Here is a 113226-nt window from a genome sequence, read left to right as displayed (position 1 = left end):
GGCGTCGTCACTGAAGCGATCGCCGCTGACGGTGAGGCTCACCTCACGCTTGCCATCGTGAAAGCTCCAGTGATCGTGGACCCGGCTGCCGAGCATGTAGAGCAGACAATTGTGCTGGGCCAGTTGCTCCAGGTGCCGCGGTGCACCGCAACGGGCCAGGTAGCTGGGGGCGGCACACAGGACCCGGCGATTCTCCGGCGCCACCGGCAAGGCCACCAGGCTGGAATCCTCGGGTTCGCCGTAGCGCAGGGCGATGTCGACCGGTTGGCGAAACAGGTCGGCGATCCGGTCCCCCAGCAACAAGCGCACGGTGAGCCTGGGGTGCTCGCGCTGGAACTCGTCGAGCCAGGGCAGCAGCAGGTTGCGACCAAAGTCCGAGGGCGCGGACAACTGCAAAATCCCGCTGACCTGATCCTGGCCGCTGGCCAATAAACGCCGGCCTTCATCGAGGTTGCTCAGGGCCGCGCGAGCGTATTCGAGAAAGCCCTCGCCCTCCGCCGTCAGCCTCAAGCTGCGGGTGGAACGTGCCAGCAAGCGGGCCCCCAGTTGCTGCTCGATACGCTTGAGGGCAGCACTGGCCACCGCCGCCGACAGGTCCATGACCCGGGCCGCCGCCGAGAGGCTGCCCAGGTCGGCCGCACGTACAAATAACTGCAGGTCATCGAATCGCAACATGGGCGGCCCAGCCATTATCAAAAAAATATTGAAAGAGCCTGCTCTTTTAGCCGGTTTTATCTTGCAGAGAAATAGCCAATGATCCCCCCATCGACCGGCCACCCCGTTCAGGAGCCCCACATGCCCCAGTCCTTCACCGCCATCGCCACCCTGATTGCCAAACCCGGCCAACAGGCCACGTTGCAGCGCGAACTCAGCACCCTGGTACTTCCCAGCCGTAACGAGGCTGGCTGCCAGTACTACGAACTGCATCAGGACGCCGAACAGCCCGGCACCTTCTACGTGCTGGAGCGCTGGGACGATGAGGCCGCCCTGGAGTTTCACAACAACACCGCGCACTTCCAGCATTTCATTGCCCAGACCCGTGACGCAATCGAGCACTTCGAGCTCAAGCGCCTGCAGTTGATTATCTGACCCTCTTCACCCCTTCATCAGGAACCCATCATGAAAGCCATCGCCTATTACCATTCCCTGCCGATCAACGACCCCAAGGCCCTGCAGGACATCGAACTCCCCGAGCCCGTCGCCGGCCCTCGTGACCTGCTGGTGGACGTCAAAGCCATCTCGGTCAACCCAGTGGACACCAAAGTGCGCCAGAACGCCCAGCCCGAAGGTGGCGCAGCCAAGGTGCTGGGCTGGGACGTGGCCGGCGTGGTCAAGGCCGTGGGCAGCGAAGTCAGCCTGTTCAAGGCCGGCGACAAGGTGTTCTACGCCGGCTCCATCGCCCGTGCCGGAGGTAACAGCGAGTTGCACGTGGTGGATGAGCGCATTGTCGGCCATATGCCCAAGAGCCTGGGCTTTGCTGAAGCCGCGGCCTTGCCCCTGACCGCCATCACCGCCTGGGAGCTGCTGTTCGAGCGCCTGCAGATTGCCGAAGGGAAAGCCGACCTGGGCCAGAGCCTGCTGATCGTTGGGGCCGCCGGTGGCGTGGGGTCGATCCTCACCCAACTGGCCAGCCAGCTCACCGGGCTCAAGGTCATCGGCACCGCATCCCGGCCCGAAACCCAGGCCTGGGTGCGCGAGCTGGGCGCCGACCTGGTGGTCGATCACAGCCAGCCCCTGAGCGAAGCCCTGAAGGCCGCCGGCCAGGCCAGCGTGACCCACGTCGCCAGCCTGACCCAGACGGATCTGCACCTGGACCAACTGGTGGAAGCCCTGGCCCCCCAAGGCAAGCTGGCGTTGATCGACGACCCGAAAAGCCTCGACGTGACCAAGCTCAAGCGCAAGAGCCTGTCGCTGCACTGGGAGTTCATGTACACCCGTTCGCTGTTCGAAACCCCGGACATGCAGGAGCAGCACCACCTGCTCAACCGGGTCGCTGAGCTGATCGACGCCGGCACCCTGAAAACCACGGTGGGCGAGCATTTCGGCGTGATCAACGCGGCCAACCTGCGTCGCGCCCACGCGCTGCTGGAGAGCGGCAAGGCCAAGGGCAAGATCGTGCTCGAAGGGTTCTAAGCAGCCGCCAGGACGGGCATGGCCGCCGCCAAAACAGGGGGCTATGCCGTCAGTCAGGCCGGTTGATTCCGGTCATATTTGTGCCCCCATTCGGGTCTACACTGAGCGCCTTTGCAACGCAGTCTTTTACCGTTAGGAGGTCAGCAATGAAGATCCTGATAAAAGAGTTGGCAAAATCCCAGTGGCAGGTTCGCCTGGACCAGCATGTCGTCACCTTCCGCAGCGAAGCCGAAGCCCGTGCCTTCGCCAACACCCTGGAAAACCGTCTGCAAGCCCCCCACCGATTGCCCCAGAGCGAACAACGCGCCGCGGGCTGAGTCAGCCCCCAGCAGCCTTCAACGCCCGCGCGTTCTGCAAGCGCCGGGTGAGCATGGCCAGGGTGACCGCCAAAACACCGCACAAGCTGATGACCATGGCCATCGGCAGCGCAGTGCCGTCGTGCAACACCCCGACCAGGGACGCCGCTGCGGCGGCCACACTGAACTGCAGGCAGCCGAGCATCGCCGAGGCGCTGCCGGCGCGCGCGCCCTGGCCATTCATGGCGCAGGCCGAGGCGTTGGGAATGATGCAACCTAGGCTGGCAATGCACACGAACAACGGCAACAGCAGCGGCCACAACGGCTCCGTATGCAACGCGCTGACCGCCAGCAGGCCCAGGCCCGCCGCCAAGTAAATCCACACCGTGCGCACCAGCAGGAACGCCGGGCCACGCTTGGCCAGCAGCCGCGCATTGATCTGCGCCACCAGGATGAAACCGCCGGCGTTGATGCCGAAGAACCAGCCGAAGTGCTCGGCCGGTACGCCATAAAGCTTGATGAACACAAACGGCGAACCGGCGATGTAGGCAAACATCCCGGCCATGGCAATGCCGCCCGTCAGGGCATGGCCAATAAACACCGAGTCCTTCAACAGGCGGCCGTACTGGTGCAAGGCGCCGGACAACGGCTGGCGCGGCTGATGGGCCGGCATGCTTTCCGGCAACCCCAGCGCCACCGCCAGGCCGGACAAGGCGCTGAACACCGTGAGCATGATAAAGATCGACTGCCAGCCATACAGGTTGACCAGCACGCCGCCGAGCATCGGCGCCAGAATCGGTGCCAGGCCCATGACCAGCATCAGTTGGGAGAACACCTTGGCCGAGCCCACGGCATCACATTTGTCGCTGACCACGGCGCGGGAAATCACCATCCCGGCACAGCCGCCCAAGGCCTGGACAAACCGTGCACCGATCAGCCACTCCAGGTTGGGCGCATAGGCACACGCCAGGGAGGCCAGGGTGAACAGGCTCACGCCCGCCAGCAGCGGCAGGCGCCGACCGAAGCGATCGGCCACCGGGCCATACGCCAACTGCCCGATGGACAGGCCGAGGAAGTAGGCCGCCAGGGTCAACTGGACGTGTTTTTCGTCAGTGCCAAACGCCACGGCCATCGCCGGAAAAGCCGGCAGATAGAAGTCGATGGCCAACGGGCCAAAGGCGCTCAAGGCACCAAGAATGAGGATTATGCGCAGGTTCATCGGGCATCCAGTGGGACAGCGGTCGGCGGCCCGACAGTCTAGCTGCGCTGGATGCCCTTGAACATTCCGATAGGGCGCTAACTATTAAAAAGACTCAGGCCAGCGCGACCCCGTAGCCCTCTTCGCTGATCAGGCTGATCACTTCGTCGGCGGTCAGGCGGCTGTCCACGCCCACTTCCTTGGCCGCCAGATCGACCTGGACACTGGCCGCCGGATCCTTGCGCTGCACGGCCTGGGTAATGGCACGTACACAATGACCGCAGGACATTCCTTGAACGCTGAATACTTGCATGGCACATCTCCTAGAGTGAGGTTGCAGGCACTTTCAGCCTTGCCACGATGGCAAGGTCAAGTTCCGAAGTCATCTGCCGGGCTGGAAATCGGCAGCCGCCTCGGCCAAGCTGCATCATCCATGACATCACAGCAGGAGATTCAGCCATGCGCTGGTCAGCTTTCGGCCTCTTCAGCCTCCTCGGCCTTTGTGCCATCGCGCCCTCGGCCAGCGCCGCCGGCGAGGACTACGGTGTCCTGATCATTTCCCGGGAACGCCTGGAAGTGGCCACCACCTGTGAAATCGGCCTGTACATACAGGATCAGTTGGCCGGCCGGCTGTTCCAGGAACAAAGCACCTCCTTCAACCTGCCGCCGGGCACCGTCTCGCTGCGCCTCAAGCTGCTGCCGGGCCAAACCGCCGGTTGCGCCCCGGGCATGCTCGCGCCGGGCTCCCAGGACATCACCCTGCGGGCCGGCGACGTGGTCAAGTACCGCATCGCCATGAGCCAGGCCGGCATGTACCTCAAGCAAGCCGCCCTGGGCTACTGAGGCCCTCGCCGCGCCAGGCTGGGACAATGTGAAGCACCCTGGCGATGACACTTGACCTTGCCCGCATGGCAAGGTTGATCCTGTAGGCCACGTTTACAGGGAGTGTCAGCAATGCCTGAATCAACCACCTTCGATCTGCCGATTGCCGGCATGACCTGCGCCAGTTGCGCCGGGCGTGTGGAACGCGCCCTGGGCAAGGTCGCGGGCGCCAGTGCGGTGAGCGTCAACCTGGCCACGGAACAGGCCCGGGTCGAGGCCCCCAGCGGCAGCTTGCCCGCGCTGATCGACGCCGTGACCCAGGCCGGTTATCAGGTGCCGGCACAACGCCTGGAACTGAGCATCACCGGCATGACCTGCGCCTCCTGTGCCGGTCGGGTGGAGCGCGCGCTGGGCAAAGTCCCGGGCGTCAGCCGCGTCAGCGTCAACCTGGCCAACGAACGCGCGCACCTGGAGCTGCTGGGCCCGGTCGATCCTGCCGTGCTGATCGCGGCCGTCGACCAGGCCGGCTACTCCGCGGCCCTGTGGCAAGCCGATCAGCCCGCCGGTGACGACCCGGCGCGGCGTCTGAGCCGTGAACGCTGGAGTCTGATCTGCGCCATTGCCCTGGCTCTGCCGCTGGTCCTGCCAATGCTGGTGGAACCCTTCGGCCTGCACTGGATGCTTCCGGCCTGGGCCCAGTTCGCCCTGGCCACCCCGGTGCAATTCATTTTCGGCGCGCGCTTTTATCTGGCGGCGTGGAAGGCGGTACGCGCCGGCGCCGGCAACATGGACCTGCTGGTGGCCCTGGGCACCAGTGCCGGTTATGGCTTGAGCCTGTACGAATGGCTCAGCGCCGCGCCGGGCAGCATGCCCCACCTGTATTTCGAAGCGTCGGCGGTGGTCATCGCCCTAGTGCTGTTGGGCAAATACCTTGAGAGTCGGGCCAAGCGCCAGACCGCCAGCGCCATCCGCGCCCTGGAGGCCTTGCGGCCGGAACGGGCGATTCAAGTGATCGACGGTCGCGAGCAAGAGGTCGCCATCAGCGCCCTGCGCCTCAACGACCTGGTCATGGTCAAACCCGGTGAACGCTTCCCGGTGGACGGCGAAGTCGTCGAAGGCCAAAGCCACGCCGATGAAGCCCTGATCAGCGGCGAAAGCCTGCCCGTGCCGAAACAGCCTGGGGATCACGTCACCGGCGGCGCCATCAACGGCGAAGGCCGGTTGCTGGTGCGCACCCTGGCCCTGGGCGCGGAAACCGTGCTGGCGCGGATTATCCGCCTGGTGGAAGACGCCCAGGCAGGCAAGGCACCGATCCAGAAACTGGTGGACCGGGTCAGCCAGGTGTTCGTGCCGGTGGTGCTGCTGTTGGCCCTGGCCACGCTGATCGGCTGGTGGCTGTCGGGCGCGCCGCTGGAGGTGGCGGTGATCAACGCGGTCGCCGTGCTGGTGATTGCCTGCCCCTGCGCCCTGGGTCTGGCCACGCCGACGGCGATCATGGCCGGCACCGGCGTCGCGGCCCGCCACGCATCCTGATCAAGGACGCCGAAGCCCTGGAGCGCGCCCATGAGGTCAGTGCCGTGGTCTTCGACAAGACCGGCACCCTGACCTCGGGCACTCCGCGCATCGCCCATCTACGGGCATTGGACGGCAATGAAGACGCCCTGCTGCAACAAGCCGGTGCCCTGCAACGGGGCAGCGAACACCCCTTGGCCAAGGCGGTGCTGGACGAGTGCGCCGAGCGCCAATTGCCGGTGGCGGATGTCAGCGCCAGCCAGTCCCTGACCGGGCGCGGCATCGCCGGCACCCTGGACAATCGGGAGCTGGCCCTGGGCAATCGGCGCCTGCTGGAAGAAAGCGGCTTGAGCGCCGGCCCACTGGCGGACTGCGCCCAGGCTTGGGAAACCGAAGGCCGCACCCTCTCCTGGCTGATCGAGCAACGTCCGCAGCCACGGGTGCTGGGCCTGTTCGCCTTTGGCGACACCCTCAAGCCCGGCGCCTTGCAGGCCGTGCAGCAACTCAGCGCGCGGCATATCAGCAGCCACCTGCTGACCGGCGATAACCGCGGCAGCGCCAAGGTGGTGGCCGAGGCATTGGGCATCCGTGATGTGCACGCCGAAGTGCTGCCTGCCGACAAGGCGGCCACTGTGGCCGAACTGAAAAAAACCGGCGTGGTGGCCATGGTTGGCGACGGCATCAACGATGCCCCGGCCCTGGCAGCCGCCGACATTGGCATCGCCATGGGCGGTGGCACCGACGTCGCCATGCACGCCGCCGGCATCACCTTGATGCGCGGTGATCCACGGCTGGTACCGGCGGCCCTGGAGATCAGCCGCAAGACCTACACGAAGATTCGCCAGAACCTGTTCTGGGCCTTTGTCTACAACCTGATCGGCATTCCCCTGGCAGCTTTCGGCCTGCTCAACCCGGTGCTGGCCGGCGCCGCCATGGCCCTGTCCAGCGTCAGCGTGGTGAGCAATGCGTTACTGTTGAAAACCTGGAAACCCAAAGACCTGGAGAAGCCGTGATGAACATCGGCCAAGCAGCCCGACAGAGCGGCCTGAGCGCCAAGATGATCCGTTACTACGAGTCCACTGGCTTGCTCAAGCCAGCCCATCGCAGTGACAGTGGCTACCGCCTGTACGGCGCCGAAGAGTTGCACACCCTGGCGTTTATCAAGCGCTCCCGGGACCTGGGGTTTTCCCTGGAAGAAGTCGGCAAGCTGCTGACCCTGTGGCAGGACCGCCAACGCGCCAGCGCCGACGTGAAAGCCCTGGCACGCCAGCACATCGATGAACTGAACCAGAAGATCCGCGAGCTGGCGCAACTGCGCGATACCCTGCAAGACTTGGTGGAACACTGCCACGGCGATCACCGTCCGGACTGCCCGATCCTCAAGGAATTGGCCTCTGGCGGTTGCTGTGAGCAGAAAACGGCCTGAGGGGTTTCGGTGAATCGCTGAAGGGGCGGCGCAGGTTTGAATGACCTGATCTCCGGCGAGCCGGCCCCTACAAAGGGGCACAAAAAATCCGGCCTGGGCCGGATTTTTTGTCAGTGGGTCATTGCATCCACGGTGGCGGGGGTTCTTCCGCCGGTTTGCCCGGTGGTGCATCGTCCGCCGCACGAATCGCCTGGCGGCGTTCTTCATCGAGGCGCGCGGCCTCGATCTCGCGGATCACGCCGCCCACATCCGCCAGTTCCTCAGGCTCGTCAAACTCGCCAGTGAGGACACTGCCCGGGTGCAAGGTGCCGGCTTCGTACAGCGCCCACATTTCCTTGGCGTACTTGGTGCGCTTGAGCTCTGGGGCAAAACGCCCGAAGTAGGACGCCATGTTGCCCACGTCCCGCTCCAGCATGCTGAACGCGTGGTTGTTGCCCGCCGCATCCACCGCCTGAGGCAGGTCGATGATCACCGGGCCGTCCGGCGTCAGCAGCACGTTGAACTCGGAAAGGTCACCGTGCACCAGACCGGTACACAACATCAGCACAATCTGGGAAATCAGAAAGGCGTGATATTCCCGCGCCTGGTCCGCTTCCAGCACCACGTCATTCAGGCGTGGCGCGGCGTCACCGTATTCATCGGCCACCAGTTCCATCAGCAGCACGCCTTCAAGGAAGTCGAACGGCTTGGGCACTCGTACGCCAGCACTGGCCAGGCGAAACAGCGCCGCCACTTCGGCGTTCTGCCAGGCATCTTCGGTTTCCTTGCGGCCAAACTTGGAGCCCTTGGCCATCGCGCGAGCCTGCCGGCTGTTGCGGACCTTGCGGCCTTCCTGATACTCGGCCGCCTGACGAAAACTGCGTTTATTCGCCTCCTTGTAGACCTTGGCGCAACGTAACTCGTTACCGCAGCGCACCACATAAACAGCTGCTTCTTTGCCACTCATCAGTGGGCGCAGCACCTCGTCGACCAGACCGTCCTCGATCAGGGGTTCAATGCGTTTTGGAGTCTTCATCAGCTTTTATTGTGGGTCCTTTATTACCAAACACGCGAATGTCACTCGTTATACGGCAATCCTCTCGCGGCGGGGAGGGGTTACCGACCGGTGAATACTGGCTATGCACTCAATGTGCCAGACGCCTCACAGCAGCAGCCGCCCCAGATCATAGCTGAGTGATCACCGTCCGTAGCCCATGCCGCACAAGGATATTGCCGATATCCGCCCACTCTCGGCGGCCTGAAACGCCAGGATTTTTTTCCTCGCTGCTCAATTTTCCCCTGCGCCAGCCGAAGTCATCTGGGAGACAGGGAGCTTGTCCACGACATCCATAAAGGCCTCGGCCCCGGCAAACATCACTCGCCGGCCCGCACGATGCCCCCTCAAGGACTTGAAGTCACCGCCTGTTTCACTGCTGCCATTAATCCGCGAGTCATCTGAACGTCGTGGTCTTACAAAAAAATCTGGAGCGCGGATGAACATCAAACAGAAACTGACTTGGGCCTTTGCCGTCATCGCCTGCTTGCCGGTGGTGCTGGTCGCCACCCTGGTGGTGATGAACCTGCGCAATGACGCCAAGAACGATTTCATTGACGGCAGCGGTCGCGAGATCCGCCAAGTCAGCAACGCCATGCAACTGTTTTTCGAAGGCATCAGCCAGAACGTCGACTACCTGGCCAACCAACCGTTGGTGAAAGGCGCTGACGGCAGCGTGAAAAGCCGAGTCGGCGCCGATGCCGCGCAAATCCCCGACAGTGCCATCGACAAGCAACTGTTCGACCTGTTCGCCGCCCTGGCTGCCAGCCATCCGGCCTATTCCTATGTCTCCTATGGCCTGTCCAGCGGTGGTTACGCGTTCTGGCCAGGGGACCCGAAAATGTCTAACTACGACCCGCGCATCCGCCCCTGGTACAAGACCGCCATGGCCAACCCGGGCAAGACCCTGCGCACCGCCGCCTACTACTGGGCCGGCGATGACGCGGTGCTGGTCAGCACCGTGCGCGCCGTGGCCAACCAATTGGGCGCCCAGGGCGGCGTGGTCAACATTGACGTGTCGCTCAAGCAACTGACCGAGATCGTCAAGCAGATCAAACTCGGCGAAACCGGCTACCTGATGCTGATGGAAAACACCGGCACAGTGCTCGTGGACCCGCAGCAGCCCGAGCATAACTTCAAGGCACTGGACAGCCTCGGCGAGGGTTATGCGCAACTGGCCAAGGCCGGTAAAGGCCTGGTGGAAGTGGAGCTCAACGGCGAACGCTACATGGCCAACGTCTGGCCTTCGGAGCAACTGGGCTGGACCTTCATCGGCCTGATCAAGCAGAGCGAAGTGATGAGTTCGGCGACCCAGTTGACCTGGTTGATCGCCATCATCGCCGGGGTCCTGGCGCTGGTCTTCGCGGTGGTCGGCGCCAGTTTCGCCAGCCTGATCGTGCGCCCGATCCGCGGCGTCGCCAGCGGCCTGGAAGGCATCGCCCAGGGTGAAGGCGACCTGACCCAGAACCTGAGCATCCGTGGCAACGATGAAACTGCGCAACTGGCCAGCTGGTTCAACCAGTTCCTCGCCGCCATTCGCAGCCTGATCCAGAGCATCGGCCAGGCCGCGCAGAAAATCCTCTCGACCTCGCAAAGCTCGACCCGGGTCTCCCAGGACATGGCCGAAGCCGCCGGGCGCCAGCGCGAAGCCGTGGACATGGTGTCCACCGCGTTCCACGAAATGGTCGCCACCGCCAACGAAGTCGCGCGTTCCTGCAGCCAGGCCGCCGACTCGGCGGACAGTGGCCAGCGCCAGGCCCGGGAAGGCCAGCAGCAGATCGACGCCGCCGTGAACAGCGTCGATCAACTGAGCCAGGAAATCGAACAGTCGGCGCAGTCCATGCAACAGTTGGAGCGCGACAGCAACGACATCCAGTCGATCCTCGGCACCATTCGCTCGATTGCCGAACAGACCAACCTGCTGGCACTGAACGCCGCCATCGAAGCCGCCCGCGCTGGTGAACAAGGCCGCGGGTTTGCCGTGGTCGCCGACGAAGTCCGCGCCCTGGCCAAACGCACGGCCGATTCAACCGCGGAAATCGACGGCCTGCTCGGCAACCTGGCCAAGCGCACCAGCGCCGTCACTCAGCAGATGCATGCCAGCCTGGAGGTGTCGCAGGAATCGGTGAACCGCATCGGCCTGGCGCGCACCAGCTTCAGTCAGATCCGCGAGTCGGTGGACGTGATCCGCGACATGAACACCCAGATCGCCACCGCTGCCGAAGAGCAACACCAGGTGGCCGAAGACATCAACCGCCATATCAGCCAGATCCATGGCGATGCGCAGTTGGTGGCGGAACTGGCGGATTCGGCGCGCTTGGACTCCCAGAGCCTGGCGGGGCTGTCCAATGAACTGGACGGCCTGGTGCGTCGCTTTAAAACCTGAGGGTTGCTGCACCGGCCAGCCGACGCCTACAAACCCGATTCACTCGGCTGTAGGCACCCGGTTTGCCGGTGAGCACTGACCGGACGCTGAGCCCTTCAGCGTTCGATGATGGCTGTCACGCCCTGCCCGCCCGCGGCACAGATCGAAATCAAACCACGCCCCTGCCCCGCCACGCTCAACAACTTGGCGAGGTTGGCCACGATGCGCCCGCCGGTGGCGGCAAACGGGTGCCCAGCGGCCAATGAACTGCCCTTGACGTTGAGACGGCTGCGGTCGATGGAGCCCAGCGGGCTCTCCAGCCCCAAACGCGTGCGGCAGTATTCCGGGTCCTCCCAGGCCTTGAGGGTGCACAGCACCTGGGCCGCGAACGCCTCATGAATTTCGTAGTAGTCAAAGTCCTGCAGGGTCAGCCCATTACGCGCCAGCAAACGCGGCACGGCGTACACCGGCGCCATCAACAGGCCCTCGGCACCGCTGACAAAATCCACTGCCGCCGCCTCGCCATCACGCAGGTAGGCAAGGATCGGCAAGCCGCGTTCCTGGGCCCAGGCTTCGCTGCCCAGCAGCACCAGGGAGGCGCCGTCGGTCAGCGGCGTGGAGTTGCCGGCGGTCAGGGTGCCCCGGTCGCTGCGCTCAAACACCGGCTTGAGGCCGGCGAGTTTTTCCAGGCTCAGGTCCGGGCGCAGGTTGTTGTCCCGGGTCAGGCCGAGGAACGGCGTGAGCAGGTCGTTATGCCAGCCTTGGGCGTAGGAGTCGGCCAGTTTCTGGTGGCTTTCCAGGGCCAACTGGTCTTGCTCGGCGCGGGGGATGTGCCAGGTTTGCGCCATCAACTCGCAATGCTCGCCCATGGACAAACCGGTACGCGGCTCACCGTTGCGCGGCAGTTCCGGCTTCAGATGACGCGGGCGCAACGCCAACAAAGCCTTGAGTTTGTCCGCGGTGCTCTTGGCGCGGTTGGCTTGCAAGAGGATCTGGCGCAACCCCTCGTTGACCCCGATCGGTGCATCGGATGTGGTGTCGACGCCCCCGGCGATGCCGCACTCGATCTGCCCCAGGGCAATCTTGTTGGCCACCAGCAGCGCCGCTTCCAGGCCGGTGCCGCAGGCTTGCTGGATGTCATAGGCCGGGGTGGTGGGCGCCAGCCGCGAACCGAGGACGCATTCCCGGGTCAGGTTGAAATCCCGCGAGTGCTTGAGCACCGCCCCGGCAGCCACTTCACCCAGGCGCAACCCGTGCAGGTTGTAGCGTTCGATCAACCCCTCCAGGGCCGCGGTCAGCATCGCCTGGTTGCTCGCGGTGGCATAGGGCCCGTTGGAACGGGCAAAGGGAATACGGTTACCGCCGATAATCGCAACGCGGCGCAGCTGAGTCATGAAAAGCTCCCTATGGTGAATGTGTGCGTGGTCATCGGTGCGCCACCCCACAAGCGTAGGTTGTCCCGCGCCGATCGAACGACTGAAGACCCTGCGTGGTCCACACTTTGAACCCCAGCCCTTGGAGAGCGTTCCATGTCCGACCGTTATATCGACTTCGCCAACTCGTCCATCGGCCAACGCCTGGTCGGGGCCCTTGGCCTGCCGTCGCCGGAACGCCTGGAGCGCTGGCAAGCCGGGCGCCTGCGGCCCATCGAAGGGGCGTTGCTGCTCGGCGGCGGGCCGTTAGTACAGCACATCGGCGAACTGGCCAAACGCCTCACCGACGCGGTCTACAGCTACGGCAGCGAGCCAGGCCCGGCCACGCCCTGGATCCCCGGGCACGGACCGAAGCTCAAGGCCGTGGTGTTCGACGCCAGTGACCTGCGCCAGACCGCGCAGCTCAAACAGCTACGGGAGTTCTTCCAGCCACTGCTGAAAAACCTCGACCACAGCGCACACCTGGTGATCCTCGGCCGCGCCCCGGAAACCCTCGACGACGACCCCATCGCCGCCAGCGTGCAGCGCGCCTTGGAGGGCTTCAGCCGCTCCCTGGCCAAAGAGCTGCGCCACGGCGGCACCCTGCAACTGCTCTACGTTGGCGAAGGCGCCGAGGCCCAGCTCGAAGGAGCCTTGCGCTTCTTCCTATCGCCCAAAAGCGCTTTTGTCTCCGGGCAGGTGATTCGTTTGCAGTCCTGCGCCACCCAGGTCCAGGACTGGAGCCGCCCCCTGGCCGGACGCACCGCCCTGGTCACTGGCGCGGCGCGGGGCATCGGTGCCGCCATCGCCGAAACCCTGGCCCGTGACGGTGCCCAGGTGGTGCTGCTGGATGTGCCCCAGGCCAAGGCCGATCTCGACGCCCTTGCCGCGCGCCTGGGCGGGCGCAGCTTGGCCCTGGACATCTGCGCCAGCGACGCCGGCGAACGCCTGGTGGAACAGTTGCCCGACGGCCTGGATATTCTGGTGCACAACGCCGGCATCACCCGGGACAAGACACTGGCCAACATGACCCCGGAGTTCTGGGACGCCGTGCTGGCGGTCAACCTTGAGGCCCCTCAGGTGCTGACCCAGGCCCTGCTCGACAGCGGCACCCTGCACGACCAGGCCCGAGTGATCCTGCTGGCGTCCATCAGTGGCATCGCCGGCAACCGCGGGCAAACCAACTACGCCGCGAGCAAGGCCGGGCTGATCGGCCTGGCCCAGGCCTGGGCGCCGTTGCTGCAGCAGCGCGGCATCAGCATCAACGCCGTGGCCCCGGGTTTTATCGAAACCCAGATGACCGCGCGCGTGCCCTTCGCCCTGCGCGAAGCCGGGCGCCGCATGAGTTCCCTGGGCCAGGGGGGGGTGCCCCAGGACGTGGCCGAAGCCGTGGCCTGGCTCGGCCAGCCGGGCAGCGGCGCCGTCACCGGGCAGGCCTTGCGGGTCTGCGGGCAAAGCGTACTGGGGGCATGAACATGAGCGTCCAATGGCACGAACTCGCCAGCCCGCCGCGTCTGGCCGGGCTTTACCTGAAAGCCCTCCGACGCCGCCGAATCAGCGGCACCCAGTTGCCCGAAGACGGCTTGCGCTGCTGGGTCCACGTACAGCCGGAGCACCTCGCGGCCTATCGCCAGGTCTGCGGATTCGTCGAAAACGGCCTGCTGCCCCCAACCTATCCTCAAGTGCTGGCCTTTGCCCTGCAGATGCAACTGCTCACCGCCGAGCACTTTCCCTTCCCCTTGCTGGGGTTGATTCACCTGAGCAACCGTATTCGCGTGCTGCGCCCCATGGGCGGGGTCGGCAGCCTGCGCATCAGCGTCCAGGTCGACAACCTGCAGCCCCATGCCAAAGGCGCGGTGTTCGACCTGATCACCAGCGTCGATGATCTGCTCGGCCCGCTCTGGGAAGCCCACAGCCGCATGCTCTGCCGCGGGGTCGAACTACCGGGCAGCCCGGTCGATGACACGACTCCGGCCCTTGGCGCATTGAGCCAACTGAGCCATTGGCAGGCCCCCGCCGATATCGGCCGGCGTTATGCCCGCGTCTCGGGCGACTACAACCCCATCCACCTGAGTGCCCTCAGTGCCCGGCTGTTTGGTTTTCCCCAAGCCATCGCCCACGGTTTGTGGACCAAGGCCCGGACCCTGGCGGCGCTGCATGAACACCTGCCCGCGGCGAACATCGAGATCGCCGTGCAGTTCCAGAAGCCCGTGCGCCTGCCCGGCGAGGTGACGCTGCTGGCCAGCGCGCCGGGGTCCAGCGGTGAGCTGCAAGTGGTCAACGGCGACCTGCAACACATGCAAGGCGGTTGGAGCCCCATCGCCTGAGGGCATCCGTTGTCCGCCCCCCTGAAAGACCCATCGAACCATCCCTGGACAAGGGGTGGTTTTGCCTATTGCAAGGCAACTCAACGCCTGTAAAGGGCACTGGGCTTGGGTAGTAAGTGCCCGTCAAACCACAGCCACCCTCAAGTAAAACATGGTCAATTACGACTATATAACTTTAGTTTCTAGCAACTAATTAGCCAACTAACAAAATCGCAAGCCGTTGTTTTTCATAGATCACAAAGTTAAACAACAGGCCTGTTATCACCTTGGCATTAATCATTACGCCGCACTTAATACCGGATATATAAGTTGTTAATACCAAGTTGAGAATTGTTCGGAGATAGCCCCCGGGAGCTTGATAGGCACAACGGACGAAGGCATCTCCAACGGTAGAAAGGGAGAGCCCTCGAAAACAACGAACGTTGTAACAGGTGCAAGGACTCTCTCATGAACACTCAAACTTGGTGGAAAGTAGGCACTGCATTAACCCTGGCCCTGAGCCTCGGCCTGACCGGCTGCAGCAGCGGCGGTGGCGGCCATAAGAGCACCCCGAGCAGCTCGAGCGCCGGCGGTGGTGGTGGCACCGATGGCGGCGGCGGTACAGATGGCGGTGGCGGTGGCACTGCCTCCCCTCTGGTCACCAGCACCGTGGCGTCAACCGTGGGCACCACCGTCAGTGGCGTCGGCACCAGCGTCAGCCAATTGGGCAGCTCCCTGGCCGCCGTGCCCGTGGTGGGCGGCGTGGTGGAAAGCGTGGCCGGCACCGCCGGCAATGTGGTCGACACCCTCGGCAATGGCGTGACCAACGGCCTGGGCAAACTGGGCACCGACCCCAAAGCCTTGAGCAAGACCACTGCCACCGTTGGCGCCGTCGTCGGCGATGTGGGCGACGGCGTATCGGACCTGAGCGGCAAACTGTCCACCGCCACCCAAAGCATTCCCCTGGTGGGTGGCGTAGTCACCAAAGTGGCACCGGTGCTCGATGGCGTCGGCGACAAAGTCACCATGCTCGGCAACACCCTGAGCACCGTCACCAGCAGCGGCCCCCTGGGCACCCTGACCGATGGCGTCGGCAACAACGTGCTGGTCCCTGTGGTGAGCCTGGCCGAAGGCCTGACCGGCAAGGTCGGCAGCGCCACCGGGCTCGGCGCTCCGGTCAAAGGCTTGCTCAATGGTGTGGCCCAGGCCGTGGATGGCGCGGGCGATAAAGTCACCGATGCCGGCAACGGCAACCCGGTCACTAACCTGCTGGGCGGCGTCCTCAGCAACGCCAGCGGCGCGGTCGGCCAAGCCGGCGGCTACGTCAGCAACACCGGCAGCGGCTCGGGTGGTTCAGGCGGCGGCCTGGGCGCCAACGGCCTGCTGGAAACCGTCGGTGGCGCCGTGGCCAACCTCAGCAATGGCCTGAATGCCGGCAACACCAACGGCACCGTGAGCGCCGTGGGCGTTACTGGCGGTGCGGTAGGCGGCCTGATCGCCTCGGTAGGCGGCGCACTGGGCGGCAGCGGCACCCCCAACCTGGTGGTTACCGCCCCCCTGGCCAGCGTCGGCGGCAACTTCGGTTCGGCCCTGAACCCGGTCACCAACGCTGTGAGCGGCCTGACCCAACAAGTGGGCGCAGCCACCGGCCTCGGCGGCCCGGTCAGCGGCCTGCTGGGTCAAGTGGGCGGCGCGGTCGGCAACGTCGGCACCACCCTCTCCGGCACCAGCAACAACCCGGTGGCCGGCGCCCTGGGGCAAACCGTCACCACCCTGGGCAGCACCGTGACCTCGGTCGGCGGCCTGGTCAACGGCGGCACTACCGGTGGTGGCAGCACCGGTGGCCTGGGCGGTCTGGGCGGCGTACTGGGTGGCCTGACCGGCGCCCTGGGCGGCAAAAATAAATTGCACCTGGCCGATTCGACGGCCTTTCCTACAGCGCCTACGCTTGGTTGAGGCGAGAGATTCCAATGAATCTCTCGTCTTTTTCTTTATCTGGAGCAAGGCAGTCCATCACTGCCAATCGGGGCACAGACCCCGGCCGGTGATCACGACTGATACGTTTCGCGGTGCTGCGGTTTGACCATGGAGTGTCCTATGCGCGCTTTGGCTTCCTTGTTGATATTCGGCTGCTGTTCCTACGCCTATGCTGACTCCCTCCCACGCTTTCTCAACAGCAACGACACCGTCCGCAACCTGCCCACCCCCAACCTTCCGGTGGACGCCTACCGCCCCGTGACACCCCAGCTGCAATTGCCCGAACCGACGGCGCCCCAAGGCGCGGGCCTGATGATGGGCACCAAGGTGGCCGTGCAGCGTCTGCAGATCGAAGGCGGCACCATTTACCCCCTTGAGGATCTGGCGGCCATCTACCAGCCGCTGATCGGCCACGAGGCGACCCTCGGCCAGCTGATCGAAGCCACCCGCAACATCACCCGGCGCTACCAGAACGACGGCTACCTGCTGTCCTACGCCTTTATGCCGCAACAGACCTTCGACCAGGGCCTGGTCCGGGTGGTGTTGGTGGAGGGCTACATCAAGGACTACCAACTGCAGGGCGACGTTGGCCCGATTTCCGCCTACCTGGACAAGCTGGTGACCAAGCTCAAGGCCGAGCGCCCCCTGACTCGCAAGACCTTCGAACGCTACACCACGCTGATGAGCCGCATCCCCGGCGTGACCCTGCAAGCCCAAGTGCCGCCGCCCGGCACCACTGACGGCGCGACCTACCTGCTGGCCCAGGCCAGCCGCAAGCCCTTCACCAGTACCCTGAGCACCACCAAGGACAACCGCAACGGCCTGCAGGCACTGCTGGGCGTGAGCAGCAACTCCCAGACCTCCATGGGCGAACAGTTGAGCCTTAGCGGGCTGTTCCCGCCGGGTAGCGACAAAGAGCATTACTACCGCCTGGATTACAGCCAGTTGCTGGGCAGCGAAGGTACGCAACTGAGCCTCTACGGCGCGCGCTACCGCAGCGATCCCGAGGCCAATGTGCTGCTCAACAGCGGCCTAGAGCTGGCGCCCCATCGCGAGAACGACCGCTTCTCCATCGGTGTCAGCCACCCGCTCATTGCCTCGCCGAACGAGCTGCTCAGCGCCGGCGTGCGCCTGTACGGGGTCAATGACAAGACCCGCTACAAGGTGCTCAACACGGCTTTGAGCCTCGAGGAAGAAACCGACCTGCGCGCCCTGGCCCTGGAAGCCGACTGGAGCAAATCCGGCACGCGGCAACTGCGCATCCTCAGTGCCGGTGTCTATCAAGGCATCAATGGCATGGGCGCCAACACCAACAACGCCCTCTACGACCTGAACTTCTTCCGCCTGCGCCTGGCAGGGGTGCAAAGCGACCGCTTCTTCGACAATTGGCAGGGCGTGCTGTCCGGCGCGCTTTACTGGAGCGACGACAACCTGCCCGACAGCGAACGCGCCACCTTTGGCGGGCAGAACTTCGCCCGCGGTTACCCCGACGACCAAGCGTCCGGCGATAAGGGCTGGGGCGTGGCCTACGAGGTCAACTACAGCTTCAACCGAGCAGGCAACTGGGTCCGGGTGTTGCAACCCTACGTGGTACTGGACCGCTCGAAAACCTGGTTCAACCAGCTGCCGATCAAGGGCAGTAACCTGTCATCGGCCGCCGTGGGCCTGCGCTTTGGCGATGCCAAGTACTACAACATCGCCCTTGAGGCCGCCAAGCCGATGTCCGACGAAGCCCTGGACTCTTTCAACCGGCGCCCGCGCTACACCTTGAGTTTCAGTTACCAACTTTGAGCCCCTCATGAAAACCGCCCTCGGGCGGTTTTTTATGGGGCGATGCACGGCACTCGGCGGGACCCGGCGTCGATAAAAACCACCCGTTCAACCGCCGCTGCCCCGTTCCTCGCCAACAAAAACGCCCCGCGGTCAGCGAGGCGTCGTGGGTCCATCCAGGTGAAACCGTTGAGAGACGCGAGCGCCTTCAAGGGCTGACGATGTGCAGCCTCGGCTGGGGAAACAGGTTGTTGAGGGTTTCCAGCAAGCGCAGGTGATAGATGGGCTTGCGAAACAGATCCAGGACCTGCAGGCGCAACAAGTCACTGACATCATCCATGTCGGCGTGCCCGGAGGTCACGATGACCGGAAGGTGTTGGCGCGAGGTGTGTTCACGCAGGCGTTTGATCAACGACAAACCACTTTCCTCCGGCATGCGCAGGTCGGTAATGACCAAGGCAATGTCCGGGTGGCGGGTGAGCAATTCCAGGGCCTGCTTCACCGAGGTGGCGGTGAAACAGCAAAAGTCTTCGCCTTCGAGCAACTCGGCGAGTTCCATCAGGGCGTCCTCTTCATCGTCCACGAGAAGAAGTTGCTGGCGTGGAGATGAAGAGGTGCTCATGTGGAATACCTGAGTGGCCATACAGCGAGGTTCAGAGACGACAGTTCAAACAGATTCAAGGCGTTGGCCGAACCACGGCGGTGCCATTCAGGCTGGTCAGGATATTGTTGAAGATGGCCAGTACCCGATCTCCCATCGGTGTGACAAAGGCCACGACGACCACGGCGACCATAGCCACCACAATCGCATATTCGATTGCCGAAGCACCTTCGGTACGGTTGAAGAACAGGCGGGTTTTAAGCAGCAGGTATTGAAGAATCATTGCACTTCTCCTTGCGGCAACAATGCCGATGTAACGCCACCGCGACATGATTCCTCGGTGCCACCAGAGCATTGACAACAAACAGGGCTCCTTCAACTGTAAGAAACGATTAATGATTAAGTATTAGTTGGAATGTTGGCGTCAAAAAACCCATTGCAGACGCATCTATATGACTTTCGTTGGTTATTTTTCCAGGAGTAATGGCGTTTTGTCCTAGCTGGACTACCTTCCAATAGCGAAATAGTTGAATGTTCAGCGCTGCCTGTTTGAGAAAACAACTCGTTTGGAAGTGTGGGCTTTTGCAGTGCCGCGGGAAAGGGAGAGCCTTCATGAACAGTCGCATTACCATGGGTTTGGCCGGCTTACTGCTCATCGGCGCAGTGTTCTTTGGTTACTGGGGCTTGGTGTTGAGTCGCCAACCGGCAGAACCGGCGCCCGCACCCGCACCCGTCGTCACCACAGTGATTGCCGAAACCACCGCCAGCGCCCAAGACCAGACCCGCCAATCGGTGGTGGTACTGACCCGTGACGTGCCGCCCTTCGTCGCCCTCAGCGCCGCCGACCTGACCCTGGAAAAACTCCTTACCGCGCCAGCCGGCAGCCTGAACAGCATTGACCAGGCCGTTGGCCGCACCCCGTGGCGACACCTGAGCGCCGGCACCTGGTTGAGTGACGAGAGCTTTGAATCCGGCGGCGCCCTGGCACGCATGATTCACCCGGACGAGCGGGCACTGGCGGTGGCCGTGGACGAAGTGATCGGCGCTGCCGGGCAGCTGAGCCCCGGGGATTACGTCGATGTCCTGCTGTTCCTGCGCCAGGAAGCCGCCAACCCACAGCAATCAGCACAGATCGCCGTACCCGCCATGCGCGTGCTGGCGGTGGGCGAGCAACTGGGCCTGACCAATGACGGCAAACCGGCATCCCCGGCCCTCAGCACCGATGAAAAACTCAAGCAGGACCAACGCCGGATCAGCGCGCGCACCGTGGTCCTGGCAGTGCCCGAACAACTGTTGAGCCGAATGATGCTCGCCACCCAGGTCGGCACCCTGCGCCTGGCCGTGCGCAGCAGCGAAGAACAACGCCTGGCCCGTTACTGGGCCGGGGATCAAGACGCCCCTCTGCACCTGGACGCCGCGAACAGCCAGTTGTTCCAGTTCACCCAGCTGGCCCTCGGCAGCGCCCCCAGAAGCCCGGCCACGCCAGGCACCGGATCACGAGCCGCGATCGAAGTCATACGGGGCAACCAAGTCACCCAACAAACTCCCTGATTGAGCAAGGATGCCTCTACATGCGCAGTCGTTCCGTGCCGCTGTTCAATGCCCTGCTGATGCTGCTGTGCGCCCCATTGCCTGTGAGCCTGGCACTTGCGGCACCTGCAGCGGGCTGCTCGGGCCTGGGTCCATTGCCGGCCGTGATGGAGGTCGGCGAAGGCCTGCAACAAGAACTGCAATCCCCGGTGGCCATCACCCGCCTGGCAGTGGGCGACCCGAAGATTGCCGACGTCCACCCCAATGGCAACAAAGCCTTTCTGCTCACGGGCATGGCGCCGGGCGCCACCAGCCTGATGGTCTGGACCGCCTGCTCCAGCAGCCCGCGGCAAAGCATGGTGTTCGTCCAGGGCAAGGCCACGGCGGCCCTGACCGCCGCCGCACGGCCCGCGTCCCAGGACCTGAGCCTGCCGAGCCAAGTGCAGACCGACATTCGTTTCGTCGAGGTCAGCCGCACCAAACTCAAGGAAGCCAGCACCTCGATTTTCGGCCGTGGCCACAACTTCCTGTTCGGCTCCCCGGGCACCGCCCCCGCCACCGGCGGCACTGCGCCGACCTTCGGCGGGCTACGAACCAACATCCCCCTGGAGAACACCGGCTTCAACCTGGGTTTTGGCAACGGCCGGGTGCTGACACTGATCAACGCCCTGGAAGGCAGCGGCTTCGCCTACACCCTGGCGCGCCCCAGCTTGGTCACCCTCAGCGGGCAGAGCGCAAGCTTCCTGGCCGGCGGTGAAATTCCCATCCCGGTGCCCAGCGCCGGCAGCGACAGCGTCACCATCGAATACAAGGAGTTCGGTATCCGCCTGACCCTGACCCCGACCATCATCGACCGCAACCGCATCACCCTGAAGGTGGCGCCGGAAGTCAGCGAGCTGGACTACAGCAACGGCGTGAACATCGCCGGGAGCGTGGTCCCGGCCCTGACCGTGCGCCGCACCGACACCAGCATCGCCCTGGCCGATGGTGAAAGCTTCGTCATCAGCGGCTTGATCAGCACCCGCAACGGCTCCCAGGTCAACAAGTTTCCCGGGCTGGGCGACATTCCGGTGATTGGCGCGTTCTTTCGCGACTCGACCATCAACCGCGAAGAACGGGAACTGCTGATGGTGGTGACACCGCATCTGGTTCAGCCCCTGGCCGCCGACGCCCAATTACCGTCGCTGCCGGGTGAGCGGCTGCGCAACTACGACCCGAATTTCTATCGCATGTTCTTCCTTGAAAACGGCAACTTCGACAAACGCAGTGGGCTATCGCAATGAGCCAGAGCCTGAGCCAGACCTTCCTGGCCATCACCCGCAACAACACGGACCTTGAGTGGTTGCAGGGCGCCCTTGCGCCGCTGGGCCAGGTGGTCGGTGCCGGGGGCAGCCTCGATGAACTGCTGGCGCTGGTGGACGTGACCTTCGCCAACCTGGTGTTCATCGGCCTGGACCGGGAAAACGTGGTGGCCCAGGCGGCCCTGATCGAAGGAGTGCTGGAGGCCAAGCCAATGCTGGCCATCGTCGCCCTGGGTGACGGCATGGACAACCAACTGGTGCTCAACGCCATGCGTGCCGGGGCCCGGGATTTCGTCGCCTATGGTTCGCGCTCCAGTGAAGTCGCCGGCCTGGTACGCCGCTTGAGCAAGCGCCTGCCGCCCGTGGCGCCCAACACCCAACTGGGTGGCCTGACCGTGCTTTACGGCACCCAGGGCGACGGCGACGGCGCGCTGCTGGCCAGCCATTTGGCGCTGGTGGTGCAAAAGAGCGGGCAACAAACCCTGCTCCTCGACCTGGGCCTGCCCCGGGGCGACAGCTTGGCGCTGCTGGGGCTGGAAAGCTCGTTCCACTTCGGCGATGCCCTGCGCCACCTGCGCCGCCTGGACTCGACCCTGATCGACAGCGCCTTCACCAGCGCCGAGGCCGGGCTGCGTATCCTCGCCTACGCCAACAATGACGATGCCCTGGAGCACACCAGCGCCGCCGAGCTGTACATGTTGCTCAGCGCCTTGCGCCAGCACTTCCAGCACATCGTGGTGAACCTCGCCGGGCAACCGGACAGCGAAGCCCTGCGCACCTTCGTCAGCCATTGCGACAAGTTGCTGTGGCGCACCGACCAGAGCGTGCTCGATTGCCGGCGCAACCTGGCGGTGCTCAACCTGTGGCGGGAAAAAGGCATGAAGCTGGACCACGCCCGCCTACTGGTGGACCACTACCTGCGCAATGCCGCGCCCGACGCCGAAACCCTGGGCAAGACCTTTGGCCTGGAGGTGATCGCCATCCTGGCCTTCAGCCCGGAACTGCGCCTGAACGCCAAGAACCAGGGCATCAGCCTGTTCGAACTGGCCCCCCGCGAGGCCCTGAGCCAGAGCCTGCGAACCTTGGGTGAACGCCTGGCCAAACGCTCCGAAGGCCTGCCCAAACCCAAGGCCGGCTGGCTCGACCTGTTCAGGGGAAGCAAATGACCAGCGAAAAACTCTTTGGCGCTGCGCCCCGTGGCCCGACGGGCAACACCGACCACGAAGGCCTGAAACTGGTGCTGCACCGCTACATCATCGACGCCATCGAAGAGTCGGGGAAAAACCTGCTGGAGAGTTCGCGGCAGAACCTGTCGCAGTTCGTCACCGACAAGGTCGCGGAATACATCGCCCGCATGCACCTGGCAATTTCCCGCTATGAGATGGAGCGCCTGGCCGAGGAAATCGTCGACGAGCTCACCGGCTTCGGCCCCCTGGAAGTGCTGCTGCGCGACCCGGCGGTGACCGAGATTCTGGTCAACGGCCCGCACCGGGTGTTTGTCGAACGCGAAGGCGTGTTGCACCAGAGCGACCTGCGGTTTATCGATGCCCATCATGTGGAACGGGTAATCCAGCGGATTCTCGCGCCGCTGGGCCGGCGCCTGGACGAGTCCTCGCCGATGGTCGATGCGCGCCTGCCCGATGGCAGCCGGGTCAACGCAATCATTCCGCCGGTGGCCCTGGATGGCCCATGCCTGTCGATTCGTAAATTCCGCAAGGACATGCTCAAAAGCAGCGACCTGATGGCCATGCAAACCATCGACCTGCAGATCTTCGAATTCATTCAGGAAGCCGTGGGCAAGCGCTGCAACATTCTTATCAGCGGCGGCACCGGCACCGGCAAGACCACCTTGCTGAACATTCTCAGCCAACTGATCAACCCCCATGAACGCCTGGTGACCATCGAGGATGTGGCCGAACTGCAATTGGGCCACCCCCACGTGGTGCGCCTGGAAACACGGCCACCCAATGCCGAGGGCCACGGCGAGGTCAAGGCCAGCGACCTGATCCGCAACGCCCTGCGGATGCGCCCGGACCGGATCATCCTCGGCGAGATCCGCGGCGTGGAAGTGCTCGACGTGTTGACCGCCATGAACACTGGCCACGATGGCTCCATGAGCACGGTGCACGCCAACAACGCCCAGGACGCCCTGCTGCGCCTGGAAACCCTGGTGGGCCTGACCGGGCGCCAAGTGGCCGAGCGCACCCTGCGGCAAATGATCTGCGCCGCGCTGGATGTGGTGATCCAACTGACCCGCATGCCCGACGGCCGCCGCTGCGTCAGCGAAGTGGTGGAAGTGGTCGGGGTGCGCGACGACATCTACGTCACCAACACCCTGTTCCGCCTCGATCGCCGCACCGGCTTCGGCTTTGTGCGAGAGGCGATCAACCCGGCCGGTGACAAGCTGCGCCGCGACAGCGGCCTGGCCCACAACTGACACTGCGAGGTCCGCGATGCTCGCTCCTGTGCTGTTGGCCCTGATGTGCCTGATCCTACTTGGGCTCTCGTTGTGGCTGTTCTACAACGGCCTGCGCAAGACCAACACCGAGCGGGTGCTAAGCCGCCTGGCCGAAGGGCAACCGGACCTGGCCCCGCAGAAAACCTCCTGGAACGGCCTGGAGCGGGCCTTCTTGCGAGCCGGCCTGGGCCAGCCCACGGAGCGCCTGGGGCTGTGGCTGGCCCTTTGGGCCCTGTTGATGCTCCTGGGTTTCGCCCTGGCCAGTTGGCCCGGCCTGCTCGGCTGCCTGCTGCTGCCGCCCCTGCTGCTGCGGCTGTACGTGGCCTGGCTGTATCAGCTCCGGCTCAAGCGCATGATCGAGCAACTGCCACAGTTGCTCGACCACAGTGTGCGCAGCCTGAAGTCCGGCCGGACCCTAGCCGATGCCGTCCTGGGCGGCATCGAGGCCAGCAGTGATCCGCTGAAACAAGCCATGGGCCGGATCCAGCGCAACGTGCAGTTGGGGGTCAACCTGCCCGACGCGGTACAGGACTTCGCCGAACTCTACGAACAGGACGAATTGCGCATGTTTGCCCTGGGGCTGAAGGTCAACCATCGCTATGGCGGCAATGCCAGCGAGTTGCTGGAGAACCTGATCAAGCTGATTCGCGAACGGGAACAGGGGGCCCGGCAGTTGAGCGCCATGACCGGGGAAACCCGCATGACCGCCTGGGTCCTGGGCAGCCTGCCGCTGCTGCTGGTGGCCTACTTCATGCTCACCAACCCGGGCTACATGCTGGGCATGTGGCGCGATCCCAGTGGCCAGACCATGCTGATCATCGCGGTACTCCTGCAGATTTTCGGTTGCCTGGCGCTGTGGCGCATGTTGCGGAGCGTCTGAGATGTTTATCGTGGCCAGTGTCTTGCTGTTCCTCGGGGCGCTGTTGCTGATTGGCGGCAACCTGGTGGAGCAGCGCCAGCGCAGACGCCAGATCACCCAGCGCCTGCAGGGCCACATGACCCGCGACAACCGCCTGGGCAGTTGGCTGCGGGCGCTGGGGGAAAGCCGCTTTGGCCAGCGCTCGGTGAGCATCGACAGCGAAACCCTGACCTTGCTCAATCGCCTCGGCTGGCGCCGGGCCCAGCAACGCTCGTTGTTCGCCGCGCTGCAGATCGGCACACCGGTGGTGCTGATCGGCGTGGTGCTGTTTGTCCAGAGCGTGGCCTTCCCCCACGCCGAAAACCGCTGGCTCGCCCCCCTGCTGGCGGCCGGCGTCGGTTACCTGCTGCCCAAGCGGGCCCTGGCGTATGGCGCCCAACGTCGACAAAACGCGATTGCCCTGGAGATCTCCACTTTCATCCCCCTGCTGCGCATCCTCTTCGAGTCGGGCATGGCGGTGGAACAGGCGCTGCGGGTGCTCGCCAGCGAGGCGCAGAAACTCTTGCCGCAACTGACCCTGGAACTGCGCCTGATCCTGACCCGGGTGGACTCCGGGCTGGAGCTGGGCCAGGAACTGAACAACACCGCGCAACTGCTGGCCGTGGACGAGTTCACCGACACCTGCGTGATTCTCCAGCAACTGATTCAACAGGGCGGGGGCGCAATGAAGTCACTGCAGACGCTCAAGCAACTGCTCGACGACCGGCGCCTGACCCGCCTGCAGGAATACATTTCGAAAATGTCGGCCAAGATGTCGGTGGTGATGATGCTGTTTCTCTTTCCCGCCTTGCTGATCGTATTGGCCGGCCCGGGCTTCACCGCCATCGCCCGGGCCTTCGCTTATTAGAGGGACGCTAATGAAAGCCATGATTGCCGCTGCAAGCCTGATGTTGCTCGCCGGATGCGCCAACAACGGCCAGATGCCCTGGTCGGCCTTGAGCTCGTCCAGCAGTTGCACCCCGCTGGGGGCCGAGCAAGAACTGTCGATGAGCCTGGCCGACGACCTGGCCAACCAGGGCAAACTGCACGCCAGCCTGGCCAACCTGGAAAGCCTGCCGGACAACCTCAGCGAGGTGCGCCTGCGCAAGGCCCGGGTCTATCGCCTGCTGGGGCGCAGCGAAGCCGAACCCCTGTACCGCAGCCTGCTGGGCTCGTGCCTGGCGGCCGAAGGCGAGCACGGCCTGGGGCAACTGGCTGCCGCCCGTGGCGACAACGGCCAGGCCCAGGCCCACCTGCAGCGCGCCGCAAGCCTGGCGCCCACCGACGAAAAGGTCCGCAACGACCTGGGCGTGGTCTACCTCAACCAACTGCGCCTCGACGACGCTCGATTCCAGTTCCTCACCGCCATCGAGCTCAAACAGGGCGACACGCTGCCGGCACTCAACCTGGTGACCCTGCTGCTGTATCAGGACAACTGGGAACAGGCCGCCGCCGTGGTCAGCAGTGCCGGCCTGAGCCCCGAACAATTCAGCCAGGCCCAGGCCCGAGCCCAAGCCCTCAAGGGCTCGCTGAAAAGCGCCCAGGTCGCGGCAGTGGCCAACGCCCCATCCTCCGGCATCAAGTAAGCGAAGAAGAGGTGATGATGAAACTCCCGATCCTCTGCTGTGCAGCCCTGCTGGCCGCCCCCTGGGCCGCAGACGCTATCGAGCCTGGGCCGTCTTCGGCCCAGCAACAGGAAACCGAAAACTGGCTGCAACTGCAGCGACGCAACCTCGCCGCCTCGCCCACGCCACAGACCGCCACGCCCGTCGAACGCGAGCTGGCGCTGCAACGCTGGCTGAAAAAATACCAATACGAGATTCCGGACCTGTATGACCCGGATGCTGCCGGCAAGGTGGAAATCAAACGTTAGGGCGCGGCGGCTGGCCTACGCGGCCAGCCACCTTGAGCGGGGGTCAGTGGGCGGTCAGGCGCTGCCCGTGGACCGAGCTGCTGGGGGACAGCGCCAGGGCCAACTGGGTGCGGTTGTGCATGTGGGTCAGGCGCAGGACCTGGGACACGTAGAGTTTCACGGTGTTTTCGGTGATCCCCAGTTCACAGGCGATCTGGTAGTTGGTCTGGCCTTTGCCCACCAGGCGCGCCACATCCAACTGCCGGGGCGACAATTGATTGAACATCGCCGGCATTTCGATCCGGTCCAGCTCCCCCCCCGCCTCGCCATCCTCTTCGCCCACCGTGGCTTGCGGGCTGCGGCGAACCTTGTCGAGGTCCTGGTAAAGGTCATCGATGGACTGGGAAAGAAACTGCAGCTTCTGGTTCAGGTGCCCCAGGTGCAGGTTTTTCTGTTGCTCCTCGAGGGACGCTTCCTGGCGTTGCAGGCCGGCCAGCAATTCGTCGAGGACAATGGGTTTTTGGTAGTAGTCGGCGAAACCGGCGCGCAGGGCCTTGATCACGTCCTGCTTGTCGGCGCGACCGGTGAGCATGATGGCCTCGAACACCCGTTGCTTGCCGGCCACCCGATGCAGCTCTTGGACCAGTTGGATGCCGTCCAGCTCGGGCATGTGCAGGTCGCACAGCACCAGGGAAATTTCCTCGTCGTTGCTGAATAACTCAACCGCCTGACGACTGGAATCACACGGGACGCAACGGTATCCGCTGCCTTCGAGAAACTCGCACAGCTCCTCGACGATCAAGGGCTGATCGTCCACCACAAGCACCTTCATCTGGACACTTGGCTTGTTCACGTCTCACTCCATGCCTAGGTCAATGGCTGACCATTGCTGTTGCGTCATGCATTTCGCGGGCTGCCCCGAGATAAACGTAGACCCACTTTCGGACTATGTACATGGCATTAATCACCTCGGCGACTAGTGGATCCAAAGCGCCGTGGAGAGCATTCCGAGCAGGATAAAGGGGGCAAAAGCACAATTCTTTGACTGTTGCGGGTCCAGGTGTCGCAGGCTTTGTTTAAGGCCTTGACCCATAAGGGGCCAGATTCTTGGCGCTAGCAGTATCCACAGCAGGCTGGTGGCCCCGGCCCCGATCAAGGTGCCCAGCAGGTGCAGTTGATCGGTCGCCAGCCCCAGTGCTGCCAACAATTTCACGTCCCCCGCACCCATGCGCCCCAGGGCGTAACCGGGCGAGGTCAACAGCAGGGCCAGCAGCAGGGCCCAGCCACCCTGGGCAGGCGTGGCGCCCCACCAGGTGCTGCCCGTCCACAGCAGGTACAGCAGCGCCAGGAGCGCGGCGCCCAGGGTCAGGAGGTTGGCGATGTGCCGCTGGCGAATGTCCTGGGCCGCGCAAAGCACCAGCCAGCTGTACAAAACGAGGCCTTGCATTCAGTTAACACGTCCCTTTTGGCTGAATGAATCTATGCTCAGATGACTCAGTGGTCGTCAGGGTAGACGCACTTATGAAACAGGGCCTGCGAAACGCGGAAAAAGGTGCAGTGGCCATCGAGTTCGCCGCCGTCTTCGTGATTTTCTTTGCGGTGTTCTATGGGCTGGTCAGCTACAGCCTGCCGTTGCTGCTGATGCAATCCTTCCATGAAGCCACCGCCGAAGCCCTTAGGCGCTCGGTGTCGATCGACCCCAACACACCCAACTACGCAAGCGCCGTGGAAACCCTGGCCAGGCAAGTGATGGCCCAGAAAACCGCGTGGATACCCAGCGCCTTCAACTTCGCCGCCAGCGACTACAGCGCGGTCTACAGCGGCGGCATCCTCACCGTTGCGGTGAATTACCCCACCAGCAAACTGAATCAGGTCATGCCCTTCCTGGTACTGCCCGGGATCGGCACCGTGCCCAACCTGCCAGCGCAGCTGCAAGTCACCTCGAGAATGCAATTTTGACCCCTGGGGACAAACTCCTGGGCCGCCTGCTCGGCCGCCCGCCCTCTCTGGCCACGCAAGCCCTACCGACCTTGCCCGCCCAACCGGTCGGCCTGCAGTTGCTGCTGGACGGCCAGGGCCGGGTGCTGGAGATCGCCGGTCCGTTGCGCCACGCCCTGCTGCAACGGCCCCAGGCATTGGCGTCATTGCACTTGGCGGACTATCTGTGGCCCCAGCGTACGCTGGCGATTGAAGGCGGCCCCGCCGACTGGTCCGGCCAACTGCTGGACCTGGACTTCCAGGGCCCTGGCCGCAGCACCTTGCACCTACGCGGTTGGGTACAGCCGTGGGCCGATGCCTGGCTGATGCAATTGCTGGACATCGGCGACCTGCTCCAGGAACGGCAGCACTGGCAAGTGCGAGAAGCCTGCCAGGGGCTCGCGAGCCAATTCAGCGAGCAATTGCGCCGGTGCAGCCTGTCGCGCCTGGCCGACGTTCTGCAGGACCAACTGCAAGGGCTGGCCCAGCGCTGGGCCATTCCCTGTGTAGCAATCGCCCTGCTCGATGAGCAGCAACACGAGTGGCAGATCCACGCCTGCTACCGTGCCCACGACGCAGCAGACCTGTGGCAACCCGGCCAGGTACTGGGCAGCGCCCTGGACAGCCTCGCCGGCAATACGCCCCTGCACCTGCAACTGCTCCATGGCCTTGAGCCCCACCCGCGCCTGCTGGGGCTCTTCGGCAACGGCGAAGGGCTGCTGGTGCCCTATCGAGATGATCAGGGAGTCGCCGCCTGGTTGCTGTGCGGCGGCTACTCGGCGGCGCCCACTGTGGCGTTGCAAGACGGTGACTGGCTGATGCTCTGCGCCGCCCTCGCCGCCCCCTTGCTCGGCCGCCTGCGTGAGCAGCGCAACCAGCAGCATCTGGAACGCCTGGCGGCCTTGCAGGAACTGCTCGGCACCGGCTGGTGGGAATGGCTGCCCGGGCACGCCGAGATCCAGGTCGCCGCCCCCCTGGCCCGCAGCCTGCAACTGGACACCGACACCCATCGCCTGTCCGTGGAGCGTTGGTTGCAGCGCATCCACCCGGCTGACCGGCAAGAGCTGGCCAGCGGCCTGCAAGCCCTGCAACACGGCAAGCCACTGCTGCTGTGCGTGCGCCTGTTGCCTGCAGACACCACGGCGCCGCCGCTCTGGTATCGGGTCCAGGGCCAGGCCCTGGGCCACGGCGAACAGCGGCGCTTTGTCGGGTTCATGCTCGACATCAGCGACATCAAGGAGCAGCAGCAACAGGCCGCCGCCGCCCACGCCCGCCTCGACAACCTGATCGCCAGTTCCCCGGCGGTGATCTACGTGCAGGCCTACGTCGAGGGCGCGTTACCGGTGAGTTTCTTCAGCGCCAGCCTGCAACCGCTGCTGGGCTGGAGCCTGGAAGACTGCCCTGGCGGCGCAGTGGTGGACTGGGTCCACCCCGATGACCGTGAACTGTACTTCCAACGCACCCGCCAACTGCTGCGCGAAGGCGCGGTCCACAGCCGCTATCGGCTGCGTGACCGCCAGGGCGAATACCACTGGGTGCTGGACGAGGCCAAGCTGCTGCGCGACGACCTGGGCTTGCCGGTGGAAGCCGTGGGGCTGTGGCTGGATGTCACCAGCGCAACCCTGGCCGCCGAGCAGGTCCGGCAAAGTGAAGAGCGTTATCGGATCCTGGTGGAAGACTCGCCGGCGATGATCTGCCGCTACCGCCCGGACCTGACCCTGACGTTCGGCAACCGTCCGCTGGCCAACTACCTGGAGTGCGCGCCGGAGCAATTGCCGGGCAGCCACCTCGGCGACTGGCTGTCGGCCGAGCAGCATCAGGCATTTGTCCAGCGCATCGCCCTGCTGAGCCCCGAGTTCCCGGTGAGCACGGCGGAAATCAGCCTGCAGTTGCCCGGGCGCGAACATGCGTGGTGGGTCTGGTCGGATCGCGGGGTGTTCGATGCCCAGGGGCAACTTCTGGAGATCCAGGCCGTAGGCCGCGACAACACAGAAGTCCGACGCTCCCAATTGCAGCTTACCCAGAGCGCGAAAATGGCCACCCTCGGCGAAATGGCCACCGGCCTGGCCCACGAAATCAATCAACCGCTGAACGTGATGCGCATGGCCATCGTCAACGTGCTCAAGCGCCTGAGCACAGGCGAGGTGCAGATCGACTACCTCCAGGAAAAACTCAACCGGATCGACGCCCAGGTGCAACGTGCAGCGCGCATCGTCGATCACATGCGGGTCTTCGGCCGACGCTCGGAGATCGAGCAGCGCCCCTTCAACCCGGCCCAGGCCGTGGAAGGCAGCCTGTCGCTGCTCAGCGAGGGCATGCGCGGCAAGGGCGTGGAACTGCGGCTCGGAGAGATCGACCTGCAGGTTCAGGTGCGCGGCCATGTCGACCAACTGGAGCAGGTGCTGATCAACCTGATGGTCAACGCCCGCGATGCCCTGCTCGACCCACGCGCTGATCAGGCTCACGGGCAGCCGTGGATCAGCCTCAGCGCCAACCGGGACGAGCAATGGGTGCGCCTGTGGGTGGAAGACAACGGCGGCGGCATCGACCCGCGCCTGCTGGAACGGATTTTCGAGCCCTTTTTCACCACCAAACCCATTGGCACCGGCACCGGCCTCGGCCTGTCGGTGAGCTATGGCATCGTCGAAAACATGGGCGGCCGCCTGAGCGTGAGCAACGCCGAACAAGGGGCGCGCTTCTGCATCGAGCTGCCCCTGAGCTGAGCCCCTTCAGATCACCAGGTAGGCCCTGCCCGCCTGGCCACAAGTCAGGTTGGCGCCGACTTCGACGTCCATCAGATTAATGCCCAGCATCGACAGCAGGTTGTTCAGCAGGGGGTCGAGCACGGGGCTCAGGAGGCCGCTGATCACTGGAGTGAGGAGCGTGCTGACGCCGCTGATCAAACCACCAACACCCGCCACTACCGCTCCCAAAGGATTGTTATTGACCGGCTGATAGACAATCAGATTGATACCCGAAATCGTGGTGGCCAGGCTATTGACCAGGTTTTGGGTCGGGGCCATGTTCTTGTAGCTCGGAGTCTGTTTGACGTTAGGCGGCTCCGGGAACGGGGAGGCACTGCTGGCAAACACCATGTCCCGCCCTTGATTGCTTCCGGTTTGAGTCAGCCCTACCTGGCTGTCCACTTGGATACCGATCCCTCCCGCAGCAAAAGCCGTACGTTGCGGGCCACAAGTCCCAATACCGAGCAGTTTGTGACAGGTCCAGATTCCAAGGTCGATGAGGGCCAGCGGCATCACCGTAGGTTCCGCCGAAGAGGAAAAAGCATTGGTTGAATCGATTTTACCGACCTTAATATCGGCAATCGAAGACTCGCTATGGACCGTCAAACTCTTGGTTCCAGTAGTGCCAGTCGGACAACTGTAATCCGTGACATAGGCTTTGGCCCCTCCCAGCTCCAGGCTGATATCAATCTGGGGCGATGGCAGCAACTGCGGATCGATTTGCTCGCAACCAGCGCCTAACAGGCATCCCACAGAATTGATGGTGCTGGCCAGGTCCAACTTCAGCAGACTATTGAGAGTCGGCGTTAGATTCCCCACCAACCCCAGCAATGCGTTGGCCAGCCCCGTCACCCCGGACAACCCTGTCAGATTTACTGAAACCAGGGTGCGCACCTGAGCTGTGCGCACATAAATACGGTTCGCCCCCTGCGGATCAGCCTTGGCCAAGCGCGGATCACCAACGGCCGACAACTGTGGTGGTTCAATTACCTTGGTCCGCACCGTCACACTCCCCAACCCAAGGAGGTTCGCCGGGAGGGTGACTGCAGCAGCGCTCTTGCTGTTGGAGAGCTGAATCAGTGCCTGCACCAGTTGAAACAACTGTAGATTGGCGTCCAGCGCCGTAGAAGGCATGCCTGTCTGCAACTTCAAAATATCCCCGAGCGTTAGGGGCGTCTGGTTAATGGCGGCGACTTTAAGCTGTCCTAACGCGGTGAGAACATCAGCAGTCGCGCCGTTGGCTTGAACCACCGTCGCCGCAGCCTGAATTAACTGGGTGAGGGTCACGGAGGTATTGAGCAACTGAGTGTAATTGCCAGCAGATGCCCCCACATTAATTGCTAACTGATCGAGGAAGCTGAGCAAATTGATATTGGTGTTGATCAATCCGTTCCAGCCCAGCGCATCCACATTCAGGCTGCCGCCCAACATCCTGCCAATCACACCGTTGAGCAAAGTTGACTGAGCGCTGCTCACTGTTAGCAAAGTACTGCGAATGCTCAGCTGAGCCAGGCTCGGTGCCGGTGTAGCCGCCACCGCAGTGGCTGTCAGTTGGGTATTGAGGCTGACCGGCCCCGCGGAAAACAGCGCACCCACGCCCCGCGCCACACTGGTGTGCACCGAATCGCTGACAATCACCCGTACCGCCGCCGACTGGCTGGCATTCAGGCTGAAGGTGCGCACGCCGTTGGCGCCGGTCACCAGGCCGCCACAGGTGGTATTGAGGGTGCTGTCGGCATCCGGGGTAAACCCGTTACGCACAGCGCTCTGGTTGGCGTATTGCGCCGCCGTCAACCCGGCCTGGCAAGTGCCGCCGCGGCTGACCGCCTCCAACGCGGCGTTGTCGGCCACCCGCTGCAACTTGCGCTGTTCCAGATACAGCCGCCCGCTGTCCACCACCAGCAGCATCAAGAGCAAGGCCAGGCCCAGGCTCACCGCCGCGATCAAACCAATGGCACCACGTTGTCGCCCGGGCCGGACCAGCCTCTCGGGGAAGACATCGAGCACTCCTTTGCCGGCCCACAGCCAAGCGCTGTCTGGATAGATGCAAAGCAGTGTAGACAAGGCCTGCAGCCGGCGCTGGCAAGGTGCCAGCGCCGCTGACTGACGGTATTGCGCCCTTAAGCGCCAGCCTGAAGCGCCGCGTTAGCGGGGCGGGTAGTTGGCCAGGATCCGCGCCACAGTGGCGCGCACGGCGGCGCTGCGATCGCTGGGGTTGGGCGAGCTGCTGAGCATCTGCTCATCGCTGCCGCGCCACACCAGCTTGCCGTCCTTGGCGTCCAGCAGGTCGATCTGGATGGTCGCCACCTTATAGGTGACGTTGCGGGTTTCGTTGTACATCGGGCCGCCCCAGTAGCCGTTCCATGGGCCACCCCAGCCACCGCCGTAATTGGTGGTGACCTGCTGCTGGCGGTCCTCAATGATCAGGTAGGTCTGGACATTCACGTCTGCCCGGGCCGCCCCCATCACGGAACGCAGGCCACGCTGATCCAGTTGCTCGGCCACCGCTTGGCGAATGCGCTGCTCGGTCAGGTCGCTTTTGATCCGTGGGTCATCCGGGCGGTACTGCAGGCCGGGCTCTTTCCAGCTCCAGCTGCGATAGGCGGCAAAGTCGCGACTGGCGTCGAAGTCGTGGTTGACCTGGTTGGCGGCGCAAGCGCTGAGCAGCGCGGCACAGACCAGTAGAACGAGGCGATGGAACATGATTGTTCTCCGATGAGAAAGCAGCACTCTGAACAGACTAGCTGGGTGGATAGGCCGACAGGGCCTTTTCCAGCGCCTCACGCAAGGCAGCGGCACGTTCGCTCATACTGCCCCGGCTGCTGGTTTCAGCGCTGGCGCTCCATACCGGCTGGCCAGTGGGACCATCGAACAGGTTGACCCGAACCACCACCACTTGGACCTCGTAGGTCCGCACCACCGGCACGCTGCCATACATGCCGTAACCCGGGCCGTAACGGTTGTAGCCACCGTAACCGCCGTAGCCGTAATCATCCTGGACCTGGCGCAGGCGTTTTTCCAGGTGCACATCAGCGCTGACCCACAAGTCCGCCGGGCGCTGATCGTACAACGGTCGCAGGCCGCGCTGATCCAGGGCGTTGCCCACCGCCTCGGCGATCTGTGCCGAATCCGCCCAGGCCGAGCCGGCGGGCTGACGCCCGTTGAGCCAGGCCCAACTGCGGTAGCGTCCGTAATCCCGCGACGGCGCCGGGTAGGCGCTGCGGTCGAAGGTGGTCGCCGCTTGCGGCGGCGCCGGCGGCAAGGGATTGGAACTGGCGACATAGGGGTTGCTGCCTTGGCAGGCGGCAAGCCCCGCACACAGGAGGATCAGACCAAGACGGCGTTTCATGGGGCACTCCGTTAGATCGGCCGGCACATCCAATGCAGGTAACGCCCAAGCCCGGCGAAACTTGGGTGTCGGCGGTGCGCCAGTTCCATTTCCAGGAGGTCCGCCAGCTCGGCGCGGGCCTGGAACTCCACCGGCATGTAATCGTGGAAAACCCGCACGCCACTCTGGGTTTCGACCTGCCACAAGCCCTCAAGTTGCGTCGCCAATTCACGGGGATCGAGCGGTTGCTGCGGAGTCAGGCTCTGCTTTTCGCCGGCCATGTCGTTCTTGCGCATCTTGCGGAAGTGGCCCTTGAGCAGGTTGCGGTAAATCAGCGCGTCGCGGTTATAAAACGCCAGGGACAACCAGCCGTCCCGGGTCGTCAACTGATGCAGCACCGGCAGGATGGCGTGGGGCTCGGCCAGCCACTCCAGCACGGCGTGGCACAGCACCAGGTCGTAGGGTTCGGTGAGCTGGCCCAGCAGGTCCTGCCAGGGCGCCTGGATAAAAGTTGCGCTCTGCCCGGCATCGGCAAAACGTTGGCGGGCGCCCTCCAGCATCGGCGCAGCCGGTTCGGCCAGGGTCACCTGGTGCCCGCGCTCGGCCAGCCACAGCGACATGTGGCCCAGCCCGGCGCCAATGTCCAGAACCCGCAGCGGCCGCGGGGGCAGGCTTTCCGTCAGGTCGGCCTGAAGCACGGCCAGACGAATGGCGCCCTTGGCCCCGCCGTAGATTTTTTCGGCGAAGCGGGTCGCCAGTTGATCGAAATGACGGTCGCTCATCCGCTGAACCGCCGTTCGCTGTCGGCCAGCTTGTCGCCCACCACCTGGGCCATGTCCAGCCCCAGCTCACTGCACAGCAGCAGGAGGTAGAGCACGATATCGCCGACTTCCTGGCCGGCGTGGGCCAGTTTTTCCGCCGGCAGTTGCCGCGATTGGTCTTCGCTCAGCCACTGGAAGATTTCCACCAGTTCGGCCATTTCGACGCTGGCGGCCATGGCCAGGTTTTTCGGGCTATGAAATTGCCGCCAGTCATTGCGGTCGCGAATGGCGTGCAGGCGTTGGGTCAGTTCGTCTAGGTTCATCGGGGTCTCCTGAAGGCGTATAGCTTCCGGGGGATGGGTAGTGGGCGCAAGGGCCAATCAGCGCCAGATCGCCCCACACCGGAGCTGGGCAAAAGCTCTATGCTGACAGGGAACTCCCCGGGGCAAATAATGGCCAAAGGCGAGCACACCCCTCTCTTCCATCAGGACGCCCTTATGCAGGTAGAAAGTTTTTTCGAATGGCTCGGCCAGGCCATCGGTTCGGTCATACGTTTTATCGTCGATCTGCTCAGCGGCCTGTTCAACACCCTGACCCATGCCGGCGGCAACTTCGTCGATGGGCTGGCCCGTGCCTTGGGGATGGACACCTCGATCATCAGCATCATCGCGCTGATTGTCGGCCTGATGCTGCTGTACTCGGCGATCCGCGCCTTTATGAACGCCTCGATCATCATGGGCATCATCTGGCTGATGCTCGGCCTGTGGCTGCTGAGCTGGATCATGCATTGACCGGCGCTGCGCCGACGCCCGGGGCATAAGCCGCGGGCTGCGGCTACAATGCCGGCTCTCGCAAGGAGCCTGCATGTCCACCCTGATTACCGATTGGCGCCACCGCCCGACCCACCGCCGCGTCTGGGCCCTGGCGGCGCCAATGATCCTCTCGAATATTTCCGTGCCCCTGGTGGCCCTGGTTGACAGCACCGTCATCGGCCACCTGCCCCACGCTCACCAATTGGGCGCCGTGGCCGTGGGCGCTACCCTCTACACCTTCCTCGCCTGGACCATGGGCTTTCTGCGCATGGGCGCCACCGGCTTTGCTGCCCAAGCGGCCGGGCGCGGCGACGGCACGGCCCTGCGCCAGGTGCTGTTGCAAGGGCTGTTGCTGGCCATGGGCATGGCCCTGCTGCTGGGCAGCCTCGCCATTCCCCTGAGCGGTATCGCCCTGCAGTGGATGCAGCCGTCCATGGAGCTGCAGCAGATGGCCCTCGGCTTCTTCCACACCCGGCTGCTGGGCTTGCCCGCTGCCCTGGCCAGCTTCGCCCTGGTGGGCTGGTTCCTTGGCACCCAGAACGCCCGGGCGCCCTTGATCATATTGCTGACCACCAATCTGGTGAACATCGCCCTCAACCTGTGGTTCGTGCTCGGCCTGGATTGGGGCGTGGTCGGCTCAGCCCGGGCCTCGGTGATTGCCGAATGGACCGGCGCCCTGCTCGGCCTGGCCCTGACCCGCCCGGCCTTGCGCGCCTACCCGGGCCAGATCATCTGGGGCGCCTTGCGCCGCTGGCAGAGCTGGCGGCCGCTGCTGGCGGTCAACCGTGACATCTTCATCCGCAGCCTGGCGCTGCAATCGGTGTTTTTCATGATCACGGTCCAGGGCACGCGCCTGGGGGATGCCACCGTCGCCGCCAACGCCCTGCTGCTCAACGGCCTGCTGCTCACCGCCCATGCCCTGGACGGCCTGGCCCACGCCGTGGAAGCCCTGTGCGGCCATGCCATTGGCGCCCGTGATCGCAATGCCCTGCGCCGCTCCCTGGTGGTGGCCGGCGGCTGGTCGCTGCTGGCCAGCCTGGGCTTTGCCTTGTTGTTCCTGCTGGCAGGGCACCTGTTTATCGCAATGCAGACCGACATCCCCAGCGTGCGGGAAACAGCCTATACCTACCTGCCCTACCTCGCCGCCCTGCCCCTGATAGCGGTCTGGAGCTACCTGTTGGACGGCCTGTTTATCGGCGCCACCCGGGCCAGGGAAATGCGCAACGGCATGCTCCTCAGCCTGCTTTTGGGGCTGCCGTGTGCCTGGGCCCTGCAAGGCCTAGGCAACCACGGCCTGTGGCTGAGCTTCCTGCTGTTCATGCTGTTACGCAGCCTGACCCTGACCGCCTTTGCCTGGAACCTGCGCAAGAACGACAGCTGGTTTGCCCGGCCTCACTGAGCCGGTGGCGCGCCGACAAAGTCACTGACCCGGTCCAGCACCGGGGCCAGGCCGCGCAGGGGTCGGGCAAGGGCTGCCACCAGCGTGCCGTGGCTGGTGCGCGCAAAGTAGAACTCCTGCACCGGCACGTCCGCGGCGCGCAGTTTGTTGGCCAGGCCGCCGGTATTGCGCTGCGGATTGACCAGAGTGTCGTCGTTCGAGGCCATCAGCAAAGCGGGCGGCGCACCTCGACTGACATGGTTGATGGGTTGGGAGTCGGGTGGCGAGTCCGGGTAGAAAAACACCGGCCGCACCGCTTGATTGGCAATCGGCAGGAAATCGTAAGGCCCAGCCAGGCCGATCCAGCCCTTGACCACCGCAGGGCTGAGCCCCACCGCTGCCAGCAGGCTAGGGTCCAGGGCCAGCATGGCCGCGTTGTAGGCACCGGAACTGTGGCCCATCACGTACAACCGCTGGGGATTGGCGCCATAACCGGCGATATGTTCATGGGTCCAGGCCACGGCGGCAGCCCCATCCTCCAGGAACGCCGGATAACGCACTTGCGGATACAAGCGGTAGTCGGCCAAGACCACGACCATGCCTCGGGACGCCAAAGCCTCACCAACAAACCCGTAGTCGGCACGTGAGCCGCTGTTCCAACTGCCGCCGTAGAAAAACACCACCACCGGTGCGCCCGGCGCTGCGTCTTTGGGCTGGTAGATGTCCAACTGCTGCCGTGGATCGCTGCCGTAGGCGATGCCCCGAGTCTTGATAACCCCGCCGCTGGGACTCAAGGCGTTGAGCACCTTGAGCGGCGAACACCCGGCCAGCAGCCCGAGGATCAAGGTGGTCAGCAACAAAAGGACAGCATGCCCGGGACGATTGAACATCGGCTGGAACCTCTGCAGTGTTCGAGCGCATCCGCCGCCCATCAGCCAGCGCGCATTCAGCAGGCTAGTCGCAAAACCTGAGCGCCGGGACAAAAAAAACCCACCGTCACCGGTGGGTTTTTATTGGCTGCGTCGCCTGTCAGCTCGACAAGTAAGACGAGCGGGTCAGGCCCAGGCGCAGGGCGTCGAGGTACTGGGTACGCTCGGAGGCCGTGATCTTGGCGCTCGCCACTTTGTCGCGGTAGTGAGTCATCAACTCCTCAGGCGACAAGTGCACGTAGCGCAGCATGTCTTCGATGGTGTCGTGGGTCTCGATACCGGCGTGGTACACACTGCCGTCCGGGCGCTGGTAGATGTTCACCGAGTCGGTGTCACCGAACAGGTTGTGCATGTCGCCGAGGATTTCCTGGTAGGCACCCACCAGGAAGATCCCCAGCAAGTAGTCCTCGCCTTCGTTAAGGGCATGCACCGGCAAGCTGGTCTCGATGCTCTGCTCGTCGACGTACTGCTTGATCTTGCCGTCGGAGTCGCAGGTCAGGTCTTGCAGCACGGCACGGCGCAGCGGCTCTTCGTCGAGGCGGTGCAACGGCAGGATCGGCAGCACCTGGCCGATGGCCCAGGTATCCGGCAGGCTCTGGAACACCGAGAAGTTGCAGATGTACTTGTCGGCCAGTTTGTCGTTGAGCTCATCCAGCACTTGGCGGTGGGAACGCTGACGGGCCTTCAAGGAGTTGTGCAGGCGACGGCACACCGCGAAGTAGCACTGCTCGGCCAGGGCTTTTTCAGCCAGGGTCAGCTTGCCGTCGGCGTACTGGGTGGCCACGTCGCTCATGTAGTGCGTGGCGCGCCAGTAGGTTTCGGTGACCATTTCAATGTCGGTCGGGCCCAGCAGGTCCACCAGCCATTGCACGGTTTCCGGCAGCTCTTCCTTGTTTTCGATCTTCGGCACGTCGTCGTTGTGCTTCTCGACGTCAGTCACCTGCACCACCAGCATGGCATGGTGGGCGGTCAGCGAGCGGCCGCTCTCGGAGAAGATGTGCGGGTGCGGCAGGCTCTGGGCATCGCAGAATTCCTTGAGCATGCCCACCACGACACCGGCGTAATCGTCCATGTCGTAGTTGATCGAGCTGGCGTTGCGCGAGTGAGTACCGTCGTAGTCCACGCCCAGGCCGCCACCGACGTCGATGTGGTCCACCGGCAGGCCGAGGTTGCGCAGCTCGCCGTAGTAGCGGATCGCTTCCTTGAAGCCGTGCTGGTAGTCCGCCAGGTTGGCGATCTGCGAGCCCATGTGGAAGTGCAGCAGGCGGATGCCCTGGTCCAGGCCGGCCGCGCGGAAACGCTCGACCACCGACAGCAACTGGGCAGCGGACAAACCGAACTTGGATTTTTCACCACCGGTGTCGGCCCACTTGCTCGAGGCCAGGGACGACAGGCGCACCCGCAGGCCGACTTGTGGCTTGACCTTGAGGGACGCGGCTTCTTCGATCACCAGGCCCACTTCGGACTCTTTCTCGATGACGATGAACACGTTGTGGCCCAGCTTCTGGCCCATCAGCGCCAGGCGGATGAACTCCCGGTCCTTGTAGCCGTTGCAGACGATGGTGCCGCCTTTCGGCGCCAGGGCCAGGACCGCCAACAGCTCAGGCTTGGAGCCGGCTTCCAGGCCGATGGAGACGTTCTGGGTGGCGATGATGTTCTCGATCACCGCTTCCTGCTGGTTGACCTTGATCGGGTACAGCGCGGTGTACTTGCTCTGGTATTCCAGGCGCTCGATGTTCGAGTCGAAGGCGCCGGTCAGCTGGCGCACACGGTCTTGCAGGATATCCGGGAAGCGCACCAGCAACGGCAAGGACAAGCCGCTCTTGCGCAGTTCATCGACCTGTTCGAACAAATCGATGGGCAGGCTGCTCGGTCCGTTCGGACGAACTTCGACGCGACCGGCGTCATTGATCGCGAAATACCCGGCCCCCCAATGGCGAATCCCATAAACACTGCGGCTGTCCGCAACTGTCCATTGGCTGCCATCGTCTTTGCGTGTGCGTCGTACGGACATCGAAGTCCCCTATAAAGAAGTCATAGAGCGCCACCCCTATCGAAGGCTGGCGCAGTCTAAAGAATGAAAATGACGATTAGCCTGCAACGAGGGGGTAGACCTCATCAACAGTCCTGAGTTTAGAAACCGGTCATGAACAGGCTCTGTGAAAACCATGGAGACGACGCACCTGCCTGGAAGAGCCGGGCCGCATCAAGTCGGGGGTGGTTTTCACAGAGGCTGCTAGCCGCCGGATTTCTTCGCTTTGAAACCGTGCTTGAGCAACTCAGCCAAGAGTAGCTCGACATGGTCGCCCTGGATTTCGATGACGCCATCCTTCAAGGCGCCGCCGGTGCCACAACGTTTTTTCAGCGTGGTGGCCAGTTCCTTGAGGGCGTCTTCGGCCAAGGGCACGCCGGTGATGGTGGTCACCGTCTTGCCGCCACGGCCCTTGCTTTCGCGACGCACGCGTGCAATGCCGTCACCGGCCGGAATCAGGGTTTGTTTGCAGATACAGGCAGCCACCGGCTGGCTACAGTCCGGGCAATGGCGACCTGCGTCGGTGGAAAATACCAAGCCACCCAGGGCGGCGAAGGATGCGGCTTTTTTGGCCACCGGCAATCCTCTTCGGAGGACTAAAAGACTGGTCGAAGCACAATGGCGGTGCCATCGACCGCGAAGCCCCACTCAGGCAGGGGCAGCGCTACTGAACCGGGTGCGGGTATAAAAAGCAGCGCCGGTTCAGCTTGAAAAGTCGCGCAGTGTAACGGCAAAAGGCGCCGTTGCTAAGGGCCAAAGCGCGGCATTTTATGCAACTTTAGCGACGCCCGCGCAGATAGCGCTGCAAGGCTGCCAGGGAGTCCGGGCAATAGGGCTTTTCGTGGATTTCCCGCAGCACCTGTTCCACCGGAATAAAGTGCGCTTCCAGCACTTCCTCAGGCTGCAAACGCAGGGGACCGTCCCACACCGCCGAGAACGCCGAGCACCACAAACGGTTGCCGGTGTCTTCAAAAAAGAAATGATCGTGGGCGCTGAGTTCCACACCGCCCACGCCCAACTCTTCTTCCAGTTCCCGGGCCGCCGACTCGGCGTAGCTCTCGCTGGCCAGCACCATGCCGCCGGCGGCCACATCCCAGTAACCCGGGTAGATGGCTTTACTCAGGGTGCGCCGGTGCACGCACAGTTCACCGGCAGAATTGAACAACAGAATGTAGGTGCCACGGCCGATCAACCCGCGCTCGCGCAACTCGCTTCGGACCATGGCGCCGAGCAGTTGGTCCTGCTCGTCGACCCAGGTGATCTGTTCGGCGTCGGAGGCCGCGCGATGCGCCGCCTCATTGGTCGTTACGCCCATGGATCAACCCTGATTGAGCAGTTGACGCAAGTCGATGACTGCGGCATTGGCTCGGGAAATGTAGTTGGCCATGACCAGCGAGTGGTTGGCGAGTACGCCAAAACCGCTGCCGTTGAGGATCATCGGGCTCCACACCGGCTCCTGGGAGGCCTCCAGCTCGCGAATGATCTGGCGCACGCTGACGGTGGCGTTCTTCTTCGCCAGCACATCGGCGAAATCGACTTCGATGGCGCGCAGCAGGTGGGACAGGGCCCAGGCCTGGCCACGGGCCTCGTAGAACACGTTATCGATCTGCATCCACGGGGTTTCCACCACCTCTTCATCGACCTGCGGCACCTGGCCGGGGGCGACGACTTCGGTTTTCAACGCGGTATTGAGCTTGACCCGGCCAACACTGGCCGACAGGCGCTGGGACAGCGAACCCAGGCGCGTGCCAACGTCACCCAGCCAGTTGTTCAGGTTGTCGGCGCGAGCATAGAACAGTGCGCTCTTCTGGTTGGGATCGGACAGGCGCGCCTGATAACGGCTCAGGGCGTTGATGCCTTCCTGGAATTCGGATTCGCTGGACGGCAGCACCCAGCTCTTGTTGTCGAAGTTGAAGCGCGGCTCGGCCTTGGCCAAGTCAGCATCTTCAGCGGACTGGGACTGGGAACGGGCGAAGTCTTTGCGCATGGCGCGGCTCAGGTCTCGCACCTGGACCAGCACCCCGTATTCCCAGCTCGGCATGTTGTCCATCCACAGGCCAGGCGGAAAGCGGTCGTTGGAAATGTAGCCACCGGGCTTGTTGAGCAAGGTGCCGGCCACGGTCTTCAGGGTTTCCACGGTGGTGTAGCCGATCACCATCTGCTTGCCTTCCTGCTCGGCAGCAACCTGAGCATTCTGCTGCACCGGGAACAACGCCGGTTCCTGGCTCCAGTACCAGCCCAGGCCGATGGTCACCAGCAGATACAAGCCCACCACGGTCGCCAGGGCGCGGCTGAGCAGCAGGCCACCGACATAGCTGCGGGTTGCCGACTTGGGTTCGGCAGCACGATCCGGCGCGCTGCCCGCGCGATTCTTCCAGTCCAGCATGGCTAATTCCTTTCAATCACTTGAGTTCATCGGTTCGACCACAACCCTAGTCCATCGTGCCTTGCCGCGTACGGATTAACTCCGCCACCGGAATCGAGCCACGCCACGATTGCGAATCAGGCGGCCACTATAAAGGAAGGCAGGGGCCCGAGCCTATGCGACCAGCCGGTCAAAAAATGAATCAGGTCGCTTTGCAGATTATTGACGCCAGATACTCATGCGACCGAAAAGAGGTGCTAGCATAGAGCCACCAGTCGATCTCAGCATGCACCCTAACTAGTAGTCAGGATATGACCGAGCCAGAAGACCCCAGCCGTGAGCGCCTCAAGCACCACTTTGCCCAGCGGGTAATTCATCAGGCACGTCAGATTCTTGAGATATGGCAGCGTCTGCAACGCAGCGAATGGTCCACCAGCGACATGTCCGAACTCAGCGAGGCCAACCTGCGCCTGCTGCGTTTCGCCGAACGTTTCGAACAACCCGAACACACCCAACTGGCCCGTAGCATCGGCGACTCCCTGCAAGCGGTGGACGCCAATCGCGGGCGCCTGAGCAGCGGCCTGATCACCGAACTCAATCGCCTGATGCAGCGCCTGTCGCGCACCGGCCTGCGCCATGGCGATCAGCTGGAACAGACCTTCCTGCCGCCCCTGCGCAAACCGATCTACGTGATGCTGCAAGATCACGACCGCGCCGAGCGCCTGGCCAAGCAACTGGAATTCTTCGGCCTCAGCGCCCAATCCCTGGACAGCGTTGCCGCCTTTCGCTCGTCGATGGTGGAACGGCTGCCGGCAGCGATCGTCATCGATGTGGATTTCTGCGGCGCCGGCATGGGCCTGACCCTGGCCGCCGAAGCCCAGGTCGGCCTGGAGCACAAGCTGCCGCTGCTGTTCTTCAGCCTCCACGAAACCGACACCCCCACTCGCCTGGCGGCGGTGCGGGCCGGCGGCCAGGAATTCCTCACCGGCACCCTGGAAGCGTCCAGCCTGCTGGAGAAGATCGAAGTCCTGACCTGCGTCGCCCAGTACGAACCTTATAAAGTACTGATCATCGACGACTCCCGCGCCCAGGCCCTGCACACCGAGCGCCTGCTCAACAGCGCCGGCATCGTCACCCGTACCCTGATCGAGCCGATCCAGGCCATGGCCGAGCTGGCGGACTTCCAGCCGGACCTGATCATCCTCGACATGTACATGCCGGCCTGCACCGGTACCGAGCTGGCCAAGGTGATTCGCCACAACGACCGTTACGTCAGCGTGCCGATCATCTACCTGTCGGCCGAGGACGACCTGGACAAGCAACTCGACGCCATGAGCGAGGGCGGCGACGACTTCCTGACCAAGCCGATCAAGCCGCGACACCTGATCACCACCGTGCGCAACCGTGCAGCGCGGGCGCGCAACCTCAAGGCGCGGATGGTCCGCGACAGCCTGACCGGGCTGTACAACCACACCCACATCCTGCAACTGCTCGAAGACTGCAGTTTTCGCGCACGCCGCGAGAACAAGCCGCTGAGCTTCGCCATGCTCGACATTGACCATTTCAAACGGGTCAACGACAGCCACGGCCACCCCATGGGCGACCGGGTGATCAAGAGCCTGGCGCTGTTCCTCAAGCAACGGCTGCGCAAAACTGACTTCATCGGCCGCTACGGTGGCGAAGAGTTCGCCATTGTCATGCCCGACACGGACCAGGACGCAGCCTGCCTGGTGCTGGACGAGATCCGCCAGCGTTTTGCCGAGATCCACTACCCGGCCCAGCCAGAAGACCTGTGGTGCACCTTCAGCGCCGGGGTGGTGGAGCTGCGGGAGAACTCCGACAGCCTGATGATGGCCAGCCAGGCAGACGAGGCGCTGTACCGCGCCAAGCACGCCGGACGCAACCGGGTACAGGCCGCACGCACATCAAGTCAAAGTGCCATCTTTTCACCGGAATCCACCGACTCGGTCATAACGCTGTAATACAAACGCAATAAATTCAGGCGCTTACCACTCAAGCCGTTGGTAGAGCCCTGATGCGCCTGAAGTTGCTGACCAATCTCAACACCCTTCTATTGGTTGCCGTATGCCTGGCCCTGGGGGCGACACTCTGGTGGTCGCAACGCGCCCTGGAACGCCCTTACCTGTTGATGGAACGCTACCTGGGCCTGTCCCAGCAGTTCCAGAACCAAGCCGCACGCAATATCGAAGACTACCTGGCCAGCGGCGATGCCCTGCGCCTGAGCGCCGCCAGCCAGGCCCTCGAAACCCTGCAAGCAGAACTGTCCGAGCTGCCCGGCGAACTGGCCCAGAGCCTGCGCCCGAGCCTCGCTAGCCTCGACGACTTCAGCAAGACCGACCTGCTGGCCGCCGGCAAGCTGGCGGGTGATCCGCAAGCCTTGCTGCTGCAAGCCGAACGCGAACTGGGGGCCAACCTCGAACAGCTCAGCCAGTACGCCGGCGATGCGTCGCCAGCCAGTGCCGCTCCCTACCTGCCGTTGCTGCTTAGCGCCTCCCAACACCTGGGCAAACTGTCCCTGGCCCGGGACAAGCTGGTGAGCAGCGGGCGCAGTGAACTGGCCGCCGATGTCGAGCGAGAGCTGAGCAACATGCGCCAGCAGGCCGAGCGCCTGGGAGCCCTGCCGCTGCTGGGGGTGGCCGGAAGCAGTGCATCCGGCACCGATGACTTCGCCGCGATGATGGGCCTGGAAAACACCGAAAAAGCGGCCAGCGAAGACGCCGGCGTCGGCCTCAAGCGTGAACTCCACAGCCTGCTCGGGCGCTACCCGGCGGAGCTGGGGCGCACCCGGGAACAGATCCAGAAACGCGCCGACCTGAGCGCCGCCACGCACCTGAAAATCACCGCAGTGCGCCAGGCCCTGGCCGAGCTGGAACCGGTGGTACGCGCCCAGCACGGGCAGATCCAGGGCGAAGTACGGCTGATGCAGGGGTTGATGATCGGCCTGATCTTGCTGATCGCCCTGGTCATCGACAGCCTGCAGCGCAAGCTGGCGCGGGTCCTGACCAACCTGGCACCGGCCCTGTCGACCTGGGCGACGGCGACTTCAGCCAAGACATTCAACTGGGCAAGACCAACCGCGAACTGCATGACATCGAAGCCTCCCTCAACCGCCTGCGGGCCTACCTGGTGGATCTGGTGGGCACCATTCGCCAGAACGCCGAGCAAGTGGCCGGCAGCAGCCGCGCCCTGGCCGACCTCAGCAGCGGCCTGCACAGTGGCGCCGAGCGCCAGGCCGGCGACACCGCGCAAATCCGCGATGCCCTCGGCGAGCTGGAAGCCACCATCCAGCAAGTGGCCGGTGATGCCAGCCAGGCGGCGGACGCCAGCCGCAGTGCCGGGCTCGCCGTGGAACAGGGGCAGAAAGTCATCGGCCTGAGCCTCACCGGCCTGCATGCACTGGTGGGTGAAGTGCAAGGCAACGCGCAGATGATCGAGCACCTGGCCCAAGAGTCCGCGACCATTGGCGGGGTGCTGACGGTGATCCGCTCGATTGCCGACCAGACCAACCTGCTGGCACTGAACGCGGCCATCGAAGCTGCGCGGGCCGGGGAAATGGGCCGAGGCTTTGCCGTGGTGGCCGAGGAGGTCCGTTCCCTGGCGCAACGCACCGCTGGGGCGACGGCGGAAATCCAGGGCCTGATCGCCACCTTGCAAAGCGCCGCCCAACAGTCGGTGGAAGGCATGCGCGCCCAGGTAGAACACGCCGAAGCCACGGCCAACCAAGCCCAGGCCGCCGATGGCGCACTGGACGAAATCGTCGGGGCCATCCAGACCATCGCCGACACCGCGGTGCGAATTGCCGATGTCACCGCCCAGCAAAGTGGCGCGGTGAGCGAGATTCGCGATCACAGCGAACGCATTCACCAACTGGGCGGGGACAACTTGCTGCGCATCGGTGAGGGGCGCGAACAAGGGGAGACATTGCTGGTGTTGGGCGGGCAATTGCACACCGCGGTGCAGGCGTTCCGGGTCTGATCCACAGCGCTCGCCGGCCCGCCTGCCGCTGACCTGCCTGCAGCGGGCGGCCTGCTCCGCTATTATGCGCACACCCCCGCTTTGCGAGTTCACCATGCGCCGTCTGCTCTGCCTGCTGCTCCTCGTCCTGGCCCTGCCGGCCACCGCTGCCGGTCTGCTGGAATCGCGCCCCAGTTCCACATTGGGTGCGGTGAACAACAGCGCCGACTTCCTGCCGGTGCGCGACGCCTTCCAATTGAGCCTGGTGTCCAGCACCCCGCAATCGATCAAGCTGCGCTTCGTCGCCAGTGAAGGCTACTACCTGTACCGCCATCGCTTGCAGTTCCGCGCCGAGCCTGCCGACATCCGCCTGGGCACCGCGCAACTGCCTCAGGGCGAACAGAAACACGATGAATACTTCGGCGACGTCGAGGTGTACCACGGCATTCTCGAGGTCGAACTGCCGCGCCAGGCCGACGACCTGCGGGCCTTTACCCTGGTGGTCACTTACCAGGGCTGCGCCGACAAGGGCCTGTGTTATCCGCCTGAAACCGAGCGCCTGCAGATCGACGGCAGCGGTGCCAATGCCCAGGCCGCACCCTGGAGCTGGCGCGAACTGGCGCTGTTTTTCCTCGCCGGCATCGGCCTGACCTTCACCCCCTGCGTGCTGCCCATGCTGCCGATCCTCTCCGGCGTGGTCTTGCGGGGCCAGGTCGGCGGCTGGCGCGGTTTCAATCTGTCCCTGGCCTACGTGCTGCCAATGGCCGCCTGCTTCGCCCTGCTCGGCGCCTTGATGGGGCTATTCGGCGCCCAACTCAACCTGCAGGCGCGCCTGCAATCGGCCTGGGTGCTGGTGCCCTTTGCACTGTTCTTCGCGGTGTTCGCCCTGGCAATGTTCAATGTCTTCGAGCTCAAACTGCCGCGCTTTATCAGCGAGCGCCTGGAGCGCATCGCCGGCCGCACCGAAGGCGGTTCACTGTGGGGCGCGGCGGTGCTGGGGGTGGTTTCCAGCCTGCTGGTGTCGCCATGCGTGTCAGCGCCCCTGGCTGGCGCCCTGCTCTATATCAGCGCCAGTGGCGATGCCCTGGGCGGCGCGATCAAGCTCTTCGCCCTGGGCCTGGGCATGGGCGCCCCGCTGCTGCTGGTGGCCACCGGCGGGGCGGCCTGGCTGCCCAAAAGCGGCCCGTGGCTGGTGACGGTGAAAAACGCCATCGGCGTGTTGTTGCTGGGCCTGGCGATTGGCTTGCTCAGCCGCGTCCTGCCGGGGCCGATCACCCTGCTGCTGATCGGTGCCCTGGCGGCGGGTGTCGGCCTGTTCCTCGGCGCCCTGGAATTCAGCCACAAGGCGCCACGGCAACGTCTCGCCCAACTGCTGGGACTGTTCCTGGTGTTTTATGCCCTGGCCTGCTGGTGGGGCGCATTCAGCGGTCAATCCGATCCGCTCAAGCCCATCGCCGGCACCCCGCCCGCCAGCAGCGCCCAGGCGCCGGGCAGCCAATGGCAGAGCCTGAGCAGCGCCGCCGAACTGGAGCAAGCCTTGAGCGCCGCCAAGGACGCCGGCCAGCCGCTGCTGCTCGATTGGTACGCCGACTGGTGCATCAGTTGCAAAGTCATCGAACACGAAGTGCTGACCGACCCTCGGGTGATCCAAGGCCTCAAAGGCTATCGACTGATCCGCTTCGACATGACCGCCAGCAATCACGAACAACGGCAATTGCTGGACCGCTACCAGCTGTTCGGCCCTCCGGCATTGATGTTCTTCGGCAAAGATGGGCTCGAGCGCAGCGATATTCGGGTTATCGGCGAAATCAACGGCAAAGACTTCGCTGAGCGCATTGCCAAGGCAAATGACCGGAATTAACCGGTTGGTCATATATTTCGCGCAAACATCGGTCATCGTGCTGGCTATTGCAGAGAACTGGACAGTCATAAAGTCTTTCCGGCATAGTCGCCGAGTTCTGACCACCGCCTACAGATAACAAGGAACAGCCGATGGCCACCCTACTGGTTCTCCATGGACCCAACCTGAACCTGCTCGGCACCCGTGAACCGGGCGTCTACGGGGCGGTGACCCTGGCGCAGATCAACCAGGACCTGGAACAACGGGCCCGCGATGCGGGGCACCATTTGCTCTATCTGCAAAGCAACGCCGAGTACGAATTGATCGAACGGATCCACGCGGCCCGCGGCGAAGGCGTGGACTTCATTTTGATCAATCCAGCAGCTTTTACGCATACAAGCGTCGCATTACGTGACGCGCTGCTGGCGGTGAGCATCCCATTCATCGAAGTGCATCTGTCCAACGTGCACAAACGCGAACCTTTCCGCCATCACTCCTACTTCTCCGACGTTGCGGTGGGAGTGATCTGCGGCCTTGGCGCCAGCGGTTACCGACTGGCCCTGGAGGCCGCCCTAGAACAGCTTGAACGACAAGCAAACGCTTGAACGACAAGCAATAAACGCCCCTGACCGACCCTTGGGAGTTGACGATTCATGGATATCCGTAAAGTCAAAAAACTGATCGAACTGCTGGAAGAATCCGGCATCGACGAGCTGGAAATCAAGGAAGGCGAAGAGTCCGTACGCATCAGCCGCCACAGCAAGACGCCAGCCCAGCAGTACTACGCACCGGCTCCGATGCAGGCTCCGGTTGCTGCACCTGCCGCCGCTCCAGTGGCTGCTGCCGCTCCGGCTGCCGCTGCTGCTCCAGCGCTGAACGGCACCGTTGCCCGTTCGCCGATGGTCGGCACCTTCTATCGCAAATCCTCGCCGTCCTCGCCATCCTTCGTGGAAGTTGGCCAGACCGTGAAGAAAGGCGACACGCTGTGCATCGTTGAAGCCATGAAGATGATGAACCACATCGAAGCTGAAACCAGCGGCGTGATCGAGTCCATCCTCGTCGAAGACGGCCAGCCGGTTGAGTACGACCAACCGCTGTTCACCATCGTTTGAACCGCGGAGAAACGTTGATGACTGCGAAGTTGGAAAAAGTTCTTATCGCCAACCGCGGTGAGATCGCTCTGCGGATTCTGCGTGCCTGCAAAGAGATGGGCATCAAGACCGTCGCCGTTTACTCCAAGGCTGACAAAGAGCTGATGCACCTGGGTCTGGCAGACGAATCCGTCTGCATCGGCCCGGCGTCCGCCGCTCATTCCTACCTGCACATCCCGGCCATCATCGCGGCAGCTGAAGTGACTGGCGCTACCGCCATTCACCCAGGCTACGGTTTCCTCGCGGAAAACGCCGATTTTGCCGAGCAGGTCGAGAACTCCGGTTTCGCGTTCATCGGCCCGAAAGCCGAGACCATCCGCCTGATGGGCGACAAGGTGTCGGCCAAACACGCGATGATCGAAGCAGGCGTGCCAACCGTTCCAGGCTCCGACGGCCCACTGCCGGAAGACGAAGAAACGGCGCTGCGCATCGGCCGTGAAGTCGGCTACCCGGTGATCATCAAAGCCGCTGGCGGCGGTGGTGGTCGCGGCATGCGCGTAGTGCATAAAGAAGAAGACCTGATCTCCTTCGCCAAGCTGACCCGCACCGAAGCCGGTGCAGCGTTCGGCAACCCGATGGTCTACCTGGAAAAATTCCTGACCAACCCACGTCACGTGGAAGTCCAGGTGCTTTCCGACGGCCAGGGCCACGCCATCCACCTGGGTGACCGCGATTGCTCGCTGCAACGCCGCCACCAGAAAGTTCTCGAAGAAGCGCCGGCACCGGGCATCGACGAGAAGGCTCGCCAGGAAGTCTTCGCTCGCTGCGTCAAGGCGTGCATCGACATCGGCTACCGTGGCGCCGGCACCTTCGAGTTCCTGTACGAGAACGGCCGCTTCTACTTCATCGAGATGAACACTCGCGTGCAGGTAGAGCACCCGGTTTCGGAAATGGTCACCGGGATCGACATCGTCAAGGAGATGCTCAGCATCGCCGCTGGCAACCCACTGTCGTTCACACAGGATGACGTGGTTATCCGCGGTCACTCGCTGGAATGCCGGATCAACGCTGAAGACCCGAAAACCTTCATGCCGAGCCCGGGTACGGTCAAGCATTTCCACGCGCCAGGCGGCAACGGCGTTCGCGTCGATTCGCACCTGTACAGCGGTTATGCCGTTCCACCGAACTATGACTCGCTGATCGGCAAGCTGATCACCTACGGCGCGACCCGCGAAGAAGCCATGGCACGCATGCGCAATGCCCTGGACGAAATCGTGGTCGACGGGATCAAGACCAACATCCCGCTGCACCGTGATCTGGTTCGTGACGAAGGCTTCTGCAAAGGGGGAGTGAACATTCACTACCTGGAGCACAAGCTGGCCGATCAACACTGATCAGCCACACGCCACACCGACAAGGCCGCTTTCGAGCGGCCTTGTCGTATCTGCAGAAACGAGCGCGCTGCTACCGGGTGCCTGCCTCGTCTTCTGCGCCGGGCTCGCGTAAACTTGCGCGCTTCTCGCGGCCCGCTAGGCTGCACTTCACATATTTTCAAAGGTGCCCGCCATGCCTTGGCTGCAAGTCCGTCTCGCCATCAGCCCAGAACAAGCCGAAACCTATGAAGACGCGTTCCTCGAAGTCGGCGCCGTATCGGTGACCTTCATGGACGCCGAAGACCAGCCGATCTTCGAACCCGAACTCAACACCACACCGCTCTGGTCCCACACCCATCTGCTGGCCCTGTTCGAGGGCGGCACCGAAGCCGCCAGCGTCCTCGCCCACCTGGAACTGCTGACCGGCAGCCCGCTGCCCGAGCACCACAGCGAAGTCATCGAAGACCAGGACTGGGAACGCAGCTGGATGGACGGTTTCGAGCCGATGCAGTTCGGCCAGCGCCTGTGGATCGTGCCGAGCTGGCACGCCGCGCCGCAACCGGACGCCGTCAACCTGCTGCTGGACCCGGGCCTGGCCTTCGGCACCGGCACCCACCCGACCACCGCCCTGTGCCTGGAATGGCTCGACGGCCAGGACCTGAAAGACTGCAACGTCCTGGACTTCGGCTGCGGCTCGGGGATCCTGGCCATCGCGGCCTTGCTGCTGGGGGCCAAGCACGCCGTGGGCACTGACATCGACGTCCAGGCCCTGGAAGCGTCCCGGGACAACGCCGGGCGCAACCACATCGCCGAAGCGCTGTTCCCGCTCTACCTGCCAGAGCATTTGCCCCAGGTGCAGGCCGATGTGCTGGTGGCCAACATCCTCGCCGGCCCCCTGGTTTCCCTGGCGCCGCAACTGTCGAGCCTGGTCAAGCCCGGTGGCCGCCTGGCGCTGTCCGGAATCCTCGCCGAGCAAGGCGAAGAAGTGGCGGCCGCCTACGCCCAGGACTTCGACCTGGACCCAATCGCCAATCGTGATGGCTGGGTGCGCATCACCGGTCGTCGGCGCTAGAATGGCCGCTTGCCTAACCCGGATGGCCGCATGACCGACAGCTTCGTCACCCAGTGCCCGCATTGCCAAACCAGCTTCCGCGTCAGCCATGCTCAATTGAGCGTGGCCCGTGGGGTGGTTCGCTGCGGCTCATGCCTGCAGGTGTTCAACGCCGCACGGCAGTTGCTCGAGCAACGCGCTGGCAAGGAAGCCGTCGTCAACAGCCCCGCACCGGCAGCCACACCCGCGCCTGCGCCTGTTGTGCCCGTTGCGCCGCCAGCCGTCGCCGCGCCTGTACCGCAGCGGGCCATCAGCCAGAAGCAATGGTCGGCCTCTGAACTGGACCTGGACCACCTCGACCTCGACGAGGAGCTGGCCAAGCTGGAACAGCGAGAGATCCAGCCGGCCAAGAACTTTGGCCAGGAGCCGGGCAAGGGCGAATCCCTCAGCGCCCGCCGCGACTCGCCGGATGCCGACGAAGAACACTGGCCCGACAGCCGCCTGAGCGCCACCAGTGCCGAACACGACGAGCTGGCCGAAGTGCCGCTGCCGGTTGAAAGCAAAGCCCCGTCACCGGCGGTCGAGCCCATAAAGCCAGGCCGCACCGAGCCTTCGCTGTCCTTCAACCTCGACGACCTGGACGACGAGCCCAGGACACCCAAGTTGCAACTGGACGCCGAGTTGGAGCCCCTGGAGCACCACGCTCCCCTCAGCAGCGACACCGAGGTCGTGCCGGCCAGCCATCCGAAAACCCGTCGCGCCCGCAGCGAACCGGAAGTCCAGGACGATGTGCTGCAAGACCTGGAAGATGACCCCATTCACCTGGACTGGCAGCGGCGGCGCTCGCCCTGGGGCCGACGCCTGCTCTGGTGCCTGCTGATCCTGCTGGCCGCCTCCGGCCTGGCAGGCCAGTACATCGCCTATCACTTCGACGAACTGGCGCGCCAGGACCAGTACCGGCCGTGGTTCCAGCAGTTGTGCCCGGAACTGGGCTGCAAAGTGCCGTCGCGGGTGGATATCGCCCGAATCAAGAGCAGCAACCTGGTGGTGCGCAGCCATCCGGAGTTCAACGGAGCCTTGGTGGTGGACGCCATCATCTACAACCGTGCGCAGTTCACCCAGCCCTTCCCGCTGCTGGAACTGCGCTTCGCCGACCTCAATGGCCACCTGCTCGCCAGCCGCAGCTTCAAGCCCGGCGAGTACCTGGGTGGCGACCTTCAGGGGCAGACGGACATGCCCCCGCAGACGCCGATCCACATTGCCCTGGATATTCTTGATCCAGGACCGAAGGCGGTGAACTACAGTCTGAGCTTCCACTCACCCGAGTGAGCCGATTGCGCAGGCTGAAGGCCGAATGCGGATTGACGTCAGTTTTCTGAATCCAGGCGCCAGACAGAACCCTTGGCGATAACGGAATAACTGTTCAGATTTTATCCAATTCAGCCTTTATCCGGTCATCGAGAGCGGGTATCATGCCAACCCTTTTTCGAACTCTCATGATCCGGCCCCACAACAGGGAAGTCCTATGTCGGCGGTACGCATCGGCCCATATACATTGCCCAACGGCTTGATTCTCGCCCCGATGGCGGGGGTTACAGACCAGCCCTTTCGTCAGCTGTGCAAGCGATTGGGCGCCGGCCTTGTAGTTTCGGAAATGGTCACCAGCGACATGAGCTTGTGGAACAGCCGCAAGTCGCGGCTGCGAATGATCCACGAAGGCGATCCCGAGCCGCGCTCGGTGCAGATTGCCGGTGGCGATGCACAGATGCTGGCGGAGGCCGCCCGCGCCAACGTCGAGTTGGGTGCACAGATTATTGATATCAACATGGGTTGTCCGGCAAAGAAGGTCTGCAACAAGGCCGCCGGTTCCGCGTTGCTGAAAGACGAAGACCTGGTGAGGGAGATCCTGCATGCCGTCGTGGCAGCGGTTGATGTCCCGGTTACCCTGAAAATCCGCACCGGCTGGGACCGGGCGAACAAGAATGGCCTGACGGTGGCGAAGATCGCCGAACAGGCAGGCATCACGGCATTGGCGGTCCACGGTCGGACCCGCGCCGACCTGTACACCGGAGAAGCCGAGTACGACACCATTGCCGCGATCAAGCAGGCGGTGTCGATCCCGGTGTTCGCCAATGGCGATATCGACTCCCCTGAGAAGGCCCGGCGCGTGCTGCACGCCACCGGCGCCGACGGGCTGTTGATCGGCCGGGCCGCTCAAGGGCGGCCATGGATTTTTCGTGAGATCGAGCACTTTCTGCGGACCGGTGAAACCCTCCCGGCACCGGAACTGATCGAGGTGGAACGTATTCTGCTAGAGCACCTGGCCGCGCTGCATGCCTTCTATGGGGATGTCATGGGCGTACGCATTGCGCGCAAGCATGTGGGCTGGTATCTCGCAACCCTGCCGGGCGCCAGGGAGTTTCGCGCCCACTTCAATCGTTTGGAAGATACGGAAGCACAATGCGCCAACGTTCGTGAGTTCTTTGCCGAGCGTTACAAGAGCCTGGTGACAGGGGACGGAGAGGGGGTGGCCGCATGACGATGATGACCGAGACTTTAGTGAGTGGAACAGCACCCGTGAGCGACAACGTGAATTTGAAACAGCACCTCAATACGCCGAGCGAAGAAGGTCAGACCCTTCGCGGGAGTGTCGAGAAGGCGCTGCACAATTATTTCGCCCACCTTGAGGGCGCGGCCGTCACGGACGTGTACAACCTGGTGCTCTCCGAAGTCGAGGCTCCCTTGCTCGAAAGCGTGATGAACTACGTCAAGGGCAATCAGACCAAAGCCAGCGAGCTGTTGGGCCTGAACCGCGGCACCCTGCGCAAGAAACTCAAGCAGTACGATTTGTTGTAAGCATTCAATCAAACCAGAAAGGCGCCCGCGTAAAAAACGGTCGCCTTTTTTGCTGACTCCTTTGCTTTTGATGGAAATTGAGATGACCGACCAGACTACCCGCCTGCCGATCCGCCGCGCCTTGATCAGTGTGTCCGACAAGACCGGGATCCTCGAATTCGCCAAGGAGCTGGAAGCCCTGGGCGTGGAGATCCTCTCCACCGGCGGGACCTTCAAGCTGCTGCAGGACAACGGCGTGGCCGCAGTGGAAGTCGCGGATTACACCGGTTTTGCGGAAATGATGGACGGCCGGGTGAAGACCCTGCACCCGAAAATCCACGGCGGCATCCTCGGCCGTCGCGGCATCGACGACGCCATCATGAACGAGCACGGCATCAAGCCGATCGATCTGGTAGCGGTCAACCTGTACCCGTTCGAAGCCACCATCAACAAGCCAGGCTGCGACCTGCCGACCGCCATCGAGAACATCGATATCGGCGGCCCCACCATGGTTCGCTCGGCAGCCAAGAACCACAAAGACGTGGCCATCGTGGTGAACGCCAGCGACTACGCCAGCGTCTTGGAAGGCCTCAAGGCCGGCGGCCTGACCTACGCCCAGCGTTTCGACCTGATGCTCAAGGCGTTCGAACACACCGCCGCCTACGACGGCATGATCGCCAACTACATGGGCACCGTGAACCAGGCCGCTGAAACCCTCAGCACAGAAGGTCGCAGCGAATTCCCGCGCACCTTCAACAGCCAGTTCATCAAGGCCCAGGAAATGCGCTACGGCGAGAACCCGCACCAGAGCGCGGCGTTCTACGTAGAAGCAAAGCCGGCCGAAGTGGGCATCGCCACTGCGACCCAGCTGCAAGGCAAAGAGCTGTCGTTCAACAACGTGGCCGACACCGACGCCGCGCTGGAATGCGTGAAGAGCTTCGTCAAACCAGCCTGCGTCATCGTCAAGCACGCCAACCCGTGCGGCGTGGCCGTGAGCCCGGACGCTGAAGGCGGTATCCGCCAGGCGTACGAACTGGCCTACGCCACCGACACCGAGTCGGCCTTCGGCGGCATCATCGCCTTCAACCGCGAACTGGATGCTGAAACCGCCAAAGCCATCGTCGAGCGTCAGTTCGTCGAAGTGATCATCGCCCCGTCGGTGAGCGAAGAAGCCCGCGCCATCGTCGCCGCCAAAGCCAACGTGCGCCTGCTGGCCTGTGGCGAGTGGTCGGCTGACCGCGCTGCGGCCTGGGACTACAAGCGCGTCAACGGCGGCCTGCTGGTCCAGAGCCGTGATATCGGCATGATCAGCGCCGATGACCTGAAAGTCGTGACCAAACGCGCCCCGACCGAGCAAGAGATCAATGACCTGATCTTCGCCTGGAAAGTCGCCAAGTACGTTAAATCCAACGCCATCGTCTACGCCAAGAACCGCCAGACCATCGGTGTCGGCGCCGGCCAGATGAGCCGCGTGAACTCCGCCCGCATCGCCGCCATCAAGGCCGAGCACGCCGGTCTGCAGGTCGCTGGTTCGGTCATGGCCTCCGACGCATTCTTCCCGTTCCGCGACGGCCTGGACAATGCCGCCAAGGTCGGCATCACCGCCGTGATCCAGCCAGGCGGTTCGATGCGTGATGCAGAGGTGATTGCCGCTGCCGACGAAGCCGGCATTGCTATGGTCTTCACCGGCATGCGTCACTTCCGGCACTGATACGACAACGGTCGCACTGACACCGGCATCTGCTGCGTTGGAGCCCATCCCGATGATGCTCATTGCCAACAGGCAACTGCGCTCATCGAGATGGGCTCCGCCTTGCATCTACCGGCGTCATTGCAACCTCCTATGGCGTGAAGCGCTCTAGGTTCTAAAACAGAATTAGCGTCATCCGAGGTTTTTGAAATGAATGTACTGATCATCGGTAGCGGCGGTCGTGAACACGCCCTGGCCTGGAAAGTCGCTCAGGACCCACGGGTCGAAAAAGTATTCGTGGCCCCCGGCAACGCCGGCACCGCCATCGAAGCCAAGTGCGAGAACGTTGCCATCGACGTCCTGGCCCTGGAGCAGTTGGCGGATTTCGCCGAGAAGAATGTGTCCCTGACCATCGTTGGCCCGGAAGTGCCGCTGGTGGCCGGTGTGGTCGACCTGTTCCGCGAGCGCGGCCTGGATTGCTTCGGCCCGACCGCTGGCGCCGCCCAGCTGGAAGGTTCGAAAGCCTTCACCAAGGATTTCCTGGCACGCCACAAGATCCCGACCGCCGATTACCAGAACTTCACCGAGATCGAGCCGGCCCTGGCTTACCTGCGTGAAAAAGGCGCACCGATCGTGATCAAGGCCGACGGCCTGGCCGCCGGTAAAGGCGTGATCGTCGCCATGACCCTGGCCGAAGCCGAAGACGCCGTGCGCGACATGCTGGCTGGCAACGCTTTCGGCGAAGCCGGTTCCCGCGTGGTGATCGAGGAATTCCTCGACGGCGAAGAAGCCAGCTTCATCGTCATGGTCGACGGCAAGAACGTACTGCCGATGGCCACCAGCCAGGACCACAAACGCGTCGGCGACGGCGACACCGGCCCGAACACCGGCGGCATGGGTGCCTACTCCCCGGCCCCTGTGGTCACGGCCGAAGTGCATCAGCGGGTCATGGACCTGGTGATCTGGCCGACCGTGCGCGGCATGGCCGACGAAGGCAACGTCTACACCGGCTTCCTTTACGCCGGTCTGATGATCGACAAGGCCGGCAACCCGAAAGTCATCGAGTTCAACTGCCGCTTCGGCGATCCGGAAACCCAACCGGTGATGCTGCGCCTGCAATCGAGCCTGGTGCTGCTGGTGGAAGCGGCCTTGGCCCAGGCATTGGATAAAGTCGAGGCACAGTGGGACCCACGCCCAAGCCTGGGCATCGTCCTGGCAGCCGGTGGCTACCCGAGCGACTACGCCAAAGGTGACGTGATCCAGGGGCTGGACGCGGCTGCTGCACTGGAAGGCAAAGTCTTCCACGCGGGCACCGCCCTCAAGGACGGCCAGGTGGTCACTTCCGGCGGCCGCGTGCTTTGCGCCACCGCACTGGGCAACAGCGTCGACGCCGCCCAACAGCAGGCGTACCAGCTGGCAGCCAAGATCGACTGGCCGGGTTGCTTCTACCGCAAGGATATCGGCTACCGCGCCATTGCCCGTGAACGTGGCGACAACCAGGAGTAAGCTCAGCCCTGGTCATCGGCAAGGGCCCCTGGCCCTTGCCGCGCGGTTATGGTGCCGCGCATAGTTATAATCAGGCATCAACCAACGAAGGGATCTCGCCGTGCGCTGGCTCAGGAATGCCGTAGGCTTCGCTGTCACCCTGTTGACCCTGCTCTGCTTGCATACGGCCCAGGCCGCTCAAGGCAGTGGCTGGTCGGTATTGCTCGACGAACAGGCCGACCTGCAGCTCAGTGATATCCGCTCCGCACGCTACATCAACCAGTTCAGCCCCATCGAACTGGACAAGCTGACCGCCGCCGACCCCGATGGCGCCCTGTGGTTACGCTTCAAACTGCAACCGGGCCAACATGAACAGCTGCTGCGCATCTTCGCGCCGGACCTGTCGCGCCTGAACCTGTATGTGCTCGACGGCGACAAGCTGATCGCACAACAGAACGCCGGCACTGCCCCCCCCAGACCGATACTCCCCTGCTGCCCAGCAGCGACTTGATGCTGCCGCTGCCGCAAAGCCAGAAAACCCTGGACGTCTACCTGCGCCTGGTCTCCGACCACCAGTTACGGCCTTACATTACCCTGGAGGCGGCGGTGAGCAGTGCCGCCAACCAGAGCCAGACGCTGATCTATGGCCTGCTGTTCGGCTGCCTGGCGATGCTGATCCTGCACAACCTCACGCGCTATGCCTACACCCGCTCCAGAAGCAGCCTGTGGCTGGCGGCCTGTGAAATCCTGCTGTCCCTCAGCCTGCTGATGCTGCTCAACCTGCTCAGCCCCTGGATGCCGAGCATGTCGGCCCTGCAAACACCCGGGGCCTATCTGGCGCTGTTGCTCACCGCGCCCTGCGGCCTGATGTTCGCCTACCGCTACTTCGCGCCCCTGGGCCCGCACCCGCTGAACCGCCTGCTGCTGGGGGATATTCTGCTGGTCGGCCTGTGCAGCCTGCTGTTGCTGTTTGTCAGCACCCTGCCGCTGAACATCATCACCTACGCCCTGGTGGCCCTCGCCGGCCTGAGCATGCTCTTCGTCGGCGCCTACCACTGGCACAAGGGCTATCGTCCGGCCCGCCTGTTCGTCTTGGCCATGGTGATCTTCAACCTCGGCACCCTGGTGATTCTCCCGGCGCTGCTGGGCCTGACCCTGGTTTCGCCGCAAGGGCTGATCATCACCCTGCTCTGCGTGATCTGCGTCAGCGGCCTGTTGATGAGCATCGCCCTGGGTGAACGCCAGCGCAGCATCACCGAAAACCGCTTCAGCGAAAGCCGTGACCTGGCGGCCAGCAATGCCGAGGTCAACGCCAAGGCCGAGTTCCTGGCCAAGATCAGCCATGAGATCCGCACACCGATGAACGGCGTGCTGGGCATGACCGAACTGCTGCTGGGCACGCCGTTGTCGGTCAAGCAACGGGACTACGTGCAGACCATCCACAGCGCTGGCAATGAACTGCTGACCCTGATCAACGAGATCCTCGACATCTCCAAGCTGGAGTCCGGGCAGATCGAACTGGACGACGTGCAGTTCGACCTCAACGCCTTGATCGAAGACTGCCTGAGCATCTTCCGCGCCAAGGCCGAGCAGCAGAACGTCGAGCTCATCAGTTTTATCCAGCCCCAGGTCCCGCGGGTCATCAGTGGCGACCCCACGCGCCTGCGCCAGGCGCTGCTGAGCCTGCTGGAAAACGCCCTGAAGAAGACCGACGAAGGCGAAGTGCTGATCGTGGTCGCCCTCGACGAACGCAGCAGCAAACCGCGCCTGCGCATCGCGGTGCAGGACAGCGGCCAGCCGATGGACGCCGAAGAGCGTGACGCCCTGCTGCACACCGAACTGCACAGCAAGAACTTCCTCGCCGCCACGCGGCTGGGTGGCAACCTGGGCCTGGTGATCGCTCGGCAACTGGTGCTGTTGATGCACGGCGAGTTCGGCATCAAAAGCAGCGCCAACCAGGGCAGCACCCTGTGGCTGACCCTGCCCCTGGACCCGGAGCGCCTGGAGCACCCGACCGCCGACCTCGATGGCCCGCTGCAAGACGCCCGGGTGCTGGTGGTGGACGACAACGACACCTGCCGCAAGGTCCTGGTGCAGCAATGCAGCGCCTGGGGCCTGAACGTCAGTGCCGTGCCATCGGGCAAGGAAGCCCTGGCCCTGCTGCGGACCAAGGCGCACCTGCGGGACTACTTCGACGTGGTGCTGCTGGACCAGAACATGCCCGGCATGACCGGCATGCAGCTGGCGGCGAAGATCAAGGAAGACCCAAGCCTGAACCACGACATCCTGCTGATCATGCTCACCGGCATCAGTAACGCGCCGAGCAAGGTCATCGCCCGCAATGCCGGGATCAAGCGCATCCTCGCCAAGCCCGTGGCCGGCTACACCCTCAAGACCACCCTGGCCGACGAACTGAACCAGCGCAACAAGGGCCAGGCCGCGGCGACTTCCTCGCCTGCCAGCGTGGTCCAGGCGGCCGCTGAAGCGGTCGCCGTGCCCAGCGACTTCCGCATCCTGGTGGCCGAAGACAACAGCATCTCCACCAAAGTCATCCGCGGCATGCTCGGCAAGCTCAACCTGCAACCCGACACCGCCAGCAACGGCGAAGAGGCCCTGCAGGCGATGAAGGCCCAGCGTTACGACCTGGTGCTGATGGACTGCGAAATGCCGGTGCTCGACGGTTTTTCCGCCACCCAGCAACTGCGGGCGTGGGAAGTCGGCAACCAGCGGATCCGCACCCCGGTGGTGGCCCTGACCGCGCACATCCTCGCCGAACACAAGGAGCGCGCGCGCCAGGCCGGCATGGATGGGCACATGGCCAAGCCGGTGGAACTCTCGCAGCTGCGCGACCTGGTTGAGCACTGGGTGGCACAGCGCGACCTGCGTGACCGCGCGCCCGCGCAAACCACCTGAACCGGCCGGGCCCCATGATCGAACTGGACATCAGCCACGCCTTCGGCGCCATCGACTACGCCAATGCCGGCGGGCTGACCACCTACATCGACATCGGGCTGAACGAGGCCCTGCTTGAGCACTTCAATTTCACCCTGTTCAACATTGTCCTCAACCGCCTCGACGATCCGGTGATCGACAGCCTGGCGCAACAAGCGCCGGACTGGGTGCCGCCAGCGGACGACGACAGTTTTCTGATTGTGCAAAAGGCCGAGGTGCACTTCGAACAGGTCAAGGGCTACGAGTCGTCACTGACCGTCGACATCGAGGGCCACCGGCACAGCATCGACAAGGCCTGGGGCCAGCCCCTGGAAACCGGTGACCGGATCTATGACATTGGCGGCCGCCTCAGCGTCGGCCCCGGCCTGACCCTTAACCTGGCGGTGATCTGCAACGCCACGGTCAGCCTGCGCTTTGCCCGGGAAGACTGTGTGTACGTCGAAGACTACCCAGCGTTCCTCACCCACATGCACGAGCTGAACAGCGCCATGAGCACACGCCAGCACTCCCCGGCCGCCCCCTGTTCGACATTGATTTCCGCAACCGCCACCTGAACTCGGACTGGGAACGCGGCTACAGCCTCTACTCCGGCCCGGCGACACCCGAACACGTCAGTTAAAGCGCCTGGCCCAAGGCCGAAGCCAGCCTCGTACCGGCCGAGCCGACAGCATGCGCGGCGCCTGTTAAACTCCCGCTCGCCCTTTCCTCGCTGTGAGCTCCCACCATGCTCCACGTGTTGTTCAGCGTTTACCTGAAGATGTTGGTGCTCTACAGCCCCTTCTTCGTCCTGTCGTGTTTTATCAGCCTGACCCGCGGTTACTCCAGCAAGGAGCGCCGACGCCTGGCCTGGAAAGTTGCCCTGGCGACCCTGGTGTCCAGCGTGCTGCTGTACCTGTTCGGCCGAGTGATTTTCAGCGTTTTCGGCATCACCGTGGACGCCTTCCGCATCGGTGCCGGCAGCGTGCTGTTCATCTCCGCCCTGGGCATGGCCCAAGGCAAATCGGCGGTGCAGACCGACAATGTGCAGCAAGACGTGACCATCGTGCCGTTGACCATTCCCCTGACCGTCGGCCCCGGGACCATCGGCGCCTTGCTGGTCATGGGCGTCAGTCAGCCGCACTGGGACGACAAACTGATGGCTATCGTCAGCATCGCCCTGGCCAGCTTCACTGTCGGCGTGGTGCTCTACCTGTCCAACCGCATCGAACGCATCCTCGGCGAACAAGGCCTGCAAATCGTCAGCCGCCTGATGGGGCTGTTCGTCTGCGCCCTGGCCGCGCAGATCATCTTTACCGGGGTGCGCGGGTACTTGGTGCCTTAATCCGCCAGCGCCCTGGTACCGGTCAGGGCACCAGCCCCTCTCAGCCCCGCCGTCTAACGGCGAGGGCGCCCCCCTCGTTTCTTACTGCAGCATTAGCGACCTTTCCGCGGGACTTTCAGAATCCCCCTGTAGCCGGTGCTCTGCCCTCCTCCCTAGCATGACCCCCTCATTCTTCCTTGGCATCGGCGCCGTCCCGAACGCCTTTGTCGACCTTCACCGCTGAAGGACTAGCGTATGTTCGCGCCGGCTGGCTCCGCCTATTTCGACCTGCTGATTCCCTCAATTCGCCACGACTTCAAGGTACTGGCCTTTGACGGTATCGAAGCCCTCAGCAGCCTGTACGCCATCCATATCGAACTGGTCAGCGAAAACCCGAATATCGACCTGGAGCCCCTGCTGCGTCAGCCGGCATTTCTTCGTTTTGGCCCCAAGGGCGAAGGCCTGCACGGGCGGATCGAAGACATTGCCGCCGGGGCGTCTGGCAGGCGCCTGAGCCACTATCACCTGCGGCTGGTGCCGGTGCTGCACTACCTGCAGTTCAGCCACAACCAGCGAATTTTCCAACATCAGAGCGTGCCGCAGATCGTGGCCCAGGTGCTTCAGGGCCACGGCATCCAACCAGATGTGTTTGCCTTTCATGTGCCCAGCGCCCCTGAGCGCGAGTACTGCACCCAATACGCCGAAAGCGATTTCGAATTCATCCAGCGCCTGTGCGCCGAAGAAGGCATCGCCTGGCACCACCAGCACTCGGCGGACAATCATCTGCTGGTGTTTAGCGACAATCAGACCGCCTTCCCGACACTCGACACAACGCCTTACCAACCTGGCAGCGGGCAGGTCGCCGACGGCCCGACCGTCAAGCGTTTCGCCCAGCGGTTCAGCACCCGCCCCCAAGCCGTCACCCGCCGCGACTATGACGTGCAGCGGCCCAATCGGCTGCTGGAAAGGACCCACAGCGTCGTATCGGGGCCGGCGCTTGAGGACTATCGCTACCCACTGCCGCTGCCCACCGAGGCGCGCGGTCAACAGCAGGTCCAGCGAGCCCTGGAAAGTCACCGTGTCGACTATCAGTTGGCCGAAGGCGAGAGCGGCCAGCCGACCCTGCGCAGCGGCCACTTCTTCACCTTGAGCGATCACCCGCGCAACGCCTGCAATGACCTGTGGCTGCTGCTCAGTGTTCATCACCGCGGCAAGCAGCCCCAGGTCCTCGAAGAAGCCCTCGATACCAGCGCCCCTGACGGCTTTACCCAGGGTTACCACAACCATTTCAGCGCCATTCCCTGGGACGTGTTGTTCCGCCCGCCGCTGCCCCCGCGCCGACCGGTGCTGGTGAGCCAGACCGCACGGGTGACAGGGCCGCCGGGCGAAGAGATTTTTTGCGATGCCCTGGGCCGGGTCCGGGTCGAGCTGCCCTGGGACCGCACGGAACTCAACAGCGATAAAAGCAGTTGCTGGTTGCGGGTGTCATCCAGCTGGGCCGGGGACAATTTTGGTGCCGTGAGCATTCCCCGCATCGGCATGGAAGTGGTGGTGACCTACCTGGAAGGCGACCCCGATCAGCCTTTGATCACCGGGTGCGTGGCCAACACCGCCACCCCTGTGCCGTACACCCTGCCGGAAAACCACAGTAAAACCGTTCTGCGCAGCCACAGCACACCCAACAGTGGCGGCTACAACGAGCTGATGCTCGAAGACCGAGCCGGGCAGGAAAAAATCTTCCTGCGGGCACAACGGGATCTTGAGCACCTGATCCTCAACGACAGCACCACCACCATCGGCCATTCGCGCCACGAACAGATCACCCAGGACAGCCACAGCCTGATCGGCAACAACCGCCACGAACAGGTCGACGGCCATAGCTCAAGCCTGATCCAGGGCAACGAAACCCACACCACCCAAGGCGTGCGCAACACCGTGATTGCCGGCCATGAATGGCTGTCCATCGATGGCAACGCCAGTACCCATGTCGACGGCAGCCTGGTGCTACAGGCCGGCACCCAGGCTCGGCTCACCGCCGCCCACGTGGTGATCGATGCCGGCACGAGCCTGACCCTCAAGGCCGGCGGCCAGCACCTGGTCATCAACCCGGGCGGGATTTTCAGCAGCGAGCCGGTGGTGCTGGGCGGTGCGCCGATGGCCGGTGTCGCGCCGCAGCAAGCCCTGGAATCGCTGGCCGGCGCCCCCCAGGCAATCATCGACAACCCACTGTCCATCATGAGTGCGAGCAAGCAACAGGCCGTGGATTTCTGCCCGCTGTGTGAAGCCTGCCGCAATGGTCTGTGTGACCTCGGAGAACGTGCATGAAAAGCGTGGAGCAATGGCTATATGAACAAGTCCGGCTAGGGCGCGGCCTCTACCTGGTGCTGGACTCCGATGGGGCGCTTGACGCCCGCGATGCCCTGATCGCCGAGGTGGGCCACGAGCGCTACCGCGCGGTGTATCGCAGTACCCCAGCTCATTCGCTGGCCAGCGCAGGGCCTTATCTGTTTCAACTTGATCGGGCAGCCCCTCACTTGCTCGCGGCCCTGCTCAAGGCGCCTGAAGCCGATTGGGGATGGTTGGCCACCGCCCCGGCCACCGAACTTGATGCCCTGACCCAACATTGGCGCGACCGATTGGTGGTCGGCGAGCCACCCCATCAATGCCTTTACCGCTTTCATGACAACCGTGTGCTGGGACGGGCCTTGGCCCATATGCCAGCCGAACACCATCCAGGCTACCTGGGGCCCATCGCCAGCGTGTGCTACTGGCAGGCCGAACAATGGAACGTCCACGACAACCCGGCCCCGGGCACGCACCCGGTGCCGCCTGAGCCGCAGTGGCTGAACATCCCCACGCCGCAAGCCACCTACACCGCCGTGCAGTTCGACAACATCAGGCGTTACCTCATGCGCGAGCACACAGACCTGCTGGCGGCGCTTGCCGAACACCAAGACATCGACACCTGGCTGCGCACCCAACTCGACCTGGCCACAACCTGGAATTGGCAGGCACCTGATGCCCTCTATTTCCTTCTGACCCAAAGCCTGCGAGCCGCGGATTACACACTGCCGACATTCTGGCTGCCCCGACCTGGCGAAACCCCTGAGCAACACATTGAACGTGTTCGTCAAGAAGCCCTGTATTGGCAGGGGAGCGGCCCCTTATGAACAGCTTTATTCAACGCTGGCTGTTCATCGGCTACCTGGCTTTGGCAACAGGCTGTTCGGCCATGGGCACCTCCGACAGTTTTACCTTGAGCGCGGACTTGCCGCCGGACTTCACTTACGAAGCCACCGCCATCTATGTACCGGCCCAAGGTGAAACCTGCAGCGTACCTGGCGGCAAAAACACACGGATGGGTATCAACAGAACGTGGCAGAAAGAGTACCAACGCGACTCCAAAATAGTGCTGCACAGAACAGTGAGTGGTTGTCGGTTGGCACTGCAGTCCGTCGAGTTTTATATCAACGCTACATATGGCAAGGATTGGGGAGACGTTGCCCGAGACTTTGGAAAGGTCCATGTGAGTGACCACTTGGATGACCGAGATAAAGGCACATTCAACGCTGTCGGTGAAAGCCAGGTGTCGGGGCGTTGCCAGTTGCTGTTTCGGACATCAGGCGGTTTACGGCGAATTGTAAAAATCCTGACCTGCACAAACACCGATGCACAGGGCAACCCGACCTTAGGTCATCCATTTGCGGCCTACACCCTGGACCAACTACCGGGAAAAACCGTGCGTTTGAAAATCAAGTTAGCGGCTGAGGAAAAACCAGGCTGGGGAGATACGTGGGTCAAAGTACCCGGAGGTTGGAAACGTTGCATGGGTAAAAGCTTCGAGGATCAACGTGCTTACTGCAACGGTAATTACATCGACTTCAGCACCTTCCAAATGCCTGATGGCCGTATCTGCAGCATCTACCCAGGGTGTACTGAAAACACGGAGGTGAGCCCATGAACTTTAAAACACTACCCGCCGCTGACGGCCCTTCCATGGAGGGCCGTATATACACTTGCCCCTTGCGCGGTCAGCAGACCAGTTTTCAACTGGTGGACGAGTTCGGTGACGGCAAGCCTTATGCAGGTTTGGCTTATGAAGTAACCGATTATGAAAACGTCACCTATACCGGCAGGCTTGATATCGATGGTGTGGGGCGCTTGGAGGACCACTACTGCGGACCCGTCCTGCTCACGATAAACCAGCTTTATCAGGGTTCCTTGGAGCCCTATAAGGATTTAAAAAGCAGACCACACTACCCACTCCCCATCACCGAACTGCAAGTCCGCGCCGAAAGCACTCGTTTCTTCAACAACAGCGGTGCCCGCACGCGGAGCAACCCCGCACAGGACAGAGCTGATAGTTTCTATCAGGTTGAGGTCAGTGAGCTGGTGGAGCACGACGCCCATTTGCCGCTGATGGTCGAACGGCATTTCCCACCCAACCAACATGTGTACTCACTGTTTCGACTTCCGCCCCAGCCCAAGGGCTCGAAGATCAAGCCTACGGGCTACCTCGACGGTGGAGCACCACCGGACGGGATCACGACCGATCGGACGCTGGTTGACCAGGACTTTATCTCTCCGCCATCCAGGGTGGCGGGCATTGCTCTGCTGCCCAACCGCCATCACGTGCTGGAGGTAAGGCCGTTGCGGGCCTTGCGGCCAATGCTGTCGACCGATGCCAAGTTTTGCGCACTTAACCTCTACCAACTGGCGGTGCTGACGACCCTGAGTTACAGCAACTTTGACCAGGCACCTCGCACGCAACCGGTGGAAAGCGCGCGTGTGGGGTTTCCCGTGCAGCCCAGCAGCGGCAACTGGTTTGGCGCAGTGCTGCCAGCCTTTGACGAACTGTGGCAGGTGGATGCGGCGCAGGCTGGGGGCAAGGCCTATTACCCGCTGTATGAGGACGTGCCCTACTCGAGGCGCCTGGAAATTATCCCGTTCGACCCGGAGCTGTACCCGCAGGTCAATCATCCGAGCCTGGGAAATGCGCAGGAACATCCGGAGAGGATTCACTTTTTTGATGACCGTCTGGATGAAGGCGGCACCGATACCCAGGCCTATATCACCCATCACGATGAGCTGATTTTGCTTGCCGTGCGTGGCACGGCCGAAATGCCCGATGTATTCCGCGATATGGACGCTGAGCAAGTACCTTTCGAGGAGGGCGACGGCAAGGTGCATAACGGCTTTTATGGCGCAGCCAAAGCACTTAGGAGCTTTGTTACCGACTATTTGGATAAATTCTACAGCGGACAAAAACTCGTCATTACAGGACACAGCCTGGGTGGCGCAGTGGCGCTCATACTCTCCGAAATGCTTCGGCGCAGGACAGGTTTCACTTATGACATCCTGCTCTACACCTACGGCAGCCCAAGGGCCGGCGATACCGATTTTGTCAAAGGTGCCAAGGCGCTGCTACACCACCGCATAGTCAATCACCACGACCCGGTGCCGAGCGTGCCGGCAACCTGGATGAGCACCTCCAAGCCCAAGCAGCTCGCAGCGCGAGGCTCGGTTCTGGTGCTGGATGCGCCGGTTGGCTTGACGTTGTTTATTTCAGGCCTGATCAACTTTACCGGCGAACCCTATGCCCACCATGGCCAGTTGCAGCACTTTCAGCCGGTGGACTTTGGCACAGGGCACAGGTCGGCGATGCTCTGGGCGCCGGGCTGTAGCACCATCCTCGATCAGGGCTGTGCCAGGGTGCTGCAGGAGATCGACGGTTTGCCGGTGCGCGGCTCGCTGCTTCGGCAACTGGTGGACAACGTTGATCACAAGATGATCGATAGCTACATCCCCAACTGTTGGGCCACCCTGCGCCGTTGGCAGGAGTCACAGGAGTTCACACGTAACCTGGTGACCGAGCGTGAATTCGACTGGGTCGATCGGGCATTGATCCGCATCACTCAACAGCTGCGCGACTTGGGGCGGAGCCAGGCGGCGCGGCCCGATGCCTATCTCAACGCTCACGAGCGGGTCATGGCAAGGCAACGGATTACTCAGGAAATCGACCGTCTGCATACAACCCGTCAACGCCTGCTTGAGTTGAGCGCTACCAGGGTCAGCGAGCGCGATGTATACGGCACTTTCGCCGGTCAGCCGACCTTGCTGGCAGAGGGCTTGCCACACTGGAGAGCGCACGCGGAAAACACCGCGCTGGAGCAACTGGCGATGATTCCACCGCCCGCTGACGACCCTGATCAGGCGATCGCTGAGTTGATCGGGGGTTATGTCATCGGGGCGCCCCGGGAGCTGGATATCGACTCGTACACTTAGGCCAGGGTGTGGGCTACACCTGGGACGACTCCGATTACTTTTACCGTGCCAGCCATTATCAAGTCCCTTAGACTGGCCGGCGAGGCATCATCAGGTGCTTCATTCAGATGAATCGACAGGGATCGCATGCAGACTCTTCATCGAAGTCTCGGCACGGACGCAGCCTCCAAACTTCTGCAACGCCTATGGCGTGCCTGCAACGCTCGCGGATGTTGCCTGGCGCTGGCCATGTTCGTGGCGCAACCGCTGGTGGCGGCGGAAGCGACACGTGCGCCACACAACGCCAAGCTCGACTACCTCAGCGGCTACAGCGAGCAGTTTGGCGACTTCCATGTCTTTCGCGGCAAGTCGTCCATCAGCACCCTGGAAATCACCTACAAGGGCCGGCCCTACCGACCACTGAATGCCTGGCAAATCACCGATGTCCGGCCCACGGGCGCGACCCGGAACGGCCAGCCGGTGCTGCTGGCGACCACCATCGAGTGGATGGGCGTCGGCACGGTGGTGATCGCAGTGCAGAACGACACGCCCCTGGCGCGCATCCTCAGCCCGGTCAAAAGCCGTGACGAGCCCGATTGGGGCCAGGCGCAACCCGGACGCCAGGACCTGCTGCTGTTTCCCGAAGGCGCACGTGCCTTCGTACCCTCGACCGGGCACGTCCTGTGGTTCGACGAGCGGCTGCCCGGCTGGGGCTTTTCCCACTACGCGATGCTGGTCTCTGTCGCGCCGGACAACCACAGCGCGGCGTTCCTGGCCAAGGAAGGGTTGCTGCTCAGCTCGGTGGAACGCGGGGTCTACGCCCAGTTGCCGATCAGCAAGGAGCTGAATGGCAAGCAACTCTGGCCACTGTTCGAGGAGGCCGGCGCCCGCGCTCGCAAAGCCCTGGACGAAGGCCGGCGCATCGACCAGAACCGCCTGCACCATGCCCTGCAGGTGCAATGGGTCGGCCAGCATTTTACCTGGCAGCAGGTGCAAGGCTCCTGGCAACTCAAGGGCCTAGGCCTGACCTCCAGCCCTCTCAAGACGGAGCATTGAGTGATGCCGACTTCTCTAGGGCAACGCCTGCTGCAACTCACCACCGTCGCCCTGCTGGCCGGTTGCGCCAGCCATGGCAGCGAGCGCCCCAGCGATATTCGCAGCGAAGATGCCAAGACCGCCGATGCAGTGCTGGAACTCGAGGTCACCTTTGCCCAGGCGCCGGACTACAAGCCCGAGACTTCAGGGCCTTACGCGTCCAGCCGATACGTAAAAATCGACGGCTACCCGAACATCGAGATCCCGTTCTACCAGAAAGGCATCGGCTTCGAGCTCGGCGTGCTCGGCGACCCACGGGCGCTGTTGGCCTTGCCCTACCCTTCGCCGAAAACCGACTCGGCCACCCACTCGCTGCGGGTCATGGGGCACAAGCTCGACAGCACCCGCTATCGCTTTGTGGTGCTGCCCCTGTCGGGCTGGAAAAGCCTCAACAGCTTCGAGGTGGCCTTCGCCCAGAACGGACGGCGAGAATCCATGACCTTCACTTACAGCACCAAGGCTGTGTGCGAAAACAGCTTTGCCGTGACCACGCCCACCTACGGTTTCGCGATGTCGGTGGCCGCGCGTTTTCCCAATGGCACCCAAGGCTGCCTTAAACCCTGCGACGCACGCCCCGGCTACCCCGGGCACTGCGCTTACTATGCAGGCTTCCTGATGGTGCCCAGCCTGTAACGGATCGAAAGGATCGGAAACAACATGCCCTACAGCGCCGACATGGCTTTTATCCAGGAACAATGGCAGGACGAATGCTTCCCCCAGGCAAACTGCCTGGTCCTGAGCATTGGTTTTTACTGCCTGTTCGACCTGCCCTATCAACACAGCCAGTTACTCAACAAAATCTGGATGCCGGCCCTGGACTATCAGCCCGAACAAGATCCGGACTTCATCACCACCCTGAGCTGCTGCGCCGACGGCCCGCAGCCCTTTTATGCCAAGGGCGGCGAGACGGCAGGCTATGGCGGCGATGGTTTTGTCGCCTTGCAGGAAAAGGGCTCGGATCAGTTGATCTGGTTGATTGCCTTCAGGGACACCAACCCCTTCAGCCGGGTCGAGATCCAGGACCAGCATGTTGATGCCGAGTCGACCTCCGGGGTCCGGGTGCGCATCCCCATCGACCGCCCCGACCAATTGACCCTGACCTGGCCATGACGCCCACGACTGCACACCGAGCTCCCATGGAAAACCTCACCGCCACCCAAGCCATCGAGCGCCTGAGCGAACATCGGCTGTCCAGCCTCGACGCCGCCGCCCGAGCCAGCCACCTGCTGAATTGGTGGGGGCTCGATGGCGACGACCAAGAATTCGCCACACTGCCGCCAGACCTGCAACAGCAGATCCTGGACGAATCGGAGCCCCCCGACGATGGGCTGAACCCGCGCTACGCCCCTCTGCTGATGATCGCCCTGCGCGCCGAATACCGGGGTGTCACTCACCGCTATCTGATGCGCTGCCTGCATGAAGCCGGGCTCGGCGACTGCATCGTCAGCCCAGGGTGTGAGCAACTGGAGGCCTGCCCTTGCTGCGCTTATCGAACCTTATCGACGCGGGGTCAGTATGAAATCTGCGACCTGTGTGGCTGGGAGGATGACGGCAACGAAGCGTTGGATGTGCCGAGCGGGCCGAACCACATGACCCTGGGCCAGGCTCGGGAACACTTCGCCCTCAACAGGTCGCATTTGCCCTTGGACAAATGGCCACTGGCGACCGAGGACAGCCAATGATTCCCGCGCAACTGATCGCCCTGATCGAAGCCCAGCCCGACCTCCGCCCGCGTGCCGACGTCGCCCAGGTGACCCAGGCCCTGAACAGGCTGGGCATCGCCCTGGACAGCGAGTTCGCACAGATCTACCTGGCTTACTGCCCCGCCGACTTCAAAAGCCGCGCCAGCGACGAAATGCTCTGTGACCTCGCCGAGCCTACCGAACAAATCCTGATGGGCACCGAGTTCATTCACGAGGTCTGGGAACTGCCGCAGCACTTCATCGCCTTCACCTCCCTGCAAGGCGAAGGCGGCTACCTGCTGGACAACAACAGCGGTGGCGTCTGGGACTTCGACCTCGGGCACCGGGAAGACTTCATCAACGGCCGCATGCCCGCCCGGTGGAGCAGCTTCTTCGAATTCATCACCTGGCTGCTGACCGCGCAAGCGCCGGAAGACCAATAAGCCGCCCCGTGGGCAGATAGGGCCTCATCGCTGGCAAGCCAGCGCCTACAAGGCCCCCTGCCAGCTTCAAACTTGCCGCTTGCCACTCCCCACTTTCAACTGCCCTTGTACCACCTCGGCGTATACACCCACTCGCCACCACTCGCCTTGGGGAAGGTGCAGGTGGTGGACGATCCCACCAGTACCATGGTGCGCATATCCACCTGTTCCGGGGTCAGGGCGCCAAGGGTGATGACCCGCAACGTCTGCCCGGGCCGGCCGATGTCCCGGCCCAGGACCACCGGTGTTTCCGGCGTTCGGTGCTGGCGGACGATTTCCAGGGCACGCCCCAGTTGCCACGGCCGTGACCGGGAAATCGGGTTGTAGAACGCCAACGCCAGGTCCGCCTGGGAGGCGAGCTCCAGGCGTTTTTCGATGATGGCCCACGGCTTGAGGTTGTCCGACAGCGACAGCACGCAGAAGTCATGGCCCAGCGGCGCACCGGCCTGGGCGGCGGTGGCCAGGGACGCGGACACACCGGGGAGCATTTCCAGGTCGACGTTGTGCCAGGCCGGGTCCGTGGACTCGTGCAGGGCTTCCAGCACGGCGGCGGCCATGGCGAATACGCCCGGGTCACCGGACGACACCACCACCACAGAGCGACCTTGGGCGGCCAGTTCGAAGGCGTGGCGCGCGCGCTGCATTTCTTCACGGTTATCGGTGCAGTGCATGACCTGATCGGCACGGAACGGCCCGGCCATGCGCACGTAGGTTTCGTAACCGAGGATGTCATTGGCCCGAGCCAGTTCGGCCTTCACCGCCGGCACCATCAGTTCGGCGGCGCCAGGGCCGAGGCCGATCACCGCCAGGCGGCCGCGAGAACGGCCGATCTGCTCGGGGTCCAGGGGCTGGTTGGCGACGGCGATGGCCAGATCGTCGCCGCTGCTGATGGGTGGCAACAATTGCGGCACGGCCTGTTGCGCCAGTTCGACCACGCTGTTGGCGGCCGGGGCGAAACGCAGGGGCACCCCCAGTTCGGCGGCTGCGTCGTGCAGGGCTCGGTCAGCCATGTCCGTGTCGGCGGCCAGCAGGCAGGCCAGGGACTGCACCGCGATGTTGGCCTGGTGCAAGGCTTGGCGGATCGACTCGGCGAGGCTGATGGCGCTATCGCCGGCAAGCCGGCGCCTACAGGCGATGAGGACGCTGCGGGGGTAGATCAGCAGTTCATTGGCCGTGGGTTCGCGCTCGGTGGAGCCAACGTGAATGCTCAGGCGTGCGTGCGCGTCTTCCGGCAACTTGGCCTCGGCCAGCCAGGGCGCGGCGCCTTCAATGCGCACGCTTTCACCGCCCAGCAGGTCGGAGACAAAGCGCTTGCCCAGCTCCAGGTCACCCAGGGCATAGCCGCTGGGCGGGTTGAGCAGGCAGGTGCCAAAACGTAGCTCGCCGCTGGTGGTGATGGCCGCGGCCACACCCAGGCCGGCAGCCATTTCCCGGGCCATGACGTTGACCCCGCCCAGGCCACCGAGCAACGGCACCACCGCGCTGCCGTCTTCGGCCACGGCCAGCACCGGCGGCTCGGCGCCCTTCTCCAGGAGCAACGGCGCCAAGGTACGGATGACGATGCCGGCAGCGCACAGGGCAATGATCGGCGTGTTCTGTTGATAAAGCTGGCGCAAGGTGGCGCCGAACTCGTGATAGCTGCGGTCCGCACCCTCGACCCGCTCGGCCAGGCCGTGGATCAGCGCATCCGGGTACAGCTGCTGGAGCCTGCGCGCCGTGGCCAGGCTGCCCTGGCCGAGAATCACAATCGCTGGTGTTGAACGGGTCATCAGCCTTGCCACCTTTCACCGGGAACGATGATCAGCGAGAAGTACGGCGACGACATCGGCACCACCTCATCCAGCGGCACAATCTTCTGGTTGGCCATGGTGGCGCGCTCGACGTACAGCGCACGCTCGGCCAGCCCCAGCTCTTCCAGCACCTGGCGCACCTTGGGGAAGTTGCGCCCCAACTTCATCACCACCGCCGCATCGGCATCGGCCAGGCGACGCTTGAGTTCGTCGTGGGGCAGCACGCCAGAGAGCACCGACAGGCTCTGGTTGCGATACACCAGCGGCGCACCCAGCACCGAAGCACCACCCAGCATGGAGCACACACCCGGCACCACTTCAGCCTGGTAGCGCTCGGCCAGGCGGTCGTGCAGGTACATGTAGGAACCGTAGAAGAACGGGTCGCCTTCACAGATCACCGCCACGTCACGGCCGGCATCCAGATGCAGGGCCAGGTCTTCGGCAGCGCTGTCGTAGAAGTCGCTGATCACTTGCTCGTAGGACAGCGGCGCCGGCAGGGCTTCGGTGGTCACCGGGTACACCAGTGGCATCAGTGTCTGGGCGGCTTGCAGGTGCGCTTCGATGATGCCGAAGGCGTTGCCCTTTTTGCCCTTGGCGACGAAGTACGCCACCACCGGCGACTCGCGCAGCAGGCGCAGGGCTTTGACCGTAATCAGTTCCGGGTCACCCGGGCCCACGCCGAGGCCGATCAAACGTCCAGGTTGCTGCATCATTCAATCTCCGTGGCCAGGGCGTTGACGGCGGCGGCAGCCATGGCGCTGCCACCGAGGCGACCTTGCATGATCACAAAGGGCACACCGCGGCTGTCGGCGGCGAGCATGGCCTTGGATTCCGCGGCGCCGACAAAACCCACCGGGAAGCCGAGGATCAGCGCCGGTTTGGGGGCGCCGGCATCAAGCATTTCCAGCAGATAGAACAAAGCCGTTGGCGCATTGCCAATCACCACCACGCTGCCTTCCAGGTGCGGGCGCCACAGTTCCAGGGCCGCCGCCGAGCGGGTATTACCCAGCTCGCGGGCCAAGTCTGGAACGCTTTCGTCGCGCAGGGTGCAGATCACTTGGTTGTTCGCCGGCAGGCGCGCCCGGGTCACCCCTTCGGAGACCATCCGCGCATCGCAGAGGATCGGCGCACCGGCCGCCAGGGCCTCGCGCCCGGCCTTGCCGGCCCCTTCGGAGAACTGCAGGCCATCGATCGCCTCGACCATGCCGCAGGCATGAATCACCCGCACCGCGAGTTTTTCCAGGTCGGCCGGGATGCGCTCCAGCTTGGCTTCTTCGCGAATGATGGCGAAGGAGTTGCGATAGATCTCCTGACCGTCGCGGATGTAATCAATCATCGGTGTTGCTCCGTGGGCGGGCATCGAGCAATGCGCCAGCCGCTTCAATAGAGAGGTTGCGTGCGTGCAGCGTGCCGAAACCCGGCTGCGCGGCATCGCGAAAATAGAGGTCGTAGCGCCCGGGGGCGACGGCCAGCAAGGTGGCGGGCGCCACATGGGCACAGGCGCAGGAGCGCGAGCACCCGGACAGGTGAACATTCAGGGTCTGGTCATGACGTTGCAGCAGCTTGGCCAGTTGCAGGGCGTCGCCCTTGGTTTCAGCCAGGCCCTTGGCGCAGCCGCTGGAGCCGGTGCAGGCCACCAGTTGCGCCAAGGCCTGGTCCGCCGAGCAAAGCAGGCCCAACTGCGCCAGGCGCCGGGTGACCTCAGGGGCATCGGCCACCCGCAGGTTCGGCAGCAGCAGGCTTTGCCAAGGAGTGAAGCGCAGGGTGCCATCGCCCCATTCACTGGCCAGTTGGGCCACGCCTCTGAGCATATGCGGGTCGAGCCGCCCCAGGGCGGCCACGACGCCGACGTAGACCCGGGCCGGGTCCGCCTGTGGATAAGTGCCGATGTGCAACAGGCCCGCAGCAGCCGGACGCTGCCAGGCATCGATGCGGAGCAAGGGCGCGCTCAAACGTGCAGCCAACTGCGCCAGCAACTGATCCGGCGAAGACTCCGACAGCAGGTGGCGCATGCGCGTCTGCTCGGGCCGGGCCCCATCGAGAAACAGCTCCAGCACCGCCACCACCAGCTCATGCCCCGCTTCCAACGCGACGCTGGCCAGAGGGTTATCCACAGGGCAACCGGCCAGGCCAAAGGCCAACCTCGGCTGCCCCTCGTGCATGAAGGCGGCCAGCCACAGGTCGTGGTGATGTTCGAGCATCGCCAGGGCTTCACCGCCATCGAGTTGCACGGCGAACTTGGCCGACAACTGGTGAAAGCGCGGATGGTTCTGCAGGGTGGCCAGAATCTGCTCGGCCAGCGGGCGGGTGTCGATGAGCATCTGCCGGTCGATCCCCGCCGTGGGGCTGAGCATCAGGTTGCGCACATCATCACCGGCCGCGGTGGTCGGGCCCAGGCCAGCGGCCAGCAACTCGCCGATCAACGCCGAGTGTTGCGCGCCAATACCGCGGATCTGCAGGTTGGCGCGGTTGGTCGCCTCGATCACCCCGCCCGCATAACGCTCGGCCGCCTGGGCCACGGCGCAGGCCTGGGCGGCGCTGATGGCCCCACCCGCCAGCTTGATCCGGCAGATACCGCCATCGATCGCCGGGACGATACGCAGCAACCCCGGGCAAGCCGAGGGGCGTAAGGCGGTGGACATCGGGCGTTCGTTCAAGGGGGTAACCGGCAGTGTGGGAAAGGCGCTTCGCGGGCGAAGGCGCGGTATTATGCCTGCTTTGTCCAAAGGCATGAAAAGCCTGCCGGTCGGAAGAACACATTTGACGTTCGAGGAATAGCAATGTCGCCCTGGCTGACAGTAGTGGGAATCGGTGAAGACGGCTTCAAGGGCCTGGGCAAGAACGCCCGGCGTGCCCTGATGGGCGCTTCGCGGATTGTGGGCGGCCAGCGGCAACTGGATTTATTGCCAGTGTGTATTCGTGGCGAACGCCAAGTGTGGCCCAGTCCGTTCTCCCTGGAGCCGGTGCTGGCGTTACGCGGCACGGCAGTGTGCGTGCTGGCCAGCGGTGACCCCATGCTCTTCGGCGTCGGCGCCAGCCTGGCGCGGCAGGTGGCCCGGGAAGACATGCACGTATTGCCCTCGCCCTCGTCCTATTCCCTGGCGGCGGCGCGCCTGGGCTGGCCGCTGCAAGACGTGGTCACCCTGTCGGTGGTGGCGCGCCCCATTGCCGCGCTCAATGCCCAACTGTTCAGCGGCGTGCGTTTGCTGGTGCTGTGCAACGACGGGCACAGCCCGGCGGCCATCGCCAAATTGCTGCGCGAACGGGGTTTCGGCCCAAGCCGGCTCACGGTGCTGGAACACCTGGGCGGCGAAGCCGAACGGCGGATCGAAGGCACCGCCCACGAGTGGAGCGACCGGCTGATTGCCGACCTCAACCTGCTGGCCATCGACTGCCGCGCCGAAACAGCCACCCCGCGCCTGTCGCGCCTGGCCGGCTTGCCCGACTCGGCCTTCGAACATGACGGCCAACTGACCAAGCGCGATGTCCGTGCCATGACTCTGGCGCGCCTGGCGCCGGTGCCCGGGGAACTGCTCTGGGACGTGGGCGCCGGCAGCGGCTCCATCGGCATCGAATGGATGCGCGCGCACCCGAGTTGCCGAGCCCTGGCGATTGAAGCCGATGACGGCCGGCAGCAGTTGATCGAACGCAACCGCGACAGCCTCGGCGTACCCGGCCTGCAATTGATTCGCGGCCGCGCCCCCCAGGCCTTGGCCGGCCTGGAGCGCCCGGACGCGATTTTTATCGGCGGCGGCGTGACCCGTGAAGGGGTGCTGGACACCTGCTGGGAACAGCTCAAGCCCGGCGGCCGCCTGGTGGCCAACGCCGTGACCCTGCAAAGCGAAATGACCCTGATGGCCTGGCGTGAAAAACATGGCGGCGAACTAACCCGCATCCACATCGCCCAGGCCCAGCCCCTGGGGGAGTTCGACACCTGGCGCCAGGCGTTGCCGATCACCCTGCTCGACGTCAGCAAACCCCTATGAACCCCGTAACATCAGGCTTGCCGGCAATAGCGCCCGCCCAGACAACCGCAACGCCCCCTGTAGGAGCCGGCTTGCCGGCGATCGGGCCCGCCACCAACACCGTCGCGCAGCCATCGCGAGCACGCTTGTTCCAAAGGGACGCGGCTGATGCCGTAGGGGTGTTTGATGCGTGATGAAACCGCCGAACAACCCGCCCCACTGCGCAGCGGGCTGACCACCGGCAGCTGCGCCACGGCCACCAGCCTGGCGGCGGCGCGGTTGCTGTTGGGGGGCAGCCATGCGGATGCCGTGGACATCACCCTGCCCAAAGGCAAGCAGGTGCAGATGCGCCTGGAGTTCTGCCGCGCCACGGCCGACGGCGCCGAAGCCGGCACGATCAAGGACGCCGGTGACGATCCGGACGTGACCCACGGTGCCCTGCTGTATTCCCAAGTGCGCCTGACCACCGAACCCGGGGTGCGTTTTATCGCAGGCACAGGCGTTGGCACCGTGACCCGCCCCGGGTTGGTACTGGCCGTGGGTGAGCCGGCGATCAACCCGGTGCCGCGCAAAATGATCAGCGAACACCTGCTGCAACTGGCCGCAGAACAAGGCTACCCGGGCGGCTTTGAGGTCACGGTGAACGTCGAGGACGGCGCCGCCCTGGCCCTGAAAACCATGAACCCGCGCCTGGGCATTCTCGGCGGGCTGTCGATTCTCGGCACCAGCGGCATTGTCCGGCCGTTTTCCTGCGCGGCCTACATCGCCTCGATCCACCAGGGCATCGACGTGGCCAAAACCAACGGTTACCTGCACATTGCCGCCTGCACCGGCAACGCCAGCGAAGACACCATGCGCCGGGTCTACAACCTGCCGGAAATCGCCCTGATCGAAATGGGCGACTTTGTCGGCGCGGTGCTCAAGCACCTGCGCAAAGTGCCTGTGGATAAGCTCAGCCTGTGCGGCGGCTTCGGCAAGATCAGCAAACTGGCGGCCGGGCACATGGACCTGCACAGCCGCCATTCCAGCATCGACCTGCCGCAACTGGCCGAATGGGCCGCGGCGATCGGCGCCGATGCCGCGCTGCAACAGGCCATTCGCGAGGCCAATACAAGCCAGCAAGCCCTGGCCATGGCCAGCGCTGCCGGCATCGCCCTCGGTGACGCGGTGTGCCAGCACGCCCTGGACTTCGCCCGCAGCGTGGTGCCGGCCCAAGTCCAGGTGGAAGTCTTTGCCATCGACCGCCAAGGCGGCATCGTCGGCCACGCCGGAGCCTTTGCATGAAGCGCGTGTTACTCCTGGGGGGCGTCACCGAAGCCCTGGCCATCGCTCGCACCCTGGGCCCGGAACATATCTACAGCCTGGCCGGCGTGGGCCGTGTGCCCACCGACTTGCGCTGCCAAGTGCGGGTCGGCGGTTATGGCGGCGCCGAGGGCCTGGCGCAATTTATCCGAGACGCGGGCATTGACCTGCTGCTGGACGCGACTCATCCCTATGCGGCGCAAATCAGCCACAACGCAGTACGCGCGGCGCAACTGAGCGGCATTCCCTGCTGGGCCCTGCGCCGTCCTGCCTGGCAAGCGCAGGCTGGGGATAACTGGCAAGAGGTGGCCGACTGGGCAGAGTTGGTGCTCGCCCTGGCGCCCTTCCAACGGCCGCTGTTTACCCTGGGGCGCGAGCCCCTGGCGCATCTGGATGAAATCCCCGAGGGGCAATTCTGGACCCTGCGTGCCCTGGAGACTTACCCGGGAAATGCCCGTTGCGAAGTGCTGGGCGCCCGCGGGCCCTTTGTCCTGGAAGACGAGCGCAAGCTGTTCGAGCAGCGCCGGATCGATGTGCTGATCAGCAAGAACAGCGGCAGCGGCGCCACCGAACCCAAGCTGCAAGTGGCCCGTGAACGGGGCCTGCCGGTGCTGGTACTCAAGCGCCCGACACTGCCCGAGGCCGACCGCTGCTTCAGCACGCCGGCCCAGATGCTGCAGGCCCTGGGCCACCTGCCCCAGGCCTGACACAACAAACAGACCCGCCCGACAGTAGTGGGCGAATCACCTGACAGAATTTAAAAAGCCCCTGCATTAACGTCCTTGGACAGCCTCGACGAGCGACCGCGCTGGCCGCTCGGCCGCTCGTCGGCCCATCCACCGTCAGCCTGGCCGTTGGCTTGCCGGACTGTATCCCAAGGACTACATTTTCCATGCTTATCTTTGAACAGACCCCCGTATTCGTCCGCTGGTTCCAAACCCTGAAGGACCCCGTGGGCAAGTCCCGGGTACTGGCCAGGGTCAGGGCTGCGCAGTTGGGCCATTTCGGCGACTGCGAAGCGGTAGGGGGCGGTGTCTACGAAATGCGTATTCATCGCGGGCCCGGCTACTGGGTGTATTTCTCCCGCCGGGGCCAGGTGCTCTACCTACTGCTGATCGGCGGCGACAAGGATTCCCAACCCCGTGACATTCAACGTGCCCGGCGACTGGCACATGCGCTCAAGAGTGAGGACTGCACATGACCCGAGTAATGACCCGTTTTGACGCGGCGGAGCACCTCAAGACCCCGCAGGAAATGGTCACCTACCTGGACGCCTGCTTCGACGAGGATGCCGGCGACGGCGTGCTGATCCGCGCAGCCCTGAACGACATCGCCCGTGCCCGCGGCATGACCCAGGTCGCCCGCGACACAGGCCTGGGCCGCGAAAGCCTGTACAAAGCCCTGGGCAGCCAGGGCAATCCCGAGTTCGCGACTATCATCAAGGTCATGAAGGCGCTGGGGCTGAAACTCCACGTCAGCCCGGCCTGAGGCGGCACTGCGACACCACACCGCACACGGCATTTTTACTTATCCACAGCGATCAGGCTAAATACCCGCCTGATCGCCCAACCGACGGATCGCCCCCATGTCCCGACAACGGCTCGCATTTGCCTGGATCGCCTGCTTCGCAGTGCTGTTCAACATGCTGGCCATGCCGCTTTCGGGGGCCATGCCGCGCAACGACACCGGCAGTACCGAGCAATTGTTGTGGGGCAGTTTCTGCTCCTCCACCGGCACCAAAATGGTGGCGATCTCCCTGGGCAAGTTCGAGCAAAAAGCCCCGCAGAACGACGACCATTCCAACATGCAGCATTGCTGGTGCTGCTCAGGCGCCGCGCCCTGGGTGGCCTTGCCCGGGCACGTTCCGTCATTGCCTCTGGAGCGCCTCGAAGCCTTTGCCGGCACGCTCCAGATTCCTCCATTCGCACGCCCCAGCCCGCGCCAGCAATGGCCGAGCCTGAACCCCGGCGCCCCGCCTCTGGCATGATTCCCTTTCGCAAGTGATCTGCGTTTTTGAATCGTTCTGGAGAACTGCCATGTTCAAACCCTTCCCGGTCTTGCAATCCCTGCTGCTGGCCGCCCTGCTGCTGCCCACTGCTTTCGCCAACGCCCATGAGTACAAGGTCGGCGAACTACAGATTGCCCATCCCTGGTCCCAGGAATTGCCGCCGAACGCACCGACGGTCGCGGCCTACTTCGTGGTGCACAACAACGGCAAGACCGCCGACACCCTGCTCAGCGTCGACTCGCCGATTGCCGGTAAGGCCGAGCTGCACGAACACGTCATGCAGGGCGACCTGATGAAGATGCAACAGGTGCCCCAGGTGGTGGTTGCAGCCGGTGGCGAAGTGGCCTTCGCCCCCATGGCCTATCACGTGATGCTGCTGGAGCTTAAAGACCGCAGCCTGTTGGTGGACGGCAAGCGCTTCCCCCTGACCCTGCACTTCGAGAAGGCCGGCAATGTCACGGTCGAGGTTGCGGTGCAGAAGCAGGCTCCCGAGGCTAGCCACGAGCACAAGCACGCCCAGTAGCCCCTGACGACGGCCCACCGTGAACGCCCTGCGCTCGCCTGGCACCCGACGCCGCCGCCCTCGCCGTAACGCCCCATGCGTTCGGCGCGGCAGCTGGATCAGTCTGTTCGCCATGCTGATGATCTTTATCGGCCCGCTGATTTCCCAAGCGATGCCGATGGATCACACGATGCCGATGAGCCTGTCCATGAACATGGACATGCCCAGCGGCGAACCCGGCTGCCACGGCAATACTCATCACGCGCAACCCCAAGGCCAGCCTAAGGGTGAGCAGCATGTGCTGTGGGAAAAATGCGGCTATTGCAGCCTGCTGTTCAGCTGCCCGGCACTGCCTTCCGGTCTGTCATTCGATGCCCTGAATACAGCCCCCGCCAACACCTTCCTCACGCCCTCCACGCGCCTGGGCCACGCCCGGCAGACCGTGTTCCCCGGCGCCCGCAGCCGCGCGCCACCGATCTTCGCGTAAGCCCTTCCTTCACCGTGCACGGCCGGCTGTCGACTGACAGCAGGATGTTTGTGGCCGTGCGGCTTATGACCGATCGATGGAACATTTATGTTTTCTGCCCACTCTCGCCTGGGCGCTGCCCGGGCCTGCGACACCTTTGCCGCCACAGCGCTGCGGCTGCACTTCACCCAAGCCATGGCGCTGTTTTGCGGCGCCCTGCTGGCCCCGATGGCGATGGCCGACGACGCGCGCGTGGATCACCGTCAGCATGAGGAAGAACTCAGCCCGACCGTGATCACCGCGGTCGCCCCCAGTTCCCCCCTGACCCTGGTGACCAACCCCAAGGACCCGCGCCAACCGGTGCCGGCCAGTGACGGCGGCGACTACCTGAAGACCCTCCCCGGCTTCGCCCTGGTGCGCAACGGCGGCACCAATGGCGACCCGGTGCTGCGCGGCATGTTCGGCTCGCGGCTGAACATTCTCAGCAACGGCGGCATGATGCTCGGCGCCTGCCCCGGCCGCATGGATGCACCGACCTCCTACATCGCCCCGGAAACCTACGATCGGCTGACCGTGATCAAGGGCCCGCAAACCGTGCTGTGGGGTCCGGGCGCCTCGGCCGGCACCGTGCTCTTCGAACGGGAACCGGAGCAGTTCGGCGAACTCGGCACCCGGGTCAACGCCAGCCTGCTGGCCGGCTCCAACGGCCGTTTCGACAAAACCCTGGACGCTGCGGCGGGCGGCCCCCTGGGCTATGTGCGGGTGATCGGTAACAGCGCCCACTCCGACGACTACCGGGATGGCAACCACGACACCGTGGCCTCGCGCTACGACAAGTGGAACGGCGACGTGGCCCTGGGCTGGACCCCGAATGCCGACACCCTGCTGGAGCTGACCGCCGGCAAGGGCGACGGCGAGGCCCGTTACGCCGGACGCGGCATGGACGGTTCGCAGTTCAAGCGCGAAAGCCTGGGCTTGCGTTTCGAACAATCCAACCTCGGCGAAGTGCTGGATAAGGTTGAGGCCCAGGTCTACTACAACTACGCCGACCACGTGATGGACAACTACAGCCTGCGCACGCCCTCCGGCACCGGAATGATGGCCGGGCCCATGGCCTCCAACGTCGATCGCCGGACCCTCGGTGGGCGGATCAAGGCCACCTGGCGCTGGGAAGACGTGCAGTTGATCGGTGGTCTCGACGCCCAGGGCAGCGAGCACCGTCAGCGCTCTGCCAGCGGTGTCGACACCTACAAGGCGCTGTCGCGCACCCAGGATGCCGACTTCCACAACTACGGGGTCTTCAGCGAACTGACCTGGTACGCCGCCGAACGCGACCGGCTGATCGGCGGTGCGCGCCTGGACCGCGCCTCGGCCAAGGATTACCGCCAGCGCATCGGTTCGGGCATGACCGCCCGGGACAACCCCACGGCCGGCGACACCCGTGCCGACACCCTGCCCAGCGGCTTTGTGCGTTACGAACACGACCTGGCCGACAGCCCGACCACGGTCTACGCCGGCCTCGGCCACACCCAGCGCTTTCCCGATTACTGGGAGCTGTTTTCGCCGGACAGCGGGCCCGACGGATCGCGCAATGCCTTCGATGCGGTCAAGCCGGAAAAAACCACCCAACTGGACGTCGGCCTGCAATACAAGAGCGACGACCTCGAGGCCTGGGCCTCGGGCTACATCGGCCAGGTACGAGACTACATCCTGTTCACCTACACCCCAGGGATGATGGGCAGCACCTCCCAGGCGCAAAACATCGACGCCCGCATCATGGGCGGCGAACTGGGCGCGGCCTACCGCCTGAGCAGCCACTGGAAAGCCGACGCCACGCTCGCCTATGCCTGGGGCAAAAACAGCAGCGACGGCAAGGCGCTGCCGCAAATGCCCCCGCTGGATGGGCGTTTGGGCCTGACCTACAGTGAGGACAGCTGGAGCGCCGGGGCCCTGTGGCGGGTGGTCGCGGCGCAAAACCGCATCGCCAGCAACCAGGGCAACGTGGTCGGCAAGGACTTCGGCAAGAGCGGTGGTTTTGGTGTGTTCTCCCTGAACGGGGCGTACCGCGTCAACAAGAACCTCAAGCTCAGCAGCGGCGTCGACAACCTGTTCGGCAAAGCCTACGCCGAGCACCTGAACCTGGCGGGCAATGCCGGTTTCGGTTACCCGGCGGATAACCCACAGGCCATCAATGAACCGGGGCGCACGCTCTGGACCAAGGTTGACCTGAGCTTCTAACGCCCATCGCCGACGGGCCGACTCCTGGAGCCGGCTCGCCAGCGATCAAGCGACACAAACAACACAATAAAGGCCTATGCGGAGCGCTCCCTGATGACCCGACCCAAACCCTCGTTCTACAACCTGGCCTGGCGCTGGCACTTCTACGCCGGGCTGTTCGTGGCCCCGTTCATGGTGATGCTGTCTTTGACTGGCATCATCTACCTGTTCAAACCCCAGCTCGACCCGCTGATGTATGGCGAGCTGCTCAACGTCCCGGCCGGGCATCACCGCCTCAGCGCCGACGAACAGCTCAAACGGGTACAGGCGGCTTACCCCCAGGCGCAGATCAAACAGTACCTGCCGCCGATCAACGCCGAACGCAGCGCGCAATTCGTGGTGCAAAAGGGGGCCGACGAACTCAATGTGTTCGTCGACCCCTACCACGGTGACATTCTCGGCGAGCAGAACGCCAAGACCCACTTGCAGGCCGTGGCCCGGGCCATTCATGGCGAGCTGATGATCGGCACCGTGGGCGACCGCCTGGTGGAGCTGGCCGCCGGCTGGGGCATCGTGCTGGTGGTCTCGGGCCTGTACCTGTGGTGGCCCCGGGGCAAATCGTCGGCCGGCGTACTCTGGCCCCGCTTCAGCAGCCGTGGCCGTGTGCTGTGGCGCGACCTGCATGCCGTGACCGGCTTCTGGGGCGCCGCCCTGCTGTTGTTGATGCTGCTCAGCGGCATGACCTGGACCGGTTTCTGGGGCAAGCAGTACGCCGACCTGTGGAACCGTTTTCCGGCGGCCATGTGGAACGACGTGCCCAAGTCCGACGAGCAGGCCCGGGTGCTCAACAGCGCCACTCGCCAGACCGTGCCCTGGGCCATGGAAAACACGCCGATGCCGATGTCCGGCGACCACGCCGAGCACATGGCCCACAGCGGCGCCAGCAGCGCGCCGGCGGCACCGGTGATCAGCCTGCAACAGGTGCAGGACACCGCCGAACAGCGCCAGGTCGAGCCGGGCTACAGCATTACCCTGCCCACCAGCGCCAGCGGCGTGTTCACCGTCGCCGTGTTTGCCGATGACCCGCGCAACGACGCCACCCTGCATGTCGATCAATACACCGGCAAGGTCCTGGCCGATGTGCGCTGGGAGCAATACAGCCTGGTCGCCCGCGCCACTGAAATGGGCGTGATGCTGCACGAGGGCAAACTGTTCGGGCGCATCAATCAGTTGGTGGTGCTGGTGGTCTGCCTGATGATCATGCTCAGCGCCATCAGTGGCCTGGTGATCTGGTGGCAGCGTCGTCCCCAGGGTCGGCTCGGGGTGCCACCGCTGCGTCATGACTTGCCGAAATGGAAAACCGCGATGCTGGTGATGGCGGGCCTGGCGCTGGCCTTTCCCCTGGTCGGGGCGTCGCTGATCGCCGTCTGGCTGCTGGACAAGCTGCTGCTGTCGCGCTTCAACCGCTCGACTGAATCCACTTCATCTTCAACATGAAACAGCCGAGATGCGCGCGGTAGAAGGGTCTGTAAACTTCGGGCGCTTTAATGTCGAGCGCCACAAATGTTACTTAGTAACATTTAAGTGTAAGATCCATGCCCGCGGTTTTATGGCCGCGGGCAGCCTCCTCGAAGAAGCGACTCAAAGTCCCCATGAACAAATACCTGCTTTCCAGCCTTTGCCTGCTGCCCCTGGCCACCAACGCCCATGCAGATTCGGCCCAGCCATTGACCTTGCCCACCGGCACCATCACCGCGCCCGCCAATGACAGCGACACCGTCAGCCTGCAAACCCCGACCAGCGCCGGTTCCCGCCTCAACCTCAGCGCCTTGCAGACCCCGGCCAGCACCGAAAGCCTGAGCGGCGAACGCATTCGCGCCCGGGGCGATCGCAGCGTGCAGGACGCCGTGTCCCGCAGCACCGGCATCAGCCGTACCGGCACCCCGGGCGACGGCGGCACCTCGCTGTCGGCGCGGGGCTTTACCGGCCAGGGCTCAGTGATGCAACTCTATGACGGCAACCGTATGTACAGCGGCATGGGCACCGTGACCTTCCCGGTGGACAGCTGGGCCGTGGAACGGGTGGACGTGCTGCGCGGCCCGGCGTCGGTGCTGTACGGCGAAGGCGCCACCGGGGCGGTAATCAACACCGTGCCGAAAAAGCCCTTCAGCGGCGAGATCGAAAACCACCTGCGCCTGGGCTACGGCTCCTACGACCGCCAGCAACAGGCCCTGGACAGTGGTGGCTCCCTGAGTGACACCCTGAGCTATCGGCTGAACCTCAATCGCCTGCGCAGCAACGGCTGGATCGACCGTGGCGATTCCTCTGGCGACTTCGTCAGCGCCGCGCTGCGCTGGCAGGCCAGCGACGACCTGGCCTTCACCCTGGCCCACGACTACGGCGACCAGAACCCGATGAACAGCTTCGGTACGCCGCTGATCGACGGCCGCTTCCACAAAAGCCTGCGGGACAAGAACTACAACGTCAGCGACGACAAACAGCACTACAACGATCAATGGACCCGCCTGACCAGCGAGTGGCAAATCTCCGATCACCTCAGCGCCAGCAACGAGCTGTACTACCTCAAGGCCCAGCGTCGCTGGCAGAACGCTGAGAACTACAACTGGAACGCTGCGACCCAGCAACTGAGCCGCAGCGGCTACTTCGCCATCGGCCACCAGCAAGAACAGGTGGGCGACCGCCAGACCTTTACCTTCAAGCACAGCCTGTTTGGCCTCGACAGCCAGACCCTGACCGGCGTGGACTACAACCGGATTCGCTTCCACCTGAAAAACAACTCGCCATTCACCGACGCACCGCTCGGCGGCCAGCCCCTGGACCCGAACAATCCGGTCCAGGGCGGCTTCTCCAGCTCAGACGCCTACCGCGATCAGTTCAAGACCACCACCAAGCAGATGTCGGCCTTTGCCGAAAACCGCACCCAACTCAGCGAGCGCTGGTCCCTGGTGACCGGCATTCGTCGTGACTACGTGCACGTCGACCGCGACAACCTGGTGGACGCCAGCCAGAGCGACAAGACCCTGACCGGCAACAACTGGAAGGCCGGGCTGGTGTTCGCGGTGACCGCGGACACCTCGTTGTACGGCCAGTACTCCACCAGCACCGATGGGGTCGGCGGGCTGATCTCCCTGAGCCCGAGCCAACAGCAGTTCGACCTGTCCAGCGCCCGGCAAAGCGAGATCGGCCTCAAGCAGCTGTTCTGGAACCAACGTGGCGAATGGACCCTGGCGGCCTACCACATCGTGAAAAAGAAGCTGCTGACCGATGTGCCTGGCGACCCGAACCTCAAGCAGCAGGTCGGCCAGCAATCCTCCAACGGCCTGGAAGCCAGCCTCGACCTGCAATTGCCCGACGCCTGGCAACTGCAGGCCAACGCGGCCTTTGTCCGAGCCCAGTACGACGACTTCCAGCAGGACGTCAACGGCGTGCAGGTCTCCCGCGATGGCAACCGCCCGGTGGATGTGCCCCGGCGCACCGCCAACCTGTGGCTGAGCAAGGCCCTCAATGACCAACTGCAAGCCGGTGCCGGCGTGCGCTATGTGGATGCCCGCTACGCCGACATGGCCAACCGCAATGAGCTGCCCAGCTACACCGTGGTGGATGCGACGCTGTCGTGGAAAGCCCTGCCCAATACCACCCTGGGCCTTGAACTGAACAATCTGTTCGATCGCCAATACGCTCAAAGCCAATACAATGACGGCCAACAATGGATCCTCGGCGAACCCCGCTCGTTTTTCCTCACGGCCGACTACACCTTCTAACCCTGCCATCGGACACCCATGACCTCGCTGAACCTCACCAATCTGGCCTGGACGCCCTTGGGCCAGGGCCACTGTCATCACCAGTTCCAACTGCGTGACGCCAGCCTGCAGGTGGCGCCCGGCGAGTTCGTCGGCCTGATCGGCCCCAATGGCAGCGGCAAGACCAGCCTGCTGCGCTGCGCCTACCGTTTCAGCAAGCCGCAACAGGGCGAGGTGCAACTGGCCCATCACAACGTCTGGAAGCAGTCGCCACGCTGGTGCGCACAACGCATCGCCGTGGTCCTGCAGGAGTTTCCCGACGCCTTCGGCCTGAGCGTGGAGGAGGTGGTCGCCATGGGCCGCACGCCACACAAGGGCCTGTTCGACGGTGACAGCCTGGAAGACCGGCGCATCGCCCGCGACGCCCTGGAATCGGTGGGCCTGCTGGGCTTTGAAGACCACGCCTTCGCCACCCTCTCGGGCGGGGAAAAGCAGCGAGTGATCCTGGCCCGGGCCCTGACCCAACAGCCGCAACTGCTGGTGCTCGACGAGCCCACCAACCACCTTGACCCGCGCTACCAGCTGGAACTGCTGCAACGGGTGAAACGCCTGGGCATCGGCACCCTGGCCAGCATCCACGACCTGAACCTGGCCGCCGCCTTCTGCGACCGGCTGTACGTCATCCACCACGGACGCATCGTCGCCAGTGGCACCCCCACCGAAGTCCTCACCGTCGAGCTGTTGCGCGAGGTGTTTGGCGTCGAGGCCCTGGTCGACCGCCATCCGCTGTCCGGCTACCCACGCATTACCTGGATAACCCAACCATGACCTTGCGCTCCCTGCTCCGCTCCAGCCTGTGCCTGGCCCTGTTCCTGGGCGCCGCCCCAGCCTTTGCCGAAGCCACCCGTTACCCTTTGACCGTGCACAGTTGCAACCGCGACGTGACGTTCAAGGAAGCGCCCCGCCACGCCCTGAGCCATGACATCAACATGACCCAGATGATGCTGGCCCTGGGGCTCAAGTCGCGCATGGTCGGCTACAGCGGCATCAGCGGCTGGAAGGCCGTGACCCCGCAAATGAGCAGCCTGCTGGACGGCCTGCCGGAGCTGGCGCCCAAGTACCCGTCGGTGGAAACCCTGCTCAACGCCAACGTTGATTTCCTTTTCGCCGGCTGGGACTACGGCATGCGCATCGGCGGCGACCTGACCCCGCAAACCCTGGCGCCCCTGGGCATCAATGTGTATGAGCTGACCGAGTCGTGCGCCTTTGTCATGAAGCGCCCGGCCGCCAGCCTCGACGACACCTACAACGACCTGCGCAACCTGGGCCGGATCTTCGACGTGCAAGACCGCGCCAATACCCTGATCGCGCAGATGCAAGCCCAGGTGGCCGAGGTGCAACAGGACCTGCCCAAGGACAAGCCCCGGGTGTTCCTCTACGACAGCGGTGAAGACCGGGCCATGACCTCCGGGCGCCTGGGCATGCCCCAAGCGCTGATCGACGCCGCCGGCGGGCGCAATATCCTCGATGACGTCGACGCCAGCTGGACCCGGGTCAACTGGGAAACCGTGGTCGAGCGCAACCCGCAGGTGATCGTCATCGTCGACTACAGCGAAGTCACCGCCGAGCAGAAGCAGCAATTCCTCCTGGCCAACAAGGCCCTGCAATCGGTGGACGCCATCAAGAACCAGCGCTTTATCGTCATCCCCTACGTGCAAGCCACCCCGGGCATCGACAACGTGCTGGCGGTGGAAACCCTGGCCAAAGGTTTCCACGGCGAATGACCAGCCGTCGTTATGCCGTGTTGCTGATGTTCCTGGGCGCCGCGCTGCTGTTGTCGTGCGTGCTGTCCCTGGGCTTTGGCCCGGCGCGGGTGCCGGTGGAGGTGGTCTGGCGCATTCTGCTGCACAAGGCCCTGGGCCTGGGCGCCGTGGACTGGACTGCGGGCCAGGAACATATCGTCTGGCTGATCCGCGTACCGCGCATGCTCCTCGGTGCCCTGGTGGGCGCCGGCTTGGCGTTGATCGGCGCGGTGCTGCAAGCGGTGACGCGCAACCCCCTGGCCGACCCGCACCTGCTGGGGGTGACCTCGGGCGCCACGCTCGGCGCGGTGATCGTGGTGCTGCATGTGGGGGAAATCATCGGCCTGCTGACCTTGCCCCTGGCGGCCTTTATCGGCGCCCTGCTGAGCATGCTGCTGGTGCTCGGCATCGCCGCCCGCCACGGCCGCCTGGACAGTGACCGGTTGCTGCTGTGCGGGGTGGCGGTGTCCTTCGTGATGATGGCGGCGGCCAACCTGTTGCTGTTTATGGGCGACCACCGGGCCAGTTCGGCGGTGATGTTCTGGATGCTCGGCGGCCTCGGCCTGGCGCGCTGGGAACTGCTGGCCGTGCCCGCGGCCAGCGTGCTGGTGGGGCTGCTGTTGCTGCTGGGCATGGCCCGGCCGCTGAATGCGCTGATGGCCGGCGAACAGACCGCCGTGACCCTGGGGCTGAACGCGCGCAACGTGCGCTTGCGGGTGTTCCTGATTGCGTCGCTGATGACCGGGGTGCTGGTGTCCATCAGCGGCTCCATCGGTTTTGTCGGGCTCATGGTGCCGCACATCGCCCGACGCCTGGTGGGTGCCGAGCACCGTCGCCTGTTGCCGGTGTGCGTGCTGCTGGGCAGCCTGTTCCTGGTCTGGGTCGACGTCGCTGCCCGCACCCTGATCGCCCCCGAAGACCTGCCCATCGGCATCGCCACCGCGGCCATCGGCGGCCTGTTCTTCATCGGCCTGATGCGCCGCCGTTAACGCCATGCCGTAACCCCGTTGCCGACGATCACGGCCTTCAAATTTGAAGGACTGATCGCTAGGTGGGGTTGGATTGGCTGCCCGTCGTGAACCCGACCTTGTAGGCGCCGGCTTGCCGGCGATCACGGTCTTGAGACTTCTACAAAATTCGGGGGCCTGATCACTGGCAAGCCCGCTCAAAAATGGGGACAAGAGGGATGCTTTCGAGGGGCGCGCATTGCCTTTAGACTGCGCGCGGTACTTTTCTCAGGATGAGCCTTATGTGGAAAACCGCTTCTCTCTCGCTGCTGATGATCGCTTGCTCTTCCGCCTGGGCCGCAAGCTCAGTCGATGTGTCGAGGATCTACGGCAACATCCACTTCGTCGACAGTTTTCCCGACTACAAAGTCAAGGTGGTGCACTCCTTTCCCGACCTGAAGGTGAAGCAGGTGAACGCGTTTGCCGACTCGCCAGGCGAGTGGAAAATCGTCAACAGCTTTCCCGATTACAAGGTCCAGATCGTCGACTCCTTTCCCGACTTCACCATCCAATACGTCGACGCCTTCCCCGGCGTGAATTGACGCCCCCTTCTGAGCACGGCTGCCGCCCAGCGGCAGCACCACAATGATGCACCTCAGCGCACCACCCTCTCGCCGAGGCCCCATCCTGGGGCATCGCCTGCCCCGCCCCTGCACGTAAAGCGACGTTTTCATGCCCTGCGCCGACTAGGCACACCCCTTGCAAAACACCCCTTCAGTAGTCCGCATCTGCCAACCAAGAAAACTCATAAGTTCATGGAGATCGCACAATGAAGCGTCGTAGCTTGATCAAGGCTTTCACACTATCGGCATCGATTGCCGCGATGGGCATGGCCTGGACCGTCCAGGCCGCCGAAACCATCAAGGTCGGTATCCTGCACTCGCTGTCGGGGACCATGGCGATTTCCGAAACCTCGCTCAAAGACATGGCGTTGATGACCATTGACGAGATCAACGCCAAGGGCGGGGTCAATGGCAAGAAGCTCGAAGCCGTAGTCGTGGACCCGGCGTCCAATTGGCCGCTGTTCGCGGAGAAAGGCCGCCAGTTGCTGACCCAGGACAAGGTCGCGGTGGTGTTCGGTTGCTGGACCTCGGTGTCGCGCAAATCCGTGCTGCCGGTGTTCGAGGAACTCAACGGACTGCTGTTCTACCCGGTGCAGTACGAAGGCGAAGAGATGTCGCCTAACGTGTTCTACACCGGCGCCGCGCCGAACCAGCAGGCGATTCCTGCGGTTGAGTACCTGATGAGCGAAGACGGCGGCAGCGCCAAGCGTTTCTTCCTGCTGGGCACCGACTACGTGTACCCGCGCACCACCAACAAGATTTTGCGTTCGTTCCTGCACTCCAAAGGTGTAGCGGACAAGGACATCGAAGAGGTCTACACCCCCTTCGGCCACGCCGACTATCAAACCATCGTCGCCAACATCAAGAAGTTCTCCGCAGGCGGCAAGACCGCGGTCATCTCCACGGTCAACGGCGACTCCAACGTGCCGTTCTACAAAGAACTGGCCAACCAGGGCCTGAAAGCCACCGACGTACCGGTGGTGGCCTTCTCCGTGGGTGAGGAAGAACTGCGCGGCATCGACACCAAGCCGCTGGTGGGCAACCTCGCCGCCTGGAACTACTTCCAGTCCGTGGAGAACCCGGTGAACAAGAAGTTCGTCGCTGACTGGAAAGCCTACGCCAAGGCCAAGAACTTGCCGGGCGCTGACAAGGCCGTGACCAACGACCCGATGGAAGCCACCTACGTGGGCATCCACATGTGGGCCCAGGCCGTCGAGAAGGCCAAGTCCACCGACGTCGACAAAGTCCGCGAGGCCCTGGCCGGCCAGACCTTCAACGCGCCGTCGGGCTACACCCTGACCATGGACAAGACCAACCACCACCTGCACAAGCCGGTGATGATCGGCGAGATCCAGCCGGACGGTCAGTTCAGCGTGGTATGGCAGACCGAAGGCCCGATCCGCGCCCAGCCTTGGAGCCCGTTCATTCCGGGCAACGACAAGAAGCCGGACTACGCGGTGAAGAGCAACTAAGCCACTCAATGCCCACCCTCGCAGGAGCGGCCGAGCGGCGCTCCGTTCGCCAGCGATCAGCTTGATACGGCCTGCCCGACAGGCCGCTAGCGCCGGCAAGCCGGCTTCTGCGGGGTTCTTGTATGACCAGGACATTTGACATGCCCACTGCCTTCTACCGTTTTATGCTGGCCTGCCTGCTGTTGCTACCGCTGGCGGTCCAGGCCGGTGACGCCGAAGACTTCGTCGCCGCCAATGCCACGCAACAAGCCAAACTCCTCGAGTCCTGGGCCGCGCAGCCCGACCCGGTGCGCATCGAACTGCTCAACGCCCTGCAACTGGGCCAATTGAGCATCGACGGCGAAGCCAAGACCCTGCGCCTGAACAACCGTCTGCGGGGGCTGATCGACACCGCCCTGGCCAGCCACCAATTGCTCGCGGCCGACGCGACCCTACGCCTGGCCGCCGCCCAGCAATTGCAAAAAAGTGCCAAGCCCGCGCAATTGAGATTCCTCGACCAGCGACTGGCCGGCGAACAGGACGAAAAGGTTCACGCCGCTCTCAGCCTGGCCCTGGCCAACTTGCAGTTGGTGGACGGCGACCCGGCCGTGCGCCTGGCGGCGGTACGCCTGTTGGGTGAAACCGGCGACCCGTTGGCCCGCACGCGCCTCGAAAGCCTGTTGGAACCGGGGGTTGAAACCGATGCTGGGGTGCACACCGCCGCCGAGACCAGCCTGGCCCAGGTCAAGCGCAAGCTGCTGGTGGGCGAGATTCTCGGCCAGGCATTCAGCGGCATGTCCCTGGGCTCGATCCTGCTGCTGGCGGCCTTGGGCCTGGCGATCACCTTCGGCCTGCTGGGGGTGATCAACATGGCCCACGGCGAGATGCTCATGCTCGGCGCCTACTCCACCTACGTGGTGCAGTTGATGTTCCAGCGCTTCGCCCCGCAAGCCATCGAGTTCTACCCGTTGATTGCCCTGCCGGTGGCGTTTTTTGTCACCGCGGCCATCGGCATGGCCCTGGAGCGCACGGTGATCCGCCATCTCTACGGCCGCCCACTGGAAACCCTGCTGGCGACCTGGGGCATCAGCCTGATGCTGATCCAACTGGTGCGCCTAGTGTTCGGCGCGCAGAACGTGGAAGTGGCCAACCCGGCCTGGCTCTCGGGCGGGATCCAGGTGCTGCCCAACCTGGTGCTGCCCTACAACCGCATCGTGATCATCGCCTTCGCCCTGTTTGTGGTGGTGCTGACCTGGCTGCTGCTGAACAAGACCCGCCTGGGCCTGAACGTGCGTGCCGTGACCCAGAACCGCAACATGGCCGCCTGCTGCGGCGTGCCCACCGGGCGCGTCGACATGCTCGCCTTCGGCCTTGGCTCGGGCATCGCCGGCCTGGGGGGCGTGGCCCTGAGCCAGATCGGCAACGTCGGCCCGGACCTCGGTCAGAGCTACATCATCGACTCGTTCCTGGTGGTGGTGCTCGGCGGGGTCGGGCAACTGGCCGGTAGCGTGCTCGCGGCCTTTGGCCTGGGCATCGCCAACAAGATTCTCGAACCGCAGATCGGCGCCGTACTCGGCAAGATCCTGATCCTCGCGCTGATCATTCTGTTCATTCAGAAACGTCCGCAAGGCCTCTTCGCTCTGAAAGGACGGGTGATCGACTGATGAACCAGCCTCTGCTACTCACCGCTACACAAAAAGCCGGCCCCAAGGTCACCCTCGCCGTGGGCGTGGTGATACTCGCGCTGCTGCTGGCACTGCCGCTGCTCTCGCTGCTGTCGGCGGACAACCCGCTGCACGTCTCGGCCTACACCCTGACCCTGATGGGCAAGATCCTCTGCTACGCCATCGTCGCCCTGGCCCTGGACCTGGTCTGGGGCTATGCCGGGTTGCTGTCCCTGGGTCACGGCCTGTTCTTCGCACTGGGCGGCTACGCCATGGGCATGTACCTGATGCGCCAGGCCTCGGGGGATGGCTTGCCGGCATTCATGACCTTCCTCTCGTGGACCGAATTGCCCTGGTACTGGGTCGGCACCAGCAGCTTCCTCTGGGCCATGTGCCTGGTGGTACTGGCACCGGGCTTGCTGGCCCTGGTGTTCGGTTTCTTCGCATTCCGCTCGCGGATCAAGGGCGTGTATTTCTCGATCATGACCCAGGCCCTGACCTTCGCCGGGATGCTGCTGTTCTTCCGTAACGAAACCGGTTTTGGTGGCAACAACGGCTTCACCAACTTCCGCACCATCCTCGGTTTCGGCATCACCGAACCCGGGACCCGGGCGGTGCTGTTCCTGGCCACGGTGTTGCTGCTGGTGGCCAGCCTGTACATCGGCTGGCGCCTGGCGCGCAGCAAGTTCGGTCGAGTGCTGACGGCGCTGCGCGACGCCGAGAACCGCCTGATGTTCTGCGGCTACGACCCCCGCGGCTTCAAGCTGTTTGTCTGGGTGCTGAGCGCCGTGCTGTGCGGTCTGGCTGGCGCGCTGTATGTGCCTCAGGTGGGCATCATCAACCCCAGCGAAATGTCGCCGACCAACTCCATCGAGGCGGCGGTATGGGTCGCCCTGGGCGGTCGCGGCACGCTGATCGGCCCGTTGCTCGGCGCCGGCGTGGTCAACGGCATGAAGAGCTGGTTCACCGTGGCCTTCCCCGAATACTGGCTGTTCTTCCTCGGCGCGCTGTTCATCGTGGTGACCCTGTACCTGCCCAAGGGCGTGATCGGCCTGCTGAAAAAACGAGGTGAACAATGAGAGTCACAGCGACCGCGGATTTCATGCTGGAGCCCATCCTCGAACCCAACAAGGACCAGGGCAGCAGCCGCGATGCCATCGGCCTCGGCCAGGCCGCCGGCAAAGGCCTGAACACCCGCCACGGGACGATCCTGACCCTGGAAGACATCAGCGTCAGCTTCGACGGTTTCAAGGCCCTCAACGACCTGAACCTGTACATCGGCGTCGGCGAGCTGCGCTGCATCATCGGCCCCAACGGCGCCGGCAAGACCACCCTGATGGACGTGATCACCGGCAAGACTCGGCCCAGCCACGGCAAGGCCTGGTTCGGCGAGACCCTGGACCTGACCAGCATGAGCGAGGTGCAAATCGCCCAGGCCGGCATCGGCCGCAAGTTTCAGAAGCCCACGGTGTTCGAGGCCCTGAGCGTGTTCGAAAACCTGGAGCTGGCGCAGAAGACCGACAAATCGGTGTGGGCCAGCCTGCGGGCCAGGCTCTCGGGTGAACAGAAAGATCGCATCGGTGAAGTGCTGGAGACCATCCGCCTGACCGCCTCGGTGGAACGCCAGGCCGGCTTGCTGTCCCACGGCCAGAAACAGTTCCTGGAAATCGGCATGCTGCTGATGCAGGACCCGCAATTGCTGCTGCTGGACGAACCGGTGGCGGGCATGACCGACGCCGAAACCGAATTCACCGCCGAACTGTTCAAGACCCTCGCCGGCAAACATTCGCTGATGGTGGTGGAACACGACATGGGCTTCGTCGGCTCGATCGCCGACCACGTCACCGTACTGCACCAGGGCAGCGTTTTGGCCGAAGGGTCCCTGGAACAGGTGCAGGCCGATGAGCGGGTGATTGAGGTGTATCTGGGCCGATGAATCGGCCAGTTACCAGCGACAAGCTGCAAGAGAAAGGCCGCGAGCTCTACGCCTCGTGCTTGCCGCTTAAATTCTCCAAAAGGAGTTCCGATGCTACAGGTACAACACCTTCATCAATACTACGGCGGTAGCCACATTCTGCGCGGGCTGTCATTCGAGGCGAAGATCGGTGAGGTCACTTGCCTGCTGGGGCGTAACGGCGTGGGCAAGACCACCCTGCTCAAGTGCCTGATGGGCCTGTTGCCGGCCAAGGACGGCACAGTGAATTGGGAAGGCAAGGCCATCACCGGGCTCAAGCCACACCAGCGGGTGCATGCCGGCATCGCCTACGTGCCCCAGGGCCGGGAGATTTTCGGCCGCCTGACCGTGGAAGAAAACCTGCTGATGGGCCTGTCGCGCTTCCCGGGGTCCGAAGCCAAGGAAGTGCCAGCCTTTATCTACGAGCTGTTCCCGGTGCTGCTGCAGATGAAACAGCGCCGCGGCGGCGACCTATCGGGCGGCCAGCAGCAACAGTTGGCCATCGGACGCGCCCTGGCCAGTCGTCCACGGCTGCTGATCCTCGATGAGCCCACCGAAGGCATCCAGCCGTCAGTGATCAAGGAGATCGGCGCGGTGATCAAGACCCTCGCGGCCCGGGGCGATATGGCGATTCTGCTGGTGGAGCAGTTCTATGACTTCGCCGCCGAGCTGGCCGACCAGTACCTGGTGATGTCCCGGGGTGAAATCGTCCAGCAGGGCCGTGGCGAAAATATGCAGGCCGAAGGTGTACGCGGGCTGGTAACGATCTAATCTGTAGCGTCCTAACGATAAGCACCCACCATGAATCTTCCTGCCCATAGCGCCTTGTTCACGCCCAGCTGGCACGCCGAGCTGGAACTCGGCTACGCCCGGTTCGGCGACACCACGCGCCCGGTCCAGCGCCGGCACCTGGGCCCGCTGCGGGTGCAAAAGCACCTGTATGCCGAAGGCCCGCAGGTTTGCCAGCACATCATCGTCCACCCGCCCGGCGGCATTGCCGGCGGCGACCGCCTGGACATCCGCGCCAGCGTCGCCAGCGATGCCTGGGCGCAACTCACCAGCCCGGGCGCTGCCAAGTGGTACCGCGCCGCCGGGCCGGCCTACCAGACCCTGGAACTGAACGTGGCGGCCGGCGCGACCCTGGAGTGGCTGCCCCAGGAAACCATCGTGTTCAGCGCGGCCCAGGCCGAACTCAGCACCCGCATCGAGCTGCAAGGCGATGCCCGGCTGTTCTACTGGGACATCGTGGCCCTCGGGCGCCCTGCCAGCGACGAGCGTTTTGACCTGGGGCACTTTCAGTCGCGGCTGGAGATCCGCCGCGACGGCCAGCTGCTCTGGCATGAACGCCAACGCATCATCGGTGGCGATGGCCTGCTGGACTCGCCCATCGGCCTGGACGGGCAACCGGTGTTTGCCACCCTGCTGGTGACCGGCGAGATCGACCCTGAATTGCTGGAGACCTGTCGCTCGCTGCCCCACGCGGTACGCGGCGACCTGACCCAATTGCCGGGCCTGCTGGTGGCCCGCTGCCTGGCCGGCGAAGCCCTGCAGGCGCGGGCCTGGCTGATCGACCTGTGGCGCCTGCTGCGCCCGGCCCTGCTGGGCCGCGAGGCGCTGCCGCCGAGGATCTGGAGCACATGAACCGCGGCCCGCACACCCCCCTTTTCCACTGCCCAACAACGGATTTCGAACGATGGACCTGACCCCACGCGAAAAAGACAAACTGCTGATTTTTACCGCCGGCCTGGTGGCCGAGCGGCGCCTGGCCCGGGGGGTGAAACTCAACTATCCGGAAGCCATGGCCTACATCTCGGCGGCCCTGCTCGAAGGCGCCCGCGACGGCCAGACCGTGGCCGAGCTGATGCACTTCGGCACCACCCTGCTGAGCCGTGAACAGGTGATGGAAGGCATCCCGGAAATGATCCCGGAGATCCAGGTGGAAGCGACCTTCCCCGATGGCACCAAGCTGGTCACCGTCCACCAACCCATCGCCTGAGGCCGCGACATGACTGACCGCATCCGCGACGCCGTGCACGCCGACCTGCCCGCGATCCGCGACATCTACAACGACGCCGTGCTCAACACCACGGCGATCTGGAACGAGCAGCCCGTGGACCTGGGCAACCGCCAGGCCTGGTTCAGCGCCCGGCAAGCCCAGGGCTACCCGATCCTGGTCGTCGTCAACGCCGAGGAGGTGGTGCTCGGCTACGCTTCATTCGGTGACTGGCGGCCCTTCGAGGGCTTCCGCCACACCGTCGAGCACTCGGTGTACATCCGCAGCGACCAACGGGGCAACGGCCTCGGCCCGCGCCTGATGGACGCGCTGGTGGAGCGCGCCAGACACGGCGGCAAGCACGTGATGGTGGCCGCCATTGAAAGCGGCAACGTTGCTTCGATTCGCCTGCATGAGCGCCTGGGGTTCGTCACCACCGGGCAAATGCCCCAGGTGGGCACCAAGTTCGGCCGCTGGCTGGACCTGACCTTTATGCAGCTGACCCTTAATCCCGGGGCCCAACCGCCCAGCCTCCTCCAGGAGTGATGCCCGATGAACGCCGCCCAGTTGCGTCGAGTCCATGCAGAAAGCTTTGCGCACTATCGCCAAGGGTTGATTGACCTGCTGCTCGACGCCGTGGGCTATGGCGCCAGTGTCGGCTTCATGGCCGACCTGGATGCCGCCCAGGCCCGTACCTATTTCGATGAGGTACAGGCCAACCTGGAGCAGGGCAACCTGCTGCTCTGGGTGGTGGTGAAGGATGAGCAGGTACAGGCCAGCGTACAGCTGGGCCTGTGCCAGAAAGCCAACGGCCTGAACCGCGCCGAAGTGCAAAAGCTGCTGGTGCGTGAACACGCGCGCCGCCGCGGCCTGGGCCAGCAATTGATGGGCGCCCTGGAACAGGCCGCGCGCCAGCAACAGCGCGGCATGCTCTACCTGGACACCGAAGCCGGCTCCCCGGCCGAAGCCTTCTATCGCTCACTGGGCTACCAGCGGGCCGGCGAAATCCCCGATTACGCCTGCGACCCCAGCGGCCGTTATCACCCGACCGCTCTCTACTACAAGATTCTCCAAGGAGCCTCTGCATGATCCCCGGTGAATACCAGATCCAACCCGGCGATATCGAACTCAACGTTGGCCGCCGCACCCTCAGCCTGAGCGTGGCCAACAGCGGCGACCGACCGATCCAGGTCGGCTCCCACTATCACTTTTTTGAAACCAACGACGCCCTGACCTTCGACCGAGCCGCCAGCCGCGGCATGCGCCTGAACATCCCCGCCGGCACCGCCGTGCGCTTCGAACCGGGACAGACCCGGGAAGTGGAATTGGTGGACCTGGCCGGTCATCGCCGCGTGTTCGGTTTTGCCGGAAGAGTGATGGGCGATCTTTAAGCGGTAAGCAAGAGACGCCTGAAGCGGTATCGATATTTTTTGATTTTCTTGGAGCTGGCAGCTTAAGGCTTGCAGCTCCCTTCCGAGGAACGAGGAATGCACATTTCCCGCCAAGCCTACGCCGACATGTTCGGCCCTACGGTCGGCGACAAGGTACGCCTGGCTGACACCGAGCTATGGATCGAAGTGGAAAAAGACTTCACCACCTACGGCGAAGAAGTGAAATTCGGCGGTGGCAAAGTGATCCGCGACGGCATGGGCCAGGGCCAGTTGCTGGCCGCCGAGGTGGTCGACACGCTGATTACCAATGCCCTGATCATCGATCACTGGGGCATCGTCAAGGCCGATGTCGGCCTCAAAGACGGGCGCATTGCCGCCATCGGCAAGGCCGGCAACCCGGACATCCAGCCTGATGTGACCATTGCCATCGGCGCCAGCACCGAAGTCATCGCCGGCGAGGGCATGATCCTCACGGCCGGCGGCATCGACACCCACATTCACTTCATCTGCCCGCAGCAGATCGAAGAAGCGCTGATGAGCGGCGTCACCACCATGATCGGCGGCGGCACGGGCCCGGCCACTGGTACCAATGCCACCACCTGTACGTCAGGGCCCTGGCACATGGCGCGCATGCTCCAGGCCGCCGACGCGTTCCCGATGAACATCGGTTTCACCGGCAAGGGCAACGCCAGCCTGCCGGAGCCATTGATTGAACAGGTCAAGGCCGGGGCCATCGGCCTCAAACTGCATGAAGACTGGGGCACCACCCCCGCGGCCATCGACAACTGCCTGAGCGTGGCCGACCAGTACGATGTGCAGGTGGCGATCCACACCGACACCCTGAACGAATCGGGCTTCGTCGAAACCACCCTCGGCGCCTTCAAGGGCCGCACCATCCACACCTACCACACCGAAGCGCGGCGGCGGCCATGCGCCGGACATCATCAAGGCTTGCGGCTTCGCCAACGTGCTGCCCAGCTCCACCAACCCGACGCGGCCGTTCACCCGCAACACCATCGACGAGCACCTGGACATGCTGATGGTCTGCCATCACCTGGACCCAAGCATCGCCGAGGACGTGGCCTTCGCCGAAAGCCGCATTCGCCGCGAGACCATCGCCGCCGAAGACATCCTCCACGACCTGGGCGCGTTCTCGATGATTAGCTCCGACAGCCAGGCCATGGGCCGGGTCGGCGAAGTCATCACCCGCACCTGGCAGACCGCCGACAAGATGCACAAGCAGCGCGGCCCGCTGGACGGCGATGGCCCGGGCAACAGCAACTTCCGGGTCAAGCGCTACATCGCCAAATACACCATCAACCCGGCGATCACCCACGGCATCAGCCATGAAGTGGGCTCCATCGAAGTGGGCAAATGGGCCGACCTGGTGCTCTGGCGCCCGGCGTTCTTCGGGGTCAAGCCGACCCTGATCCTCAAGGGCGGGGCCATTGCCGCCAGCCTGATGGGTGACGCCAACGCCTCGATCCCCACACCGCAGCCGGTGCACTACCGCCCCATGTTCGCCAGCTACGGCGGCAGCCGCCACGCCACCAGCCTGACCTTTATCAGCCAGGCGGCCCTGGACGCCGGGGTGCCGGAAAGCCTGGGCCTGAAAAAACGCATCGCCGTGGTCAAGGGCTGTCGCAATGTGCAAAAAACCGACCTGATCCACAACGACTACCTGCCGCAGATCGACGTTGACCCGCAGACCTACCAGGTCAAGGCCGATGGCGTGCTGCTGTGGTGTGAGCCGGCGGACGTGTTGCCGATGGCACAACGCTACTTTCTTTTCTAGCCAACACCCGGCCTGAAAAGGCCGGGAAGCTTGTTTGCCGGTATGAGTGTTGAAGCGCGCCGCAAGGCGCTAAGATGCCTGTCGATTTCTCACACTTCGCCAGCAAGGTTCCCGGCTATGCGCCTATCCGATTTCATCGTGCAACACGTTGATCGAATCGTTGATGAGTGGGAGCAGTTTGCCAAATCCATCGCCCCCGCCGCCGATTCCATGTCGCGCCTGGAGTTGCGCGACCACGCCAAATCCATCCTCCTGGCCGCCTCGCGGGACATGCAGACCGCCCAGACCGCCAGCGAACAGGTGGCCAAGGCCAAGGGCGAAGGCCCGGAGAAAACCCCCAGCCTCGATCAGGCCGCCGCCAGCCACGGCGAACTGCGCCACCACGTGGGGTTCGACCTGGTGCAGATGACCTCGGAGTTTCGTCACCTGCGGGCCTGTGTGATTCGGTTGTGGGTCAACAGCCTGGCCTCCCCGGACCTGGCCTATTTCCAGGACATGATCCGCTTCAACGAAGCCATCGACGAAGCCCTGGCCGAATCCACCAGTGCCTATGCCGAACAGGTCAATCGTTCACGGGACATTTTCCTGGCGATCCTCGGCCACGACCTGCGTGCGCCGCTGCAGGCGGTGAGCATGTCCAGCGAGATGCTGGCGCGCAAAGTCGCCCTGGACGCCGATGCCCTGGCCTATGTGACGCGGATCAAGAGCGGCACGCGGCACATGGGGGCGATGGTCAGCGACCTGCTGGAGTTCGTGCGCAGCCGCCTGGGCAGTGGCTTGCCCATCGAGCCGGCGCCCATGGACCTGGCCAGTGCGATCAAGGCCGTCATGGACGAAGCCTGTGCCGGACAGCCCGATTGCATGCCGTCGCTGAATTTCCATGGCGACAGCCACGGCATCTGGGATCGGGGGCGTATCGAACAGATGCTGCAAAACCTGATCGGCAATGCCTTGCAGCACGGCAGCCACAGTCGCAGCGTCACGGTGACCCTGACCGGTGGCGTGGAACAGGTACTGCTGACCATTCACAACTACGGCCAGCCCATTGCACAGGAGGCCCTGAGCACGCTGTTCGACCCTCTGGTGCGCAGCGCCAGCGAGGAGCTGGGCAATCCGTCCACCAGCCTGGGATTGGGCTTGTTCATCGTCAAGGAAGTGGTGGTGGCCCACCAGGGCAGCATCGACGTCAGTTCCAGCCAGATCGACGGCACCACATTTACCGTAGTGCTGCCACGAGTGTCCCGCGCTCAGCCCTAGACGCGGGGCGGCCGGCAGTTACTGCGGGGAGTCGGTGACCAGGCGACCGAGGCGCTGCTTGAGCATCTGATTCTCCGCCCGCAGTTGCTGCACCTCTTCCAGCAGGTCCAGGGCCAGGGCCACCCCTTCCCATTCCAGGTCCAGATCACGCTGCAACTTGGCCGCGCGCTTGGCCAGCACCAGTTCGACGTCGGTGAAGCGCCAGTGCTCGGGCGCCGCGCCATGAGGTTCAAGAATCCCGTGTTCGACAATTTCGATCACGTAGGCGGCCGACAAATCGGCCACCTCACAGAACTCTTCCATGTCCAGCTGAACGATCAGGGTGCTCATGGCCAGCGACTCCTAGTGTCGAATCAGAAATGTTCCCGCGGGTCGAAGGCGGCCTTTTTCGCCAGTTCCTGCCACAACGCCTTGACGTCGTCGCTGGTCTGCTTGGGCATTACCGCCTTGAGTTGCACGAACAGGTAACCGCGCTCCCCCGCCTTGTTCAGCAGGCCGTGGCCCTTGGCACGCATGCGCTGGCCGTTCTGGCTGCCGGCCGGGACCTTCAGGTTGATCTTGCCGGTCAGGGTCGGCACCGCCACTTCAGTCCCCAGGGCCAGTTCCCAAGGCGCCAGGGGCAAGGTGATGATCAGGTTCTCGCCCTCGACGTCGAATTTCGGGTGCGGGGCAAAACGAATGGTCAGGTACAGGTCGCCATTGGCCCCGCCCCCGACGCCCGGTGCGCCCTGGCCCTTGAGGCGAATGCGCTCGCCATCGCTGACCCCGGCCGGGATCTTCACGTTCAGGCTCTTGCTGGTGTTGCTGACGTGCTGGCCCGCAGCATTGTACTGCGGCACCTGGAAGCTGACCTTCTTCGACTCGGTCGCGAGGGTTTCCTCCAGGAAAATCGGCAATTCCATTTCCACATCCTGTCCACGTCGCCCGCTGCTGCGGCGCGACTCCGGGCCACCAAAGCCGGGCCCACGATTACCGAAGATCGAACTGAAGAAGTCCGAAAAATCGCCTGATTCCTGACCACCGCCAAAACCGCCACGGCCTTGCCACCCGGGCGGGCCCTGGAACGGCTGGCCATGCTGGCCGTATTTGCGCATCTCGTCGTATTCGGCGCGCTTGTCGGCGCTTTTCAGCGCTTCATAGGCTTCCGAGGCGTCCTTGAACTTGGCCTCGGCGTCCTTTTCCTTACTGACATCGGGGTGGTACTTACGCGCCAGCTTGCGATAGGCGGCCTTGATCGCCTTGTCGTCCGCTGTCGGTTCCACACCGAGAATCTTGTAATAGTCTTTGAAGTCCATCGAAGGAATCACCATCCGTTATCAATATCGCGCGGCCTGCACTGCAGCATGCTCTCTTTGCCGGCATCCGGCTTGATCAATCTCAAGCGGCTACTCAGGCAGCGCATCAGACGTTTATCGGCAGCCGGCGCGGGTTCTTGCGAACCTCGCGGCGGCTACGCGGCTCATGCCTGCAAGTTTGGGGGTGAAGAATAGTCTTTCAAGGCACGACCGGAGCAGATTTAGCGGATAGTCGGCCTTCGAATCTGCCGACGACTGACATACACTGCGCGGCCGTTTTTTCAACCGGAATACGAAAGACATGAACAACCCTACTCCGGCCCGTGCCTGCGGCATCGACTTTGGCACGTCCAACTCCACAGTGGGCTGGCTGCGGCCCGGCGTGGAAACGCTGATCGCGCTGGAGGATGACAAGATCACTCTGCCGTCGGTGGTGTTCTTCAACATCGAAGAACGCCGCCCGGTGTATGGCCGCCTGGCCCTGCACGAGTACCTGGAAGGCTACGAAGGCCGACTGATGCGCTCGCTGAAAAGCCTGCTGGGTTCCAAGCTGATCAAGCACGACACCAGCGTGCTGGGCACGGCGATGCCGTTCAAGGACCTGCTGGGGCTGTTTATCGGCCAGCTGAAAAACCGCGCTGAAGCCGCCGCTGGTCGGGAGTTCGAGGAAGTGGTGCTGGGCCGCCCAGTGTTCTTCGTCGACGACGACGCCGCTGCCGACCAGGAAGCCCAGGACACACTGGTGGAAGTGGCGCGCAAGCTGGGGTTCAAAGAGGTCTCGTTCCAATACGAACCGATCGCTGCCGCCTTCGACTACGAGTCGACCATCGAGCGCGAAGAACTGGTACTGATTGTCGACATCGGCGGGGGTACTTCGGACTTTTCCCTGGTGCGCCTGTCCCCTGAACGCCGGGGCCTGGATGACCGCCATGACGACATCCTCGCCACCGGTGGCGTGCACGTCGGCGGTACCGACTTCGACAAGCAACTGAGCCTGCAAGGCGTGATGCCGTTGTTCGGCTACGGCAGCCGGATGAAAAGCGGTGCCTACATGCCCACCAGCCACCACATGAACCTGGCGACCTGGCACACCATCAACTCGGTGTACTCGCAGAAATCCCAGCTAGCCCTGGGCAGCATGCGCTACGACATCGAAGACACCGGCGGCATCGACCGGCTGTTCAAGCTGATCGAACAGCGCGCCGGGCACTGGCTGGCCATGGAAGTGGAAGAAACCAAGATCCAACTGACCCACGCCGACCATCGCCACGTGCCCCTGGACCGCATCGAGCCGCGCCTGAGCGTGGAGTTGAGCCGAGCGCTGTTCGAAACCGCCATCGACAGCCTGCTGGAGCGTATCCGCGGCAGCGTCACCCAGTTGCTGAACCAGGCCAATGTCGGCGTTGCCCAGGTGGACACCGTGTTCTTCACCGGCGGCTCCAGCGGCATCCCGGCCCTGCGCCAAAGCGTCGCCGCCATGCTGCCGAATGCACGGCACGTCGAAGGCAACATCTTCGGCAGCATTGGCAGCGGATTGGCGATTGAAGCCAAGAAGCGCTACGGATAAAAGCAGCGGCAAGCTTCAAGCGGCAAGCTTCAAGCGGCAAGCCACAAGTAAAAGCAAGAGCGGGACCGGCTTGTAGCTTGCCGCTTGTAGCTTGCCGCTTGCCTCTTGCCCCTCCTAAACCAACCCCGCCAGTTTCAGCTCACTTTTCAGGTACGCGTAGTAAATCGGTCCGGCCACGACGCCCGGTAGGCCGAAGGCGGCCTCGAACACCAGCATTGCCAGGAGCAACTCCCAGGACTTGGCACTGATCTGCCCGCCGACGATGCGGGCGTTGAGGAAGTATTCCAGCTTGTGGATAAAGATCAGGTAGCCCAGGGCCGCCACCGCCACCCAGATCGACAGCGACAGGCCGACGATGGTGATCAGGGTGTTGGAAATCAGGTTGCCGATCACCGGCAATAGCCCCAGCAAGAAGGTCAGCACGATCAGGGTCTTGGTCAGCGGCAGCTTGACCCCGAACATCGGCAGGATCACCGCCAGGAAGATCCCGGTGAAGAAGGTGTTGAGCAGGGAAATCTTGATCTGCGCGAAGACGATGTTGCGAAAGGCCTGGACCAGCAGGTGCAGGCGATCGAACAGGGCGGCCGCCAAAGGCTTGCGCTTGGTCAGGTCGGGGATGCGCTGCAAGGCGATGATCGCCCCCAGCACCATGCCGATCAGCAAGGTCACGAACATGTGGGCCGCGTCCTTGCCCACCAGTTGCAACTCGCTCAGGTGCTTGCTGGCCCAGGCGCCGATGGCGGTCTGGAACTCGGCGGCGCTGGACGGCAGGTAGGAGTCGAGGAACGGCGGCAACTGGCCCCGGGCCTTGTCCACCACGGTCATGAACTTGTCCAGGGAGGCGCCGGGGTTTTCCGCTTCATGCAGCAGGAAACTGATGGCCCCGGCAAACAGCAGGGTCAGCACGCTGACCACCAGCGTGCCGAGCAACGCCACCGCCAGCCAGCGCGCACGCCGCCCTTCGATCAGGCGCTGCAACTGCGGGGTCAGCATGTTTACCAGCTCGAACACCAACAGACCGGCCAACAGGCTCGGCAACAACCGCAACGGCAGGACCAGCAACAAACCGCCGAAAATAATCACCCAACTGATCAACAACAGATGACGCTGAGAAAACGTTGGCATACAGCCTCAAAACGAACGGCGTAAAAGGATTGGCAGTCTGCCAGCGTTCGCCAGGGAGGCATAGGGGCAGGCGTCGTCGAGGTGGCCCGTGGCAAGGAGGCCAGGCCGGGGGGCATTACTTTTTCTTCAGGCAGGTGCTCATGAAGGCTTTGCGCTCATCACCCTTGAGGGCCTTGGTGGTGGCGTCGGCGTTACAGCTCTTCATTCTTTCCTGGGGCGTGGACGGGGTCGCGGCAGCCGCCGGAGCCGCTTTCAGGCAAGTGCTCATAAAGGCTTTGCGCTCATCGCCCTTGAGGGATTTGGCGGTGGCGTCGGCGTTGCAAGTGGTCATTTTGTTTTGCTGGGCGGTGGCGGCAAAACCTTGGGCACAGAGCAACAGGCCAATCATCAACAACGGAACACGCAACATCTTCATGGAGTTTTCTCCTGGCTACCGCACCGACGGGCGCGGCCTACCGCGCAGTGTAGACAAAGCCTGTTACACCTTCACCTGCTCTGTAGGCTGGCCCGGCGATACTGCTCGGGGGTGCAACCGGCCTGGCGCTGAAACATCGCGATAAACGCCGAGGCGCTGCTGTAGCCCATGTCGAAGGCCACTTCCTGAACGCTGCGCGGGCTGCCCAGGGCGTCGATGGAGGCCAGGAAGCGCAGGCGCTGGCGCCATTCGCCAAAACTCATGCCCAACTCACGCAGGCATTGCCGGGCCAGGGTCCGCTCGCTGACATGCACTTGCTGCGCCCAATAGGCCAGGGGGCGGTTGTCTCCGGGCGTGGCCTGCAGGGCGTTGAGAATACCCAGCAAGCCAGGGCTGCTGGCGTACGGCAGGTAAGCCTTGTGCACCGGGGCCTGCTGCAACTGGTCCAGCAGCACCCGGGCCAGACGCAGGTCGGCGTCGCGCTGGGGAATCTGCACATCACGGGCGGCGAAGTCCTTGAGGATGGCTTTCAGGATATCGCTGATGGCCAGGGTGCAGGCTTGCGACGGCAGGTCCTGGCACACCTCCGGCGCCAGGCACACGGCGCGATAAATGATCGGTTGGTCGGTGTAGAAGCTGTGTTCGGTGTTCGGCGGTATCCAGATCGCATACTGCGGCGGCGCCATAAAACGTTGCCCGGCAATCGCCATGTGCATCACGCCGTGGGCCGAATACTCCAGGCAACCCCAAGGATGGCGGTGCTCCAGGGCGTGGCTGTGGGCGTCGAAATCGGCGTAGCGAAAGTACACCGGCGCCGGCAGGCCACTGAACTGCAGCAGGTCGATGGATTTTTTGCTCATGCTGTCCGGATGCCAAGGCGGGTTGTCTGGATCGAAGTATAGGGATTGATCCGGACAGGCGGATAATCCCCCCTCATTAATCGACTGGTTGTTCCATGCAATACGCTTATCCGCTACTGGCAATCTTTATCTGGGCCGGCAATACCGTGGTCAACAAACTCGCGGTGGGCGCGATCTTCCCGGCCGAGATCGGCTTCTACCGCTGGCTCCTGGCGGGGCTGCTGTTCACCCCGTTCATGCTCAAGCCGGTGGTCCGCCACTGGCCGGTGATCCGCCCGAACCTGGGCAAGATTTTCATCCTCGGCGTCCTGGGCATGGCGGTGTACCAGAGCCTGGCCTACTTTGCCGCGACCCTGACCAGCGCCACCAACATGGGCATCATCCTGTCGCTGATGCCTTTGATGTCGCTGGCCATGGCCATTGCCAGCCTCGGCCAGCGCCTGACCGCCGGCGCGCTGCTGGGGGCCCTGCTGTCATTTGCCGGGGTGCTGGTGGTGGTGTCGTCCGGCAGCCTGGCGCTGCTGCTGGAGCACGGCGTCAACCTGGGGGACGCGATGATGCTGGTGGCCACCCTGGCCTATGCGGTCTACAGCACCTTGCTGAAAAAATGGCAGCTGCGCCTGCCGCCGCTGGTGCTGCTGTACCTGCAAGTGCTGGTGGCGGTGGTGGTGCTGTTGCCCTTGTTCCTCGCCTCGCCCAAGGCCGGCCTGAACCTGCACAACCTGCCCCTGGTGCTTTACGCCTGCCTGCTGGCCTCAATGCTCGCGCCGCTGGCGTGGATGCAGGCGGTGATCCGCCTGGGGCCGAGCCGCACCACCTTGTTTTTCAACCTGCTGCCGTTGATCACCGCCCTGATTGCGGCGGCGGTGCTGCATGAGCAACTGGCCTGGTATCACTTGATCGGCGGGACGCTGACCCTGGCAGGCGTGGTGCTGTCGGAGCGCTGGACCACGGTGCTGGGGCGCACACGCCGCGCGGCCTGAATCACGCCATCGGGGATCGCGCTCTGGCTGCTACGACTAAACCCCGGCCGCCTTGAGCCGCCGGGCGTGCTCGACAAACAACCGCACCGGCTCGGCGCCCTTGCCAACCAGGCCCAGGGACTGGTTGACGATGTCGAAGTGGTCCAGGGGATAGTCGTCGCCGATCACCGTGCCCAAGTGGGAGCTGTAGCGCCCGACCATGCCGTCGCAGTGCCCCGCCTCAAGGACAAACGTGCGGGCAAATAGCCGGCAACTGCGGTTGGTGCCATCCAGCAGGTTGCGACCGCGGTCGGTCTTGCCCGGCTGCAAGGTGCCGGACCAGGAGTAGTAGCGCACCCCATTCACCTCTTCCGGCCCCTGCCCGCCCCAGGTCTGAGGCAGCCCCTGAGGATACTGGGTGTTGAACAGGGCCACGCCCTCGGTGGTCAGCGAACGATGGGCACCCTGGATATCCACCGGCAGCTTCGGTCCGCGGTAGCCGGTTTCCAGCAGGCTCATCAGCGCCGCAATCACCCGCAAGGCGAAACTCAGCAGGCGCCCTCGCGGGGTCTGGCCCGGGTAGTGTTTTTCCAGATGGTCGGCCAGCTCGGAACCGTGATTGGGCCCCGCCACCGAGGTCACCGACGCCACCCAATCCGGCCGTCTGGCCGCCGCGTAACGCGCGGTCAGGGCGCCCTGGCTATGGCCGATCAGGTTGACCTTGGCGGCGCCGGTGTCCTTGAGGATCTGTTCGATACGGGCCAACAACTGTTCGCCTCGCACCTCGCTGGAGTTGAGCGGCGACACCTGCACGGCGACCACCGTCGCCCCACCGCGCCGCAAGGCAGCGGCGATCCCATACCAGTACGGGTACAGCAGCAGGCGGACAAAGCCCAGCATGCCGGGCACCAGGACCAGCGGGTAACGGGTGGCGAGCTCTTGGGACATCGTGCCTCTCCTGCTGATCAAGGGTGCTGATCGGTCCTGCTGATCGGGGCGCTACCACCGATCAGGATGCAAGACCGCAGCCAAGAGCATCGACATCGCCAATGACAATTTCGAGAACGCCCCGGCGCCCGCCCGCGATCAGCGGGTCGGCTTGACCGTCACCGGCGCCTTGCCCGAGCGCATTTGCTCCAGCAGCGGCGCACATTGATTGGGCTCGTCACCGCTGGGCGCCACCAACGCCAGCAAACCGGCAGCCGGGCCGGCGATCAGCCCCAGCGCCACCATGCCCGCGCCGCGCAGCATCAGCGGCACCGCCTTGACCCCGGCGCTGGGCTTGATGAACTTGCCCTGCACATACAACGGCGAACGCAGGGAGAACAGCCGCAGGCCCTTGGATTCCGGAGTGATGGTCAGGTCCAGTTGCTCAGTGGCCAGGTTGGCCGTGCCATCGATGTAGATCACCGCATTCTCGGTATCGAAAACGAACAGCCGGGGGCTGGCCAGACCGCTCTTGATGCCGAAGTCGGCCGCCGCGCAATTGATCTTCACTTCCTTGTCGCCAAACATCTTGCCGACCACGTAATTGCCCACGTTCAGCCCGGCGATTTCCATCAGGCTGCGGCTGATGGCACCGTCATTGATGAGCATTTTCAGGTCGCCGTTGGCGGTGCCCAGCAGCGCTGCCACCGAGTTGCCCCGGCCACTGATGTCGGCGTCGCCATTGAGCTCGCCAAAGCTGGTTTTCATCGGTTCAAAGCTGGGGAACAACTGCTTGAGCTTGAAGTTGCGCGCCGTCAGCCGGGCTCGGCCTTCCAGCGGTGTGGCGTGGCCATTGAGACGAATCTGCGCATCGAGCTTGCCACCGGCCACGCCGAAACGCAGGGGTTCGAGGCTGAGTTGGCCATCGTTGAGCACCAGGTGGGTGTACAGGTCATTGAACGGCAACTCGGCGCTGTGGACGATGCGTTTACCGGTGAACTCGACGTCAGCGTCCATATCGCCCCAGCGCTCGGTGCGGAACTCTTCCACCGGCAGCACCTTGTCTGCCGGTTGCTTGCTTTCGCCGCCCCGGGCCTTTTGCTTGGCGTTGGAGTCGGCGCCGATCAACGGCGCCAGGTCGCGGAATAGCAATTGGTTGGAGACCAGGGCGCCCGTCAACTTGGGCCGCGGCTGGCTGGCCTGGTACGTCAGGTTGCCGTGGATGTCGCTGTCGCCGATCTTGCCGTTGAAATCCTGGTAGCTGAAAGTGGCACCTGCCGGGTCGCGCAGTTTAGCGGTCAGGTGGCCGTCGGTGGCGTAAGGCGGGGAATCCGGCAAGGTCACCCCGGTCAGCGGATAGAGGTTGCCCAGGCTGCTGCCGGCCAGTTTCAGGCGCAGGTCCAGGGCCCCCAGGTTCAGGGGATCGGTCAGGCTGCCGCGCAATTCGACGCGGGTGTCGGCGATGCTCACCTGGGCTTGCAGCGGAAACGGCACGCTGGAGTCCTGCAAAGCCAGGAGGCCGCCGATCTTGCCGGTGCCGCTGAGCGCCTGCCCGTGATATTGGCCTTTAACATTCAGGGCAAACGCATAGGCCTGAGGCTCATGCCCTTTTTCCCGAACCTTTTTCGCCTCGTTGTCGCCTACGATGTCACTGAAGGGAATCGGCTTGCCCAGGGAGTCGATCAACACGTCGAGCTGGGTCTTCAGGCTTTGGTCATCGAGGGTCACATGGCCCTTGTCGAAGCCGATGGCACCAATGTCCACCACCCAGCTGGAGGGTTCGGCATCGGGGTCCTTGGGGTCGAAGGTGAAGGTCCAGTTAGCGCGGCCGTCCGCCAGGCGTTGCAGGGCGGCATTGGGTTCGGTCAGGTCGATGCGCGGAATGCTCACGCGCTGGGCCAGCAGGGCCAGGGGCGAAATACGCAGTTCGACGCGCTTGAGGCTGACCATCTGCGGCGCCTTGGACCAGTCGGGGTTGCCCAGGGTCAGGTCCTGCGCCACCACATGGGGCCAAGGCACCCAGGCCCGCCAGCCGCCCTGGTCAGGCTCGCGCTGCCAGATCACCGACAGGTCGCCATTGATCGCAAAGGGCCGATGCAGCTCGGCAGACACCTTGTCGTTGATCGTCGGCTTGAGACGGTTCCAATCGAAGAAAGCGACCAGTACCACTAACAGCGCCAGGAGCAGGATCAGGCTGCTGAACGTCCAGACGAGAATTTTACGAGTGCGCGTCATTGCACAGGGCTCCTGATGACAGCTGGGCTTCGCCACCGCGAGGCCCATTTGAAATGCCGGGGAAAGATCCCGCGGCCATGAAAACTACGACTGACAAACCGCGTGCAGGTTTAACCCAGATGCCGATTGCAGCCCAAAAAAAGCCAGATTCCTGACCAAAGCATCAATTTGGCGTTACCGCCCCCGCCCAATCAAGCGGCACAAGTGGGTCGTAAATACCCACTCCGGTGCAAAAAAACCGGCCGAAAACGCCCGTTCTAGAGCCCTCACGACAAACAATCAATTCCGTTGATTATTACCATTGCGTTTATGAACTTTTATATCGATTTAGCGGGCGTAAAATTGCCTCCGTACCCACTTTATCGCCCTCCCACGGAGCACCCCATCATGAAACGCCACGTATTGTTGAGCCTCACCCTGTCGATCCTTGCCGCCAACGCCTTCGCCCTGCCGGCAGCCGAGCAAGCCACGCCACAAGTCAAAGCCAGCCACAGTGTGTTCAGCCAGACCCTCGCCGAAGACGGTTATGATCGCACTCCACAAGGTCAAACCCTTGCTGAAGATGGCTATGATCGCACCCCACAAGGCCAGACCGTTGCCGAAGATGGCTACGACCGCACC

General features: G+C 63.8%; 103 protein-coding genes and 6 pseudogenes (1 of these 109 only partly in view). 79 read left to right on the top strand and 30 right to left on the bottom strand.

Annotated features, from left to right (window positions below; genetic code table 11):
* Positions 1–675, bottom strand: the 5' portion of a protein-coding gene (locus M1B34_RS01280; protein WP_123329832.1) for a LysR family transcriptional regulator. Its footprint begins 255 nt before the window's first position; 675 of the gene's 930 nt are visible here — the first part of the coding sequence; its start codon is at positions 673–675; the stop codon falls past the left edge of the window.
* A gap of 120 nt (positions 676–795) precedes the next feature.
* Between M1B34_RS01280 and M1B34_RS01275 the strand changes: the two genes are divergently transcribed.
* From M1B34_RS01275 to M1B34_RS01265, 3 genes are all read left to right on the top strand, one after another.
* Entirely contained in the window at positions 796–1089 is a 294-nt protein-coding gene (locus tag M1B34_RS01275; RefSeq protein ID WP_268264222.1) for a putative quinol monooxygenase, read from the top strand.
* Positions 1090–1119: 30 nt separating this feature from the next.
* A complete protein-coding gene (locus tag M1B34_RS01270) occupies positions 1120–2133 on the top strand; it encodes a zinc-binding alcohol dehydrogenase family protein (protein WP_123329828.1) in 1014 nt (337 codons plus the stop codon).
* 146 nt (positions 2134–2279) lie between these two features.
* Complete coding sequence (locus M1B34_RS01265; RefSeq protein WP_268264221.1) at positions 2280–2450, top strand: hypothetical protein; 171 nt, start codon at positions 2280–2282, stop codon at positions 2448–2450.
* Position 2451: 1 nt separating this feature from the next.
* Here the strand turns inward: M1B34_RS01265 and M1B34_RS01260 are convergent, their stop codons facing one another.
* Positions 2452–3648: a multidrug effflux MFS transporter gene (locus M1B34_RS01260; protein ID WP_268264220.1), complete on the bottom strand. Its 1197-nt coding sequence runs from the start codon at positions 3646–3648 to the stop codon at positions 2452–2454.
* 94 nt (positions 3649–3742) lie between these two features.
* Positions 3743–3940, bottom strand: a complete 198-nt coding sequence (locus tag M1B34_RS01255) for a heavy-metal-associated domain-containing protein (protein ID WP_123329824.1) — start codon at positions 3938–3940, stop codon at positions 3743–3745.
* Between the two features lie 146 nt (positions 3941–4086).
* On the opposite strand from M1B34_RS01255, the gene M1B34_RS01250 reads away from it, so the two are divergent.
* From M1B34_RS01250 to cueR, 3 genes and pseudogenes are all read left to right on the top strand, one after another.
* Positions 4087–4470: a hypothetical protein gene (locus tag M1B34_RS01250; RefSeq protein ID WP_123329822.1), complete on the top strand. Its 384-nt coding sequence runs from the start codon at positions 4087–4089 to the stop codon at positions 4468–4470.
* A 111-nt stretch (positions 4471–4581) separates the two neighbouring features.
* Positions 4582–6974, top strand: a pseudogene (locus M1B34_RS01245) (heavy metal translocating P-type ATPase).
* Positions 6974–7387: a Cu(I)-responsive transcriptional regulator gene (gene cueR, locus M1B34_RS01240; RefSeq protein WP_268263015.1), complete on the top strand. Its 414-nt coding sequence runs from the start codon at positions 6974–6976 to the stop codon at positions 7385–7387. Before M1B34_RS01245 ends, cueR begins: the two are co-directional and overlap by 1 nt.
* A gap of 118 nt (positions 7388–7505) precedes the next feature.
* Here cueR and M1B34_RS01235 read toward each other — a convergent pair whose 3' ends face one another.
* On the bottom strand, positions 7506–8402 hold the full coding sequence (locus M1B34_RS01235) for a PA4780 family RIO1-like protein kinase (protein ID WP_123329816.1): 897 nt from the start codon (positions 8400–8402) through the stop codon (positions 7506–7508).
* Positions 8403–8859: 457 nt separating this feature from the next.
* On the opposite strand from M1B34_RS01235, the pseudogene M1B34_RS33915 reads away from it, so the two are divergent.
* Together M1B34_RS33915 and M1B34_RS33910 are read left to right on the top strand one after the other, a co-directional pair.
* Positions 8860–9948: pseudogene (locus M1B34_RS33915) on the top strand (cache domain-containing sensor histidine kinase); the annotation flags it as partial.
* 90 nt (positions 9949–10038) lie between these two features.
* Complete coding sequence (locus M1B34_RS33910; RefSeq protein WP_425273481.1) at positions 10039–10806, top strand: methyl-accepting chemotaxis protein; 768 nt, start codon at positions 10039–10041, stop codon at positions 10804–10806.
* A 95-nt stretch (positions 10807–10901) separates the two neighbouring features.
* Here M1B34_RS33910 and M1B34_RS01225 read toward each other — a convergent pair whose 3' ends face one another.
* Positions 10902–12179, bottom strand: a complete 1278-nt coding sequence (locus M1B34_RS01225; protein ID WP_123329812.1) for an acetyl-CoA C-acetyltransferase — start codon at positions 12177–12179, stop codon at positions 10902–10904.
* 135 nt (positions 12180–12314) lie between these two features.
* Between M1B34_RS01225 and M1B34_RS01220 the strand changes: the two genes are divergently transcribed.
* From M1B34_RS01220 to M1B34_RS01205, 4 genes are all read left to right on the top strand, one after another.
* The gene (locus M1B34_RS01220; RefSeq protein WP_268264218.1) at positions 12315–13670 is read left to right on the top strand and encodes a 3-oxoacyl-ACP reductase; all 1356 of its coding nucleotides are present in this window, start codon (positions 12315–12317) and stop codon (positions 13668–13670) included.
* A gap of 2 nt (positions 13671–13672) precedes the next feature.
* Positions 13673–14524 (top strand): MaoC family dehydratase, encoded by an 852-nt coding sequence (locus M1B34_RS01215; RefSeq protein WP_268264217.1) that lies wholly within the window; start codon positions 13673–13675, stop codon positions 14522–14524.
* 447 nt (positions 14525–14971) lie between these two features.
* Complete coding sequence (locus M1B34_RS01210; protein ID WP_268264216.1) at positions 14972–16459, top strand: collagen-like triple helix repeat-containing protein; 1488 nt, start codon at positions 14972–14974, stop codon at positions 16457–16459.
* Between the two features lie 141 nt (positions 16460–16600).
* On the top strand, positions 16601–18271 hold the full coding sequence (locus tag M1B34_RS01205) for a ShlB/FhaC/HecB family hemolysin secretion/activation protein (RefSeq protein WP_268264215.1): 1671 nt from the start codon (positions 16601–16603) through the stop codon (positions 18269–18271).
* 187 nt (positions 18272–18458) lie between these two features.
* Here M1B34_RS01205 and M1B34_RS01200 read toward each other — a convergent pair whose 3' ends face one another.
* Positions 18459–18872 carry a response regulator gene (locus tag M1B34_RS01200; protein ID WP_123329915.1) on the bottom strand — a complete coding sequence of 138 codons (414 nt, stop codon included), beginning with the start codon at positions 18870–18872 and terminating at the stop codon, positions 18459–18461.
* Between the two features lie 55 nt (positions 18873–18927).
* Positions 18928–19134: a Flp family type IVb pilin gene (locus tag M1B34_RS01195; protein WP_123329801.1), complete on the bottom strand. Its 207-nt coding sequence runs from the start codon at positions 19132–19134 to the stop codon at positions 18928–18930.
* Between the two features lie 329 nt (positions 19135–19463).
* Here M1B34_RS01195 and cpaB point away from each other — a divergent pair, with 329 nt between their 5' ends.
* From cpaB to M1B34_RS01155, 8 genes are read left to right on the top strand one after another with little or no spacing between them, the layout of a single operon-like run.
* Complete coding sequence (cpaB, locus tag M1B34_RS01190; RefSeq protein ID WP_123329800.1) at positions 19464–20402, top strand: Flp pilus assembly protein CpaB; 939 nt, start codon at positions 19464–19466, stop codon at positions 20400–20402.
* Between the two features lie 20 nt (positions 20403–20422).
* Positions 20423–21664: a type II and III secretion system protein family protein gene (locus M1B34_RS01185; protein WP_123329798.1), complete on the top strand. Its 1242-nt coding sequence runs from the start codon at positions 20423–20425 to the stop codon at positions 21662–21664.
* Entirely contained in the window at positions 21661–22848 is a 1188-nt protein-coding gene (locus M1B34_RS01180; protein ID WP_123329796.1) for a CpaE/TadZ family protein, read from the top strand. Before M1B34_RS01185 ends, M1B34_RS01180 begins: the two co-directional genes overlap by 4 nt.
* Positions 22845–24119, top strand: a complete 1275-nt coding sequence (locus M1B34_RS01175) for a TadA family conjugal transfer-associated ATPase (RefSeq protein ID WP_268264214.1) — start codon at positions 22845–22847, stop codon at positions 24117–24119. Before M1B34_RS01180 ends, M1B34_RS01175 begins: the two co-directional genes overlap by 4 nt.
* Positions 24120–24135: 16 nt before the next feature.
* Complete coding sequence (locus M1B34_RS01170; protein WP_268264213.1) at positions 24136–25020, top strand: type II secretion system F family protein; 885 nt, start codon at positions 24136–24138, stop codon at positions 25018–25020.
* A 1-nt stretch (position 25021) separates the two neighbouring features.
* Entirely contained in the window at positions 25022–25906 is an 885-nt protein-coding gene (locus M1B34_RS01165) for a type II secretion system F family protein (protein WP_268263008.1), read from the top strand.
* Between the two features lie 10 nt (positions 25907–25916).
* A complete protein-coding gene (locus M1B34_RS01160) occupies positions 25917–26624 on the top strand; it encodes a tetratricopeptide repeat protein (RefSeq protein WP_268264212.1) in 708 nt (235 codons plus the stop codon).
* A 14-nt stretch (positions 26625–26638) separates the two neighbouring features.
* Positions 26639–26911, top strand: a complete 273-nt coding sequence (locus M1B34_RS01155; protein ID WP_268264211.1) for a DUF3613 domain-containing protein — start codon at positions 26639–26641, stop codon at positions 26909–26911.
* A gap of 43 nt (positions 26912–26954) precedes the next feature.
* On the opposite strand, the gene M1B34_RS01150 is transcribed toward M1B34_RS01155, so the two are convergent.
* Both M1B34_RS01150 and M1B34_RS01145 read right to left on the bottom strand, forming a co-directional pair.
* Entirely contained in the window at positions 26955–27722 is a 768-nt protein-coding gene (locus M1B34_RS01150) for a response regulator (protein ID WP_279653088.1), read from the bottom strand.
* Positions 27723–27866: 144 nt separating this feature from the next.
* Entirely contained in the window at positions 27867–28337 is a 471-nt protein-coding gene (locus tag M1B34_RS01145) for a prepilin peptidase (protein WP_268264209.1), read from the bottom strand.
* 74 nt (positions 28338–28411) lie between these two features.
* On the opposite strand from M1B34_RS01145, the gene M1B34_RS01140 reads away from it, so the two are divergent.
* Both M1B34_RS01140 and M1B34_RS01135 read left to right on the top strand, forming a co-directional pair.
* Positions 28412–28849 (top strand): TadE/TadG family type IV pilus assembly protein, encoded by a 438-nt coding sequence (locus M1B34_RS01140; RefSeq protein WP_268264208.1) that lies wholly within the window; start codon positions 28412–28414, stop codon positions 28847–28849.
* Positions 28846–31590: an ATP-binding protein gene (locus M1B34_RS01135; protein WP_268264207.1), complete on the top strand. Its 2745-nt coding sequence runs from the start codon at positions 28846–28848 to the stop codon at positions 31588–31590. The genes M1B34_RS01140 and M1B34_RS01135 overlap by 4 nt, the downstream gene beginning before the upstream one ends.
* Before the next feature lie 6 nt (positions 31591–31596).
* On the opposite strand, the gene M1B34_RS01130 is transcribed toward M1B34_RS01135, so the two are convergent.
* From M1B34_RS01130 to M1B34_RS01110, 5 genes are all read right to left on the bottom strand, one after another.
* Positions 31597–33618: a pilus assembly protein TadG-related protein gene (locus tag M1B34_RS01130; RefSeq protein ID WP_268264226.1), complete on the bottom strand. Its 2022-nt coding sequence runs from the start codon at positions 33616–33618 to the stop codon at positions 31597–31599.
* Between the two features lie 138 nt (positions 33619–33756).
* Positions 33757–34314, bottom strand: coding sequence for a DUF4136 domain-containing protein (locus M1B34_RS01125; RefSeq protein WP_268264206.1), 558 nt, complete (start codon positions 34312–34314; stop codon positions 33757–33759).
* A 37-nt stretch (positions 34315–34351) separates the two neighbouring features.
* Positions 34352–34960 (bottom strand): DUF4136 domain-containing protein, encoded by a 609-nt coding sequence (locus M1B34_RS01120; protein WP_268264205.1) that lies wholly within the window; start codon positions 34958–34960, stop codon positions 34352–34354.
* An 11-nt stretch (positions 34961–34971) separates the two neighbouring features.
* Complete coding sequence (locus M1B34_RS01115) at positions 34972–35721, bottom strand: methyltransferase (protein WP_268264204.1); 750 nt, start codon at positions 35719–35721, stop codon at positions 34972–34974.
* Positions 35718–36023, bottom strand: a complete 306-nt coding sequence (locus M1B34_RS01110) for a MazG-like family protein (protein WP_123329770.1) — start codon at positions 36021–36023, stop codon at positions 35718–35720. Before M1B34_RS01110 ends, M1B34_RS01115 begins: the two co-directional genes overlap by 4 nt.
* Before the next feature lie 174 nt (positions 36024–36197).
* Between M1B34_RS01110 and M1B34_RS01105 the strand changes: the two genes are divergently transcribed.
* Together M1B34_RS01105 and M1B34_RS01100 are read left to right on the top strand one after the other, a co-directional pair.
* Positions 36198–36491: a hypothetical protein gene (locus M1B34_RS01105; protein ID WP_123329768.1), complete on the top strand. Its 294-nt coding sequence runs from the start codon at positions 36198–36200 to the stop codon at positions 36489–36491.
* 73 nt (positions 36492–36564) lie between these two features.
* Entirely contained in the window at positions 36565–37911 is a 1347-nt protein-coding gene (locus tag M1B34_RS01100) for an MATE family efflux transporter (protein WP_268264203.1), read from the top strand.
* Here M1B34_RS01100 and M1B34_RS01095 read toward each other — a convergent pair.
* From M1B34_RS01095 to M1B34_RS01075, 5 genes are all read right to left on the bottom strand, one after another.
* The gene (locus M1B34_RS01095) at positions 37905–38780 is read right to left on the bottom strand and encodes an alpha/beta hydrolase (RefSeq protein WP_268264202.1); all 876 of its coding nucleotides are present in this window, start codon (positions 38778–38780) and stop codon (positions 37905–37907) included. The two genes, M1B34_RS01100 and M1B34_RS01095, sit on opposite strands and share 7 nt — an antisense overlap.
* 139 nt (positions 38781–38919) lie before the next feature.
* Complete coding sequence (gene speA / locus M1B34_RS01090; RefSeq protein ID WP_123329763.1) at positions 38920–40833, bottom strand: arginine decarboxylase; 1914 nt, start codon at positions 40831–40833, stop codon at positions 38920–38922.
* Between the two features lie 222 nt (positions 40834–41055).
* Positions 41056–41427 (bottom strand): translation initiation factor Sui1, encoded by a 372-nt coding sequence (locus tag M1B34_RS01085; protein ID WP_123329761.1) that lies wholly within the window; start codon positions 41425–41427, stop codon positions 41056–41058.
* A gap of 202 nt (positions 41428–41629) precedes the next feature.
* Positions 41630–42166: an NUDIX hydrolase gene (locus M1B34_RS01080; RefSeq protein WP_268264201.1), complete on the bottom strand. Its 537-nt coding sequence runs from the start codon at positions 42164–42166 to the stop codon at positions 41630–41632.
* Positions 42167–42169: 3 nt separating this feature from the next.
* On the bottom strand, positions 42170–43237 hold the full coding sequence (locus M1B34_RS01075; protein WP_123329756.1) for a DUF2333 family protein: 1068 nt from the start codon (positions 43235–43237) through the stop codon (positions 42170–42172).
* A 290-nt stretch (positions 43238–43527) separates the two neighbouring features.
* Between M1B34_RS01075 and M1B34_RS01070 the strand changes: the two genes are divergently transcribed.
* From M1B34_RS01070 to M1B34_RS00955, 25 genes and pseudogenes are all read left to right on the top strand, one after another.
* Positions 43528–45198 carry a response regulator gene (locus tag M1B34_RS01070; protein WP_123329754.1) on the top strand — a complete coding sequence of 557 codons (1671 nt, stop codon included), beginning with the start codon at positions 43528–43530 and terminating at the stop codon, positions 45196–45198.
* Between the two features lie 53 nt (positions 45199–45251).
* Positions 45252–46613 (top strand): coiled-coil domain-containing protein, encoded by a 1362-nt coding sequence (locus M1B34_RS01065; protein WP_425273480.1) that lies wholly within the window; start codon positions 45252–45254, stop codon positions 46611–46613.
* 83 nt (positions 46614–46696) lie between these two features.
* Positions 46697–47212, top strand: a pseudogene (locus M1B34_RS33905) (methyl-accepting chemotaxis protein); the annotation flags it as partial.
* Positions 47213–47306: 94 nt separating this feature from the next.
* Positions 47307–49052, top strand: coding sequence for a protein-disulfide reductase DsbD (locus M1B34_RS01060; RefSeq protein ID WP_123329749.1), 1746 nt, complete (start codon positions 47307–47309; stop codon positions 49050–49052).
* 131 nt (positions 49053–49183) lie between these two features.
* Complete coding sequence (aroQ, locus tag M1B34_RS01055; protein WP_268264200.1) at positions 49184–49636, top strand: type II 3-dehydroquinate dehydratase; 453 nt, start codon at positions 49184–49186, stop codon at positions 49634–49636.
* A 48-nt stretch (positions 49637–49684) separates the two neighbouring features.
* Positions 49685–50143, top strand: coding sequence for an acetyl-CoA carboxylase biotin carboxyl carrier protein (gene accB / locus M1B34_RS01050; protein WP_268262995.1), 459 nt, complete (start codon positions 49685–49687; stop codon positions 50141–50143).
* Positions 50144–50160: 17 nt separating this feature from the next.
* Complete coding sequence (gene accC / locus M1B34_RS01045) at positions 50161–51516, top strand: acetyl-CoA carboxylase biotin carboxylase subunit (RefSeq protein WP_268262994.1); 1356 nt, start codon at positions 50161–50163, stop codon at positions 51514–51516.
* Positions 51517–51688: 172 nt separating this feature from the next.
* Positions 51689–52567, top strand: coding sequence for a 50S ribosomal protein L11 methyltransferase (gene prmA / locus M1B34_RS01040; RefSeq protein ID WP_268262993.1), 879 nt, complete (start codon positions 51689–51691; stop codon positions 52565–52567).
* A gap of 30 nt (positions 52568–52597) precedes the next feature.
* Entirely contained in the window at positions 52598–53875 is a 1278-nt protein-coding gene (locus M1B34_RS01035) for a DUF3426 domain-containing protein (protein ID WP_268264199.1), read from the top strand.
* Between the two features lie 196 nt (positions 53876–54071).
* The gene (dusB, locus tag M1B34_RS01030; RefSeq protein WP_123329737.1) at positions 54072–55085 is read left to right on the top strand and encodes a tRNA dihydrouridine synthase DusB; all 1014 of its coding nucleotides are present in this window, start codon (positions 54072–54074) and stop codon (positions 55083–55085) included.
* Positions 55082–55402 (top strand): DNA-binding transcriptional regulator Fis, encoded by a 321-nt coding sequence (fis, locus tag M1B34_RS01025; RefSeq protein ID WP_007921650.1) that lies wholly within the window; start codon positions 55082–55084, stop codon positions 55400–55402. The genes dusB and fis overlap by 4 nt, the downstream gene beginning before the upstream one ends.
* An 82-nt stretch (positions 55403–55484) precedes the next feature.
* Positions 55485–57092, top strand: a complete 1608-nt coding sequence (gene purH, locus M1B34_RS01020; RefSeq protein WP_123329735.1) for a bifunctional phosphoribosylaminoimidazolecarboxamide formyltransferase/IMP cyclohydrolase — start codon at positions 55485–55487, stop codon at positions 57090–57092.
* A gap of 189 nt (positions 57093–57281) precedes the next feature.
* Positions 57282–58577, top strand: a complete 1296-nt coding sequence (purD, locus tag M1B34_RS01015; protein WP_123329733.1) for a phosphoribosylamine--glycine ligase — start codon at positions 57282–57284, stop codon at positions 58575–58577.
* A 100-nt stretch (positions 58578–58677) separates the two neighbouring features.
* A pseudogene (locus M1B34_RS01010) lies at positions 58678–61469 on the top strand (hybrid sensor histidine kinase/response regulator).
* 14 nt (positions 61470–61483) lie between these two features.
* On the top strand, positions 61484–62062 hold the full coding sequence (locus M1B34_RS01005) for a hypothetical protein (RefSeq protein ID WP_268264198.1): 579 nt from the start codon (positions 61484–61486) through the stop codon (positions 62060–62062).
* 170 nt (positions 62063–62232) lie between these two features.
* Positions 62233–62829: a MarC family protein gene (locus M1B34_RS01000; RefSeq protein ID WP_268262989.1), complete on the top strand. Its 597-nt coding sequence runs from the start codon at positions 62233–62235 to the stop codon at positions 62827–62829.
* A 234-nt stretch (positions 62830–63063) separates the two neighbouring features.
* Positions 63064–65133 carry a type VI secretion system tip protein TssI/VgrG gene (gene tssI / locus M1B34_RS00995; RefSeq protein WP_268264197.1) on the top strand — a complete coding sequence of 690 codons (2070 nt, stop codon included), beginning with the start codon at positions 63064–63066 and terminating at the stop codon, positions 65131–65133.
* Entirely contained in the window at positions 65130–65978 is an 849-nt protein-coding gene (locus tag M1B34_RS00990; RefSeq protein ID WP_268264196.1) for a DUF4123 domain-containing protein, read from the top strand. Before tssI ends, M1B34_RS00990 begins: the two co-directional genes overlap by 4 nt.
* Positions 65975–66769: a hypothetical protein gene (locus M1B34_RS00985; RefSeq protein WP_268264195.1), complete on the top strand. Its 795-nt coding sequence runs from the start codon at positions 65975–65977 to the stop codon at positions 66767–66769. The genes M1B34_RS00990 and M1B34_RS00985 overlap by 4 nt, the downstream gene beginning before the upstream one ends.
* The gene (locus M1B34_RS00980; protein WP_268264194.1) at positions 66766–69093 is read left to right on the top strand and encodes a lipase family protein; all 2328 of its coding nucleotides are present in this window, start codon (positions 66766–66768) and stop codon (positions 69091–69093) included. Before M1B34_RS00985 ends, M1B34_RS00980 begins: the two co-directional genes overlap by 4 nt.
* A 228-nt stretch (positions 69094–69321) precedes the next feature.
* Positions 69322–70128, top strand: a complete 807-nt coding sequence (locus tag M1B34_RS00975; protein ID WP_268264193.1) for a hypothetical protein — start codon at positions 69322–69324, stop codon at positions 70126–70128.
* A 3-nt stretch (positions 70129–70131) separates the two neighbouring features.
* Complete coding sequence (locus M1B34_RS00970) at positions 70132–70800, top strand: hypothetical protein (RefSeq protein ID WP_268264192.1); 669 nt, start codon at positions 70132–70134, stop codon at positions 70798–70800.
* A gap of 24 nt (positions 70801–70824) precedes the next feature.
* Complete coding sequence (locus M1B34_RS00965) at positions 70825–71277, top strand: hypothetical protein (RefSeq protein ID WP_268264191.1); 453 nt, start codon at positions 70825–70827, stop codon at positions 71275–71277.
* A gap of 26 nt (positions 71278–71303) precedes the next feature.
* The gene (locus M1B34_RS00960) at positions 71304–71849 is read left to right on the top strand and encodes a CPCC family cysteine-rich protein (RefSeq protein ID WP_123329710.1); all 546 of its coding nucleotides are present in this window, start codon (positions 71304–71306) and stop codon (positions 71847–71849) included.
* A complete protein-coding gene (locus M1B34_RS00955) occupies positions 71846–72292 on the top strand; it encodes an SMI1/KNR4 family protein (RefSeq protein WP_123329709.1) in 447 nt (148 codons plus the stop codon). Before M1B34_RS00960 ends, M1B34_RS00955 begins: the two co-directional genes overlap by 4 nt.
* A 95-nt stretch (positions 72293–72387) precedes the next feature.
* Here M1B34_RS00955 and cobJ read toward each other — a convergent pair whose 3' ends face one another.
* The 4 genes from cobJ to cobG are packed head-to-tail and all read right to left on the bottom strand — an operon-like array spanning position 72388 to position 76763.
* Entirely contained in the window at positions 72388–74100 is a 1713-nt protein-coding gene (cobJ, locus tag M1B34_RS00950) for a precorrin-3B C(17)-methyltransferase (protein WP_268264190.1), read from the bottom strand.
* Positions 74100–74831: a precorrin-2 C(20)-methyltransferase gene (locus M1B34_RS00945; protein WP_123329705.1), complete on the bottom strand. Its 732-nt coding sequence runs from the start codon at positions 74829–74831 to the stop codon at positions 74100–74102. The genes cobJ and M1B34_RS00945 overlap by 1 nt, the downstream gene beginning before the upstream one ends.
* Entirely contained in the window at positions 74831–75457 is a 627-nt protein-coding gene (locus M1B34_RS00940) for a precorrin-8X methylmutase (RefSeq protein WP_123329703.1), read from the bottom strand. The genes M1B34_RS00945 and M1B34_RS00940 overlap by 1 nt, the downstream gene beginning before the upstream one ends.
* The gene (cobG, locus tag M1B34_RS00935; protein WP_279653085.1) at positions 75450–76763 is read right to left on the bottom strand and encodes a precorrin-3B synthase; all 1314 of its coding nucleotides are present in this window, start codon (positions 76761–76763) and stop codon (positions 75450–75452) included. Before cobG ends, M1B34_RS00940 begins: the two co-directional genes overlap by 8 nt.
* A gap of 138 nt (positions 76764–76901) precedes the next feature.
* Here cobG and cbiE point away from each other — a divergent pair, with 138 nt between their 5' ends.
* The 27 genes and pseudogenes from cbiE (at position 76902) to M1B34_RS00800 (ending at position 103219) form a co-directional block, all read left to right on the top strand.
* A complete protein-coding gene (gene cbiE / locus M1B34_RS00930) occupies positions 76902–78107 on the top strand; it encodes a precorrin-6y C5,15-methyltransferase (decarboxylating) subunit CbiE (RefSeq protein WP_268264188.1) in 1206 nt (401 codons plus the stop codon).
* A 165-nt stretch (positions 78108–78272) separates the two neighbouring features.
* Positions 78273–79370 (top strand): cobalt-precorrin-5B (C(1))-methyltransferase, encoded by a 1098-nt coding sequence (locus tag M1B34_RS00925; RefSeq protein ID WP_268262981.1) that lies wholly within the window; start codon positions 78273–78275, stop codon positions 79368–79370.
* Positions 79367–80095: a cobalt-precorrin-6A reductase gene (locus M1B34_RS00920; RefSeq protein ID WP_268264187.1), complete on the top strand. Its 729-nt coding sequence runs from the start codon at positions 79367–79369 to the stop codon at positions 80093–80095. The genes M1B34_RS00925 and M1B34_RS00920 overlap by 4 nt, the downstream gene beginning before the upstream one ends.
* Before the next feature lie 185 nt (positions 80096–80280).
* The gene (locus M1B34_RS00915; protein WP_268264186.1) at positions 80281–80589 is read left to right on the top strand and encodes a type II toxin-antitoxin system RelE/ParE family toxin; all 309 of its coding nucleotides are present in this window, start codon (positions 80281–80283) and stop codon (positions 80587–80589) included.
* Positions 80586–80876, top strand: coding sequence for an addiction module antidote protein (locus M1B34_RS00910; protein WP_268264185.1), 291 nt, complete (start codon positions 80586–80588; stop codon positions 80874–80876). The genes M1B34_RS00915 and M1B34_RS00910 overlap by 4 nt, the downstream gene beginning before the upstream one ends.
* A gap of 97 nt (positions 80877–80973) precedes the next feature.
* Entirely contained in the window at positions 80974–81375 is a 402-nt protein-coding gene (locus M1B34_RS00905; protein WP_268264184.1) for a DUF2946 domain-containing protein, read from the top strand.
* A 49-nt stretch (positions 81376–81424) separates the two neighbouring features.
* The gene (locus M1B34_RS00900; RefSeq protein WP_123329687.1) at positions 81425–81919 is read left to right on the top strand and encodes a copper chaperone PCu(A)C; all 495 of its coding nucleotides are present in this window, start codon (positions 81425–81427) and stop codon (positions 81917–81919) included.
* Between the two features lie 28 nt (positions 81920–81947).
* Entirely contained in the window at positions 81948–82385 is a 438-nt protein-coding gene (locus tag M1B34_RS00895) for a DUF2946 domain-containing protein (RefSeq protein WP_268264225.1), read from the top strand.
* A gap of 87 nt (positions 82386–82472) precedes the next feature.
* Positions 82473–84602, top strand: a complete 2130-nt coding sequence (locus M1B34_RS00890) for a TonB-dependent copper receptor (protein WP_268264183.1) — start codon at positions 82473–82475, stop codon at positions 84600–84602.
* A 93-nt stretch (positions 84603–84695) separates the two neighbouring features.
* Complete coding sequence (locus tag M1B34_RS00885; RefSeq protein WP_268264182.1) at positions 84696–86078, top strand: PepSY-associated TM helix domain-containing protein; 1383 nt, start codon at positions 84696–84698, stop codon at positions 86076–86078.
* A 155-nt stretch (positions 86079–86233) separates the two neighbouring features.
* Positions 86234–88363 carry a TonB-dependent receptor gene (locus M1B34_RS00880; protein WP_268264181.1) on the top strand — a complete coding sequence of 710 codons (2130 nt, stop codon included), beginning with the start codon at positions 86234–86236 and terminating at the stop codon, positions 88361–88363.
* Positions 88364–88381: 18 nt separating this feature from the next.
* Entirely contained in the window at positions 88382–89170 is a 789-nt protein-coding gene (locus M1B34_RS00875; RefSeq protein ID WP_268264180.1) for an ABC transporter ATP-binding protein, read from the top strand.
* Positions 89167–90126 (top strand): ABC transporter substrate-binding protein, encoded by a 960-nt coding sequence (locus M1B34_RS00870; protein WP_268262972.1) that lies wholly within the window; start codon positions 89167–89169, stop codon positions 90124–90126. The genes M1B34_RS00875 and M1B34_RS00870 overlap by 4 nt, the downstream gene beginning before the upstream one ends.
* Positions 90123–91133: a FecCD family ABC transporter permease gene (locus tag M1B34_RS00865; protein WP_123329674.1), complete on the top strand. Its 1011-nt coding sequence runs from the start codon at positions 90123–90125 to the stop codon at positions 91131–91133. Before M1B34_RS00870 ends, M1B34_RS00865 begins: the two co-directional genes overlap by 4 nt.
* Positions 91134–91393: 260 nt before the next feature.
* Entirely contained in the window at positions 91394–91693 is a 300-nt protein-coding gene (locus tag M1B34_RS00860) for a 7(1) septoil knot domain-containing protein (protein ID WP_268264179.1), read from the top strand.
* A gap of 227 nt (positions 91694–91920) precedes the next feature.
* Positions 91921–93186: an urea ABC transporter substrate-binding protein gene (gene urtA, locus M1B34_RS00855; RefSeq protein ID WP_123329672.1), complete on the top strand. Its 1266-nt coding sequence runs from the start codon at positions 91921–91923 to the stop codon at positions 93184–93186.
* 140 nt (positions 93187–93326) lie between these two features.
* On the top strand, positions 93327–94829 hold the full coding sequence (urtB, locus tag M1B34_RS00850; RefSeq protein ID WP_268264178.1) for an urea ABC transporter permease subunit UrtB: 1503 nt from the start codon (positions 93327–93329) through the stop codon (positions 94827–94829).
* Positions 94829–95908: an urea ABC transporter permease subunit UrtC gene (gene urtC / locus M1B34_RS00845; RefSeq protein WP_123329668.1), complete on the top strand. Its 1080-nt coding sequence runs from the start codon at positions 94829–94831 to the stop codon at positions 95906–95908. Before urtB ends, urtC begins: the two co-directional genes overlap by 1 nt.
* Positions 95905–96765: an urea ABC transporter ATP-binding protein UrtD gene (gene urtD, locus M1B34_RS00840; protein WP_123329666.1), complete on the top strand. Its 861-nt coding sequence runs from the start codon at positions 95905–95907 to the stop codon at positions 96763–96765. Before urtC ends, urtD begins: the two co-directional genes overlap by 4 nt.
* 90 nt (positions 96766–96855) lie before the next feature.
* Complete coding sequence (urtE, locus tag M1B34_RS00835) at positions 96856–97554, top strand: urea ABC transporter ATP-binding subunit UrtE (RefSeq protein WP_268264177.1); 699 nt, start codon at positions 96856–96858, stop codon at positions 97552–97554.
* A gap of 30 nt (positions 97555–97584) precedes the next feature.
* On the top strand, positions 97585–98424 hold the full coding sequence (locus tag M1B34_RS00830; protein WP_268264176.1) for an urease accessory protein UreD: 840 nt from the start codon (positions 97585–97587) through the stop codon (positions 98422–98424).
* A gap of 52 nt (positions 98425–98476) precedes the next feature.
* Positions 98477–98779, top strand: coding sequence for an urease subunit gamma (ureA, locus tag M1B34_RS00825; protein ID WP_007907366.1), 303 nt, complete (start codon positions 98477–98479; stop codon positions 98777–98779).
* Between the two features lie 9 nt (positions 98780–98788).
* Positions 98789–99322 carry a GNAT family N-acetyltransferase gene (locus M1B34_RS00820; protein WP_123329660.1) on the top strand — a complete coding sequence of 178 codons (534 nt, stop codon included), beginning with the start codon at positions 98789–98791 and terminating at the stop codon, positions 99320–99322.
* Between the two features lie 6 nt (positions 99323–99328).
* Entirely contained in the window at positions 99329–99865 is a 537-nt protein-coding gene (locus M1B34_RS00815; protein ID WP_123329659.1) for a GNAT family N-acetyltransferase, read from the top strand.
* Positions 99862–100167 (top strand): urease subunit beta, encoded by a 306-nt coding sequence (locus tag M1B34_RS00810; protein ID WP_123329657.1) that lies wholly within the window; start codon positions 99862–99864, stop codon positions 100165–100167. Before M1B34_RS00815 ends, M1B34_RS00810 begins: the two co-directional genes overlap by 4 nt.
* Positions 100168–100263: 96 nt before the next feature.
* Positions 100264–101962, top strand: a pseudogene (gene ureC, locus M1B34_RS00805) (urease subunit alpha).
* A gap of 117 nt (positions 101963–102079) precedes the next feature.
* The gene (locus tag M1B34_RS00800; protein ID WP_123329653.1) at positions 102080–103219 is read left to right on the top strand and encodes a sensor histidine kinase; all 1140 of its coding nucleotides are present in this window, start codon (positions 102080–102082) and stop codon (positions 103217–103219) included.
* A gap of 18 nt (positions 103220–103237) precedes the next feature.
* Here M1B34_RS00800 and M1B34_RS00795 read toward each other — a convergent pair whose 3' ends face one another.
* Together M1B34_RS00795 and M1B34_RS00790 are read right to left on the bottom strand one after the other, a co-directional pair.
* A complete protein-coding gene (locus M1B34_RS00795) occupies positions 103238–103549 on the bottom strand; it encodes a chaperone modulator CbpM (protein ID WP_123329651.1) in 312 nt (103 codons plus the stop codon).
* Between the two features lie 23 nt (positions 103550–103572).
* Complete coding sequence (locus M1B34_RS00790; RefSeq protein ID WP_123329913.1) at positions 103573–104514, bottom strand: DnaJ C-terminal domain-containing protein; 942 nt, start codon at positions 104512–104514, stop codon at positions 103573–103575.
* A 301-nt stretch (positions 104515–104815) separates the two neighbouring features.
* Here M1B34_RS00790 and M1B34_RS00785 point away from each other — a divergent pair, with 301 nt between their 5' ends.
* On the top strand, positions 104816–106081 hold the full coding sequence (locus M1B34_RS00785) for an Hsp70 family protein (protein ID WP_268264175.1): 1266 nt from the start codon (positions 104816–104818) through the stop codon (positions 106079–106081).
* 114 nt (positions 106082–106195) lie between these two features.
* Here the strand turns inward: M1B34_RS00785 and M1B34_RS00780 are convergent, their stop codons facing one another.
* The 3 genes from M1B34_RS00780 to M1B34_RS00770 all read right to left on the bottom strand — a co-directional run bounded on the left by M1B34_RS00780 (position 106196) and on the right by M1B34_RS00770 (position 108481).
* Positions 106196–107206, bottom strand: coding sequence for an AI-2E family transporter (locus tag M1B34_RS00780; protein WP_123329649.1), 1011 nt, complete (start codon positions 107204–107206; stop codon positions 106196–106198).
* Positions 107207–107321: 115 nt separating this feature from the next.
* Positions 107322–107621, bottom strand: coding sequence for a PsiF family protein (locus tag M1B34_RS00775; RefSeq protein ID WP_123329647.1), 300 nt, complete (start codon positions 107619–107621; stop codon positions 107322–107324).
* Positions 107622–107692: 71 nt separating this feature from the next.
* A complete protein-coding gene (locus M1B34_RS00770) occupies positions 107693–108481 on the bottom strand; it encodes an AraC family transcriptional regulator (protein ID WP_123329645.1) in 789 nt (262 codons plus the stop codon).
* A gap of 95 nt (positions 108482–108576) precedes the next feature.
* Here M1B34_RS00770 and M1B34_RS00765 point away from each other — a divergent pair, with 95 nt between their 5' ends.
* A complete protein-coding gene (locus tag M1B34_RS00765; protein WP_268264174.1) occupies positions 108577–109464 on the top strand; it encodes a DMT family transporter in 888 nt (295 codons plus the stop codon).
* Positions 109465–109500: 36 nt separating this feature from the next.
* Here the strand turns inward: M1B34_RS00765 and M1B34_RS00760 are convergent, their stop codons facing one another.
* Together M1B34_RS00760 and M1B34_RS00755 are read right to left on the bottom strand one after the other, a co-directional pair.
* Positions 109501–110391, bottom strand: a complete 891-nt coding sequence (locus tag M1B34_RS00760) for an esterase/lipase family protein (protein WP_268264173.1) — start codon at positions 110389–110391, stop codon at positions 109501–109503.
* Between the two features lie 138 nt (positions 110392–110529).
* Positions 110530–112605 carry an AsmA family protein gene (locus tag M1B34_RS00755; RefSeq protein ID WP_268264172.1) on the bottom strand — a complete coding sequence of 692 codons (2076 nt, stop codon included), beginning with the start codon at positions 112603–112605 and terminating at the stop codon, positions 110530–110532.
* A 387-nt stretch (positions 112606–112992) separates the two neighbouring features.
* Here M1B34_RS00755 and M1B34_RS00750 point away from each other — a divergent pair.
* Positions 112993–113226: pseudogene (locus tag M1B34_RS00750) on the top strand (hypothetical protein); the annotation flags it as partial.

This window comes from Pseudomonas morbosilactucae (assembly GCF_023241715.1).
Taxonomy (GTDB): Bacteria; Pseudomonadota; Gammaproteobacteria; order Pseudomonadales; family Pseudomonadaceae; genus Aquipseudomonas; species Aquipseudomonas morbosilactucae.
Note: the sequence above shows the minus strand (reverse complement) of the source record. Positions and strands in the feature narration are given on the sequence as shown.

What these genes read in the sequence shown, in the direction of transcription:
- M1B34_RS00925 (WP_268262981.1), top strand. Translation starts at nt 78,273, where the DNA reads ATGCGTGATGAAACCGCCGAACAACCCGCCCCACTGCGCAGCGGGCTG.
- M1B34_RS00975 (WP_268264193.1), top strand. Translation starts at nt 69,322, where the DNA reads ATGTTCGTGGCGCAACCGCTGGTGGCGGCGGAAGCGACACGTGCGCCA.
- M1B34_RS01155 (WP_268264211.1), top strand. Translation starts at nt 26,639, where the DNA reads ATGATGAAACTCCCGATCCTCTGCTGTGCAGCCCTGCTGGCCGCCCCC.
- M1B34_RS01115 (WP_268264204.1), bottom strand. Translation starts at nt 35,721, where the DNA reads ATGAGCGACCGTCATTTCGATCAACTGGCGACCCGCTTCGCCGAAAAA.
- cobG (WP_279653085.1), bottom strand. Translation starts at nt 76,763, where the DNA reads ATGTCCACCGCCTTACGCCCCTCGGCTTGCCCGGGGTTGCTGCGTATC.
- M1B34_RS01080 (WP_268264201.1), bottom strand. Translation starts at nt 42,166, where the DNA reads ATGGGCGTAACGACCAATGAGGCGGCGCATCGCGCGGCCTCCGACGCC.
- M1B34_RS00775 (WP_123329647.1), bottom strand. Translation starts at nt 107,621, where the DNA reads ATGAAGATGTTGCGTGTTCCGTTGTTGATGATTGGCCTGTTGCTCTGT.
- urtA (WP_123329672.1), top strand. Translation starts at nt 91,921, where the DNA reads ATGAAGCGTCGTAGCTTGATCAAGGCTTTCACACTATCGGCATCGATT.
- M1B34_RS01105 (WP_123329768.1), top strand. Translation starts at nt 36,198, where the DNA reads ATGCAGGTAGAAAGTTTTTTCGAATGGCTCGGCCAGGCCATCGGTTCG.
- purH (WP_123329735.1), top strand. Translation starts at nt 55,485, where the DNA reads ATGACCGACCAGACTACCCGCCTGCCGATCCGCCGCGCCTTGATCAGT.
- M1B34_RS00875 (WP_268264180.1), top strand. Translation starts at nt 88,382, where the DNA reads ATGACCTCGCTGAACCTCACCAATCTGGCCTGGACGCCCTTGGGCCAG.
- speA (WP_123329763.1), bottom strand. Translation starts at nt 40,833, where the DNA reads ATGTCCGTACGACGCACACGCAAAGACGATGGCAGCCAATGGACAGTT.
- M1B34_RS01210 (WP_268264216.1), top strand. Translation starts at nt 14,972, where the DNA reads ATGAACACTCAAACTTGGTGGAAAGTAGGCACTGCATTAACCCTGGCC.
- M1B34_RS01185 (WP_123329798.1), top strand. Translation starts at nt 20,423, where the DNA reads ATGCGCAGTCGTTCCGTGCCGCTGTTCAATGCCCTGCTGATGCTGCTG.
- M1B34_RS01205 (WP_268264215.1), top strand. Translation starts at nt 16,601, where the DNA reads ATGCGCGCTTTGGCTTCCTTGTTGATATTCGGCTGCTGTTCCTACGCC.
- M1B34_RS00910 (WP_268264185.1), top strand. Translation starts at nt 80,586, where the DNA reads ATGACCCGAGTAATGACCCGTTTTGACGCGGCGGAGCACCTCAAGACC.
- M1B34_RS00865 (WP_123329674.1), top strand. Translation starts at nt 90,123, where the DNA reads ATGACCAGCCGTCGTTATGCCGTGTTGCTGATGTTCCTGGGCGCCGCG.
- M1B34_RS00905 (WP_268264184.1), top strand. Translation starts at nt 80,974, where the DNA reads ATGTCCCGACAACGGCTCGCATTTGCCTGGATCGCCTGCTTCGCAGTG.
- M1B34_RS01100 (WP_268264203.1), top strand. Translation starts at nt 36,565, where the DNA reads ATGTCCACCCTGATTACCGATTGGCGCCACCGCCCGACCCACCGCCGC.
- M1B34_RS00810 (WP_123329657.1), top strand. Translation starts at nt 99,862, where the DNA reads ATGATCCCCGGTGAATACCAGATCCAACCCGGCGATATCGAACTCAAC.
- M1B34_RS00815 (WP_123329659.1), top strand. Translation starts at nt 99,329, where the DNA reads ATGAACGCCGCCCAGTTGCGTCGAGTCCATGCAGAAAGCTTTGCGCAC.
- M1B34_RS01275 (WP_268264222.1), top strand. Translation starts at nt 796, where the DNA reads ATGCCCCAGTCCTTCACCGCCATCGCCACCCTGATTGCCAAACCCGGC.
- tssI (WP_268264197.1), top strand. Translation starts at nt 63,064, where the DNA reads ATGTTCGCGCCGGCTGGCTCCGCCTATTTCGACCTGCTGATTCCCTCA.
- M1B34_RS01075 (WP_123329756.1), bottom strand. Translation starts at nt 43,237, where the DNA reads ATGCTGGACTGGAAGAATCGCGCGGGCAGCGCGCCGGATCGTGCTGCC.
- M1B34_RS00860 (WP_268264179.1), top strand. Translation starts at nt 91,394, where the DNA reads ATGTGGAAAACCGCTTCTCTCTCGCTGCTGATGATCGCTTGCTCTTCC.
- M1B34_RS01270 (WP_123329828.1), top strand. Translation starts at nt 1,120, where the DNA reads ATGAAAGCCATCGCCTATTACCATTCCCTGCCGATCAACGACCCCAAG.
- M1B34_RS01225 (WP_123329812.1), bottom strand. Translation starts at nt 12,179, where the DNA reads ATGACTCAGCTGCGCCGCGTTGCGATTATCGGCGGTAACCGTATTCCC.
- M1B34_RS01165 (WP_268263008.1), top strand. Translation starts at nt 25,022, where the DNA reads ATGTTTATCGTGGCCAGTGTCTTGCTGTTCCTCGGGGCGCTGTTGCTG.
- M1B34_RS00880 (WP_268264181.1), top strand. Translation starts at nt 86,234, where the DNA reads ATGAACAAATACCTGCTTTCCAGCCTTTGCCTGCTGCCCCTGGCCACC.
- M1B34_RS01255 (WP_123329824.1), bottom strand. Translation starts at nt 3,940, where the DNA reads ATGCAAGTATTCAGCGTTCAAGGAATGTCCTGCGGTCATTGTGTACGT.
- cpaB (WP_123329800.1), top strand. Translation starts at nt 19,464, where the DNA reads ATGAACAGTCGCATTACCATGGGTTTGGCCGGCTTACTGCTCATCGGC.
- M1B34_RS01110 (WP_123329770.1), bottom strand. Translation starts at nt 36,023, where the DNA reads ATGAACCTAGACGAACTGACCCAACGCCTGCACGCCATTCGCGACCGC.
- M1B34_RS01065 (WP_425273480.1), top strand. Translation starts at nt 45,252, where the DNA reads ATGCGCCTGAAGTTGCTGACCAATCTCAACACCCTTCTATTGGTTGCC.
- purD (WP_123329733.1), top strand. Translation starts at nt 57,282, where the DNA reads ATGAATGTACTGATCATCGGTAGCGGCGGTCGTGAACACGCCCTGGCC.
- M1B34_RS01220 (WP_268264218.1), top strand. Translation starts at nt 12,315, where the DNA reads ATGTCCGACCGTTATATCGACTTCGCCAACTCGTCCATCGGCCAACGC.
- M1B34_RS33910 (WP_425273481.1), top strand. Translation starts at nt 10,039, where the DNA reads ATGGCCGAAGCCGCCGGGCGCCAGCGCGAAGCCGTGGACATGGTGTCC.
- M1B34_RS00830 (WP_268264176.1), top strand. Translation starts at nt 97,585, where the DNA reads ATGAATCTTCCTGCCCATAGCGCCTTGTTCACGCCCAGCTGGCACGCC.
- M1B34_RS00795 (WP_123329651.1), bottom strand. Translation starts at nt 103,549, where the DNA reads ATGAGCACCCTGATCGTTCAGCTGGACATGGAAGAGTTCTGTGAGGTG.
- M1B34_RS01000 (WP_268262989.1), top strand. Translation starts at nt 62,233, where the DNA reads ATGCTCCACGTGTTGTTCAGCGTTTACCTGAAGATGTTGGTGCTCTAC.
- M1B34_RS00920 (WP_268264187.1), top strand. Translation starts at nt 79,367, where the DNA reads ATGAAGCGCGTGTTACTCCTGGGGGGCGTCACCGAAGCCCTGGCCATC.
- prmA (WP_268262993.1), top strand. Translation starts at nt 51,689, where the DNA reads ATGCCTTGGCTGCAAGTCCGTCTCGCCATCAGCCCAGAACAAGCCGAA.
- urtE (WP_268264177.1), top strand. Translation starts at nt 96,856, where the DNA reads ATGCTACAGGTACAACACCTTCATCAATACTACGGCGGTAGCCACATT.
- M1B34_RS01070 (WP_123329754.1), top strand. Translation starts at nt 43,528, where the DNA reads ATGACCGAGCCAGAAGACCCCAGCCGTGAGCGCCTCAAGCACCACTTT.
- M1B34_RS00760 (WP_268264173.1), bottom strand. Translation starts at nt 110,391, where the DNA reads ATGTCCCAAGAGCTCGCCACCCGTTACCCGCTGGTCCTGGTGCCCGGC.
- M1B34_RS01140 (WP_268264208.1), top strand. Translation starts at nt 28,412, where the DNA reads ATGAAACAGGGCCTGCGAAACGCGGAAAAAGGTGCAGTGGCCATCGAG.
- urtD (WP_123329666.1), top strand. Translation starts at nt 95,905, where the DNA reads ATGAGAGTCACAGCGACCGCGGATTTCATGCTGGAGCCCATCCTCGAA.
- M1B34_RS01235 (WP_123329816.1), bottom strand. Translation starts at nt 8,402, where the DNA reads ATGAAGACTCCAAAACGCATTGAACCCCTGATCGAGGACGGTCTGGTC.
- M1B34_RS00755 (WP_268264172.1), bottom strand. Translation starts at nt 112,605, where the DNA reads ATGACGCGCACTCGTAAAATTCTCGTCTGGACGTTCAGCAGCCTGATC.
- M1B34_RS00970 (WP_268264192.1), top strand. Translation starts at nt 70,132, where the DNA reads ATGCCGACTTCTCTAGGGCAACGCCTGCTGCAACTCACCACCGTCGCC.
- M1B34_RS00820 (WP_123329660.1), top strand. Translation starts at nt 98,789, where the DNA reads ATGACTGACCGCATCCGCGACGCCGTGCACGCCGACCTGCCCGCGATC.
- M1B34_RS01260 (WP_268264220.1), bottom strand. Translation starts at nt 3,648, where the DNA reads ATGAACCTGCGCATAATCCTCATTCTTGGTGCCTTGAGCGCCTTTGGC.
- M1B34_RS00955 (WP_123329709.1), top strand. Translation starts at nt 71,846, where the DNA reads ATGATTCCCGCGCAACTGATCGCCCTGATCGAAGCCCAGCCCGACCTC.
- M1B34_RS00960 (WP_123329710.1), top strand. Translation starts at nt 71,304, where the DNA reads ATGGAAAACCTCACCGCCACCCAAGCCATCGAGCGCCTGAGCGAACAT.
- M1B34_RS01005 (WP_268264198.1), top strand. Translation starts at nt 61,484, where the DNA reads ATGATCGAACTGGACATCAGCCACGCCTTCGGCGCCATCGACTACGCC.
- urtC (WP_123329668.1), top strand. Translation starts at nt 94,829, where the DNA reads ATGAACCAGCCTCTGCTACTCACCGCTACACAAAAAGCCGGCCCCAAG.
- M1B34_RS01195 (WP_123329801.1), bottom strand. Translation starts at nt 19,134, where the DNA reads ATGATTCTTCAATACCTGCTGCTTAAAACCCGCCTGTTCTTCAACCGT.
- M1B34_RS00965 (WP_268264191.1), top strand. Translation starts at nt 70,825, where the DNA reads ATGCCCTACAGCGCCGACATGGCTTTTATCCAGGAACAATGGCAGGAC.
- M1B34_RS00785 (WP_268264175.1), top strand. Translation starts at nt 104,816, where the DNA reads ATGAACAACCCTACTCCGGCCCGTGCCTGCGGCATCGACTTTGGCACG.
- M1B34_RS01160 (WP_268264212.1), top strand. Translation starts at nt 25,917, where the DNA reads ATGAAAGCCATGATTGCCGCTGCAAGCCTGATGTTGCTCGCCGGATGC.
- M1B34_RS01250 (WP_123329822.1), top strand. Translation starts at nt 4,087, where the DNA reads ATGCGCTGGTCAGCTTTCGGCCTCTTCAGCCTCCTCGGCCTTTGTGCC.
- fis (WP_007921650.1), top strand. Translation starts at nt 55,082, where the DNA reads ATGACGATGATGACCGAGACTTTAGTGAGTGGAACAGCACCCGTGAGC.
- aroQ (WP_268264200.1), top strand. Translation starts at nt 49,184, where the DNA reads ATGGCCACCCTACTGGTTCTCCATGGACCCAACCTGAACCTGCTCGGC.
- M1B34_RS01060 (WP_123329749.1), top strand. Translation starts at nt 47,307, where the DNA reads ATGCGCCGTCTGCTCTGCCTGCTGCTCCTCGTCCTGGCCCTGCCGGCC.
- M1B34_RS01150 (WP_279653088.1), bottom strand. Translation starts at nt 27,722, where the DNA reads ATGAAGGTGCTTGTGGTGGACGATCAGCCCTTGATCGTCGAGGAGCTG.
- M1B34_RS00900 (WP_123329687.1), top strand. Translation starts at nt 81,425, where the DNA reads ATGTTCAAACCCTTCCCGGTCTTGCAATCCCTGCTGCTGGCCGCCCTG.
- M1B34_RS01265 (WP_268264221.1), top strand. Translation starts at nt 2,280, where the DNA reads ATGAAGATCCTGATAAAAGAGTTGGCAAAATCCCAGTGGCAGGTTCGC.
- M1B34_RS01035 (WP_268264199.1), top strand. Translation starts at nt 52,598, where the DNA reads ATGACCGACAGCTTCGTCACCCAGTGCCCGCATTGCCAAACCAGCTTC.
- M1B34_RS01175 (WP_268264214.1), top strand. Translation starts at nt 22,845, where the DNA reads ATGACCAGCGAAAAACTCTTTGGCGCTGCGCCCCGTGGCCCGACGGGC.
- M1B34_RS00885 (WP_268264182.1), top strand. Translation starts at nt 84,696, where the DNA reads ATGACCCGACCCAAACCCTCGTTCTACAACCTGGCCTGGCGCTGGCAC.
- accB (WP_268262995.1), top strand. Translation starts at nt 49,685, where the DNA reads ATGGATATCCGTAAAGTCAAAAAACTGATCGAACTGCTGGAAGAATCC.
- cueR (WP_268263015.1), top strand. Translation starts at nt 6,974, where the DNA reads ATGAACATCGGCCAAGCAGCCCGACAGAGCGGCCTGAGCGCCAAGATG.
- M1B34_RS01180 (WP_123329796.1), top strand. Translation starts at nt 21,661, where the DNA reads ATGAGCCAGAGCCTGAGCCAGACCTTCCTGGCCATCACCCGCAACAAC.
- M1B34_RS00770 (WP_123329645.1), bottom strand. Translation starts at nt 108,481, where the DNA reads ATGAGCAAAAAATCCATCGACCTGCTGCAGTTCAGTGGCCTGCCGGCG.
- M1B34_RS00890 (WP_268264183.1), top strand. Translation starts at nt 82,473, where the DNA reads ATGTTTTCTGCCCACTCTCGCCTGGGCGCTGCCCGGGCCTGCGACACC.
- M1B34_RS00990 (WP_268264196.1), top strand. Translation starts at nt 65,130, where the DNA reads ATGAAAAGCGTGGAGCAATGGCTATATGAACAAGTCCGGCTAGGGCGC.
- accC (WP_268262994.1), top strand. Translation starts at nt 50,161, where the DNA reads ATGACTGCGAAGTTGGAAAAAGTTCTTATCGCCAACCGCGGTGAGATC.
- M1B34_RS00800 (WP_123329653.1), top strand. Translation starts at nt 102,080, where the DNA reads ATGCGCCTATCCGATTTCATCGTGCAACACGTTGATCGAATCGTTGAT.
- cbiE (WP_268264188.1), top strand. Translation starts at nt 76,902, where the DNA reads ATGTCGCCCTGGCTGACAGTAGTGGGAATCGGTGAAGACGGCTTCAAG.
- M1B34_RS00915 (WP_268264186.1), top strand. Translation starts at nt 80,281, where the DNA reads ATGCTTATCTTTGAACAGACCCCCGTATTCGTCCGCTGGTTCCAAACC.
- M1B34_RS01120 (WP_268264205.1), bottom strand. Translation starts at nt 34,960, where the DNA reads ATGAAACGCCGTCTTGGTCTGATCCTCCTGTGTGCGGGGCTTGCCGCC.
- M1B34_RS00870 (WP_268262972.1), top strand. Translation starts at nt 89,167, where the DNA reads ATGACCTTGCGCTCCCTGCTCCGCTCCAGCCTGTGCCTGGCCCTGTTC.
- M1B34_RS01095 (WP_268264202.1), bottom strand. Translation starts at nt 38,780, where the DNA reads ATGTTCAATCGTCCCGGGCATGCTGTCCTTTTGTTGCTGACCACCTTG.
- M1B34_RS01215 (WP_268264217.1), top strand. Translation starts at nt 13,673, where the DNA reads ATGAGCGTCCAATGGCACGAACTCGCCAGCCCGCCGCGTCTGGCCGGG.
- ureA (WP_007907366.1), top strand. Translation starts at nt 98,477, where the DNA reads ATGGACCTGACCCCACGCGAAAAAGACAAACTGCTGATTTTTACCGCC.
- M1B34_RS01170 (WP_268264213.1), top strand. Translation starts at nt 24,136, where the DNA reads ATGCTCGCTCCTGTGCTGTTGGCCCTGATGTGCCTGATCCTACTTGGG.
- M1B34_RS01200 (WP_123329915.1), bottom strand. Translation starts at nt 18,872, where the DNA reads ATGAGCACCTCTTCATCTCCACGCCAGCAACTTCTTCTCGTGGACGAT.
- cobJ (WP_268264190.1), bottom strand. Translation starts at nt 74,100, where the DNA reads ATGACCCGTTCAACACCAGCGATTGTGATTCTCGGCCAGGGCAGCCTG.
- M1B34_RS00985 (WP_268264195.1), top strand. Translation starts at nt 65,975, where the DNA reads ATGAACAGCTTTATTCAACGCTGGCTGTTCATCGGCTACCTGGCTTTG.
- M1B34_RS01145 (WP_268264209.1), bottom strand. Translation starts at nt 28,337, where the DNA reads ATGCAAGGCCTCGTTTTGTACAGCTGGCTGGTGCTTTGCGCGGCCCAG.
- M1B34_RS00945 (WP_123329705.1), bottom strand. Translation starts at nt 74,831, where the DNA reads ATGCAGCAACCTGGACGTTTGATCGGCCTCGGCGTGGGCCCGGGTGAC.
- dusB (WP_123329737.1), top strand. Translation starts at nt 54,072, where the DNA reads ATGTCGGCGGTACGCATCGGCCCATATACATTGCCCAACGGCTTGATT.
- urtB (WP_268264178.1), top strand. Translation starts at nt 93,327, where the DNA reads ATGCCCACTGCCTTCTACCGTTTTATGCTGGCCTGCCTGCTGTTGCTA.
- M1B34_RS00980 (WP_268264194.1), top strand. Translation starts at nt 66,766, where the DNA reads ATGAACTTTAAAACACTACCCGCCGCTGACGGCCCTTCCATGGAGGGC.
- M1B34_RS00790 (WP_123329913.1), bottom strand. Translation starts at nt 104,514, where the DNA reads ATGGACTTCAAAGACTATTACAAGATTCTCGGTGTGGAACCGACAGCG.
- M1B34_RS00940 (WP_123329703.1), bottom strand. Translation starts at nt 75,457, where the DNA reads ATGATTGATTACATCCGCGACGGTCAGGAGATCTATCGCAACTCCTTC.
- M1B34_RS00780 (WP_123329649.1), bottom strand. Translation starts at nt 107,206, where the DNA reads ATGCCAACGTTTTCTCAGCGTCATCTGTTGTTGATCAGTTGGGTGATT.
- M1B34_RS00765 (WP_268264174.1), top strand. Translation starts at nt 108,577, where the DNA reads ATGCAATACGCTTATCCGCTACTGGCAATCTTTATCTGGGCCGGCAAT.
- M1B34_RS01125 (WP_268264206.1), bottom strand. Translation starts at nt 34,314, where the DNA reads ATGTTCCATCGCCTCGTTCTACTGGTCTGTGCCGCGCTGCTCAGCGCT.